The organism is Streptomyces cyaneofuscatus, from assembly GCF_033109485.1.
GTDB lineage: Bacteria > Actinomycetota > Actinomycetes > Streptomycetales > Streptomycetaceae > Streptomyces > Streptomyces cyaneofuscatus.
The window spans coordinates 2,754,892-2,869,493 of record NZ_CP137002.1; the positions used below are offsets into that span (position 1 = coordinate 2,754,892).

Annotated in this window: 101 protein-coding genes and 2 pseudogenes (2 of these 103 only partly in view); 60 read left to right on the forward strand and 43 right to left on the reverse strand. The window is 70.5% G+C overall.

The features are described 5' to 3' along the window. On the reverse strand, nt 1-294 hold the 5' portion of the coding sequence (locus tag R2B67_RS11575) for a DUF4245 domain-containing protein (protein WP_043184210.1). The gene continues 276 nt to the left of window position 1, outside the view; only the first 294 of its 570 coding nucleotides appear in the window; the start codon lies at nt 292-294; its stop codon lies off the left edge, out of view. Between the two features lie 184 nt (nt 295-478). Here R2B67_RS11575 and glpX point away from each other — a divergent pair, with 184 nt between their 5' ends. Then, nucleotides 479-1,510 carry a class II fructose-bisphosphatase gene (gene glpX, locus R2B67_RS11580; RefSeq protein ID WP_018510264.1) on the forward strand — a complete coding sequence of 344 codons (1,032 nt, stop codon included), beginning with the start codon at nt 479-481 and terminating at the stop codon, nt 1,508-1,510. Nucleotides 1,511-1,583: 73 nt separating this feature from the next. Here the strand turns inward: glpX and R2B67_RS11585 are convergent, their stop codons facing one another. After that, nucleotides 1,584-1,955 (reverse strand): WhiB family transcriptional regulator, encoded by a 372-nt coding sequence (locus tag R2B67_RS11585; protein WP_317817680.1) that lies wholly within the window; start codon nt 1,953-1,955, stop codon nt 1,584-1,586. Nucleotides 1,956-2,130: 175 nt separating this feature from the next. Further along, nucleotides 2,131-2,838, reverse strand: coding sequence for a DUF1707 SHOCT-like domain-containing protein (locus R2B67_RS11590; protein ID WP_317817684.1), 708 nt, complete (start codon nt 2,836-2,838; stop codon nt 2,131-2,133). Nucleotides 2,839-3,021: 183 nt separating this feature from the next. Here R2B67_RS11590 and R2B67_RS11595 point away from each other — a divergent pair, with 183 nt between their 5' ends. Next, the gene (locus tag R2B67_RS11595; RefSeq protein ID WP_237327705.1) at nt 3,022-4,689 is read left to right on the forward strand and encodes a fumarate hydratase; all 1,668 of its coding nucleotides are present in this window, start codon (nt 3,022-3,024) and stop codon (nt 4,687-4,689) included. A gap of 519 nt (nt 4,690-5,208) precedes the next feature. Next, nucleotides 5,209-6,513, forward strand: coding sequence for a M18 family aminopeptidase (locus R2B67_RS11600; RefSeq protein WP_317817687.1), 1,305 nt, complete (start codon nt 5,209-5,211; stop codon nt 6,511-6,513). 53 nt (nt 6,514-6,566) lie between these two features. Here the strand turns inward: R2B67_RS11600 and R2B67_RS11605 are convergent, their stop codons facing one another. Next, nucleotides 6,567-8,126: a ricin-type beta-trefoil lectin domain protein gene (locus R2B67_RS11605; protein WP_317817689.1), complete on the reverse strand. Its 1,560-nt coding sequence runs from the start codon at nt 8,124-8,126 to the stop codon at nt 6,567-6,569. Nucleotides 8,127-8,233: 107 nt separating this feature from the next. Between R2B67_RS11605 and R2B67_RS11610 the strand changes: the two genes are divergently transcribed. From R2B67_RS11610 to R2B67_RS11620, 3 genes are all read left to right on the forward strand, one after another. Then, nucleotides 8,234-9,649 (forward strand): class II fumarate hydratase, encoded by a 1,416-nt coding sequence (locus R2B67_RS11610; protein WP_317817691.1) that lies wholly within the window; start codon nt 8,234-8,236, stop codon nt 9,647-9,649. 128 nt (nt 9,650-9,777) lie between these two features. Continuing rightward, on the forward strand, nt 9,778-10,464 hold the full coding sequence (gene fomD, locus R2B67_RS11615) for a cytidylyl-2-hydroxypropylphosphonate hydrolase (RefSeq protein WP_317817693.1): 687 nt from the start codon (nt 9,778-9,780) through the stop codon (nt 10,462-10,464). A 367-nt stretch (nt 10,465-10,831) separates the two neighbouring features. Then, nucleotides 10,832-12,733: a SpoIIE family protein phosphatase gene (locus tag R2B67_RS11620; RefSeq protein ID WP_317817695.1), complete on the forward strand. Its 1,902-nt coding sequence runs from the start codon at nt 10,832-10,834 to the stop codon at nt 12,731-12,733. 82 nt (nt 12,734-12,815) lie between these two features. On the opposite strand, the gene R2B67_RS11625 is transcribed toward R2B67_RS11620, so the two are convergent. Then, nucleotides 12,816-15,059 (reverse strand): transglycosylase domain-containing protein, encoded by a 2,244-nt coding sequence (locus R2B67_RS11625; RefSeq protein ID WP_317817697.1) that lies wholly within the window; start codon nt 15,057-15,059, stop codon nt 12,816-12,818. A gap of 240 nt (nt 15,060-15,299) precedes the next feature. On the opposite strand from R2B67_RS11625, the gene R2B67_RS11630 reads away from it, so the two are divergent. From R2B67_RS11630 to R2B67_RS11650, 5 genes are all read left to right on the forward strand, one after another. After that, nucleotides 15,300-16,271, forward strand: coding sequence for an SPFH domain-containing protein (locus tag R2B67_RS11630; RefSeq protein WP_317817698.1), 972 nt, complete (start codon nt 15,300-15,302; stop codon nt 16,269-16,271). Continuing rightward, a complete protein-coding gene (locus R2B67_RS11635) occupies nt 16,268-16,531 on the forward strand; it encodes a type II toxin-antitoxin system antitoxin (RefSeq protein WP_317817699.1) in 264 nt (87 codons plus the stop codon). Before R2B67_RS11630 ends, R2B67_RS11635 begins: the two co-directional genes overlap by 4 nt. 107 nt (nt 16,532-16,638) lie before the next feature. Next, nucleotides 16,639-17,163, forward strand: a complete 525-nt coding sequence (locus R2B67_RS11640) for a PadR family transcriptional regulator (protein ID WP_018510276.1) — start codon at nt 16,639-16,641, stop codon at nt 17,161-17,163. Next, complete coding sequence (locus R2B67_RS11645) at nt 17,160-17,846, forward strand: ABC transporter ATP-binding protein (RefSeq protein WP_018510277.1); 687 nt, start codon at nt 17,160-17,162, stop codon at nt 17,844-17,846. Before R2B67_RS11640 ends, R2B67_RS11645 begins: the two co-directional genes overlap by 4 nt. Continuing rightward, nucleotides 17,843-20,245 carry an ABC transporter permease gene (locus R2B67_RS11650; RefSeq protein WP_317817702.1) on the forward strand — a complete coding sequence of 801 codons (2,403 nt, stop codon included), beginning with the start codon at nt 17,843-17,845 and terminating at the stop codon, nt 20,243-20,245. Before R2B67_RS11645 ends, R2B67_RS11650 begins: the two co-directional genes overlap by 4 nt. Nucleotides 20,246-20,309: 64 nt before the next feature. On the opposite strand, the gene R2B67_RS11655 is transcribed toward R2B67_RS11650, so the two are convergent. Then, nucleotides 20,310-21,284, reverse strand: coding sequence for a hydrogen peroxide-inducible genes activator (locus R2B67_RS11655; protein ID WP_018510279.1), 975 nt, complete (start codon nt 21,282-21,284; stop codon nt 20,310-20,312). Nucleotides 21,285-21,418: 134 nt separating this feature from the next. Here R2B67_RS11655 and R2B67_RS11660 point away from each other — a divergent pair, with 134 nt between their 5' ends. Together R2B67_RS11660 and R2B67_RS11665 are read left to right on the forward strand one after the other, a co-directional pair. Beyond that, entirely contained in the window at nt 21,419-21,973 is a 555-nt protein-coding gene (locus R2B67_RS11660; protein WP_007452441.1) for a peroxiredoxin, read from the forward strand. Between the two features lie 12 nt (nt 21,974-21,985). After that, nucleotides 21,986-22,519 carry an alkyl hydroperoxide reductase gene (locus R2B67_RS11665; RefSeq protein WP_018510280.1) on the forward strand — a complete coding sequence of 178 codons (534 nt, stop codon included), beginning with the start codon at nt 21,986-21,988 and terminating at the stop codon, nt 22,517-22,519. Between the two features lie 79 nt (nt 22,520-22,598). Here the strand turns inward: R2B67_RS11665 and R2B67_RS11670 are convergent, their stop codons facing one another. The 4 genes from R2B67_RS11670 to R2B67_RS11685 form a co-directional block, all read right to left on the reverse strand. Next, nucleotides 22,599-24,008, reverse strand: a complete 1,410-nt coding sequence (locus R2B67_RS11670; protein WP_317817709.1) for an AI-2E family transporter — start codon at nt 24,006-24,008, stop codon at nt 22,599-22,601. A 120-nt stretch (nt 24,009-24,128) separates the two neighbouring features. Continuing rightward, nucleotides 24,129-24,854, reverse strand: a complete 726-nt coding sequence (locus tag R2B67_RS11675) for an aggregation-promoting factor C-terminal-like domain-containing protein (RefSeq protein ID WP_018510282.1) — start codon at nt 24,852-24,854, stop codon at nt 24,129-24,131. 390 nt (nt 24,855-25,244) lie between these two features. Continuing rightward, complete coding sequence (locus tag R2B67_RS11680; protein ID WP_272899579.1) at nt 25,245-26,567, reverse strand: RNA 5'-3' helicase PhoH2; 1,323 nt, start codon at nt 26,565-26,567, stop codon at nt 25,245-25,247. Between the two features lie 395 nt (nt 26,568-26,962). Next, on the reverse strand, nt 26,963-27,724 hold the full coding sequence (locus tag R2B67_RS11685; protein WP_030561350.1) for an isoprenyl transferase: 762 nt from the start codon (nt 27,722-27,724) through the stop codon (nt 26,963-26,965). A 221-nt stretch (nt 27,725-27,945) separates the two neighbouring features. On the opposite strand from R2B67_RS11685, the gene mgrA reads away from it, so the two are divergent. After that, entirely contained in the window at nt 27,946-28,995 is a 1,050-nt protein-coding gene (gene mgrA / locus R2B67_RS11690; protein ID WP_317817710.1) for an L-glyceraldehyde 3-phosphate reductase, read from the forward strand. Nucleotides 28,996-29,350: 355 nt separating this feature from the next. Then, nucleotides 29,351-30,556 carry a winged helix DNA-binding domain-containing protein gene (locus R2B67_RS11695; protein WP_317817711.1) on the forward strand — a complete coding sequence of 402 codons (1,206 nt, stop codon included), beginning with the start codon at nt 29,351-29,353 and terminating at the stop codon, nt 30,554-30,556. A gap of 55 nt (nt 30,557-30,611) precedes the next feature. Here R2B67_RS11695 and R2B67_RS11700 read toward each other — a convergent pair whose 3' ends face one another. From R2B67_RS11700 to R2B67_RS11710, 3 genes are all read right to left on the reverse strand, one after another. Beyond that, nucleotides 30,612-31,064: a hypothetical protein gene (locus R2B67_RS11700; RefSeq protein ID WP_317817712.1), complete on the reverse strand. Its 453-nt coding sequence runs from the start codon at nt 31,062-31,064 to the stop codon at nt 30,612-30,614. A 127-nt stretch (nt 31,065-31,191) separates the two neighbouring features. Next, nucleotides 31,192-32,019 carry a class I SAM-dependent methyltransferase gene (locus tag R2B67_RS11705; RefSeq protein WP_317817713.1) on the reverse strand — a complete coding sequence of 276 codons (828 nt, stop codon included), beginning with the start codon at nt 32,017-32,019 and terminating at the stop codon, nt 31,192-31,194. A gap of 88 nt (nt 32,020-32,107) precedes the next feature. After that, a complete protein-coding gene (locus tag R2B67_RS11710; protein WP_317817714.1) occupies nt 32,108-32,932 on the reverse strand; it encodes a prepilin peptidase in 825 nt (274 codons plus the stop codon). Between the two features lie 104 nt (nt 32,933-33,036). Between R2B67_RS11710 and R2B67_RS11715 the strand changes: the two genes are divergently transcribed. Beyond that, the gene (locus R2B67_RS11715; protein ID WP_237327688.1) at nt 33,037-33,441 is read left to right on the forward strand and encodes a DUF192 domain-containing protein; all 405 of its coding nucleotides are present in this window, start codon (nt 33,037-33,039) and stop codon (nt 33,439-33,441) included. Nucleotides 33,442-33,506: 65 nt separating this feature from the next. On the opposite strand, the gene R2B67_RS11720 is transcribed toward R2B67_RS11715, so the two are convergent. From R2B67_RS11720 to R2B67_RS11730, 3 genes are all read right to left on the reverse strand, one after another. Then, a complete protein-coding gene (locus R2B67_RS11720; protein ID WP_317817715.1) occupies nt 33,507-34,718 on the reverse strand; it encodes a putative hexosyltransferase in 1,212 nt (403 codons plus the stop codon). Between the two features lie 76 nt (nt 34,719-34,794). Further along, nucleotides 34,795-35,214: a hypothetical protein gene (locus R2B67_RS11725; protein WP_109979353.1), complete on the reverse strand. Its 420-nt coding sequence runs from the start codon at nt 35,212-35,214 to the stop codon at nt 34,795-34,797. Between the two features lie 149 nt (nt 35,215-35,363). Beyond that, a complete protein-coding gene (locus tag R2B67_RS11730; protein ID WP_317817716.1) occupies nt 35,364-35,957 on the reverse strand; it encodes a hypothetical protein in 594 nt (197 codons plus the stop codon). Between the two features lie 382 nt (nt 35,958-36,339). On the opposite strand from R2B67_RS11730, the gene R2B67_RS11735 reads away from it, so the two are divergent. The 6 genes from R2B67_RS11735 (at nt 36,340) to R2B67_RS11760 (ending at nt 46,304) form a co-directional block, all read left to right on the forward strand. After that, nucleotides 36,340-38,346 carry a hypothetical protein gene (locus R2B67_RS11735; RefSeq protein WP_317817717.1) on the forward strand — a complete coding sequence of 669 codons (2,007 nt, stop codon included), beginning with the start codon at nt 36,340-36,342 and terminating at the stop codon, nt 38,344-38,346. A gap of 49 nt (nt 38,347-38,395) precedes the next feature. Next, nucleotides 38,396-38,998, forward strand: coding sequence for a hypothetical protein (locus R2B67_RS11740; RefSeq protein WP_317817719.1), 603 nt, complete (start codon nt 38,396-38,398; stop codon nt 38,996-38,998). A 915-nt stretch (nt 38,999-39,913) separates the two neighbouring features. Next, a complete protein-coding gene (locus tag R2B67_RS11745) occupies nt 39,914-40,135 on the forward strand; it encodes a hypothetical protein (RefSeq protein WP_018510296.1) in 222 nt (73 codons plus the stop codon). 180 nt (nt 40,136-40,315) lie between these two features. After that, nucleotides 40,316-41,125 carry an HlyD family efflux transporter periplasmic adaptor subunit gene (locus tag R2B67_RS11750; protein ID WP_317817721.1) on the forward strand — a complete coding sequence of 270 codons (810 nt, stop codon included), beginning with the start codon at nt 40,316-40,318 and terminating at the stop codon, nt 41,123-41,125. Further along, complete coding sequence (locus R2B67_RS11755) at nt 41,122-43,395, forward strand: NHLP family bacteriocin export ABC transporter peptidase/permease/ATPase subunit (RefSeq protein ID WP_317817722.1); 2,274 nt, start codon at nt 41,122-41,124, stop codon at nt 43,393-43,395. The genes R2B67_RS11750 and R2B67_RS11755 overlap by 4 nt, the downstream gene beginning before the upstream one ends. A gap of 8 nt (nt 43,396-43,403) precedes the next feature. After that, nucleotides 43,404-46,304 (forward strand): NHLP bacteriocin export ABC transporter permease/ATPase subunit, encoded by a 2,901-nt coding sequence (locus R2B67_RS11760; protein WP_317817723.1) that lies wholly within the window; start codon nt 43,404-43,406, stop codon nt 46,302-46,304. 73 nt (nt 46,305-46,377) lie between these two features. Here the strand turns inward: R2B67_RS11760 and R2B67_RS11765 are convergent, their stop codons facing one another. The 14 genes from R2B67_RS11765 to R2B67_RS11830 all read right to left on the reverse strand — a co-directional run bounded on the left by R2B67_RS11765 (nt 46,378) and on the right by R2B67_RS11830 (nt 58,298). Continuing rightward, entirely contained in the window at nt 46,378-47,019 is a 642-nt protein-coding gene (locus R2B67_RS11765) for an OmpA family protein (RefSeq protein ID WP_317817725.1), read from the reverse strand. Between the two features lie 8 nt (nt 47,020-47,027). Further along, on the reverse strand, nt 47,028-47,642 hold the full coding sequence (locus R2B67_RS11770) for a hypothetical protein (RefSeq protein WP_317817727.1): 615 nt from the start codon (nt 47,640-47,642) through the stop codon (nt 47,028-47,030). Between the two features lie 29 nt (nt 47,643-47,671). Beyond that, entirely contained in the window at nt 47,672-48,280 is a 609-nt protein-coding gene (locus R2B67_RS11775; RefSeq protein WP_317817728.1) for a pilus assembly protein TadG-related protein, read from the reverse strand. Further along, the gene (locus R2B67_RS11780; RefSeq protein ID WP_317817729.1) at nt 48,280-48,510 is read right to left on the reverse strand and encodes a hypothetical protein; all 231 of its coding nucleotides are present in this window, start codon (nt 48,508-48,510) and stop codon (nt 48,280-48,282) included. The genes R2B67_RS11775 and R2B67_RS11780 overlap by 1 nt, the downstream gene beginning before the upstream one ends. A 204-nt stretch (nt 48,511-48,714) precedes the next feature. After that, entirely contained in the window at nt 48,715-49,617 is a 903-nt protein-coding gene (locus R2B67_RS11785; protein WP_317817730.1) for a response regulator, read from the reverse strand. A gap of 43 nt (nt 49,618-49,660) precedes the next feature. Next, nucleotides 49,661-51,034, reverse strand: coding sequence for a sensor histidine kinase (locus R2B67_RS11790; RefSeq protein ID WP_317817731.1), 1,374 nt, complete (start codon nt 51,032-51,034; stop codon nt 49,661-49,663). A 120-nt stretch (nt 51,035-51,154) separates the two neighbouring features. Further along, a complete protein-coding gene (locus tag R2B67_RS11795) occupies nt 51,155-52,042 on the reverse strand; it encodes a DUF5936 domain-containing protein (RefSeq protein ID WP_317817732.1) in 888 nt (295 codons plus the stop codon). Nucleotides 52,043-52,062: 20 nt separating this feature from the next. Next, nucleotides 52,063-53,007 (reverse strand): type II secretion system F family protein, encoded by a 945-nt coding sequence (locus R2B67_RS11800; protein ID WP_317817733.1) that lies wholly within the window; start codon nt 53,005-53,007, stop codon nt 52,063-52,065. 10 nt (nt 53,008-53,017) lie between these two features. Next, a complete protein-coding gene (locus R2B67_RS11805) occupies nt 53,018-54,355 on the reverse strand; it encodes a TadA family conjugal transfer-associated ATPase (protein WP_109979344.1) in 1,338 nt (445 codons plus the stop codon). A gap of 70 nt (nt 54,356-54,425) precedes the next feature. Next, nucleotides 54,426-54,866: a TadE/TadG family type IV pilus assembly protein gene (locus R2B67_RS11810; protein ID WP_317817734.1), complete on the reverse strand. Its 441-nt coding sequence runs from the start codon at nt 54,864-54,866 to the stop codon at nt 54,426-54,428. 3 nt (nt 54,867-54,869) lie between these two features. Beyond that, a complete protein-coding gene (locus tag R2B67_RS11815) occupies nt 54,870-55,298 on the reverse strand; it encodes a TadE/TadG family type IV pilus assembly protein (RefSeq protein ID WP_317817735.1) in 429 nt (142 codons plus the stop codon). 3 nt (nt 55,299-55,301) lie between these two features. Then, nucleotides 55,302-56,603, reverse strand: a complete 1,302-nt coding sequence (locus tag R2B67_RS11820) for a CpaE/TadZ family protein (protein ID WP_317817736.1) — start codon at nt 56,601-56,603, stop codon at nt 55,302-55,304. A gap of 8 nt (nt 56,604-56,611) precedes the next feature. After that, a complete protein-coding gene (gene cpaB / locus R2B67_RS11825) occupies nt 56,612-57,328 on the reverse strand; it encodes a Flp pilus assembly protein CpaB (protein WP_018510312.1) in 717 nt (238 codons plus the stop codon). 103 nt (nt 57,329-57,431) lie between these two features. Beyond that, complete coding sequence (locus R2B67_RS11830; RefSeq protein ID WP_026241159.1) at nt 57,432-58,298, reverse strand: hypothetical protein; 867 nt, start codon at nt 58,296-58,298, stop codon at nt 57,432-57,434. Between the two features lie 687 nt (nt 58,299-58,985). On the opposite strand from R2B67_RS11830, the gene R2B67_RS11835 reads away from it, so the two are divergent. Further along, nucleotides 58,986-60,716: a chitinase gene (locus R2B67_RS11835; protein ID WP_317817738.1), complete on the forward strand. Its 1,731-nt coding sequence runs from the start codon at nt 58,986-58,988 to the stop codon at nt 60,714-60,716. An 86-nt stretch (nt 60,717-60,802) separates the two neighbouring features. Here the strand turns inward: R2B67_RS11835 and R2B67_RS11840 are convergent, their stop codons facing one another. Next, nucleotides 60,803-62,113: an Nramp family divalent metal transporter gene (locus tag R2B67_RS11840; protein ID WP_237327667.1), complete on the reverse strand. Its 1,311-nt coding sequence runs from the start codon at nt 62,111-62,113 to the stop codon at nt 60,803-60,805. A gap of 173 nt (nt 62,114-62,286) precedes the next feature. Here R2B67_RS11840 and R2B67_RS11845 point away from each other — a divergent pair, with 173 nt between their 5' ends. Further along, a complete protein-coding gene (locus R2B67_RS11845) occupies nt 62,287-62,529 on the forward strand; it encodes a type II toxin-antitoxin system Phd/YefM family antitoxin (protein ID WP_109979339.1) in 243 nt (80 codons plus the stop codon). Next, complete coding sequence (locus R2B67_RS11850) at nt 62,529-62,903, forward strand: type II toxin-antitoxin system VapC family toxin (protein WP_317817740.1); 375 nt, start codon at nt 62,529-62,531, stop codon at nt 62,901-62,903. Before R2B67_RS11845 ends, R2B67_RS11850 begins: the two co-directional genes overlap by 1 nt. A 46-nt stretch (nt 62,904-62,949) precedes the next feature. Here the strand turns inward: R2B67_RS11850 and R2B67_RS11855 are convergent, their stop codons facing one another. From R2B67_RS11855 to R2B67_RS11870, 4 genes are all read right to left on the reverse strand, one after another. Continuing rightward, nucleotides 62,950-64,425, reverse strand: a complete 1,476-nt coding sequence (locus R2B67_RS11855) for a GntP family permease (RefSeq protein ID WP_018510318.1) — start codon at nt 64,423-64,425, stop codon at nt 62,950-62,952. A 150-nt stretch (nt 64,426-64,575) separates the two neighbouring features. Beyond that, nucleotides 64,576-64,986: a RidA family protein gene (locus R2B67_RS11860; RefSeq protein WP_018510319.1), complete on the reverse strand. Its 411-nt coding sequence runs from the start codon at nt 64,984-64,986 to the stop codon at nt 64,576-64,578. 6 nt (nt 64,987-64,992) lie between these two features. Next, complete coding sequence (locus tag R2B67_RS11865) at nt 64,993-65,751, reverse strand: IclR family transcriptional regulator (protein ID WP_018510320.1); 759 nt, start codon at nt 65,749-65,751, stop codon at nt 64,993-64,995. Beyond that, on the reverse strand, nt 65,748-66,866 hold the full coding sequence (locus R2B67_RS11870) for a sugar kinase (RefSeq protein ID WP_317817746.1): 1,119 nt from the start codon (nt 66,864-66,866) through the stop codon (nt 65,748-65,750). Before R2B67_RS11870 ends, R2B67_RS11865 begins: the two co-directional genes overlap by 4 nt. A gap of 133 nt (nt 66,867-66,999) precedes the next feature. On the opposite strand from R2B67_RS11870, the gene R2B67_RS11875 reads away from it, so the two are divergent. Further along, nucleotides 67,000-68,319, forward strand: coding sequence for an alanine racemase (locus tag R2B67_RS11875; RefSeq protein ID WP_317817748.1), 1,320 nt, complete (start codon nt 67,000-67,002; stop codon nt 68,317-68,319). A gap of 44 nt (nt 68,320-68,363) precedes the next feature. Next, nucleotides 68,364-69,983 (forward strand): N-acyl-D-amino-acid deacylase family protein, encoded by a 1,620-nt coding sequence (locus tag R2B67_RS11880; protein WP_317817750.1) that lies wholly within the window; start codon nt 68,364-68,366, stop codon nt 69,981-69,983. 59 nt (nt 69,984-70,042) lie between these two features. On the opposite strand, the gene R2B67_RS11885 is transcribed toward R2B67_RS11880, so the two are convergent. Further along, the gene (locus R2B67_RS11885) at nt 70,043-70,897 is read right to left on the reverse strand and encodes a siderophore-interacting protein (protein ID WP_317817752.1); all 855 of its coding nucleotides are present in this window, start codon (nt 70,895-70,897) and stop codon (nt 70,043-70,045) included. 90 nt (nt 70,898-70,987) lie between these two features. Here R2B67_RS11885 and R2B67_RS11890 point away from each other — a divergent pair, with 90 nt between their 5' ends. Further along, nucleotides 70,988-71,800 (forward strand): TetR/AcrR family transcriptional regulator C-terminal domain-containing protein, encoded by an 813-nt coding sequence (locus R2B67_RS11890; RefSeq protein ID WP_317817754.1) that lies wholly within the window; start codon nt 70,988-70,990, stop codon nt 71,798-71,800. Nucleotides 71,801-71,853: 53 nt separating this feature from the next. Here R2B67_RS11890 and R2B67_RS11895 read toward each other — a convergent pair whose 3' ends face one another. Further along, nucleotides 71,854-72,711, reverse strand: coding sequence for a S1 family peptidase (locus R2B67_RS11895; protein WP_317817756.1), 858 nt, complete (start codon nt 72,709-72,711; stop codon nt 71,854-71,856). Between the two features lie 135 nt (nt 72,712-72,846). Here R2B67_RS11895 and R2B67_RS11900 point away from each other — a divergent pair, with 135 nt between their 5' ends. The 3 genes from R2B67_RS11900 (at nt 72,847) to R2B67_RS11910 (ending at nt 75,690) form a co-directional block, all read left to right on the forward strand. After that, nucleotides 72,847-73,662: an arylamine N-acetyltransferase family protein gene (locus R2B67_RS11900; RefSeq protein ID WP_317817761.1), complete on the forward strand. Its 816-nt coding sequence runs from the start codon at nt 72,847-72,849 to the stop codon at nt 73,660-73,662. Between the two features lie 310 nt (nt 73,663-73,972). After that, nucleotides 73,973-75,187, forward strand: coding sequence for a pyridoxal phosphate-dependent aminotransferase (locus R2B67_RS11905; protein WP_317817763.1), 1,215 nt, complete (start codon nt 73,973-73,975; stop codon nt 75,185-75,187). A 104-nt stretch (nt 75,188-75,291) separates the two neighbouring features. Next, the gene (locus R2B67_RS11910) at nt 75,292-75,690 is read left to right on the forward strand and encodes an SCO4983 family protein (protein ID WP_018510331.1); all 399 of its coding nucleotides are present in this window, start codon (nt 75,292-75,294) and stop codon (nt 75,688-75,690) included. Between the two features lie 288 nt (nt 75,691-75,978). On the opposite strand, the gene R2B67_RS11915 is transcribed toward R2B67_RS11910, so the two are convergent. Next, nucleotides 75,979-77,805 (reverse strand): phosphoenolpyruvate carboxykinase (GTP), encoded by a 1,827-nt coding sequence (locus R2B67_RS11915; protein WP_317817766.1) that lies wholly within the window; start codon nt 77,803-77,805, stop codon nt 75,979-75,981. Between the two features lie 209 nt (nt 77,806-78,014). On the opposite strand from R2B67_RS11915, the gene trhA reads away from it, so the two are divergent. Next, nucleotides 78,015-78,728 carry a PAQR family membrane homeostasis protein TrhA gene (gene trhA, locus R2B67_RS11920; RefSeq protein ID WP_026241162.1) on the forward strand — a complete coding sequence of 238 codons (714 nt, stop codon included), beginning with the start codon at nt 78,015-78,017 and terminating at the stop codon, nt 78,726-78,728. A gap of 73 nt (nt 78,729-78,801) precedes the next feature. Here trhA and R2B67_RS11925 read toward each other — a convergent pair whose 3' ends face one another. Continuing rightward, on the reverse strand, nt 78,802-80,820 hold the full coding sequence (locus R2B67_RS11925; RefSeq protein ID WP_317817769.1) for a thioredoxin domain-containing protein: 2,019 nt from the start codon (nt 80,818-80,820) through the stop codon (nt 78,802-78,804). Nucleotides 80,821-81,016: 196 nt separating this feature from the next. Here R2B67_RS11925 and R2B67_RS11930 point away from each other — a divergent pair, with 196 nt between their 5' ends. From R2B67_RS11930 to R2B67_RS11945, 4 genes are all read left to right on the forward strand, one after another. Then, nucleotides 81,017-81,583, forward strand: coding sequence for a Uma2 family endonuclease (locus R2B67_RS11930; protein WP_086779401.1), 567 nt, complete (start codon nt 81,017-81,019; stop codon nt 81,581-81,583). A 307-nt stretch (nt 81,584-81,890) separates the two neighbouring features. Then, complete coding sequence (locus tag R2B67_RS11935) at nt 81,891-83,264, forward strand: hypothetical protein (protein ID WP_317817771.1); 1,374 nt, start codon at nt 81,891-81,893, stop codon at nt 83,262-83,264. Next, nucleotides 83,261-83,824, forward strand: coding sequence for a hypothetical protein (locus R2B67_RS11940; RefSeq protein ID WP_164199085.1), 564 nt, complete (start codon nt 83,261-83,263; stop codon nt 83,822-83,824). Before R2B67_RS11935 ends, R2B67_RS11940 begins: the two co-directional genes overlap by 4 nt. Next, nucleotides 83,821-85,746 carry an AAA family ATPase gene (locus tag R2B67_RS11945; protein WP_317817776.1) on the forward strand — a complete coding sequence of 642 codons (1,926 nt, stop codon included), beginning with the start codon at nt 83,821-83,823 and terminating at the stop codon, nt 85,744-85,746. Before R2B67_RS11940 ends, R2B67_RS11945 begins: the two co-directional genes overlap by 4 nt. Before the next feature lie 55 nt (nt 85,747-85,801). Here the strand turns inward: R2B67_RS11945 and R2B67_RS35990 are convergent, their stop codons facing one another. The 4 genes and pseudogenes from R2B67_RS35990 to R2B67_RS11960 all read right to left on the reverse strand — a co-directional run. Further along, nucleotides 85,802-85,984 carry an RNA polymerase sigma factor gene (locus R2B67_RS35990; protein ID WP_381074658.1) on the reverse strand — a complete coding sequence of 61 codons (183 nt, stop codon included), beginning with the start codon at nt 85,982-85,984 and terminating at the stop codon, nt 85,802-85,804. A gap of 234 nt (nt 85,985-86,218) precedes the next feature. Further along, the gene (locus R2B67_RS11950; protein ID WP_317817778.1) at nt 86,219-87,022 is read right to left on the reverse strand and encodes a restriction endonuclease; all 804 of its coding nucleotides are present in this window, start codon (nt 87,020-87,022) and stop codon (nt 86,219-86,221) included. Between the two features lie 312 nt (nt 87,023-87,334). Then, nucleotides 87,335-87,484, reverse strand: coding sequence for a hypothetical protein (locus R2B67_RS11955; RefSeq protein ID WP_317817780.1), 150 nt, complete (start codon nt 87,482-87,484; stop codon nt 87,335-87,337). Nucleotides 87,485-87,541: 57 nt separating this feature from the next. Beyond that, a pseudogene (locus tag R2B67_RS11960) lies at nt 87,542-87,700 on the reverse strand (DUF255 domain-containing protein); the annotation flags it as partial. A 167-nt stretch (nt 87,701-87,867) separates the two neighbouring features. Here R2B67_RS11960 and R2B67_RS11965 point away from each other — a divergent pair. From R2B67_RS11965 to R2B67_RS12080, 24 genes and pseudogenes are all read left to right on the forward strand, one after another. Then, nucleotides 87,868-87,987: pseudogene (locus R2B67_RS11965) on the forward strand (Uma2 family endonuclease); the annotation flags it as partial. Nucleotides 87,988-88,568: 581 nt separating this feature from the next. Continuing rightward, entirely contained in the window at nt 88,569-89,894 is a 1,326-nt protein-coding gene (locus R2B67_RS11970) for a TrpB-like pyridoxal phosphate-dependent enzyme (protein WP_317817784.1), read from the forward strand. Next, nucleotides 89,891-90,949, forward strand: a complete 1,059-nt coding sequence (locus R2B67_RS11975) for a BtrH N-terminal domain-containing protein (RefSeq protein ID WP_317817786.1) — start codon at nt 89,891-89,893, stop codon at nt 90,947-90,949. The genes R2B67_RS11970 and R2B67_RS11975 overlap by 4 nt, the downstream gene beginning before the upstream one ends. 5 nt (nt 90,950-90,954) lie before the next feature. Next, entirely contained in the window at nt 90,955-93,111 is a 2,157-nt protein-coding gene (locus tag R2B67_RS11980; RefSeq protein ID WP_317817788.1) for a molybdopterin-containing oxidoreductase family protein, read from the forward strand. Next, the gene (locus R2B67_RS11985; RefSeq protein WP_317817790.1) at nt 93,089-93,775 is read left to right on the forward strand and encodes a class I SAM-dependent methyltransferase; all 687 of its coding nucleotides are present in this window, start codon (nt 93,089-93,091) and stop codon (nt 93,773-93,775) included. Before R2B67_RS11980 ends, R2B67_RS11985 begins: the two co-directional genes overlap by 23 nt. Further along, nucleotides 93,772-94,491, forward strand: a complete 720-nt coding sequence (locus tag R2B67_RS11990) for a hypothetical protein (RefSeq protein WP_317817792.1) — start codon at nt 93,772-93,774, stop codon at nt 94,489-94,491. The genes R2B67_RS11985 and R2B67_RS11990 overlap by 4 nt, the downstream gene beginning before the upstream one ends. Further along, entirely contained in the window at nt 94,491-95,465 is a 975-nt protein-coding gene (locus tag R2B67_RS11995; protein WP_317817794.1) for a BtrH N-terminal domain-containing protein, read from the forward strand. Before R2B67_RS11990 ends, R2B67_RS11995 begins: the two co-directional genes overlap by 1 nt. Further along, nucleotides 95,462-96,832: a phenylacetate--CoA ligase family protein gene (locus tag R2B67_RS12000; RefSeq protein ID WP_317817796.1), complete on the forward strand. Its 1,371-nt coding sequence runs from the start codon at nt 95,462-95,464 to the stop codon at nt 96,830-96,832. The genes R2B67_RS11995 and R2B67_RS12000 overlap by 4 nt, the downstream gene beginning before the upstream one ends. Then, the gene (locus R2B67_RS12005) at nt 96,829-97,074 is read left to right on the forward strand and encodes a ferredoxin (RefSeq protein WP_317817798.1); all 246 of its coding nucleotides are present in this window, start codon (nt 96,829-96,831) and stop codon (nt 97,072-97,074) included. The genes R2B67_RS12000 and R2B67_RS12005 overlap by 4 nt, the downstream gene beginning before the upstream one ends. A gap of 5 nt (nt 97,075-97,079) precedes the next feature. After that, a complete protein-coding gene (locus R2B67_RS12010; RefSeq protein ID WP_317817799.1) occupies nt 97,080-98,585 on the forward strand; it encodes a hypothetical protein in 1,506 nt (501 codons plus the stop codon). Between the two features lie 11 nt (nt 98,586-98,596). Beyond that, entirely contained in the window at nt 98,597-100,162 is a 1,566-nt protein-coding gene (locus tag R2B67_RS12015) for a 4-hydroxyphenylacetate 3-hydroxylase N-terminal domain-containing protein (RefSeq protein WP_317817801.1), read from the forward strand. Beyond that, nucleotides 100,159-103,224, forward strand: coding sequence for a flavin reductase (locus R2B67_RS12020; RefSeq protein ID WP_317817803.1), 3,066 nt, complete (start codon nt 100,159-100,161; stop codon nt 103,222-103,224). Before R2B67_RS12015 ends, R2B67_RS12020 begins: the two co-directional genes overlap by 4 nt. Next, nucleotides 103,221-104,405, forward strand: a complete 1,185-nt coding sequence (locus R2B67_RS12025) for a phenylacetate--CoA ligase family protein (protein ID WP_317817804.1) — start codon at nt 103,221-103,223, stop codon at nt 104,403-104,405. Before R2B67_RS12020 ends, R2B67_RS12025 begins: the two co-directional genes overlap by 4 nt. After that, the gene (locus R2B67_RS12030) at nt 104,405-105,340 is read left to right on the forward strand and encodes a carbon-nitrogen hydrolase family protein (protein WP_317817806.1); all 936 of its coding nucleotides are present in this window, start codon (nt 104,405-104,407) and stop codon (nt 105,338-105,340) included. Before R2B67_RS12025 ends, R2B67_RS12030 begins: the two co-directional genes overlap by 1 nt. A 5-nt stretch (nt 105,341-105,345) precedes the next feature. Then, on the forward strand, nt 105,346-106,167 hold the full coding sequence (locus R2B67_RS12035; protein ID WP_317817808.1) for a carbon-nitrogen hydrolase family protein: 822 nt from the start codon (nt 105,346-105,348) through the stop codon (nt 106,165-106,167). A gap of 1 nt (nt 106,168) precedes the next feature. Next, complete coding sequence (gene mfnA, locus R2B67_RS12040) at nt 106,169-107,341, forward strand: tyrosine decarboxylase MfnA (protein WP_317817810.1); 1,173 nt, start codon at nt 106,169-106,171, stop codon at nt 107,339-107,341. Continuing rightward, nucleotides 107,338-108,189 carry a carbon-nitrogen hydrolase family protein gene (locus R2B67_RS12045; RefSeq protein ID WP_317817812.1) on the forward strand — a complete coding sequence of 284 codons (852 nt, stop codon included), beginning with the start codon at nt 107,338-107,340 and terminating at the stop codon, nt 108,187-108,189. The genes mfnA and R2B67_RS12045 overlap by 4 nt, the downstream gene beginning before the upstream one ends. After that, the gene (locus R2B67_RS12050; protein ID WP_317817814.1) at nt 108,186-109,004 is read left to right on the forward strand and encodes an ABC transporter permease; all 819 of its coding nucleotides are present in this window, start codon (nt 108,186-108,188) and stop codon (nt 109,002-109,004) included. The genes R2B67_RS12045 and R2B67_RS12050 overlap by 4 nt, the downstream gene beginning before the upstream one ends. A gap of 52 nt (nt 109,005-109,056) precedes the next feature. Next, a complete protein-coding gene (locus tag R2B67_RS12055; RefSeq protein WP_317817816.1) occupies nt 109,057-109,971 on the forward strand; it encodes an ABC transporter ATP-binding protein in 915 nt (304 codons plus the stop codon). Continuing rightward, nucleotides 109,968-111,341 (forward strand): coproporphyrinogen-III oxidase family protein, encoded by a 1,374-nt coding sequence (locus tag R2B67_RS12060; RefSeq protein ID WP_317817818.1) that lies wholly within the window; start codon nt 109,968-109,970, stop codon nt 111,339-111,341. Before R2B67_RS12055 ends, R2B67_RS12060 begins: the two co-directional genes overlap by 4 nt. Then, on the forward strand, nt 111,331-112,035 hold the full coding sequence (locus tag R2B67_RS12065) for a class I SAM-dependent methyltransferase (protein WP_109979307.1): 705 nt from the start codon (nt 111,331-111,333) through the stop codon (nt 112,033-112,035). The genes R2B67_RS12060 and R2B67_RS12065 overlap by 11 nt, the downstream gene beginning before the upstream one ends. After that, nucleotides 112,035-112,925 carry a carbon-nitrogen hydrolase family protein gene (locus tag R2B67_RS12070; protein ID WP_109979306.1) on the forward strand — a complete coding sequence of 297 codons (891 nt, stop codon included), beginning with the start codon at nt 112,035-112,037 and terminating at the stop codon, nt 112,923-112,925. Before R2B67_RS12065 ends, R2B67_RS12070 begins: the two co-directional genes overlap by 1 nt. Before the next feature lie 9 nt (nt 112,926-112,934). Continuing rightward, complete coding sequence (locus R2B67_RS12075; protein ID WP_317817827.1) at nt 112,935-114,431, forward strand: B12-binding domain-containing radical SAM protein; 1,497 nt, start codon at nt 112,935-112,937, stop codon at nt 114,429-114,431. Further along, nucleotides 114,428-114,602 carry the start of a DNA alkylation repair protein gene (locus R2B67_RS12080; RefSeq protein ID WP_317817829.1) on the forward strand. Its footprint extends 581 nt past the window's final position, so 175 of the gene's 756 nt are visible here — the first part of the coding sequence; its start codon is at nt 114,428-114,430; the stop codon falls past the right edge of the window. Before R2B67_RS12075 ends, R2B67_RS12080 begins: the two co-directional genes overlap by 4 nt.

Consider the following 114,602-nt stretch of genomic DNA (forward strand, 5'->3'; position numbering starts at 1 on the left):
GCCGTCCGGGTCGAGGAAGCCGATGTGCCAGGCCTTGCCGGCGGTGGCGTCGTACGAGACGGAGGTCGGCTTCCACTTCTCCGGCAGCCCCTCCGGCGCGGCGACCGGGTAGGGCGCGGTGGTCCGCACCGTCGCCAGTTCCACGGTGAAGTCGACGGCCTTGACGGGGTCGAGGTTCTCGTCGTGCGGAACGAAGATGTAGATGACGCCCGCACAGGCGGCGGTCACCATGGTCGACAGGAACATGTTCCTGGCGGTCTGCTTGCCTCGCTTGCTCTCTGCCACGGCATCCATGGTGGCACGCGGCCCGGCACGCCCGGCCGCAGGGTGGGGCCCGGCGTGGGCGCTGACCGTGGGTGGCGGCGGGGACACGGACCGGGGTGCTCATGCGTGACCCGCACTGCTCATTTTATCGACCTACCGATAGAGTCACAGCACCCTCATATCCGGTCGTCGCCGTACAGAAAGGTGCGCTCCGATGTCCGAGCATCATCTGCCGTCCCAATTGGAGGTCTCCCCGGAGGCCCCCGACCGCAACCTGGCCCTGGAGTTGGTCCGGGTCACCGAGGCCGCCGCGATGGCCGCCGGGCGCTGGGTGGGCCGCGGCGACAAGATCGGCGCCGACGGCGCCGCCGTGAAGGCCATGCGCACCCTCGTCTCGACCGTCTCGATGAACGGCGTCGTCGTCATCGGGGAGGGCGAGAAGGACGAAGCCCCCATGCTGTTCAACGGCGAGCGGGTCGGCGACGGCACCGGCGCCGAGGTCGACATCGCGGTCGACCCGATCGACGGCACCACGCTCAACGCCAAGGGCATGCCGAACGCGATCGCCGTGCTGGCGGCCGCCGACCGCGGGGCGATGTTCGACCCGTCCGCGGTCTTCTACATGGACAAGCTGGTCACGGGTCCCGAGGCCGCCGACTTCGTCGACATCAACGCGCCCGTGGCGGTGAACATCCGGCGCGTCGCGCGGGCGAAGAACTCCACGCCCGAGGACGTCACCGTCGTCATCCTGGACCGCCCCCGCCACGAGTCCATCGTCAAGGAGATCCGGGAGACCGGGGCCCGCATCAAGTTCATCTCCGACGGCGACGTGGCGGGCTCCATCATGGCCGCCCGCGAGGGCACCGGCGTCGACCTGCTGATGGGCATCGGCGGCACCCCCGAGGGCATCATCTCGGCGTGCGCCATAAAGTGCCTCGGCGGTGTCATCCAGGGCAAGCTCTGGCCGAAGGACGAGGCGGAGCGGCAGAAGGCGCTGGACGCGGGCCACGATCTGGACCGGGTGCTGTCCACCGACGACCTGGTCAGCGGCGACAACGTGTTCTTCGTGGCGACGGGGATCACCGACGGTGAGCTGATGCGCGGTGTGCGGTACCGCGCGGAGACGGCCACCACCGAGTCGATCGTGATGCGCTCCAAGTCCGGCACGATCCGGACGATCTCCTCCACCCACCGGCTGTCGAAGCTGCGCGCCTACAGCGCCATCGACTTCGACCGCGCGAAGTAGCGCACGGAGATACAGAGAGGGGGCGCGGGGGCCACGGTCCCCGCGCCCCCTCTCCCGTCTCCCCGTAGAGGTCTCAGCCCGCCGCGGCTATGCGCTCCGCCGGCGCGGCGGCGGTCAGCTCGGCGGCCCGCCGGCGCCGACGGGCCAGCGCAACCCGTCGCTCGGCGGCGGTGAGCCCGCCCCACACCCCGTACGGCTCGGGCTGCATCAGCGCGTGCTCCTGGCACGCCACCATCACCGGGCAGCGGGCGCAGACACGCTTGGCGGCCTCCTCACGAGCCAGTCGGGCGGCGGTCGGCTCCTTCGACGGGGCGAAGAACAGCCCGGCTTCGTCCCGGCGGCACACCGCCTCCGAATGCCAGGGGCCCGCCTCGTCCTCCCGGGCGGGGGTCCGCTGGGCAGGAACGGCGGCGACCTGCAGAGGCTGATGCGGCGGTTGCAGCACGGTCTACTCCTGACGACGGCTACGGCTTCGCGAGCGAGAGACGATGCAGCAGTCCATACCCGTTGCGTGTACGCCTATGCACGCAGCGGCACCGGCGCACGGCGCGCGACAAGGGCTCCGGGAGGCGTTCTGGCTGAATCCCGAACGTGCGTCCGCCGAGCCGTTCGAGCCGTTCTCAGTGCCCGAGGTGCTTGCGGAGCCGCCGCTGGAGGTCCGCGACGAACTTGCCCCGCTTGGGCTTCGCCTCCACGCTGCCGAGCACCGCATAGCCGTTCACGACCACGACCGGGGCCTCCGGGTCCATCGACTCCAGGGTGCGGACGTCGAAGTCGCCGAGGACGCCCGTTCCGCTGCCGCGCAGGGTGACGTTCTCCGGCACCCTGATCTCGACACTGCCGAAGATGGCCGTGGCGTTGATGACGGTGAGTCGTTGGCTGAAAAGCGCCTCGGTCAGATCGATCTCCACGCCGCCGAAGAGCGCGAAGGCGTTCGTCCGGGGCCCGACGCGCCAACGGCCCTTGCGGGTGGCGCCGCTGAAGATCGCGACGAGGTTGTCCGTCGGGCCGTCCTGGGGCTCGGGACCGTAGGCGTACGGCTGCGACGCCGGGCCAGGGGCGGCTCCGGCGGAGGCGGCGGGCAGATCACGGACCAGCGGCTGGAGTTCACCGACGGTCTTGGCCCGGTAGACGAGGTCGACCCGCTCCGCGTGCTCGTCCGCCGTCAGGCGCCCCTCGGCCATCGCCTCGCGCAGGATGTCCGCGATCCGGTCGCGGTCGGCGTCGGAGGCGCGGATCGAGTCGCCGGGCACGGGCTCGGCGGGCGAGACCTGGGCGGGCGGGGCGGACGGCCGGGCGGGCTGCTGGGGCTGCTTCTCTAGGTCCACCGGCCCAGCGTACCCAAACGCGATAGATCGCGACTACCCCTCCGGGCGGCGCGCCCCGGGGCGGAACGGCCGGTCTCCAGGTGAGCCTTACCTCACAGGATCGACCCAGGAGGCGCGTTCTACCCTGGTTGATGCGCTGCCCAAGGGAGGTCAGCCGCTGTCGCCGAGTGAGGAATGGCCGTAATGCCAGAGTTTGCGTACTCCGATCTGCTCCCCCTGGGAGAGGACACCACGCCGTACCGTCTGGTGACCGCCGAGGGTGTCTCCACCTTCGAGGCCGACGGCCGTACGTTCCTCAAGGTCGAGCCGGAGGCGCTGCGCACGCTGGCCGCCGAGGCGATGCACGACATCTCGCACTACCTGCGCCCGGCCCACCTGGCGCAGCTGCGCCGGATCGTGGACGACCCGGAGGCCTCCTCCAACGACAAGTTCGTGGCGCTGGACCTCCTGAAGAACGCCAACATCGCCGCCGCGGGCGTCCTGCCGATGTGCCAGGACACCGGTACGGCGATCGTCATGGGCAAGCGCGGGCAGAACGTGCTGACCGAGGGCGGTGACGAGGAGGCCCTGTCGCACGGGATCTTCGACGCGTACACCAAGCTCAACCTGCGCTACTCGCAGATGGCCCCGCTGACCATGTGGGACGAGAAGAACACCGGCTCCAACCTCCCGGCCCAGATCGAGCTGTACGCCACCGACGGCGGCGCGTACAAGTTCCTGTTCATGGCGAAGGGCGGCGGCTCGGCCAACAAGTCGTTCCTCTACCAGGAGACGAAGGCCGTCCTCAACGAGGCCTCCATGATGAAGTTCCTGGAGGAGAAGATCCGTTCGCTCGGGACCGCGGCCTGCCCGCCGTACCACCTGGCGATCGTGGTCGGCGGCACGTCGGCGGAGTTCGCGCTGAAGACCGCCAAGTACGCCTCCGCGCACTACCTGGACGAGCTGCCCGCCGAGGGCTCCCCCACGGGGCACGGCTTCCGGGACAAGGAGCTGGAGGAGAAGGTCTTCGAGCTGACGCAGAAGATCGGGATCGGCGCGCAGTTCGGCGGCAAGTACTTCTGCCACGACGTCCGCGTGGTGCGCCTCCCCCGGCACGGCGCCTCGCTCCCCGTCGCCATCGCCGTCTCCTGCTCGGCCGACCGCCAGGCCACCGCGAAGATCACCGCCGAGGGCGTCTTCCTGGAGCAGCTGGAGAAGGACCCGGCCCGCTTCCTCCCGGACACCACCGACGAGCACCTCGACGAGGCCGGTGACGTGGTGAAGATCGACCTCAACCGGCCGATGGACGACGTGCTGGCCGAGCTGACCAAGTACCCGGTCAAGACCCGGCTCTCGCTGACCGGCCCGCTGGTCGTGGCGCGCGACATCGCGCACGCCAAGATCAAGGAGCGGCTCGACGCGGGCGAGGAGATGCCGCAGTACCTCAAGGACCACCCGGTGTACTACGCGGGCCCGGCGAAGACGCCCGAGGGGTACGCCTCCGGCTCCTTCGGCCCCACGACGGCCGGCCGTATGGACTCCTACGTCGAGCAGTTCCAGGCGGCGGGCGGCTCCAAGGTGATGCTCGCCAAGGGCAACCGCAGCAAACAGGTCACCGACGCCTGCGGCTCGCACGGCGGCTTCTACCTCGGCTCGATCGGCGGCCCGGCGGCCCGTCTCGCGCAGGACTGCATCAAGAAGGTCGAGGTCGTCGAGTACGAGGAGCTCGGCATGGAGGCGGTCTGGCGGATCGAGGTCGAGGACTTCCCCGCGTTCATCGTGGTCGACGACAAGGGCAACGACTTCTTCACCGAGCCCGCCCCGGCGCCGACGTTCACCAGCATTCCGGTCCGGGGCCCCGGCCTGGGCTGACCGGCGGCAGCCGGAGACGGTGCGGAGGGGGGCGTCCGAACGGGCGCCCCCCTCTTCCGTACAACGGGCACCCCCGTAACAACGGGCACCCCCGTACGTCGATATCAAGCCAATCTCGCGACAGCGGACGCCCCCTGCCCGACCGGGCCCGGAGCAGGCGCGACGGTCTCCATCGCGCGCCCGCCGCCCGTCGCGAAGGTCATGCGGGCGCCACGGGCCGGGCGCTGTCAGCTCGCCCGAACGGACACCGTACGAAAAGGCGTTAGGGAACATCCCGCGCCAAAGGCGCCGCGCGCCCCCGCTCCCGCGCCCGGCGGATGGCCGGTCCCGCACCGCCGCTTTCCCGCAGCCCACCGCCTTCCGGGCTTGCGCCGCGCGAGGGTGCGGCGAAGGGTTATCGAACGTTCCTGACAATCTCCATCGGCCCGATTGCACCGGCCTGATCCGCAGGGCGCCCCACAGCGCCCTGCGGCCCTTCGCCGCGCAGCCACTGCCGAACTCCGGAAAGGCGGACGCCGAATGACTCCGGCCCCCCACCGCAGCCACACCGACGACCTGCTCGCCTTCATCGCCGCAAGCCCTTCGCCGTACCACGTGGTCGCGAGCGCCGCCCAGCGGCTGGAGAAGGCCGGATTCCGCGAGCTGCTCGGCACGGACGACTGGACCGGGGCGACCGGCGGCTGCTTCGTCAGCCGGGCCGGTGCGCTGATCGCCTGGTACGTCCCCGAGGGCGCGCCCGCGCACACCCCGTTCCGGATCGTCGGCACCCACAGCGACTCGCCGAACCTGCGGATCAAACCCGCGCCCGACACCGGCTCCTCCGGCTGGCGGCAGATCGGGGTGGAGATCTACGGCGGGGTCCCGCTGAACACCTGGCTCGACCGGGACCTCGGCATCTCCGGCCGGCTCGCGCTGCGCGGCGGCCCGGACGGCGCCCCGCGCAGCCGCCTCGTACAGATCGACGAACCGCTGCTGCGTGTCCCGCAGTTGGCCATCCACCTGGACCGCACGGTCAACGACGGGGTGGCGCTCGACCGGCAGCGCCACATCGCCCCGATCTGGGCGCTCGGCGACCCGCGCGAGGGCGAACTGCTGCGGCTGGTCGCGGCGGCGGCCGGGGAGGATCCGGCGGACGTGCTGGGCTGGGACCTGATGCTGCACGACATCCAGCCGCCCGGATACCTGGGCGCCGAGCGGGAGTTCGTCGTCGCGTCCCGGCTTGACAACCAGGTCTCCGTGCACGCCGGGGTGACCGCCCTGGTGGACGCCGCGACCGGGGTCACCGAGCCGTCCTTCGTCCCGGTGCTGGCCGCCTTCGACCACGAGGAGGTCGGCAGCGGTTCCGAGACGGGGGCCCAGAGCCCGCTGCTGGAGCGGGTGCTCTCGCGCTCGGTCGCGGCCCGGGGCGGCAGCGACGAGGACTGGTCGCGGGCCCTGTCGGGGGCGTTCTGCGTCTCCGCCGACATGGCGCACGCGGTGCACCCCAACTACGCGGAGCGCCACGACCCCGACCACCGCCCGCTGCCCAACTGCGGCCCGACGGTCAAGGTGAACGTCAACCAGCGGTACGCCACCGACTCCACCGGCATCGCCATGTTCACGGCCGCCTGCGAGCGGGCGGGCGCCCCCTGGCAGCCGTTCGTCTCCAACAACGCGATGCCCTGCGGCACGTCGATCGGCCCGCTCACCGCCGCCCGCCTCGGCGTCACCACGGTGGACGTGGGGGTGCCGGGCCTCTCGATGCACTCGGCGCGCGAGCTGTGCGGGGTGAAGGACCCGGCGTATCTGGCGGCGATCCTGGGCGCGGTGATGACGGGGAACTGACGGTGGACGGTGGGTGGCGGACGCGCACAGCGCCCGCCACCCACCGCACGGAGCTACACGAAGCGCTGCTTCGCGCTGCCGTCGCACGTCTGGAGCTTCAGCGGGTCCTTGGCCCCCGCCAGCGTCAGACAGAGCCCGGTCGCGGCCGCCGGGCGGATGGTGCCCGCCTGGCGGACGAACTTCTGGTTGGCCGCGCCCGCACAGTCCCACACGATGAGGGTGGCGCCCGGGTTGTACTTGGCGCCCGACACGTCCAGGCACCGGTCGTGGCTGAGCGCGGTGCGCAGGGTCTGCGTACCGCCGTCGTACCACCAGTTCTGGTTGCGGCCGCCGTGGCAGTCCCAGCCGCCGATCTTGGTGCCGTTACGGGTCACCGAGGCGGGGACGTCCACGCAGGTGCCGGTGGCCTCGTTCTTCACCGGGGTGAACACGTCGTCCCAGGCGGCCCGTTGGAGGACCGGGTTGCCCGTGCTCGCCGGGTCGGCGCAGCTCGCCTCGCGGAGCCCGGAGTCGTAGATCTGGGTGAGGCAGGAGGCGAAGGCCCGGTGGCCGGCCGCGTTGGGGTGGAAGGACTGGCGTACGGAGTTCTCGTCCGGCAGTCCCGGCTTGCTCAGGTCGATGTAGAGCCCGCGCGCCCAGGGGGCCTCGCTGCACACCTCATGGCCGTGGAAGAGGCGGGAGTTGTCGAGGTAGGTGGCCCCGGTGGAGGCGGCCGCCTTGCGCATGCCCACCTGGAAGGCGGGCACGGCGGTGTTGCGGCCCCAGACGGTGTCGGAGTCGTAACCGAGGCCGCCGCAGATCAGCTTGCCGGGGAACTTCGGGTTGTCGTAGAAGTCCGGGCCGATCGGGCTCGGGTAGCCCATCAGGACGAGCTTGTAGTCGGTGTCCGCGTACCCGGCGTCGGTCATCACCGTACGCAGGTCGCGGACGGTCGCCTCGACCTTGGGGACCAGGGCGTCCACGCGGGCCTGCCAGCCGCCCGCGTACTTGGGCTCGCACGGGCCCTGGAGGGTGATGTAGCGGACCACGCAGTCCGTCATGACCGGGCCGAACTGGAGGTCGTCGTTGGCGCCCGCGACCAGGACGACCATCTTGATCCGGGTGTTGCGGGCCTTGATGGCGAGGCTGTCGCTCTGGACCAGCTCGTCGGCGTACTGCTTGTTTCCGCCGATTTTGATGTTCCCGGAGTAGGCGCCGGAGCACGAGACGTTGTACGTGACGTCCGCCGCGATGCCCGTGCGGTGGATGGCGGCCTCCGGCGAGCGGTGGCACCAGTTGTCCGGTCCGTTGGTGCCGGGGTCGTAGGTGCCGACGCCCTCACCGGAGATCTCGCTGTCGCCCAGCGAGATCAGCCCGGTCTTGCGTTCGGCGAGCGGCCGTTCGGCGGGGCTGCCGTACAGCCGGGTGGCTTCGGCCGCGCGGATCGTTTCCAGCGCGGGCGGGAGAGGAGTGGATGCGATAGTGCTGGAGCCGGTACCCGACTCGGCCGCGCCGGCCGGTCCGGCGACCGCCATCGTGGTGGCGGCCACCGCGAGCGCGGCGGTGACAGCGGCCGTACAGCGGAGCCGGCGAAGGCTGCGGAGCCCTCGAAGTCTGAGCCTGGTGCGCCTCATTGCGCCTCCCGGGTGAGTGGTTACCCCGGGTATTTACTGGCCGGTAGGCGACTTGGGAATACATAGAACAAGACACGTGCTCATCTTTTGCAGGAGGTTTAAACACGATGACCGACACGTCGGCAGATACGTCCGGCTCTGACCGGTTCCGGATCGAACACGACTCGATGGGTGAGGTGAAGGTCCCCGCCCACGCCAAGTGGCGGGCGCAGACCCAGCGGGCCCTGGAGAACTTCCCCATCTCCGGGCAGCGGCTGGAGCGGGCGCACATCGAGGCGCTGGCCCGGATCAAGGGCGCGGCCGCCAAGGTCAACGCCGAGCTGAAGGTGCTGGATCCGGACATCGCGGGCGCCATCCAGGAGGCCGCCGCCGAGGTCGCATCGGGCCGCTGGGACGAGCACTTCCCGGTCGACGTCTTCCAGACGGGGTCCGGCACCTCCTCGAACATGAACACCAACGAGGTCATCGCCACCCTCGCCTCCGAGCGCCTCGGCTGCGAGGTCCACCCCAACGACCATGTCAACGCCTCCCAGTCGTCCAACGACGTCTTCCCCTCCTCCATCCACATCGCGGCCACCGCGGCCGTCACCGCCGACCTGGTCCCCGCCCTCGAACACCTGGCGGAGTCCCTGGGACGGAAATCGGCCGAGTTCGCGGAGGTCGTGAAGTCCGGCCGTACGCATCTGATGGACGCCACCCCGGTCACCCTCGGCCAGGAGTTCGGCGGCTACGCGGCGCAGATCCGGTACGGCGTGGAGCGGCTGCGTGCCTCCCTGCCCCGCCTCGCCGAACTCCCCCTGGGCGGTACGGCGGTGGGCACCGGCATCAACACCCCGCCCGGCTTCTCCGCCGCCGTGATCGCCGAGGTCGCGGACGCCACCGGGCTGCCGCTGACCGAGGCCCGCGACCACTTCGAGGCGCAGGGGGCCCGGGACGGCCTGGTGGAGACCTCGGGCCAGCTCCGGACGATCGCGGTCTCGCTCACCAAGATCTCCAACGACCTGCGCTGGATGGCCTCGGGCCCGCGCACCGGCCTCGCCGAGATCAACCTCCCCGACCTCCAGCCCGGCTCGTCGATCATGCCCGGCAAGGTCAACCCGGTCATCCCGGAGGCCGTCCTGATGGTCGCCGCCCAGGTCACCGGGAACGACGCCACGGTCGCCACGGCGGGCGCGGCGGGCAACTTCGAGCTGAACGTGATGCTCCCGGTCATCGCGAAGAACCTGCTGGAGTCCGTACGGCTGCTGGCCAACGCCTCCCGGCTGCTGGCCGACCGCACGGTGGACGGCATCACCGCCAACGTGGAGCGGGCCCGCGCCTACGCGGAGTCCTCCCCCTCGGTGGTCACCCCGCTCAACAAGTACATCGGGTACGAGGAGGCGGCGAAGGTCGCCAAGCAGTCCCTCAAGGACGGCACCACGATCCGCGAGACCGTCCTGGCCTCGGGCTATGTCGAGCGCGGTGACCTCACCGTGGAGCAACTGGACGCGGCGCTCGACGTGTTGCGGATGACACGGCCGTGACGGACCGGCCCTGACGCGGGTCGCCCGGGGCCCCTGGGGGCGCCCGGGTGACCGGCGTGGGCCCGCCCGGGCACACCGGGTGACCTGAGTCGCAGCGGGCGGGCGCGGACGCTCCGTAAGATCCATCCATGACAGGTACGGGAGAGTGCGCACGCTGGGCGCCGGGGGACCAGATCCTCTGGCGCTACCGCGACAACGGCCGGGCCCACCGGGCGCCCGGGGCCCCGCCCGTGCACATCTGCCGCCCGGTGACCGTCGTCCAGGACACCGCCGAGCTGCTCGCCGTCTGGATGGCACCCGGCACCGAATGCGTACGGCCCGTGCTGGCCGACGGCACGCAGGTGCACGCCGAGCCGCTCGCCACCCGGTACACCGCGCCGCGCACCACCGCGCGCTCCACCTGGTTCGGCACCGGGGTGCTGAAGCTGGCCCGGCCCGGGGACCCGTGGTCGGTCTGGCTGTTCTGGGACCGGGGCTGGCTCTTCCGGAACTGGTACGTGAACCTGGAGGAGCCGCGGCTGCGGTGGTCCGGAGGAGTGGATTCCGAGGATCACTTTCTCGACATCTCCGTGAACCCGGACCGGAGCTGGAAGTGGCTCGACGAGGACGAGTTCGCCCAGGCGCAGCGCGTCGGTCTGATGGACCGGGAGACCGCGGCGGGGGTCCGGGAGGCGGGCCGGGCCGCGGTCGAGGTGATCACCGGCTGGGGCTCGCCGTTCCGGGACGGCTGGGAGCACTGGCGGCCCGATCCGGGGTGGCAGGTTCCGCCACTGCCGGATGACTGGGACCGCACCCCTGCCCATATGCCGTCGTGAGACCCTGGACGCACCCCCCGGGGGCCCGGTCGGCAGGCCCGGCTCCCTGAGGGACACACCGGATCTGACCACAAGTCATCGCACCGGTCGTGCGGCACGACGGGCCACGGACCCGGACGGGCCGCCCGGTCGCAGGACCACCACGAGGGGGTGGAGACGTGTTCGCTGCCCGCTGCCGCCTCGCCGGAAGCAGACCGGCGCCCGCGCGGAACGTCGTCCTCCGGCCATCTCGCGGGCGCACGGTTTCGGCCCCGCGTGCGGGGGCATCCGCAGACAGCCGTTGTCCTCATCGCGGTCGCCGGGGCACAGTGGCGCCCCACGAGGCGACTGCCTCATACAACCGGCCCGGACGGACGGAATCCCACGCGTGACGGAGCACCCCACCTCCCACGAAGGCCGGCAGCCTCTCGCGGCACGGCAGCAGGAGCGCACCCGGCCCCGGCAGCAGGACGCGGCGGCCGCGGCCGCCGCTGCCGCGATCCCGTCGCCGGCCGCCGCGCCGAACCCCGGGCCCGGACCGGCCGCCGTCGCCGAGGCGCAGGCGGCCACCCGCCGCGAGGGCGACCGGCTGCGCTTCGTCGGGGCCGCGACCCGGCGGATCGCGCGCGGCATAGACCTGGACGAGATCGTGCTGGGCCTGTGCCGGGCGAGCGTGCCGACCTTCTCCGACGCGATCCTGGTCTACCTCCGCGACCCGCTGCCGGTCGGCGACGAGCGGCCGGTGAGCCCGTTCGTGCTGCGGCTGCGCCGCTCCGACCGGCTGCGGCACACCGACGAGGAGGGCGGCGAGGCGGGCCCGGAGAGCGAGCGGCTGCGGCCGCTGCTCAGCGACCCGACGGCCGACCTGATGCCCGCCGCCGAGCTGTGCGAGGTGCGGGCGGGCGGTGCGCTGGCCGAGGTGCTGCGCGGGGTGCGGCCGGTCTTCGGCGACTCGGCCGCCGCCCGGGCGGCGCTGCCCGAGCTGCTGGGACCCGGTCGTCCGGTCCCCACCGGCCACCGGGCGATCCTCGCCCCGCTGCGCGGCCGCCGCCGGGTGATCGGCGCGGCGGTCTTCGTACGGTCCACCGAGCGGCCCCCGTTCGAGGCCAGCGATCTGCTGGTGGCCGCGCAGTTGGCGACGCACACCGCGCTCGGCATCGACAAGGCCGTGCTGTACGGGCGCGAGGCCTACATCGCGGACGAGCTCCAGCGCACGATGCTCCCCGACTCGCTCCCCCAGCCCACCGGCGTACGCCTCGCCTCGCGCTACCTCCCGGCGGCCGAGACGGCCCGGGTCGGCGGCGACTGGTACGACGCGATCCCGCTGCCGGGCAGCCGGGTCGCTCTGGTCGTCGGGGACGTCATGGGCCACTCCATGACCTCCGCCGCGATCATGGGCCAGCTGCGGACGACGGCCCAGCCCCTCGCCCAGCTCGACCTGCCGCCGCAGGAGGTGCTCCACCACCTGGACGAGCAGGCGCAGCGGCTCGGCAGCGACCGCATGGCGACCTGCCTGTACGCGGTGTACGACCCGGTCGCGCACCGGATCACCATCGCCAACGCCGGCCACCCGCCGCCCGTCCTGCTGCACCTGGGCGGCCGGGCCGAGGTGCTGCGGGTGCCGCCGGGCGCCCCGATCGGGGTGGGCGGGGTCGACTTCGAGGCCGTCGAGCTGGACGCCCCGGCCGGTGCCACACTGCTGCTGTACACCGACGGGCTGGTCGAGTCGCGGCTGCGGGACGTGTGGACGGGGATCGAGCAGCTACGGGAGCGCCTCGCGGCGACCGCGCAGCTCACCGGGGACGACCACTCCCCGCCGCTGGAGGCCCTCTGCGACGACGTGCTCGACATGCTGGGCCCGGGCGACCGGGACGACGACATCGCGCTGCTCGCCGCCCGCTTCGACGGGATCGCGCCGAGCGATGTGGCGTACTGGTACCTGGAACCGGAGGACGCGGCTCCGGGCCGGGCCCGCAGGCTGGCCCGGCGGGCGCTCGCCCGGTGGGACCTGGAGGAGATGTCCGACGAGGTGGAGCTGCTGGTCAGCGAGGTCGTCACCAACGCGGTGCGCTATGCGGAGCGGCCGGTGACGCTGCGGCTGCTGCGGACGGACATCCTGCGCTGCGAGGTCGGCGACGACTCCCCGCAGCTGCCCCGGCAGCGCCGGGCGCGGGAGACCGACGAGGGCGGGCGCGGGCTGTTCCTGGTGAACCGGCTGGCCCGGCGGTGGGGCGCGACGCGGCTGTCGACGGGCAAGGTCGTCTGGTTCGAGATGGCGACGCGCGGCTGACGGGACGTACGAACACAGGGAGAGGGGCGGTGCCGATGTCGGCACCGCCCCTCTCCGTCATACGCGGGTCATGCGCGCGGGGTCACTCCCCCAGCAGTCCGCCGCCGCCGGGCCGCTCGCCCGGCTGCCCGTCGCTCTCCCCGGGCTGCGGCGGCAGCTCGGGGCTCTTGGTGGGCGGGACGGTGGGCGGTGTGATGGTCGGCGGGGTCGAAGGGGTCGGCGGCGACGACGGAGGAGTCTCGCTGGGCGTCTCGCTCGGGGTCTCCGACGGCGTCTTCGACGGGGTGGGCTCCTCGGACGGGGTGGGCTCCTCCGACGGCGTCTTCGAGGGGGTGGGCGGCGGCGGGACCTCGCCGCGCTCCACGTCCTGGAGGTCGAACTTCGCGTCCGAGCCGCCGCCGAGGGCGCCGAGGGTGTAGTCCGCCCAGATCCGGGCCGGGAAGCCACCGCCGTTGGCCCGGCCGGAGTTGGCCGTACCGGTGAGGGAGACCTGCTTGCGACCGCCGTCGCCCTCGCCGAACAGGGCGACGACCGTGGTCAGTTCGGGGGTGTACCCGGCGAACCAGGCCGACTTGTTCTCCTCCGACGTGCCCGTCTTGCCGGCCGCCTGGTAGGCGGAGGTGTTGGCCGCGCTGCCGGAGCCGTTCTTCACGACGCCGGTGAGCGCGGAGGTCACGGTGTCGGCCGACGCGCGGCTGATCACCTGCTCCTTCTTGGGCGCCTGTGGCTTCACCGTACGGTCGCGGTGCTCGGCGGACTGGAGGATGTGCGGGGTGACCTTGCGGCCGTGGTTGTCGAGGGTCGCGTAGACCCCGGCCATGTCCCAGGTGGAGGCGTTCATGGTGCCGAGGGTGACGGCGGGGCGCTCGGGGAAGTTCTTGTCCGGTACGCCGAGGCCGAGCGCGGTCCGCTTGGTGGCGGCGGGCGTCACGTCCACGATCATCTGCGCGAAGACGGAGTTGACCGAGCTGTTCATCGCCTTCTGCACGGAGATCGGACCGTAGCTCCGGTCGTCCTCGTTCTGCGGCGCGAAGGCGGTGTCGCTGCCGACGACGGGCCGCTTGCTGGTGCCGTCGTAGATGGTGTTGAGCCCGATCAGGTTGCCGTTCTGGGTCTTCGACTCGTTCTCCAGAGCGGCTGCGAGCACCAGCGGCTTGAAGGTGGAGGCCGGCTGGTAGTCCTGGCGGGTGGCGTTGCTGATGTAGTGCTTGACGTAGTCCTCGCCGCCGTACAGCGCGACGACCTTGCCGGTCCTCGGGTCGACGGAGGTCGCACCGGCCTGGACGGTGGCGTCGATCTTGCTGCCCTTGCGGTCCAGCTTGGACTCCAGCTCCTTTTCCACCGACTTCTCCAGCTGCTGCTGGCGCTTCTTGTCGACGGTGAGGGTGAACGTCCAGCCGCCGGCCTCGCGGTCCTCGGCGGAGATGCCCTGCTTGTCGAGCTCCTTGTTGACCGCCTCGACGAGATAGCCGGTCTGGCCCTCCATGCCCTGGGCGGGCTTGGGCTTGTCCGGGACGGGGAACTCCTGCTTGGCCCGCTCGGCCTCGCTGAGCCAGCCCATCTCGACCATGTTCTTCAGGGTGTAGGCCCAGCGGTCCTTGACCAGGCGCTTGCCGGTGTCGGTGGCGGTGGCCCAGTCGTACTGGCTGGGGGCCTGGAGGAGCGAGGCGAGATAGGCGCCCTGGGAGACGTTCAGGTCCTTGGCGTCGATGCCGTAGTACGCCTGGGCGGCCGCCTGGATGCCGCTGGCGCCGCGTCCGTAGTAGGCGGTGTTGATGTACCCGGCGAGGATCTGGCCCTTGGACTGGTCCTGGTCGACCTTGAGCGAGATCACCAGCTCCTGGAGCTTGCGGCTGATCGTCGGGTCCTGCGTCAGGTAGTAGTTCTTCACGTACTGCTGGGTGATGGTCGAGCCACCCTGCTTGCCCTTGCCGCTGAGCGTGTTCAGCAGGGCGCGGGTCGTGCCCTTGAGGTCGATCCCGTCGTCCTCGTAGAAGGTCTTGTTCTCCGCGGCGACGAAGGTGTGCTGCACCTCCTTGGGCACCTGCGCCAGGTCGACGATCTGCCGGTTGACATCGCCGTTGGACCGGGCGAGGAGCGTGCCGTCGCTGTACTGGTAGACGTTGCTCTGCCGTTCGGCCAGCTCGTTGGGGGCGGGCACGTCGACGTACAGGTAGAGCGCGCCGAAGGCGCCCATGCCCAGCAGGACGATCCCGAAGAACGTCCCCAGCAGCTTCTTCCACGTGAAGAGTCTGCGTATGCCGCCGCTCTTCGCAGCCCGGCGCGACTCCTGCGCCCGGGCTCGTCGCGCATCCGCTCGACCCATCGCTGTGTTGCTCCCGCTTCTCTGCTCGACCGGCTCGCTCGGTTCACCCGATTCCGTTCAGACCTGCCAGCTAACACCGTCGGCAGAGACGAAAGGCAAGCGATCCGGTCTTTTCCGGACGTGACAATCAGCACCCGTTCCCTAGGGAACCGACTCCCCAGGGGTGCGCAAGGTTGCGAGAACCGTTAATGTGACATCACTTTGATAGCGCGGCACGAGCCGCACGGAACGGGGGATCCCATGACCGCACAGCACGACGGCCACCACCCGGACGCTTCGGCTGCCGCACTCGACATCGACGCCCCCGACATGCCCGAGCCGCAGGTCAGGGAGGTCACCGCGCACTCGATCCCGGGAGGCCTGGGGCTGCTGCTGACGGTGCTCGGGGTGTTCGCCGGGGTCGGTCTCGCCATCGTCGGCGGGGTGGTCGGGGCGGGCGGCAACAACGCCGTCGGCATCCCGCTCTTCATCTTCGGGGTGCTCCTGGTGATCACCTCGTTCTTCTGCATGAGCGGTGTGAAGATGGTCGCTCCGGGCGAGGCCCGGGTGATCCAGCTCTTCGGCCGGTACGTCGGCACCATCCGCGCCGACGGACTGCGCTGGATCAACCCGCTGACCTCCAGCCGGAAGATCTCCACCCGGGTCCGCAACCACGAGACCGCCGTCCTCAAGGTCAACGACGCCTACGGCAACCCGATCGAACTGGCCGCGATCGTCGTCTGGAAGGTGGAGGACACCGCCCAGGCCCTCTTCGAGGTCGACGACTTCCTGGAGTTCGTCGCCACCCAGACCGAGGCGGCCGTCCGGCACATCGCGATCGAGTACCCGTACGACGCCCACGACGAGGACGGCCTCTCGCTGCGCGGCAACGCGGAGGAGATCACCGAGAAGCTGGCGGTCGAGCTGACCGCCCGGGTGAAGGCGGCGGGCGTCCTGATCATCGAGTCCCGCTTCAGCCACCTCGCGTACGCCCCCGAGATCGCCTCCGCCATGCTCCAGCGCCAGCAGGCCGGTGCGGTCGTCGCCGCCCGCCAGCAGATCGTCGAGGGCGCGGTGGGCATGGTCGAGATGGCCCTGGACCGGATCGCCGAGCAGGGCATCGTGGAGCTGGACTCCGAGCGGAAGGCGGCCATGGTCAGCAATCTGATGGTGGTGCTGTGCGGTGACCGCGCGGCCCAGCCGGTCCTCAACACGGGCAGCCTCTACCAGTGACGGACCCCCAGACGCCGCCCCGGCGGACGCCGGCCTCCCGGCCGCAGCAGCGCAAGCAGATGGTGCTGCGGCTGGACCCCGCGGTGCACGACGCGCTGGCCCGCTGGGCCTCCGACGAGCTGCGCAGCGCCAACGCGCAGATCGAGTTCCTGCTGCGCCGGGCACTGAAGGAGGCCGGGCGGCTGCCGGGGTCGGCGGCGCCGATCGCCCGCCGGGGCCGGCCACCGAAACGGCCGCCGGAGGAGCCGGAGGCACCCTAGAGGCCCGTGCCGCAGGCCAGGGGCACCTGGAGACCGGCACCGCAGGCCAGGGGCACCTTTCGGACGCGTATACATGCCGGGTATACACCCCGTGTACAGTGCTCCCCATGTCTATCGGTCACACCCTCCTCGGGCTCCTGGAGTCCGGCCCCCGCCACGGCTACGACCTGAAGCGGACCTTCGACGAGAAGTTCGGCCAGGACCGCCCGCTCCACTACGGCCAGGTCTACTCGACGATGTCCCGCCTCCTGAAGAACGGACTCGTCGAGGTCGACGGCGTGGAGAGCGAAGGGGGGCCCGAGCGCAAGCGGTACGCCATCACGGACGCCGGGATCACCGATGTCTCGCGCTGGCTCATGCAGCCCGAGAAGCCGGAGCCGTACCTCCAGTCGACGCTCTACACCAAGGTCGTCCTGGCGCTCCTCACCGACCGCAGCGCCTCCGACCTGCTGGACTCCCAGCGTTCGGAACACCTGCGGATGATGCGCATCCTCACCGACCGCAAGCGCAAGGGCGACCTCGCCGACCAGCTGATCTGCGACCACGCCCTGTTCCACCTGGAAGCCGATCTGCGGTGGCTGGAACTGACCGCCGCCCGCCTCGGCCAGCTCGCCAAGGTGGTGGCCCCGTGATCCCCGAAGGCTCCCTGCTCGCCGCGCACGACCTGCGCAAGACCTACGGCGCGACGCCCGCCCTGGACGGCGCCTCGTTCTCCGTGCACCCCGGCGAGGTCGTCGCCGTGATGGGCCCCTCCGGCTCCGGCAAGTCGACCCTGCTGCACTGTCTGGCCGGGATCATCACCCCGGACTCCGGCACCATCACCTACGCCGGCCGCGAGCTCTCCGCGATGTCCGACGCCGAACGCAGCGCCCTGCGCCGCAGCGACTTCGGCTTCGTCTTCCAGTTCGGCCAGCTCGTGCCGGAGCTGACCTGTGTGGAGAACGTCGCGCTGCCGCTGCGGCTCAACGGGGTGAAGCGCAAGGCCGCCGAGCGCACCGCCCGGGAGTGGATGGAGCGCCTGGAGGTCGAGGACACCGCCGCCAAGCGCCCCGGCGAGGTCTCCGGCGGGCAGGGCCAGCGCGTCGCCGTGGCCCGTGCCCTGGCGGCCTCCCCGAAGGTGATCTTCGCGGACGAGCCGACCGGCGCCCTGGACTCCCTGAACGGCGAGCGGGTGATGGAGCTGCTCACCGAGGCCGCCCGCTCCTCCAACGTCGCGGTCGTCCTCGTCACCCACGAGGCCCGGGTCGCCGCCTACTCCGACCGTGACGTCACCGTGCGCGACGGCCGGGCCCGCGACCTGGAGCACGCCGTATGACGCTGCTCGACTCCCGTACCGCCCCGGCCGCCGGACAGGACCGCCCGCAGCCGCCCTCGCGCGGCGCGGCCACCCTCCGGGACCTCGGCCTCGGCATCCGGTTCGCCGCCGCCGGGGGCCGCGAGGGCTGGATCCGTACGCTGCTGACGGCGGTCGGCGTCGGCCTCGGGGTCGCGCTGCTGCTGCTCGCCTCCTCCGTACCGCACATGCTCGACGAACGCTCCGCGCGGGACCAGGCGCGCAGCGAGACGCGGATCTCCGACTCACCGGACACGAACGCGCCGAAGTCCGACACCTCGGTGGTCCGGATCAACACGACCACCGAGTACCACGACCGCACCATCGAGGGCTATCTCATGCGCGCCGACGGCCCGGCGCCCGTCCGCCCGCCGGGCCTCGACCGCTTCCCCGCGGCTGACGAGATGGCGGTCTCCCCCGCGCTGAAGGAGCTGCTCGCCGCCCCCGGGAACGAGCTGCTGCGCGAGCGGCTGCCGTACGAGATCACCGGTGTGATCGGCGACGCCGGGCTGCGCTCGCCCGGTGAACTCCTCTACTACGCGGGCAGCAACACCCTCACGCCCGCATCCGGCGGCCACCGGATCGGCGGGTACGGAGACCCCCGCGAGGGCGATCCGCTGCCGCCGCTGCTGATCGTGCTGACCGTCATGGTCTGTGTCGTGCTGCTGGTGCCGGTCGCGATATTCATCGCCACCGCCGTACGGTTCGGCGGCGACCGGCGCGACCGCAGGCTCGCCGCGCTGCGCCTGGTCGGCGCCGACATCCGCTCGACCCGGCGCATCGCCGCCGGGGAGGCCCTGTTCGGCGCGGTCCTCGGGCTGCTGATCGGGCTGGTCTTCTTCCTGGCGGGGCGGCAGTTCGTCGGCGCGGTGGAGATCTGGGACGTCAGCGCGTTCCCGGCGGACCTGGTGCCCGACCCTCTGCTCGGCGTGCTGATCACCGTCGCCGTGCCGCTCACCGCCGTGCTCGTCACCCTGGTCGCGATGCGCTCGGTGGTGATCGAACCGCTCGGCGTCGTACGGCGTGGGCGTGACCGGGGCCGCCGGCTCTGGTGGCGCCTGCTGATGCCGGCCGCGGGTCTGGCGGTGCTCGGCTTCACGGGCCGGGTCGACGAGTACACGTACGAGCCCGTCAATCCGTACCTGATCGCGACGGGTGCCGTGCTGGTGCTGGTCGGGCTCGCCCTGTTGCTGCCGTGGCTGGTCGAGGCGTGCGTGAACCGGCTGCGCGGCGGTCCGGTGCCCTGGCAGCTCGCCACCCGCAGGCTCCAGTTGAGCAGCGGGGCCGCGTCCCGCGCGGTCAGCGGGGTCACGGTGGCGGTGGCGGGCGCGATCGCCCTGCAGATGATGTTCGCCGCGATGAACGCCGACTTCAACCGGATGACCGGCCAGGACCCCACTCGGGCCCAGTTCGCCGGGTACTCCGAGGACGTCACGGGCGAGGCGGCCACCGCGGCCATCGAACAGTTCCGCGCCACCAAGGGGGTGGAGGTGGTGATCGGTTCCGTGCAGGCGTACGCGTCCAAGCCGGGCGTCTACGCCGAGGACGACGTCCCGCCCACCACCTCCGTCACCGTCGGCACCTGCGCAACCCTGCGCGAGCTGGCCCGGATCACCGACTGCGAGGACGGGGACACCTTCGTCGTCCACCCGCCGGGCGACAAGGACATGTCCCACTGGATCGACCAGGCCGCCCGCAAGGGCAAGGTGGTCGAGATCGGCTCCGGGTACGGCAAGCCGCTGCGGTGGACGCTGCCCGCCGACTCCCCGACCGTGCTGGGCCGCGAGGACCCGATGGGCGAGACGCACCACGGGATCATGGCCACCACCGGGGCGATCGACGCGAGCACGCTGCCCGGCGCGCAGATCACCGCCCAGATCCGGGTCGACAAGAGCGTGCCGGACGTCGCCGAGCACGTACGCAACACGGCGGCCCGGATCGATCCCGGCATGCGCTTCGTCACCCTCGACTCGGTGGAGCGCGACCGGCAGTACGCCAGCATCCAGACCGGCCTCCAGGTCGGCGCGAGTGTGGTGCTGCTGCTGATCGCCGCCTCGATGCTGGTCTCCCAGCTGGAGCAGTTGCGCGAGCGGAAGCGGCTGCTGTCGGTGCTGGTCGCCTTCGGCACCCGGCGTACGACGCTGAGCTGGTCGGTCCTGTGGCAGACCGCCGTCCCCGTGGTCCTCGGCCTCGCGGTGGCGGTCGCGGGCGGGCTCGGACTCGGCGCGACGATGGCCTGGATGATCGGCAAGAGCGTCTCCGACTGGTGGCTCTTCCTGCCGCTGACGGGGGCCGGTGCGGGACTGATCCTGCTGGTGACGGCGTTGTCGCTGCCCTCGCTGTGGCGGCTGATGCGGCCGGACGGGCTGCGGACGGAGTAGCGGGAGCAGCGGAAGCGGGCCGGTGCGGCCAGGGGCAACCTCCTGGCCGCACCGGCCTTTCCGCTCAGACGAGACGTACCGGCAGCGGCTCCATCGCCCCGCGCAGCGCCGCGGCGAACTCCTCGAACTCGCCGCCCCGTGCCGACCCGGTCCGCATCGCCAGCGCCACCCGCCGGGTGGGGGCCGGGTGGGCGAAGTACCCGGTGGCCAGGGCGTCGTTGCGCGCGGTCTCGACCGTGACGGCGGTGCGCGGCAGCAGCGTCACCCCGAGCCCGCCCGCGACCAGTTGCACCAGCGTGGAGAGCCCGGCGGCGGTCGTGGTGACCGGCGCCCCCTCCGTACGCCCGGCCTCCCGGCAGATGTCGAGGGCCTGGTCGCGCAGGCAGTGGCCCTCGTCCAGGAGGAGCAGCGGCAGCTCCCGCAACGCGTCGCGCGGGATGTCGGCGCGGCCGCCGAGCCAGTGGTCCTGCTCCATGACCAGCACGAAGTCCTCGTCGAAGAGCGGGATCTCGCTCACTCCGGGGACCCCGAGCGGCACGGCGAGGAGCAGCAGGTCCAGGCGTCCGGCGGCGAGCCCCTCCAGCAGCGAGGAGGTCTGCTCCTCATGGACCTGGAGGTCGAGGTCCGGGTAGCGGTCGTGGACGAGCCGGAGCACGGTGGGCAGCAGATACGGGGCTACGGTCGGGATCACGCCGAGCCGGAGCACCCCGGTGAACGGCGCCCGGGCGGCCTCCGCCTCCTCCATCAGCGCGGCGACGGCCTCCAGCACGACACCGGTCCGCGCCGCGAGCCGCTCGCCGGCGGGCGAGAGCAGCACCTTGCGCGTCGTACGCTCGATGAGCTGGACACCCAGTGCCTCCTCCAGGGTGGAGACGGCTCCGGAGAGTGCCGGCTGACTCATCCCGATTGCTGCCGCCGCGTCCCGGAAGTGCAGATGTTCCGCCACCGCCGCGAAGGCGCGGAGCTGCGACAGGCTGGGCTGCTTGGCGGACTGCCTGGCCGGCTTCTGAGGGCGTATGCCCGGTTTTCCCTGGCCCACTGATAGGCACCTCCGATCATCACGACCGAGTGTAGCTATTTCCCTGATCAATGCACTCTGTGCCAAGGTGGATCTCGTCCAACCCTCAGGAAATCTCCCCAAAGGGGAGTTTCCGAACGCTGCAAGGAGAGCGCGTGCTCACTGTCGGTGACAAGTTCCCCGAGTTCGACCTGACTGCTTGTGTTTCGCTGGAGAGCGGCAAGGAGTTCGAGCAGATCAACCACAAGACCTACGAGGGCAAGTGGAAGATCGTCTTCGCGTGGCCGAAGGACTTCACCTTCGTGTGCCCCACCGAGATCGCCGCCTTCGGCAAGCTGAACGAGGAGTTCGCCGACCGGGACGCCCAGGTCCTCGGCTTCTCCGGTGACTCCGAGTTCGTGCACCACGCCTGGCGCAAGGACCACCCGGACCTGACCGACCTGCCCTTCCCGATGCTGGCCGACTCGAAGCACGAGCTCATGCGTGACCTCGGCATCGAGGGCGAGGACGGCTTCGCGCAGCGCGCCGTCTTCATCGTCGACCAGAACAACGAGATCCAGTTCACGATGGTGACCGCCGGTTCCGTGGGCCGTAACCCCAAGGAGGTCCTGCGGGTCCTCGACGCGCTCCAGACCGACGAGCTGTGCCCGTGCAACTGGACCAAGGGCGAGAACACCCTCGACCCGGTCGCGCTCCTCTCGGGCGAGTGAGCTGATACGGACATGGCACTCGACGAACTGAAGTCCGCCATACCGGACTTCGCCAAGGACCTGAAGCTGAACCTCGGTTCGGTCATCGGCAACAGCGACCTCCCGAAGCAGCAGCTCTGGGGCACCGTGCTGGCCTGCGCGATCGCCTCGCGCTCGCCGAAGGTGCTGCGTGAGCTGGAGCCCGAGGCGAAGGCCAACCTCTCGCCGGAGGCGTACACCGCGGCGAAGTCGGCGGCCGCCATCATGGCGATGAACAACGTCTTCTACCGGACCCGGCACCTGCTGTCGGACCCGGAGTACGGCACGCTCCGCGCGGGCCTGCGGATGAACGTCATCGGCAACCCGGGCGTGGAGAAGGTCGACTTCGAGCTGTGGTCGCTCGCCGTCTCCGCGATCAACGGCTGCGGCCAGTGCCTGGACTCCCACGAGCAGGTGCTCCGCAAGGCCGGCGTGGACCGCGAGACCATCCAGGAGGCCGTCAAGGTCGCCTCGGTGATCCAGGCGGTCGGTGTGACCCTCGACGCCGAGGCCGTACTCGCCGAGTAGTCACCCGCACCACCCCTGCTTACGGGAAGAGCCCCGAGGACGACCGACCGTCCTCGGGGCTCTTCTTCTGCTGTTCCGCCTACGGCTGCTTGTCCGGCGGCTCACCCTGCGACGGGTCCCGGTCCTCCGGCGGATCGGGGAACACCACCGGGGTGGCCTGCTCGGGTGGCGGCCCTTCCAGCACCGCGTCCGGGGCGGCCGGCGGCCCGGTCGGCGCGACCCCCAGCGCTGTCGCCCCGTGCTGGCCGCCGACCGTGCGCGGGGCACCGTACGACCGTAGGTAGCCGACCACCGTATTGGTGACCGCGACCAGCGGTACGGCGACGACCGCACCGCCGATGCCCGCGACCAGGCCGCCGGTCGCCACCGCGAGGACCACGGCCAGCGGGTGGACCCGGACCGCCCGGCCGAGGATGAACGGCTGGAGGATGTGGCCCTCGATCTGCTGCACCGCCAGCACCACGACCAGCGCCCAGAGCGCGGTCCACACGCCTTCGGTGACCAGCGCGACGACCACCGCCAGCGCTCCGGAGACGACGGCACCGACGAGCGGGATGAAGGCGAACAGGAAGATGAAGACGGCCAGCGGCACCGCGAGCGGCACGTTGAGGACGTACAGCCCGAGGCCGATGAAGATGGCGTCGATCAGGGCGACGAGCACCGTGCCGCGCACGTAGGCGGTCAGCGTCCGCCAGGCGCGCGGCCCGGCGCCGGCGACGCCGGGCCGGGCGGCGGCGGGCACCAGCTTCAGCGTCCACTCCCAGATGCGCCGGCCGTCGTAGAGCAGGAAGAGCGTGGAGAACATCGCCAGCAGCAGGCCGGTGAGGAACTCCACCATGAAGGTGACGCCCTGGAGACCGGCGGAGGTGATCTCCTCCGTGTTGGTGCCGATGGTGTCGTTGAGGTTCTTGGCGATGTCGTTGATCTGCGACTCGGTGACGTGGAAGGGGCTGTCCAGCAGCCAGCGCTTCAACTCGTCGATGCCGTCGCGGACCCGGTCGGAGAGCGTGTCGAGGTTCTCCATCACCTGCCACACCACGAACCAGCCGACCAGACCGATGATGACGAACCCGAGCACGGCCGTCACGGCGGTGGCGAGCCCGTGCGGCAGCCCGTACCGCTTGAGCCGGACCACGGTCGGCTGGAGCATCGCGGTGATGAGCAGCGCGGCGGAGAAGGCGAGCACCACCAGCTCCACGGCGGTGATCACCTGCATCAGCACCCAGAGCGTCCCGGCGAGGACGAGCAGCCGCCACCCCGCCTCGGCCGCGACCCGCATCCCCCACGGGATCGCGGCGACCGGATCGGGCTTGGCGGCGACGGTAGGGGCGTACGTGGGCGGCGCGGGCACCTGACCGAGGTCCGCGGTGTCCGAAGACCCGTGGGGGTCGTCGTCGCCGTGGGCGCGCGCCCGGCGCTCTTCCAGGCGTGAGCCCAGTTCCGTCAGTTCGGACCCGAAGCGGCCCAGCCAGCCTGGCAGTTTTGACATGTCTCTTTCCCTTCCCCCAACTTCGCTCCCCAGCGCTGCCAGGTTCGCCGGATGCGACCGTACACGCGCGGAGCCCCCCACCGCGTTCGCGGTGGGGGGCTCCGGGAGGGCTGTTCGCCCCTAGTACCAGTTGTTGGCCTGCCAGAAGGACCAGGCGCCGCACGGGGAGCCGTAGCGGCTGTCCATGTAGCTGAGGCCCCACTTGATCTGGGTGGCCGGGTTGGTCTGCCAGTCGGCGCCGGCGGAGGACATCTTGTGGCCCGGGAGGGCCTGCATGAGTCCGTACGCGCCGGAGGACGGGTTGGTCGCGCGGTAGTTCCAGGTCGACTCGTGGTTCACGATGTTGCTGAAGCACTGGAACTGGTCCGCGGGGACCATCTGACGGGCCATCGCCTGCACCTGGGCCACGGTGTACGAGCCCTGCGCGGCGAACGAGGAGGCGTCGCGGACGGAGGACCGGCTGGCACGCTCGGCCGCTTCCTTCTTCTCCTTCTCCGCCTTCTCCTCGGCCAGCCGCTCGGCCTCGGCCTTCGCCTCGGCCGCGGCCTTCTTGGACTTGGCGTCCTTGGCGGCCTGCAGGCGGGCGGACTCCTCGGCCGACTTCTTCGCGGCGGAGTCGGCAGCGGATGCCTGGGCATCGGCCTGCTGCGTCAGCGAAGCGGTCTGGACCTGGGCCTGCTGGCCCGCGGGGATGTCTGCGAGCAGCGTGGTGTCGGCTGCGGCAGCCTCGAAGTTGTTGTCGTCGGCGGCCGGTGCGCCGCCCGCAGCAACGCCTACGACGGCGCCAACGGTGGTGACCGCAGTGGCAGATGCCACGGCGAACCCCCGGACCGAGATCCGGCTCACATGGTGTCCTTCCAGCATCGTCCGCTTAGGTGACCTCGCGGGCGCGTTCGTGCCCCTGGCGCTGGCCTCCCTACTGCGTGGGTCACGGGAGGCACGGGCCCGTTGGACGATCCCGGTGGAGGGGTCGCCGCGTGGTGCTCGCGGGCGGCATACGGCGGTCGCGTGTGGAGTTGTGTGGTGCGTGGCGCCTCTGGAGGTGCCCAAGTGCCGTATGCGGGGCCTGACGGAAGCAAGACTCTGCCGGACGGGGACGCCAGGGGGCAATTCTGTGTTGCGTGGGAAAGGTCACACCCCGTTTGGGTCATCGGTTTCGCGGAAATGACGGCGCAACACGATGCCGCCCGGCTAAGATCTTTGGCTCGCCGGGCGGCACGAACAAGGACATGCAGGTCAGATGTGGCCTTCCTCCAGCATTTCGGTCACCAGTGCGGCGATCTGGGAACGCTCCGAACGCGTGAGCGTCACATGGGCGAAGAGCGGATGACCCTTCAGCTTCTCGACCACGGCGACGACTCCGTCGTACCGGCCGACCCGGAGGTTGTCCCGCTGGGCCACGTCATGGGTGAGCACCACCCGCGAATTCGCCCCGATCCGGGACAACACGGTCAGCAGGACGTTCCGTTCGAGGGACTGCGCCTCGTCCACGATCACGAACGCGTCGTGGAGCGAGCGGCCGCGGATGTGGGTGAGCGGCAGGACCTCCAGCATCCCGCGCCCCAGCACCTCCTCGATGACCTCGCGCCCGGCGACCGCCGAGAGCGTGTCGAAGACCGCCTGCGCCCAGGGGCTCATCTTCTCGGCCTCGCTGCCGGGGAGATAGCCGAGCTCCTGGCCGCCCACCGCGTACAGCGGGCGGAAGACCATCACCTTCTTGTGCTGCTGGCGCTCCAGCACCGCCTCAAGACCGGCGCAGAGGGCGAGGGCCGACTTGCCGGTGCCGGCCCGGCCGCCCAGCGAGACGATGCCGACGTCCTGGTCGAGCAGCAGGTCCAGGGCGATCCGCTGCTCGGCGCTGCGGCCGTGGATGCCGAAGGCCTCCCGGTCGCCCCGCACGAGCCGCACATTGCCCTCGGCCGTCACCCGGCCGAGCGCCTTGCCGCGCTCGGACTGGAGGACCAGCCCGGTGTGGACGGGCAGCTCGGCGGCCTCGGGGACGTAGAGCCTCTCCTCGGTGAAGAGCAGGTCGACCTGCTCCCCCGAGAGGGACAGCTCGGTCATCCCGGTCCAGCCGGAGTCGGTGATGGCGAGCTCGGCGCGGTACTCCTCGGCGAGGAGGCCGACCGAGGAGGCCTTGATCCGCAGGGGCAGGTCCTTGGAGACGACCGTGACGTCGTACCCCTCCGCCTGGAGGTTGCGCGCGACCGCGAGAATCCGTGAGTCGTTGTCCCCCAGCCGGTATCCGGCGGGCAGGACGCCGGGGTCGGAGTGGTTGAGCTCGACGCGGAGCGTCCCGCCCAGATCCCCGAGCGGAATCGGGGCGTCCAGCCGGCCGTACCGGATCCGGAAGTCGTCCAGCAGGCGCAGGGCCTGCCGGGCGAAGTATCCGAGCTCCGGATGGTGCCGTTTGGCCTCCAGCTCCGTGACCACCACGATCGGCAGCACGACTTCGTGCTCGTCGAAGCGGGCCATGGCTCCGGGATCGGCCAGCAGGACGCTGGTGTCGAGAACGTATGTGCGCCTGTCGGGCATGCGGCGCTTGCTACTGGTCACCACGGAAGGACGTACCCCCTCGGACGAGGTCGGGGAGTGCGACGAACGGTCGCGGAGCTTCCCGATAGGAGAGGACGGACCGGGATCGGGCCCCTGTGCGCGGGCCGGACCACGGCCACCACGTCGGCCGCAGGCTGACTGCGTCCACGGCTACGGGCCTTCGTGTGCAAAGGGCCTCCCGGGCGAGCGGACTGGGTGCCGCTCACTTGGATGCGACATCCGCCTGGTTGGTGACCGGATGTCGACCTGTCAGGGGTATTCCCTGTTCGGCCCGAAGCCATGCCGCTGCATATGACACGGTGTGGAGAAGTCCCGGTGGACGCGCGATGACGCCGTATATACGCGATGACTCCCCTATATAGAGGAGTCATCGGGCCGTACGGGTGAAGGGGGGCCTTTCAGGCCCCGTAGCGCCGGTGGCGGGCGGCGTAGTCGCGCAGCGCCCGCAGGAAGTCGACCTTCCGGAAGGCCGGCCAGAAGACCTCGCAGAAGTAGTACTCCGAATGGGCGCTCTGCCAGAGCATGAAGCCCGACAGGCGCTGCTCGCCGCTCGTCCGGATCACCAGGTCGGGGTCGGGCTGGCCGCGGGTGTAGAGGTGCTCGGAGATCAGGTCGGTGGAGACGATCTCGGCCAGCTCCTCGAAGGTCGTGCCCCGCTCCGAGTGCTCCAGGAGCAGCGAGCGCACGGCGTCCGCGATCTCCTGGCGGCCGCCGTAACCGACGGCGACGTTGACGATTATCCCGTCGACATGGGACGTCGACTGCTCGGCCTCCTTGAGCACCGTTTGAGTCTCGGCGGGCAGCAGGTCGAGGGTGCCGACGTGGTGGACGCGCCACCGGCCGTCGGCGGCGAGGTTGCGCACGGTGTTCTCGATGATGCCCAGGAGCGGCTTGAGCTCGTGCTCGGGCCGGTCGAAGTTGTCCGTGGAGAGCATCCAGAGGGTGACGACCTCGACATCGGTCTCGCTGCACCAGCCGAGCAGCTCGGAGATCTTGTCCGCGCCCGCCTGGTGACCCTGCACGGCCGAGCCGCCGGACGCCTTCGCCCAGCGGCGGTTGCCGTCGAGGATGACCCCGATGTGCTTCGGCACCTGATCGTGGTCCAGGCGGCCTTCCACCCGGCGCGCGTAGAGCCTGTACACCAGGTCGCGGAAGTTCACTGAGTTCACCCTCTCGGTTCCGTACGGGCCCGGGGCCCGCCCTCCCCGTCGCCGGGGGTCGTCCGGGGTCAGCCCCCGCAGGGGAGCGCCGCGCGGTCCGCACGGACCCGCGCGGGTATGAGCCGCGCCGCACGTCGGCTTTCCCCGAAGCCGCCACATTACTGCGATCGGGTCACGGGGGCCCAACCCGGTCTGTCACAACTCCGTGATAAGGAGGGAAAGTGACTGATTACCTCTCCCCCGACCTCCTCTACCGCGCTGCCGACACGCGCTACGACACGATGGAATACCGCCGCACCGGCCGCAGCGGGCTCAAGCTGCCCGCCCTCTCGCTGGGCCTGTGGCACAACTTCGGCGACGACCGTTCGCTGGACTCCCAGCGGGCGATCCTGCGCCGCGCCTTCGATCTCGGGGTCACCCACTTCGACCTGGCCAACAACTACGGGCCGCCGCCCGGCTCGGCCGAGCTGAACTTCGGCAAGCTGTTCGCGCAGGATTTCTCCCCGTACCGGGACGAGCTGGTCATCTCCACCAAGGCCGGCTATCTGATGCGCCCCGGCCCGTACGGCGAGTGGGGCTCGCGGAAGTATCTGCTGTCCTCGCTCGACGCCTCGCTGAAGCGGATGGGCCTGGAGTACGTCGACATCTTCTACTCGCACCGCTTCGACCCGCACACCCCGCTGGAGGAGACGATGGGCGCGCTGGCGTCCGCCGTCCAGCAGGGCAAGGCACTGTACGTCGGTGTCTCCTCGTACAACGCGGAGCAGACGGCTCAGGCGGCCCGGCTGCTGAAGGAGATGGGCGTCCCGGCCCTCATCCACCAGCCGTCCTACTCCATGATCAACCGCTGGATCGAGGACGACGGCCTGCTCGACACCCTGGAGGCGGCCGGAATGGGCTGCATCTCCTTCGTGCCGCTCGCCCAGGGCCTGCTCACGAACAAGTACCTGAAGGGCATCCCGGAGGGCTCGCGCGCCACCCAGGGCAAGTCGCTGGACCCGGGCCTGCTCTCGGACGAGGTCCTGCGCCGGCTGCGCGGCCTGAACGACATCGCGCAGGGCCGCGGCCAGTCGCTCGCCCAGCTGGCCATCGCGTGGGTGCTCAGAGACAGCCGTATGACGTCGGCGCTGATCGGCGCGTCGAGCGTGAAGCAGCTGGAGGAGAACGTGGCGGCGCTGGCCGGACCGGCGCTGACGGCCGCGGAGCTGAAGGAGATCGACGCCTTCGCCGTGGACACCGAGGGCACCAACATCTGGGCCGGACGCGGCTGACGGCCGGACGCGGCTCACGGCTGGTCGCGCGGGGTTTGCGGGGTTTGTAGCAGCCCGGGCAGAAAAAACGGGCCGGTCCGTGGGGGGATACGGACCGGCCCGAGGGGGGGTTTCCACCATAACCCTTCGTAAGTCCTGCCGCGTGCCGCGCCACTCCACAACTACGCTCCGGATACGCCGGACTCCGTAACGAGCCAGGAGGAGGCCCGTCGGACAGGGCTTCGACGGGGCTTCCGGGCCGGGATTCGTCCCCGGTATCGAGGGGGTGCGGAACGGCGCGGGCTTGACGCCGAGTGGAGCGGGGCGGCGGCGCTTGAGGACAGGAGTTGGCCTGAAGGGGTTCTAGGTTCGTGGCATGACGACCCGAGCCCGTGGATACGTGACCGTGACCTGGCCCGAGGCGAACGCCCGGAGGCTGGCCCGCCAGCACCTGTCGGGCCCGGTGCCCGGCCTCTCCCCCGCCGAGGCGGTCGGCGCGATGCTCGGTACGCACGCCCAGGTGCTGTCGGCGGCCGAACTCTCGGTGGGGCTGCGCGGCGCGGGCCTGACGCGGACGGATGTGCGTACCGCCCTGTGGACCGAGGACGCGGACCGGCGGACCCTGGTCAAGACGTTCGGGCCGCGCGGCACGGTCCACCTCCTGCCGGCGGCGGACCTGCCGCTGTGGACCGGCGCGCTCTCCGCCGTACCGACGGGCCCGAATCCGTTCCCCAAGGACGCCCGGATGACCCCCGACCAGGTGGAGGAGGTCGTGGCGGCGATCGGGGCGGCGCTGACCGGGGCGGAGCTCACCGTCGACGAGCTCTCCGAGGAGGTCGTCGCCCGGACCGGGCCGTGGGCCGGGGACCGGGTGATGCCCGGCTTCCAGGAGATGTGGCCGCGCTGGCGGCAGGTCCTGCACCTGGCGGGACACCGGGGCGTGCTGGCCTACGCCCCGAACCGGGGCCGCCGGGCGACCTACACGAACCCCGGGTACACCCCGCTGCCGGGGCCGGATGCGCAGGCGGAGCTGGTGAAGCGGTACCTGTACGCGTACGGTCCGGCCACCCCGGCCCACTTCGCCCGCTGGCTCGCCGCGCCGAAGCGGTGGGCGGAGGGGCTGTTCGCCTCGCTGGCCGGTGCGGGTGCCGGTTCCGGTTCCGGGGCTATCGAGGAGGTGGTGTTCGAGGACGCCGGGCCCGCCTGGGTGGTGGCGGGCGACACGGACTTCCCGGCCGGTCCGGTACGAGGTGTGCGCCTGCTCCCCTACTTCGACGCGTTCGCCATCGCCTCGCAGCCCCGCGAGCGGCTCTTCCCCGGCCGGGCCTTCGAGCGGGCGCTCGGGGGCGGGCAGGCGGGGAACTACCCGGTGCTGCTGGTGGACGGCACGGTCGCGGGCGTCTGGCACCAGCGCCGTTCGGGGAAGCGGATCACGGTCACGGTGGAGCCGCTGGAGCCGTCGGAGCCGTTGCCGGCGGAACGGCTGCGGGAGTTGGAGGACGAGGTGGAGCGGGTGGGCGCGATCATGGAGGGGCGGGCGGAGCTGACGGTGGGGGCGGTGTCGGTGGGGCCGCACGCGTAGGGACGTGGGGGCGGGGGCGTACGCGTCGGGGGCCGGGGCTGTCGGCGGGGCGCCCTCAGTGCGGGTGGAAGCGGACCGCCAGGGTGTCCCCCGCCGCGACCACGAAGTCGCCTTCCCGGCAGCGGATCACCGCCTCGTGGACCTCGCCGCACCCGTCCGTACGCTCCAGCGTGCCGACGACCGTCCAGCCACCCTCGTACGGGACCGGCGGCAGCTGCGTCAGCGGGGCGTGCTGCCACTGGTTCGCCGGTACGCACCAGTCGGGCAGCAGCGGCCAGGCGCCCGGGGTGACGCATAACGTCCAGTCGGAGGTGCAGGTCAGCAGGACGGACTCGCCCCGGTCGAACACGAACTCCACGGCCTCCGGCTCGCCCGCGCGCCCCTCGGGCCGGTAGAAGACCCCCTGCACAGCGGTGATCCGGGAACCGGTGAGCCAGTCGGAGTTGCCGCTCCGGGGGCTTCGAGGGCGCCCGACCGCGCTGCCGTACTCTTCCCTCTCCACCGTCATGGCCGCTCCCCGTCTCCCTCGCTGGGCCTGCTCCCACCGTGTAGGACGGCGGCTCGCACGATCGCGTTGCCTGGCGGGCAAGGCTGAACTGGCGTCCGGAGTAAGCAGGTTGACACTCGTTGATACGTCACAGGGGCTTACGGGCCTCAATCAGGAAGCGGGTGGTGTGGGCGAGGAACGGCCCTTCCTCCTCGATCTTCCGGTGGAGCGCGGCCAGTTGGGGCCGGTACTGCTCGACGGTGAATCCCGGCACCATCCAGATCACCTTGCGGAGGAAGTAGACCACCGCGCCGATGTCGAAGAACTCGGTGCGCAGCCGCTCCGGACGCAGATCGACGACCTCAAGACCGGCCGCCTTTGCGGCGGCGCGCGCGTCCTCGGGGTCGCGGGCGCGGCGCACCTCGGGCGGCTGCGGGCCGAGGAAGAACTCGACGAGCTCGAAGACGCTCGCCGGGCCGACCTGCTGCGAGAAGTACGTACCGCCGGGGGCGAGCACCCGGGCGATCTCCTCCCACCAGGTGGTCACCGGATGCCGGCTGACCACCAGGTCGAAGGCGCCGTCCCCGAAGGGCAGCGGCGGCTCGTCCGCGTCCGCGACGACGACGGCGCCGAGGGGGTGCAGGAGGGCGGTGGCGCGGGCGATGTTCGGCGGCCAGGACTCGGTGGCCACGGTGACCGGCGGGAGCTTCGGCGCGGCGGCGAGCACCTCGCCGCCACCGGTCTGGATGTCGAGCGCGGCACGGGCCTCACCGAGCCGGCCGGCCATGGCGCGGGCGTACCCCCAGGAGGGGCGCTGCTCGGTGGCCCGGCCCTCAAGCCAGGAGAAGTCCCACCCGTCCACGGAGACGGAGTCGGCCTCGGCGACGAGGGCCTCGAACCGGTCGCGGGAGGCGGCGGAGGAGAAGGCCGATTCGGAGCGCGGGGGCGGAGGGGGAGGAGGGGACTGTTCGGACATACGGGGATCGTGTCAGGCCGGGGGCGGGTGGCGCGAATGGATTCCGGCGCGTACGGGTTGTTCACCTGCCGGGCCCGGGCCCGGGGGCTCAAGCCGCCAGGGCCCCCAGCAGCACCCCGGTCAGCGCCCCCGCGATCATGAACGGGCCGAAGGGGATGCCGGTCCTCCGCCCCGCCCGGCGCAGGAGGACGAGCCCGAGTCCGTACGCCGCGCCGAACAGGAACCCGGCGAACCCGCCCAGGAACAGCACCTCCCAGCCGTACCAGCCGAGGGCGACGCCCAGGGCGAGGGCCAGCTTCACGTCGCCGAAGCCCATGCCGTTCGGGTTGATGAGGAAGAGCAGGAGGTAGAAACCGCCGAGCACCAGCCCGCCGAGGAGCCCGGAGGTCCAGGATCCGGCGTGTTTGGGGAGCAGGGCGGCCCCGCCGAGGAGCAGGACGGCCGCGGCTGCCAGGGGGAGGGTGAGCGGGTCGGGCAGCCGGTGGACGCGGCGGTCGACGGTGGCGAGGAGGACGGCGGGCGGGGCGAGGAGCAGCCACGCGGCCAGCTCGGGCCGGGCCCCGGTGGCGGCGGCGAGCGCGAGGCAGGCGAGGACGGTGATGAGGGGGGCGAGGGCGCCGGGGGCGTACGGGAGGGGGGCGGGGGGCTTGTCTCCGTGGGCCCCCTCCCCGTACGGAACGGGGTCCTCGGCCTCGTCTCCGTACCGTACGGAGGTCTGTACGCGGGATGCGCACGGCGTGCAGCGGGCCGGGCCCCACCAGCCGCCGAGCGGGCCCGGGAACGCGTGCCCGGCGGGGCAGGCGGTGCGCCAGGGCTCCTCGGGTTCGACGGCGAACCGGTACGCGGCGCGCGGGATCAGCAGTCCGGTGGCACCACCCCAGACAGCGGCGACGGCGAGCAGCACGAGGTCCACGCCACGACCCTAATCGGCCGCGCGGACAGGGGGCTTGGGTCCTGGGGCCCACTCCTCACCGTTCGGGACCCAGGGGTGGGCTCGGGGAGTTACGGTCGGTGCCCATGAGGACGAGGACTTGGCGTGATGGCGACGGGACGCTGACGGTCGGCGGGGACGCGGGGGCCCGGGAGGTGCCGCTGCGGATAGCGGCCTCGTACCGGTCCCGTACGCGCGGGCTGCTGGGGCGGGACGGGATCGACGGGGCGTTGCTGCTCACGCCGGCCGGGAGCGTGCACACCTTCCGGATGCGGTTCGCCATCGATGTGGCGTACCTGGACCGGAAGTTCACCGTGCTGGCGGTCCGCACGATGGAGCCGGGCCGCCTCGGTCTGCCCCGGCTGCGGTCCCGCCATGTGGTGGAGGCGGAGGCGGGGGCGATGGAGCGGTGGGGGGTGCGGCCGGGCGTCCGCTTGGAGCTGCGGGCGCTGGGTACGTCCTGGGGGAAGCCCGCGCCCGGCACCCCGTAGGGCTGCGGAGCGACTGCGGAGCGGCTACGGAGGTCTGCTGAGGCTTACGGAGGTCTGCTGAGAGCTTATGGAGGGCCCGCGCCGAGCAGGGTCCAGGCTCCGTAGGCCGCTGACGCGCAGGCCAGTGCGGCGATGACGGCGGCCGCGCGTCCCGTGCCCCGCAGCCGTACCAGCGCGGCGGCGGGCGGGAGGAGCAGCGGGAACGCGGGCATCATCAGGCGGGGCCGGGAGCCGAAGTACCCGGCGCCGATCAGCGAGATGACGACGATCGCGATGCCGTAGACGAGGAGGGGCAACGGCTGCCGCTGCCGTACGCAGAGCACCACCAGCCAGCCGAGCAGCCCGAGCGCCGCGCAGAGCCCGAGGGCGGCGGGCAGCGGCAGCCCGGCGATGAAGGCGGCGAGCGCGCGGCCGCCGTCGATGCTGTTGCCCCACTGCGCCTGGACGTCGAAGTACGCGAACGGGCTGCCCTCGCGAACGGCGACGAACACCACATACGCCAGCCAGCCCAGCGGGGCGAGCGCCACCCCGGCGATCATGCGGGCGTTGGGGCGGAGCACCGGCCCGAGGCCGTTCCCCGCCCGGATCTCGCGTACGAGGGTGACCGCGGCCGTGATGGCCAGGGCCGCGATGAGGGCAGCGGCGGAGGGCCGGGTGAGCCCCGCGAGGACGCAGAGGGCACCCGCCACCAGCCAGCGGGCCTTGAGGACGGCGTACAGCGCCCAGGCGGCCAGGGCGGTGAAGAGCGTCTCCGTGTACGCCATCGACTGGACGAACGCCGTCGGGTACACGCCCCACAGTGCGGCCAGCACCACCCCCGTACGCCGCCCGTACAGCTCCGCCCCGACGGCGAAGATGCCCCACGCGGCGAGCAGCCCGGCCGTCCAGGCGACCAGGAGGCCGGCGCCGCCGAGGGTGAGCGGGGTCACCTCGGAGATCCCGCGCTCCAGGGCCGGGAGGAGGGGGAAGAAGGCCAGGTCGGGGTGGAGGGTGCCGTCGGGGAGGGTGGCGGTGTAGCCGTAGCCGTTCTCGGCGATGCGCTGGTACCAGACGGAGTCCCAGCGCCCGGTGAGCCGCGCGAGGGGGTCCTTGCCGGAGGCCTGGGCGGCTGCCCAGAGAGCCAGGAGCCCCAGGGCCCGGACGGCGGCGTAGACCGCGAGCGCGGGAGCGGCGGCCCGGAGTGCGGCGGCCGTGCGGGGGCCGGGGCCGCGGGGGGCCGGGGCCGCAGCCGGGGCGGGGGCGCCGGGCATCCGGGTACGGAGCTGGTGATCGGACATATTGCCGATTATCTCCTCCGGGCCGGGCGGTCCCGACCTCAGCACCAGGGCGGTCCCGTGCCGGGTCGTGGGCCCGTCAGCCGATCGCCGGGCGGAGGGCCGGGCGGGTGCCGAGGCCGTGGCCGACGAGCGGGGCGACCGTGCGGATCAGCTTCAGCTGGGTGGACCGTAAGACACGGACGGTCGTCTCGTCGGACCAGCCGGTCGTGGTGGACCACTCGTAGCCCGAGCCGACCACATCGCTCGCGAAGGCCAGCTCGGTGGCGAGGAGCGCCCGCGCCCAGTCCATCGGCTCCAGCGCCTCCCGGGCGATCAGGGCGGCCCGGATCCGCAGCGAGCGGTGGTGGAGATCCTCCGTACCGTCGAAGCCCATGGCCACGGCGAACTCCTCCGTGGAGCGCGCCGGGCCGCACCACTCGATCAGGCCCAGTTGCAGGAGCCGGGACTCCTCGTCGGTCAGGGTCAGTTGCTCCGCCGTCTGCACGTCTGCCGTCACCTTCCTCGATCGGTTTCCTTGACCGGTTCCCTTGACCGGTTCCCTTGACCGGTTTCCTTGATCGGTTACGACGGCAGACGCTAACTCCTGCCACCGGTAGGCGTCTTGGGTCCGAGGACCCATGCCCGGGGCACATGCGGCCGCCGCTCTCACAGGCTGGGGACCGCGCTCCCGAACACCTTCCAGGGCGAGATCGCGACGGAGTCCATGACGGTCAACTGCGGGTGCTTGTGGGCGATTTCCTCCCGTACGGCGACGGCATCCGGCCAGGACTCGAGGGGCGCCGATCCCTCGATGACGACCCCGTCCCAGTCGGTGCCGGCCGTCGCGCCGCTCCGGTCGACGACGAAGCCGATGCAGAGGACAGAGGCCCGGCCGACGGTCCGCCGGATGGCGCTCACCGCCCGCTCGCGCTCCAGCGGCGGCAGCTCCCCCACGGAGAACTCGACGGCGACGACACCGCCGCGCGCACGCCGTATGCGTACGAGGAGGTCGGGCCCCTCGTCCACCCACAGCCGGAATCCGACCTCCTGGAGCCTTTGCAGACCGGAAAGAGAGAGAAGCTGCTCGCGCGTCACCGGCGAACGGGCGCCGGACGAGGGGTGGTCCAGGCTGACGAGCACGGTCCGCCCGGTCACCGGATGCCCTGAGCGAAGCCCTTCCGCCTCCAAGTCACCCAGGAGCGTTGCGGCGTCCAGCCGGGTCCAGCCCAGGTGGTACGAGTGGAAGAACCCGGCACTCATCGACACCCCCGCCCCCCTCCGGCCTCGTCAGCCCTCGCCAGCTGTCATCCGCCTTCATCACGACATGAATCTAGTAATTCGCGTGCGCAAATACAAGAGGAGGGCGTCACCGGCATCCCCGAGCGTACCGAGCGGCCGGCGGGTGCGGCGTGGGCCCACGGACCCACGGGCGGCCCAAAGAGCGAGGCGGGAGGCGGCACCCGGCCGGCTTGGGCCCGACTTTGGGGCCGGGGACCCGCGCCCGGGGCGATTCCCAGACGTACGCTCACGGCCGACAGGCAGCCCACGCGGTCTTCCAGGCCGCCGAGTTGCGGGTTCGGAGAGAGGGTGCACCGTGAACGGTGGCGGTGGCGGTGACGGGGGCGGGGGCAGGGGCGGGGGCATGGGAGACAGGGGCGCGGGCCACATACCGCCAGGACGCCGGGGTGCAGGGGGCTCCGGCGCCCTGGCAGGCACCGAACCGGGCGGCCTTTTCTTCGCGTTGACCCGCAGCTGGGCGACGGGCGCGCTGGTGTATCTCGGCGCCGGATTCCTGACGAGCCGGGTGCTACTCGAACTGCTGGGCAGTCAGGCGCGGTTGGAGTCGTTCGGCTGGCGGCTGTCCCTGCTGCACATCCCCGCGCTCACCGTCACCCTGCTCACCGTCCTGGCCGCCGCCCGCATGCTCCCCGACGAGCACCGCGACTCCCGCGCCCTCTACCTGCTCGCCGCGCTGGCCGTACCCCTGGCCGGTCTGGCGTACGGCTTCGCTGTCTCGTGGGAGGCGGTGGGGATCGAGGGCGTCCTGATGCCCGTGGTGGCGCTGGCCACGGGTGCGGCGTCGGGCCTGGCCGTCGACCGGCTCCTGGAGGAGCGCGCCACCCGGCCCGCTCCCCCGCCGACGTACTCGTACAACTGGCGTGACAGCGGCGCCACGGCGACGGAGTACCTGGGGGTCGTGGTCCTCGTCGTGACGCTGATCGGCGCGATGGCGATGGCGGGTGTCGGCGGGCAGATCGGGGAACGTATCCGCTGTGCGATCAGCGCGCTGGCTGCGGGCGGGGGCGGCGGGTCGTGCGCGACGGGCGGCGGGGACCCGGAGGCGCGGCCGAAGACGGACGCCGACTACGAGCCGAAGATGTGCCAGATCTCGTCCGTCTCGGACAAGGCGGGCGGCAAGGTGAAGATCGGCTGGTTCGAGTGGGGCGAGGAGTACGGGTTCCAGCAGAAGGTCTCCCAGGCCAACACCGACGTCAACGGGGACGGCAAGGTCGACGGGAACGACAAGGTCGTCTCCATGACGTTCACCGACGCGGCCTCCGCCGGGGTGACGGCCAGCACGCCGGGCGCGAAGCTCGGGAAGCTCGGCAAGGCGGACATCGACATCGGCGGCGGCATCAAGATCACCAACGGTGACACCTGGATCTTCGCGAGCGAGGAAGAGGCGCAGAAGATGCGGGACGACATCGAGGAGATGAAGATGTGGGAGACCGCCACCAAGCACGGCGGCGGGTACGGGGGCAACTGGTACTCCGGCATGAAGTGGGCGGAGAAGAAGGAAGACATCGAGCGGAAGATCGGCGACAAGAAGATTTCGTACTCGACGGTCGCCCTCAACGCCTATGCGGACGGCGGACTTTCGGTGAAGGGCGGCGACGAGGACGAACTCGGCGCCAAGCTCGGCGGCAAGGCCACGTTCTCGCCCGAGGTGACGATCACCAAGGACGACGTGAGCGGCAACGAGTCGTACACGTACACCGCCAAGCTCGAACTGGAAGGCAAGCTCAGCGGAAACACGGGCCCGGTCAAGGGCACGCTGAGCGGCAAGCAGAACCGCACCGGCGCCATCACCGTCACCCGCGACCAGAAGACCGGGAAGATCGTCCGCATCGACATGACGCAGACGGTGGAGACCGGCTCGCCCTCGGGCAAGGTCGAAGTGGGCGGCGACAACGGCGAGACGGGGGCCGACAAGCGCGGGGGCAAGGGCAGCGTGTCGGACCCCTCGGGCGAGAGCGGCATCGACGTGGTGACGAACTCGATCGTGTTCGGCAAGGAGACCGACGCGGCCACGGAGGCGAAGCGGGCGGTGGCCGAGCAGTGGCTGGACGGCTCCGGCGACAACACCGCCCCGTTCGCGTACCTCTTCGGCGACCACGGCATGGAGACGCGCCCGGCGGGCAACGACCCTTTCGCACAGCTCATGTTCGAGGACGGCCTGTCCAGCACGATGCGTTACCTCGGGGAGACGGACGCGCAGGAGTTCGGCTTCGAGATCTCGCTCGGGATGAGCCTCGGGTTCTCGCTCTCCGACGAGCAGAAGAAGGAGACGCTGACGGACGCGCGGTTCCTGGGGGCGCCGCGGGGTGACGGCCGCACGTATCTTCCGTACAGCTACTGCGCGAACTGATGCTGAAATTACCGCCATTCGCACGGTGGACCTGAGAGGCGATGACGAGATGACGAGAAGGCTCCACGCGGGCAGGCAGGCCGCGACGGCCGCCCTGGGCCTGTCCCTCCTCCTGGCACTGGCCGGCTGCGGCGACGATGCCGCCGACGCCGACGGCAAGGCCTCGGTCCCGGAGGGCTGGTCCACGCTGGACACGGACAGCCTGAGCGTCGGCTACCCGAAGGACCAGGGATACGCGGAGCAGCCGGCGGCCGAGCGGAGCAGGAGCAACGCGGCGGTGGCGCTGAAGGTGGAGAACGGCATCCGCACGGGCATGGTCTCCGTCCAGCTGAACTTCGCCACAGGCGTGAGCGACGCGGCCGAGGCGGCAGCGGCCGCAGGCGCCGGAATCGGCCTGGGCGCCACCCGCAAGGCAACGGAGGACGTCCGCCTGGCCGGCCCTTCGCCCGCCCGGGACGCCCGCCGCATCGACTACGACTTCACGGCCGACGGCAAGGAGGACACCCCGACCAGGGGCACCCCGATGACGGGGGTCCTGGTGGCGGGGGTGGACTCGGGGGGCGTGCCGTTCGTGGTGCGGCTGAACGCGGTGAGGGAGGCGCTGGACGGGGAGGACCTGGACGCGTTCGTGGGGTCTATCACGGTGAAGTAGGGGGTGGTTGGGGGGACGTTCAGACTGTGGGGGACTGGGCCGAGGGCGGCGAAGGTCGAGAACTGGCAAAGCCCTTCTAGCCTCGCAGGTCAGGGGTAGTGGTCCCCGCGTAGGCGGGGGTGTTCCGATGTCCGCCATGTTCTCGGCGACCTCGACATAGTGGTCCCCGCGTAGGCGGGGGTGCGCCGGAGCAGGTCTCAGGCATCCGAGCGGCGGAGGAGTGCAGCTGGCGGGCGAGCGGGGCGGGGCGGGCCAGGAGCCGTGGGCTCGGGCAGCTTCGTGCCTCGGTGGGGCGATCGTCGGCGCGTAGCGGGCGGGCCAGGAGCCGTGGGCCCGGCAGCCAGCAGTCGGTGCGCGGAACGGCCGTACCGGATAAAGCCGCATCAGTCCGGCCTGTAGCGCACCGAATGCAGCACGGACCGGCCCAGGATCGGCCATTACCCACAGAATGCAACAGGGTGCACACTCAGGGGATACACCCGTCAGTAAACTTATGGCTCTGCCACAGATCTCCACCGCGGGCGCGCAGCGTTCACATTCCGTCCCGCTTTTCGCTTCCGTTCCGGTTGAAGTCCGAGCGTGGCGGAGGAGGCGTCGGCGCCAACGGTGCCGGTCATCGCGCGGATTGGTCTCTCACCTGGTAGATCGTGTGAAGAGACGCCACCTTCCCTATGACTGCCTCTTCACCTCAGGCCAATTCGCTATCGCCGTAAGCCCTCTTCCGCTTCGGCGCAATTGGCCGCATGGGCGAAGGGCGTGCTTTGATCCATCGCACTGCGGCAGTCGGCCCGGCTATTTCGCTTCAGGGAGCCGCGCAAGGGATTTCATGAATCCTGCTCAGCTTTCCGTTGAATGCTCCGAGCCGACCACCGCATCCCCCGAACCCCGATATATCCATGTGAAGGGAAGCTCCTCATGAACTCCACCCCCCAGGTCCCGACCCAGGTCATCTCCGACGCCGACCTGGACAACGTGTCCGGTGGCATCCTCAACGGTTCCCTGAACAACAACGCCCTCGGCCTCGCCGCCGACGCCCCGGTCTCGCTGTCCGGTGCGCTCCAGGCCGCCACCGGCACCGTTGACGCCGCCACCGGCCTCAACCTGCAGGGCGTCTCGGGTCTCGTCTCGGGTCTCTGATCCGGCCGTGTGCCGGTGAACGGCACACTTCACGGCAGTGATGCCGGGCCGCCGGTTCTCCCCATACCGGTGCGCCGCCCCGTGTGCCCCGGATCCCACCGGATCCGGGGCACACGGGGTACTCCGTTCTCCCGTACGCAGGTGAACGACGGCAAACGATGGCAGTCGAGGAAGAGTGTCGTGCGCTTTCGTCAACAGGCCCTTTCCAAACTGCAGTCCCCGGAAGACATCGATCTGCCCGTGCGGTACGCCCGCCCGCGCGGCGGGCTCGTCCTCGTCGTCACGCTCGCGGTCATGGCCGGCGCGGCCTTCTGGGCGGTGACCGGCACCGTGTCCTCCACGCTCAGCGCGTCGGGCGTCCTCACCCACGCGCAGGGCAGTTACGTCCTCCAGAGCCCCGTTGCCGGGCAGGTCACCGACGTCCTCGCCGAGGAGGGCGAGCGGGTGGCCGCCGACACCCCCCTGGTGAAGGTCCGTACGTCGCAGGGCAGCACGGTCGTCCGCACCCTGGCCGCCGGCCGGCTCACCACGCTCGCCGCCACCATCGGCTCCGTCATCACCCCCGGCGCCGATGTGGCGGCCGTGGAACGCGTCGCCAAGGCCGACGACCCACTCATGGCCATGCTGTACGTCCCCGCCGGGAGCGGCGCGACCGTACCCGTCGGCGCCTCCGTCGACCTCACCGTGCAGTCCGTTCCCACCCAGCAGTACGGCGTGCTCCGCGGCAAGGTCGAGTCCGTCACCCGGACCGCCCAGACGCGCCAACGGATCTCCGGCTTCCTGGGCAGCAGCCAACTGGGCGAGCAGTTCTCCCGGCAGGGGCCACCGGTCGCCGTGCTCGTGCGGCTCGCCACCGATCCGGACGGCGGCGAGTCCGGCTTCGCGTGGTCGTCCTCGCAGGGCCCGCCTTTCCGGCTGGACTCCATGACGCTGGCCGGCGGCTCCATCGAACTCGCCGAGCAGCATCCGATCGAATGGCTGCTTCCATGACCGCTCCCAGCCCCTCCACCCACAAGCCCCACAGGGCCCGGGCGGCCCGCAAAGCCCGTAATCCCCGCAACCTCCGCAACCCCCGCAACCCCCGAAAAGCCGCACCTGCCAAGCGGCCCAGGAGCGTCCGTACCCCGACCGTCCTCCAGATGGAGGCCGTCGAGTGCGGTGCCGCCGCCCTCGCGATGGTGCTCGCGCACCACGGGCGGCACGTGCCGCTGGAGGAGCTGCGGATCGCCTGCGGGGTGTCGCGCGACGGCTCGCGCGCCAGCAACGTACTGAAGGCGGCGCGCGGTTACGGTCTCCAAGCCACCGGCATGCAGATGGAGTCCGCCGCCCTCGCCGGGGTGCGGGCGCCCGCCATCCTGTTCTGGGAGTTCAACCACTACGTCGTGTACGACGGCCCCGGCCGTCGCCTCGGCCGGCGCGGCGTGTACGTCAACGACCCCGACAAGGGCCGCCGCTTCGTGCCCGACGAGGACTTCGACACCAGCTTCACCGGCGTCGTCCTCGTCCTGGAGCCGACCGGCGACTTCCGCCGGGGCGGCCGGAAACCCGGGATCCTGCGGGCCATACCCGACCGGCTGCGCTCCACCCGGCCCACCCTGCTCGCCGCGCTGCTCGCCAGCCTGCTGCTGGTGGCCGTCGGCGCGGCGGTGCCCGCGCTGAGCCGTACGTACATCGATATGTTTCTCATTGGGGGTCAGACCTCGCTGCTGGGGCCACTGTTCGCCTCGATGGCGGCCATGGTCGCCCTGACCGCCGTCCTCACCGGTCTGCAACAGGCCAATCTGCTGCGCGGCCGGATCATCTCCTCCACCCTCGGCAGCGCCCGCTTCCTGCGCCATCTGCTGCGGCTGCCGGTCACCTTCTTCGCCCAGCGCAGCCCCGCCGACCTCGTGCAGCGGCTCCAGTCCAACGACACGGTCGCCGAGACACTGGCCCGGGACCTCGCGGCGGCCGGCGTGGACGGCGTCGTCGTGATCCTGTACGCGCTGCTGATGTGGACGTACGACCCCCAACTCACCGTCGTCGGCGTGCTCATCGCCCTCCTCAACATCGTCGCCATGCGCGTCGTGATCCGGCTCCGCGCCGCGCACACCCAGAAGCTGCGCGCCGACACCGCCCGGCTGACCAACACCTCGTACACCGGGCTCCAGCTCATCGAGACGATGAAGGCCACCGGCGGCGAGGACGGCTACTTCCGGCGCTGGGCGGGACAGCACGCCACCACCCTGGAGGAGCAGCAGCGGCTCGGCGTGCCCACCGCGGTGCTGTCCGTCGTCGCGCCGACGCTCGCCACGCTCAACAGCGCGCTGATCCTCTGGATCGGAGGCCTGCGCGCGGTGGAGGGGTACATCTCGATCGGGCTGCTGGTCGCCTTCCAAGCCCTGGTGGCGCGGTTCAGCGCGCCGATCACCCGGCTGAACGGGGTGGCGGGCCGCATCCAGGACTTCGCGGCGGACGTGGCGCGCCTGCGGGACGTCGAGAGCTTTCCCGTCGACCCGCTGTACTCGCGTGACGAGCCGGAGCCCGGCACCCGCCGGCTGACCGGGCACGTCACCCTGGAGGACATCACCTTCGGCTACAGCCCGCTCGACAAACCGCTGCTCACCGGCTTCTCGCTGACCGTCGGGCCGGGCCGGCAGATCGCCCTCGTCGGCGGGTCCGGCAGCGGCAAGTCGACCGTCTCCCGGCTGATCTCGGGCCTCTACACCCCGTGGGAGGGGACCATCCGCATCGACGGGCAACGGCTGGAGGACATCCCCCGGGGTGCGCTGGCGGCCTCGGTCTCCTTCGTCGACCAGGACATCTTCCTCTTCGAGGGCACGGTCCGGGACAACGTGGCGCTGTGGGACCCCTCGATCACCGACGAGGCCGTGATCACGGCGCTGCGGGACGCGGAACTGTACGAGGACGTGATCGCCCGGCGCCCGGAGGGCATCCACGGGCGGGTCGAGCAGGACGGCCGCAACTTCTCCGGCGGCCAGCGCCAGCGGCTGGAGATCGCCCGCGCGCTGGTGCGGCGGCCGAGTGTCCTCGTACTCGACGAGGTGACCAGCGCCCTGGACGCCCGGACCGAGCAGGCCGTCATCGCCAATCTGCGGCGCCGCGGGTGCGCGTGTGTGGTGATCGCGCACCGGCTGAGCACGGTGCGGGACAGCGACGAGATCGTGGTCCTCGACCACGGGACGGTCGTGGAGCGGGGCCGGCACGAGGCGCTGGTCGCGGCCGGCGGACCGTACGCCGAACTGGTCAGGGAGCACTGAGCGCCGCCATGACGTACGTTCCGCCTCCGAGCGCCTCCCTAGCGCCTGCCGCCGCTGACCCTGTCGTCCATGCCCTCGGCGGTCTCGGCTCGCCGGTCGAGGGCGCGCGGCTGGGGAGCGTACCGCTGGAGGGGCCGCAGGTGTTGTGGCTGGTGGTGGAGGGGGCACTCGACCTGTTCGCGGTCGACGCGCACCAGCAGGGGCACTGGCACTTTCTGGGGCGCCTCGACCCGGGCGGGCTGCTGCTCGGGCCGGTGGAGGGGCCGCAGCACACGCTGCTCGGCCGGCCCTCCCAGGACTGCCGGCTGCGGCGGATCGCGTTGCGGGAGCTGTGGCGGCCGGAGCCGTACGGGGATGGGTACGGTGATCAGACGTACGGTGTGCGATACGGACCCTCGCAGGGTGACCCGTACGCCCCCGCCGGGCCGACGCCGCTGGAGCACGCGGTCTCCCTCGGCGCCGGGCGCGGCACCGGTGTCCTCTCCGCGGCGCCCCTGGACGGCCGCCCCGCCGCCGCCTCCGGCGCGGCCGTGTCCGACGACGATGTGCTGTGGCTGCCGGTCCCGTCGGGGAGCGTGCAGTACGGCGCGTCCTACAGCGCGGAGGCCGCCGCGGACCTGCTGATGGACGCGGAGCTGTGGCAGCGGATGGTGGACCAGCAGTACCGGCTGCTCACCGCCGTCGACCGCTGGATCGAGCAGGTGGAGCGCGCCCACGAGGACCGTACGGCTGCCGGACTGCGCGCGGGCGAGGCGGTCCGGGCCAGCGCCGACCAGGCGTTGCTGGCCTCGATCGGGCGGCCGGGCGGCGGCGGTGCGGCGGCGGCCGGTGGCGGGCCGGGGGCTGGGGACGATGCCACGTACGCCGTGTGCCGACGGGTCGCGGAGGCGGCCGGGATCACCCTGACCGAGCCGCCGAAGGGGGCTGCCGGGGAGAGCGACCGTATCGGTGCGGCGGAGCGCATCGCGCTCGGCTCCCGGGTCCGCACCCGTGCCGTACGGCTCGACGGGGCCTGGTGGCGCAACGACGCCGGGCCGCTGGTCGGGCAGCGCGCCAAGTCCGGGGCGCCGGTGGCGCTGCTGTGGCAGCGGGGCCGGTACGAGGCGGTCAACCCGGCCACCGGCAGCCGGATCCGGGTCGACGAGGACAACGCGGAGGACTTCGCGGAGCGGGCGGTGATGTTCTACCGGCCGCTGCCCGAGAAGCCGATGCGCACGGCCCGGCTGCTGCTGTTCAGCCTCCGGGGCACCCGGACCGACCTGCGCAACCTCCTCATCAGCGGACTGGTGACGGTCGGGCTCGGCGCTCTGGTGCCGATCGCGACGGGTCAGGTTCTCGGTACGTTCGTGCCCCGGGCGCAGACGGATCTGATCGCGCAGGTGTGCCTGGTCCTGATGATCACGAGCGTCGTCGGCGCCACGTTCATGCTGCTGCAGAGCCTGACGCTGCTGCGGATGGAGGGCCGGATCGAGAGCACACTGCAACCGGCCGTCTGGGACCGGCTGCTGAGACTGCCGACGAGGTTCTTCACCGAGCGTTCGACGGGTGAACTGGCGAGTGCCGCGATGGGGATCAGCGCGATCCGGCGGGTGCTGGCGGGAGTTGGGCCAGTCGCCGTGCAGGCGGGGACGATCGGGGCGGTCAACCTCGGGCTGCTGCTCTTCCACAGCGTGCCGCTGGCACTGGCGGCGATCGGCATGCTCTTCGTCATCGCGGCAGTGTTCCTGGCGCTGGGCCTGTGGCAACTGCGGTGGCAGCGGCGGCTGGTGAAGCTGAACAACCGCCTCAACAACCAGGCGTTCCAGACCTTGCGGGGGCTGCCGAAGCTGCGGGTCGCCGCCGCCGAGAGCTTCGCGTACGCCGCGTGGGCACGGGAGTTCGCGCGCTCGCGGGAGATGCACCAGCGGGCCGGGCGGATCAGGAACATCACCACGGTGCTCGACTCGGTCTATCTGCCGCTCTGTTCGCTCATCATGTTCATGCTGCTGGCCGGTCCGGCGCGCGGGACGATGTCGGCGGGGGCGTTCCTGACCTTCAGCACGTCGGTGACGATGCTGCTGACGTCGGTGACCCAGCTGACCGGCGCCCTGGTGTCGGCGGCCGCCGCGCTGCCGATGTTCGAGCAGGTGAGGCCGGTGCTGGAGGAGGTCCCCGAGGTGCGGAGCGCGAGCGCCCGGCCCGGGGTGCTGTCGGGTGGGATCGAGGCGCGGAAGCTCTCCTTCCGGTACGCCGAGGACGCGCCGTTGGTCCTCGACGATGTCTCGCTGGAGATCCGGCCGGGCGAGTTCGTGGCCGTGGTGGGACCGAGCGGCTGCGGGAAGTCGACGCTGCTGCGCCTGCTGATCGGCTTCGACCGGCCGGAGTCCGGCAGTGTGCTGTACGACGGCCAGGACCTGGCCGCCCTCGACCAGTCGGCGGTGCGGCGGCAGTGCGGGGTGGTGCTGCAGAACGCGCAGCCGCTGACCGGGTCGATCCTGGACTGCATCTGCGGTACGGAGTCCTTCACGCAGGAGGAGGCGTGGGAGGCGGCCGAGATGGCGGGGCTGGCCGAGGACATCCGGCGGATGCCGATGGGGCTGCACACGATGATCGCCGGGGGCGGGGCGATCTCGGGTGGCCAGCGGCAGCGGCTGATGATCGCGGCGGCGCTGATCCGGCGGCCGCGGATCCTCTTCTTCGACGAGGCGACGAGCGCGCTGGACAACGAGACGCAGCGCACGGTGATCGAGAGCACCCAGCGCCTGGACGCCACCCGCCTGGTGATCGCGCACCGGCTGTCCACGGTGATGGACGCGGACCGGGTGGTGGTGATGTCGGAGGGGCGGATCGTGGAGCAGGGGCCGCCTGGTGAGTTGCTGGCGCGGGCGGGGGGCCGGCTGCGTGAGCTGGTGCGGCGGCAGTTGGCGTGATGGACGGCCGAGGGGCCGGCACCGCGACGTGTTCGCGGTGCCGGCCCCTTGCCGTGCGCGTTTCCGGCCGGGGTCAGGAACCCTCGCCGCGCGGGAAGGAGACCTCCACGCGGCGGTTCTTCTTCCGGCCTTCCTCGTTGCTGTTGCTGGCGATCGGGTACTGCTCGCCGTAGCCCCGGATCTCGTACGTGATGGTGGGGCCGAGCGCCTTGGAGAGCACCCCGTGCACGGCGTCGGCGCGCTTCTTGGAGAGCACGTCGCCGTGGGCGGAGGAGCCGAGGTTGTCGGTGAAGCCGAAGACGCGGACCTTGGTGGCGTTCTGCTTCTTGATCTCGTCGGCGATGGCGGCGATACGGGCGTTGGCGGCGGAGCTCAGTTTCGCGCTGTCCTTGCCGAAGAGGACTTCGGCCTGGAGCGCGAACTTGATGTCGGCGTTGCTGTCCTCGCGGCGCTCCTCGCCGCCCAGATCTTCGACCACCTGGACGATGTCGAGGACCTTGGCGGGCCCCAGCGTGCCACCGTCGGGCATCTTGAGGTCCGGGTCGTTGCCGTCGACCTCGACCGGAGGGACCGACTGGGCCTCCGTGCCCGGCGGGACGCTGGGATCGTCGTCGGCCAGGGCGGGCGTCGCCCCGAAAAGCGTGAGACTCGCGACGACCAGGAACGAGGCGGCTGTCAGGCCCGCGTGCCCGGTGCGGGCGCGTGTGTGCGTCATGGCGGGCGTCACCCGGAGATCTTGAGGGACGTGGTGCCGAAGGTCGGGAGGGTGAAGTCGACCTCGGTCGTCGTGCTGGGCGGCGACGGGAACTGCATGAAGATCGGCGTGGACCTGCCTGCGACGAGAGGAGGAATGCCTGTGGTGCACAAGCAGCGGCTCTCGGTGTCCCGCAGGACGTAGTAGCGCTTCTTCCCCTCCTTGTCGACCAGCGTGGCACCCGCGACCGAGTTGGGGTTCTTTGCGGCCAGCAAACTCTCAGAACCCGCCCAGTTGATGGAGTTGCGCGGCTGATCGCTGTCGTTGGTGATGGTGCCCTGGACGGTGACGAAGCCTCCGGAATCACGCTTGGCCTGATGGATGACGAGCGTGAGACCTTCGCCCCGGGCCTCGGCCAGCTTCACGTCCGGATCCACTTCTTCCCCGGCGGCGGTTCCCGGCTCCGGCTCCCCCTTGTCCTCCGGGGTAGGACTTACCGCCGGGGCGGACGGCTTCGCAGAACCTGCGCTCGGCGCGTCACCGCCGTCCTCACCACCGCAGCCGGCAAGGGCAAGGGCGAAGGCAGCCGTCATCGCCACTGCCACCGTCGTCCTTCTGGTTGTTGTGGTGTACCGCATGGTCATGGTCCGATTCCTTTACTCGTCGTTCGCTGTCACTGGTCGACCAACCGCACATCGAAGAGAATCTTGCTCACCGTGGACCATGGCGGAGGACTTGCCGGCACGATCTCCACCACTCGCCCGTTCGAGCACGTGAAGATGAACAGCTCCTGGACACCGTCACTATTGGCATCCACGGCCTTCCAGTTGGGGCAGCGGAACTCGATGAGCGCGGTGGCCTTGGCCTTGGCGAACGTGTTCTGCGTACCAGGGATGACCGACGAGTCCACCGGCTTGCGCCCCTCGACCTCGACCGTGATCCGGTCGCGCAGGTAGCCGAGCTCGGGGTAGCAGGCACGCGTGTCGGCACCGTTGGCGGAAGCAAGTCTCTCCGCGTCGGCACAGGGCGGAGCGAACGTAGAGCCCAGGAACAGCTCCAAGGTGTTGCCCCGCAGCGAGGCGATGAATCCCGCGCCCATCTCGGTACGGGCACGTTGCGCGGCGGCCAGAGCGGCTGCATCTGCGGCTCCCTGGGAACCGTTGCGCAAAGCGGAAGCCTTACCGACGGCGAAGAAGGCGAACGCAAGGAAGAGCAGGCCCGCCACCATCACTACGTAGATGGGGAAGGCCTGCCCTGCGTCGCCGCGGAAGCGACGGCTCATCACTGCGTCGTGATGGACGTCACCAAGCTGTTGATGCGCGTGGAGATCGCGGAACCGATCCCCGTCGCCATGATCGCCCCGATGATCGCCACGACCACCAGAATGATGCCCAGGTACTCGAACGCCGTCTGCCCCCGGTCCTTGCCCGCGTAACGCTTCTGGATGGCGCTGACGGCCGTGTTGGCCCAGCCGTTGACGCGGACGGCGGTCTTCAGGGTGATGTCCGACATGGTGTTCCCCTCCTGGTTCGGCCGGCCGTCTGCCGGTCGGCTCGGGCGTTTCTGCGGTGGCGTCTCCGGTTCCGGCTTCCTCCTGGCCGGTGCCGGGGGCGACGGGAGAAACATAGGGGGGAACCACCGCGCGCTCAGAGGGTCCGTGGGCCCATTCCCGGGCCCAAAAGGTGTTCTGGGCCCTCTCGTCGGGCATCCCGCCGGTCATGGATGCCGTCCCGGGTCCCGGGGGGCCGTGCCGAGCCAGCGGGCGATCGCCTCGCTGCGGCTGGTGCTGTGGAGCTTGGTGAAGATGCGGTTGATGTGGTTCTTGACGGTCTTCTCGCTGATGAAGCAGGTGGCGGCGATCTGCTGATTACTCATTCCGGACGCAATCAGCTCCATGACCTCCACCTCCCTCGAACTCAGCCCGTACTGCTGCCTGTTGGGGGGAGAGACCGACCCCCCGGGTACAGAAGACTGTCCCACAGGAGGTTGCAGTTGCGAAAGGCTTTCGGAATGTTCGCGCTGCCGGGAGGGCTCGTGGACGGGCGTCCGGGCGGACGTCCGCGCATGCGTCGTCGTGAGGGCCGCGCCCAGGCCGTCGGGCAGGGCCGCGCGGTTCGGGGCCGTGCCGTGGCGCATGTGGGCCAGCAGGGCGTCGGCGGCCGTGGCGGTGAAGTGGGCGCGGCCGTTCCTCGTGTCCCGTACCGCCTGCACCAGCTGGTCCGACGTGAACTCGCCGTGCACCAGGTAGCCGCCCGCGCCCAGGCGCAGGGCCTCGTGGACGATCTCGCTCTCGCGGCTGTACGTCAGCATGAGTACGGGGGCGATGCCCACCAGGTGCGGCAGCGCCGAGATGCCGTCCACGCCGGGCATGCGGACGTCCAGCAGGACCACGTCCGGGCGGTGGTGCAGCGTCTTCTCGTACGCCTCCCGGCCGTCCGCCGCCTCCGCGACGACCTGGATGTCGGCCCGGCCCGAGAGCAGGACGCCCAGGCCGGCCCGGACCACGGGGTTGTCGTCGGCCACCACCACCCGGAGCCGGGCCGTGGCGGGCGCGGGGGGCAGGGCGGGGGGAACGGTCGCGGGGTGCGGGGGGCCTGGTTCGAAGGCGTCGTCCGGCATGCTGCGACCTCCTCTCTGGGGCGGGTTCACCCGAAGTTGCGGGTCATAGGGATGGCAAGGGGGCGGTGGCCGGGGCGCCCGCCCCGTCCGGCGCGGGCGCGAACGGCGGTGGCGGTGTCGGTGGTGGTGCCAGCGCCGCCAATGGGAGTTCCACCCGTACCTCCGTCCCCCGCTCCGCCCTCCCCCGGCCGATCCGGATACGGGCCCCGATCGACGCCGCCCGCTCCACCATGCCGACCAGGCCGAAGTGGCCCGCCCGGCGCAGGCTCTCCAGGGTGGTTCCGGCGGGGAGGCCGCGGCCGTCGTCGTACACGCTCACCCTCAGCACGTCGCCCTTCACCCCGGCCAGGACGACCAGGTACGTGGGGCCCGCGTGGCGGTGCGCGTTCTCCAGGGCCTCCGAGGCGACCGTGAGGAGCTGGCGGGCCACCGCCTGGGGGACGGGCGGGACCGGGGTGTCCTCGGCGAGGCGGCGGAACGTGGCCGTCACCGGGTGGCGGGCGGTGAAGTCCGCCGCCTGGGCGGCTAGTTCGGCGACCAAGTCCACGCCGCCCTCCAGGCCCTGTTCGCGGCGCAGGTCCGTCAGCAGCTCCCGCGATTCGGCGGCGGCCCGGCGCGCCGCCCTCGCGACCAGCTCCGCCTGGTGGCGTACGGTCGGCGGGTCCATCCGGTCGGCCGAGCAGGCCAGGCCGTCGGCGGCCAGGGCCAGGCCGTGCAGGGTCTTGGCGACCGAGTCGTGCATCTCCCGGGCCAGGCGGGTGCGCTCGCCCTCCACCGCCTCGTTCACCGCCAGCCGCGCCCGGGTCTCGGTGAGCGCCTGGGTGGCCGTCCCGAAACGGAGGAGCAGGTTGCGCAGGGTGACCCCGACCGCTCCGGCGATCACGCAGAAGCCGGGGAGGAGGAGACCCGTGGCGCCGCCCGCCTCCAGCTTCGGGACGCTCGCGTACACCCCGAAGACGATCACCACCTGGAGCGCCGCGAACACCGCCGCCCCGCGCCAGCCCTGGACCAGGCCGGCCAGCAGCGGGGTGCAGACGGTGACGTACGCGAGGGTCGACTCGGGGGTCGCCGTGATCAGCAGGAGCGAGCCGAAGGCCACGTCGACGGCGAGGAGCCAGGGGTGGCGCAGGAGGACAGGGCCGAAGCGTTCCCAGTCGCGGAACAGGACGTACGAGCCCATGAAGGTGACCAGGACCGCCGAGCCGATGAACCAGGTGGGCAGGCCGGGGGCGGTGTGGCCGATGGCGTACGGGGTGGCGATCGCGATCATCGCCAGGCGGAAGCCGAACACCTGACGGCACATGGCCTGGAGGGCGTTGACCTGGATGGCGAAGGCGGGGGCGGCCGGGGTGCCGGCGTGGGCCCGGGTCAGGTCGGCGGAGAGGCCCGGCTGGGTACCGCTCAGTTGGTATGCCATGTTCCTGTCACCTCCGTCTCGTGCTCCGCGGGACTCCGTAAGGGCCCGTACGCGTACGAGTCCGTACGAGCCTGTAAGAGTCCGCTGCCCCCGTCGTCCCCATCCCTCCCGCCGTTCATGTCAGCCGCCCGTGAGAAACGAGAAGTCGACGTCGGCCCCGTACACGAACCCGACCGTAAGGAGAACGAGCGTGCCGGGCAGCAGGAACGACGTCACCGCGAACGTCGCCTTCGGGACCGCCTTGGCCGCCTTGCGGCGGGCGTTCTGGGCGTCGGTGCGGCGCATGTCGTTGGCGATCTGGATGAGCGTCTCGACGATGGGCGCACCCAGCTCCTCGCCCTGCTGGAGCGTGGTGACGAACATCGCGACCTGCTCCGAGTCGTTGCGGCGGCGCAGCTCCTCGAAGGCCTGGCGGCGGCTGACGCCCATGTCCATCTGGCGCAGGGTGATGCGGAGTTCGTCGGACCAGGGACCCTCGTACTTCTCCGCCACCCGGTCCAGCGCCTGCCGGAAGCCGAGTCCGGCGGAGACGACGACGGCGAGGACGTCGAGGAAGTCCGGCAGGGTGCGCTCGATGTGCTCGCGGCGGACCCGGATCGCCGACCAGATCCCCGCCTCCACCCAGAACAGGCCGAACGCGATCATGAGGAGGGCCAGGAAGAGCTGGCCCTGGAGGAGCATCGAGAAGGCGCCCAGCAGGCCCAGCGCTCCGTAGACCGCACGGCGGGCCGCGTAACGGTCGATGGTGAGGCCGCCCGGGTTTCCGGCCAGGTCGATCTGGCGGCGCTTCTTGTTCACCGCCTTGGGGCCCATCATCCGCAGCACCATCGGGGCCCAGCGGATGCCGAGCCGGTCGATGCCGGAGCCCACCGCACTGGTGCGCGAGGAGCCGGATTCGAGGGCGACCGCGAGGTCGCCGGGGAGCTTGGCGTCGGCCCGGTACATCCGGATGCCGTGGATGGCCCCGTAGACGGCGAGGCCGACGACCAGGGCGAGCAGCAGGTCCATGGCGTTCTTCTCCCAGCCGGTCAGACGTCGATACGGGACAGGCGGCGGATGACCACGAACCCGATCGCGTACAGGGCAATGGCCACGACCACCGCGACCTGGCCGATGAAGGCGCCGGTCATACGGTCCAGGGCGCCGGGCATGACCGCGTTCATCAGGAGCATCGCGCCGATACCGAAGGCCGGTACGGCGTAGGCGGTGACGGTGACCTGGGAGAGCTGGGTCTTGACCTCGCGGCGGGTCTCCTTGCGCTCCTCCAGCGTCTCGGTGAGGTTGCGCAGCGAGCTGACGACCGTACCGCCCGCCCGGTTGGAGAGGACCAATGTGGTGACGAGAACCACCAGTTCGCGGGAGGGCAGCCGGTCCGTCAGCTCGCTCAGCGCTTCGTCCAGGGATTCACCGACCGCCAACCGCCGCGCCACGCGTGCCAGTTCCTCGCCCGCCGGGTCCTCCAGCTCCTCCGCCGCCATGGAGAGCGCGGTGCGCAGGGCCAGGCCCGCCTGGGTGGCGTTGGCCAGGATGCGGGAGAGCTCGGGCAGTTGGTTGATGAAGCGCTCGGTGCGCTTCGTACGCTGCCAGTTGAGGAAGGCGTTGGTGCCCCAGAGGCCGATCAGCGCGGCGACCGGGCCGAAGAAGGCCGCGAGCATGGAGGAGGCGATCATCCACAGCCCGGCCATCGCGAGGAGCGCGTAGACGAAGAACTCGCCGGGGGTGAGCTCCATGCCGGTCGCCGCGAGCTTCAGCTCCAGCTTCCGGCCGAGCGCGGTGGCCCGCAGCCGCCGGTCCAGGCCCTTGAACCGGCGGTGCCGGCCCGTCTCGGGGATCTGGCCGACGTGGGAGAGCCGCTCCACGAGCGCGTCGCGGTCGGCCTTGCCGCCGGAGTAGGCGTACAGGCCCATCACGCCGAGCACACAGGCGAGCAGGGTGACGCCGACGGTGACCAGGGGGAGGTTGACGTTGTCCATGGCGCGGTACCTAGTTGGCCTCTCGGGTGGCGAGCTGTTCGGCGCTCTCCGCGATGCCGAACGCCTGCGGGATGGGCTGGCTCGCCATGTAGAGCCGGTCGGCGACCCTGCGGGGCAGCGGCAGGTACTGGAAGCGGCCGTAGATGCGGCCGTCCGCCGCCATCGGCTGGCCGTTGAACCGGGCCACCGTGACGATCCGGTACGGGTCGCGGCCGTGCGAGTCGAGCACCGCGATCTCGGTGATCTTCCTGGTGCCGTCGGCGTGCCGGGTGAGCTGGACGATCACGTCGACGGCGCTGTTGATCTGGTCGTGCAGCGCCTCGAAGGGGATCTCCACCTCGGACATCGAGGCGAGGGTCTGGAGCCTCATCAGCGCGTCCTCGGCGCTGTTGGCGTGGACGGTGGCGAGCGAGCCGTCGTGGCCGGTGGACATCGCCTGGAGCATGTCGAGGGACTCGCCGCCGCGGACCTCACCGACGACGATGCGGTCGGGGCGCATACGCAGGGAGTTGCGGACCAGGTCGCGGATGGTGATCTGGCCCTTGCCCTCGACGTTGGCCGGGCGGGACTCCAGCCGGATCACATGGTTCTGCTGGAGCTGGAGTTCGGCGGAGTCCTCGATGGTGACGATGCGCTCGGTGTTCGGGATCAGCCCGGAGAGCGCGTTGAGGAGCGTCGTCTTCCCGGTGCCGGTGGCGCCGGAGACGATGATGTTGAACTTGGCCTGGACGAGCCCGGCGAGCAGGATCAGCATCTGCTCGTCCAGCGAGCCGAAGCCGATCATCTCCTGGAGGGTGAAGGAGCGCGGGAAGCGGCGGATGGTGAGCGTGGCGCCGGTCAGCGAGAGCGGCGGGATGATCACGTTGACACGTTCGCCGCTGGGGAGGCGGGCGTCGACCATCGGATTCGACTCGTCCACCCGGCGGTTGACGGTCGACACGATGCGTTCGATGGTCTGCATCAGCTGCTCGTGCGAGCCGAAGCGCATCGGGAGCTGCTCGACCTTGCCGCTGCGCTCGACGAAGATCTGGTCCGGGCCGTTCACCATGATCTCGGTGATCGACGCGTCCTCCAGGAGCGGTTCCAGGATGCCGAGGCCCAGCGCCTCGTCCACGACGCGCCGGATGAGCTGCGAGCGCTCGACGGTGGAGAGGACGGGGCCCTCGCGGCTGATGATGTGGCCGAGTACGCGCTCCAGACGGGCCCGCCGGTCGGCGGCGGCCAGCGAGGACATCTCCGCGAGGTCGATCTCCTCCAGCAGCTTGGCCCGGTAGGTGGCCACCATGTGGCCGTCCTCCCGTGCGCCGCCGTGCTCGTCCGGGGCGGTCATGCGTGCCCGCAGGCTCATCTGCCCAACTCTCCTCGGTGTCGCGGGTGTTACGGGTGTTGCGGGATCCATCCAGCCTGTTGAGGGGCGGCTACTCGCGCGGCATCGTGGCGCTCCGCTTCGCCCACCAGCCGTCCAGGCCGGGGACGACGGAGGGGACCTTGACCTGGACCGTCGCGGTGATGTCCCGGCCGCCGCGCTGGCTGTACCGGAACCCGCCGTCGCCCAGCCAGCCGCTCACCGCGCTGCGGGCCGTCGACTGCGGGTCGCCGTGGGCGTCGTAGCTGGCCGCCGTACGGGCTCCGGCGCGTGCGGCCGTGCCCGCCTGGTTGGCGGCGTACGCGGCGAGGCCGAGCTGGAGGGCCCCCATGGCGACGAGGAGCAGGAGGGGGAGGAAGCCGAGATACTCCAGGGCGACCTGGCCCCGGTCCCGGCCCTGGCCTCGGTCCCGCTCCCGGTCCGTCGCGGCCCGCCCGGGCCCGCCGGGCCGTCCCGCCCTGATGTGTCCGCTGTACGGCATGGTCGTCGTCATCGCTCAGTCCTCCAGCGCCGATCCGGCTTCGCCGTCGATGTCGATGTCCAGGTCGAAGAGGCCGGGCACCAGCACCGGCACCTTGAGCGTCACCCTCGCCTCGTAGAGGCCCGAGCCCCGCCCGCACTCCACCCGTGCCGCCCCCGACCAGGCGTCGGGCAGGTCCTTCATCGCGCCCGCCCGGCACGCCGCGTCCGCCCCGTACTCCGCGCCGCTCCCCTTGCGCGCGCCCACGTCCGCCGCGTTGCCCGCGAGGCTGAAGGTGTAGCCGATCAGGGCGCACTCCCAGAGCACGAGCATGATCAGGATGATGAAGGGGGTCATCCCCAGGAACTCGACCGAGGTCTGCCCCCGGTCACCCCCTCGGGGGCGCTCCCGGAGGCCCCTGAGCCCCCGTATGCCGGTGCGGGCCGTCCTTGTGGTGGTCGTCATTGCTCAACGTGTCCCCTCAGCGTCGGCGGGCCCGCCGCGCCGGCGGCGCGTGCTTCCGGTCGAGCCCCGGTCGTTCTTGAAGGTGCCGCTGTTCCTCTTGGCCAGAACGCCGCCGGACTTCTTGGCGGTCACGCTCGGCTTGACGATGCCCAGCTCTCCGGCCAGCCCCCACAGGGCCTGCTTGACCGTGCTCTTGGCGTCCAGTTCGTGCAGGCGGCCGGAGTCGACGGCGGCCTGGAGCTCCTTGAAGTTGGCGGGGACCGCCGCGGCGGCGACCCGGGTGCCGGTGATCTTCTGGATCAGGGGCGGCTGGATCTCGGTGTTGCGGGTGAAGCGGTTGACCAGGGTGACGGTCTCCTCGGCCTTGCGGATCTGGAGCCGTTCCCACATCCGTACGACACGTTTCGCGCCGCGCACCGCGACCACGTCCGGGGTCGTCACCAGCAGGGCCGTGTCCGCCATCTCGATGGCGGCCGCGTTGGCCCCGTTCATCTGGCCGCCGCAGTCGATGACGACGATCTCGTACCGGGAGCGCAGGGCGCTGACGATCTGCCGGGCCGAGCGGTCGCTGACCTCCTCGCCGCGTTCGCCCTCGCCGGGGGCGAGCAGCAGGGCGAGGCCGGTGGAGTGGGAGAAGACGGCGTCGGCGAGGACCCGGGGCGAGATGTCGGTGATCAGGGCGAGGTCGACGAGTGAGCGCCGGAACTGTACGTCGAGGAAGGAGGCGATGTCGCCGGTCTGGAGGTCCATGTCGACCAGGGCGACGGTGTGGCCGGACGCCTGGGCGGCCAGGGCGAGCTGGATGGCGGTGACGGTGGCGCCGACGCCGCCCTTGGCGCCGGTGACCGTGACGACCGTGCCCCCGGGGCCGGTGAAGACGTCGTTGGCGGAGGAGAGGTGGCGGCGTACGCCGGTGGACCACTGGGCGGCGGCCTGGACCCGGTTGGCGAGCTCCTCGTACCCCACCGGCAGGGTGACCAGGCCGCGCGCCCCGGAGTCCATCGCGTCGGCGAAGAGGTGGGGACTGGCATCCGTGGTGATCATGACGACCCCGACGGAGGGGAACCGCAGGGACACCTCCCGGATCAGCTCCAGGGCCGGGACCGGGCCGATCCGCTCGTGCACCAGCACCACTTCGGGCAGCTCGTCCAGGGCCTCGCCAGCGAGGCGGGCCAGGGTGTCGATCAGCTGGGTCGAGTCGGTGACCGGGGCCGCCGGTTCGGCGTCGGGGAGCTGGCTGAGCAGGGTGGTGAGGGCGCGGGCCGCGTCGGGGTCGGCCACGGCCGGGAGGATTCTGGTGGTCATCCGGTCCCTCACTTGTCCTTGTCGAGGGTGTAGGTGCGGTCGCCCGGGCGGATGGTGCCGTCGCTGCCGGGGGCGACGAGTGCGAGACGTACGTGCTCCGCGAAGGACTCGGCGTAGGCGATGCGCTGGGTGTCCAGCGTGTTCAGGGCGAAGGTGATCGGCACGGCCTCGGTCATCTGGGTGCGCCGGTCGTCGCCGCTCGGGTTCAGTGCGGTGAGCTTGCCGACCTCCAGCACCTTGGCGTTGGAGACGATGACCTTGGACTGGGCGGGTTCGGCGTTCTCCTGCTGCTGCTCGCCCGCGAAGGTGGCGTAGATGTTGACCGTGGCGCCCGGTGTGATCTTGCCCGCCACGCCGGTGGCGGCGTCGATCATGATGGCGATCTCCTGCTCACCGGCGCGGAGTTCGGGTTTGCGCACCATCATGTCCGACTGGAGGAGCGAGCCGCCGCGGAGCTGCGTGACGGCGATCTTCCCCTCGACCTCCCGCAGGTCGGTCACGGCGTTCTCCGACAGCCAGCGCTTGGGCATCGCGATCTTCTCGAACTGGCCGCTGTTCAGCGCCGTGTAGGGGGCCACGTCGGATTTCAGCTGGTAGGCGGTCACCTCGGGGCCGACCTTGGAGTTCACATCGCTGATCACCGAGAGCACGCCGGCGAAGGCACCGAAGGCACACAGGACCGACAGGAGCAGGAGTATCACGCCGCGGCGCTGGCGGGAGTTCATGGCCGGACAACCTCGTTCGAATCGGATGCGTGGGGCAGCGGACAGAGAGGGAGGCGGGGTGAGGCGGTACGGGCCGGGGACCGGGCGCCTGGGCCGGGCGGGCCTAGGGTCCGGAACGCTCTCCGGCTTCCAGCTGAAGGACACCGCCGGCCGGCCTGCGGTTCTCGGGGGCGGCGAGCGGTGCGGAACAGAAGGCGCAGCGGTCGCCGATGAGTTCCATCTCGCACCAGTGGCACCGCTCCCGGCGGACCGAGGAGACCAGCTGGTACAGCACGGAGAGGTCCGGGAGATGGGCGGCGAACTCCACCAGCCGCCCTGTGCCCCACCAGCGCGCGGAGTCGGCGGGCAGGCGCGTGTCGTGTACGGCCTGGACCTTCCAGGCGGGCGCGAGGGTCTCCTGTACCCAGTCCGACTGCAACTGCCCCTGGGCGACGAGAAGATGCGTACGGAATTCCGGTCCGGCCAGGGGTTCGGCGGCCGGGCCCACCTTGATGAGCTGCGGTTCGGGGCCGGCGAGTACGGCGAACTGGGAGCCGGGGACCCAGGACCTGGCATGGCTCTTGAGGCTGACCGGGACCCGGTCGAGCTTGGCGACCGAGTTGAGCAGGGCGCCCGCGTAGATGTAGTGCGACAGCAGCCGGGCGGCGGAGGCGACGACCCCGGGGCTGAAGTCGCAGATGGACAACTGCCGCAGCTGGCGGACGAGTACGGCCACGCCGAGGGGCGGCAGGTCGACCTTGACCAGGGCGATCCGGTCGCTCTCCAGGACCGAGCGGATGGAGTGGAGCCGGCGTTCGTGCTCGGGCCGGATGCCGGAGGGGTAGAGGGCGATCACATATCCGTGCTGTTCGAGCAGCAGATGCATGTCGCCGATCGCCAGCTCCAGGACCTGGGCTTCGGGGGCCTGGAGCAGGGCCGCGGTCGGTGTCTGCTGATCGGTGGGCGGCAGCACCAGATCTGCACTCGTCACTGCTATTGCGGTCGGCACGCTCTTCCCCGTTCGGCTCCGGCCGCCGTCGAGACGTCGGCCGCAATCGCTCCTGCTCCGTGCTCCTGCCTCAGCACTTTAGCCACGTCTCACCAGGCAGAGAACAGTTATCGGAGACCAGTGCGTCATCATGCGAACACCGTTCGTACGGGGGTCGGGTGCTAAACAGGATGAAATCGATTCCGGTCAACTTCTCCACCACTGCGGAGCGTTACCGAACCCGTCATCCGGAATCCGGGCGCACTTTCATTCCCGCACGTCAGGGCGGATAGGGGCGCGTTCCGGATCATTTCGGCGGGCGGTTTCGTCACGGTACGAAGACCTTCGGCAAGATCACCCGTGGGGGTAACGCGGTACGGGCGCGGGGGTGCCGTCCGGCAAAGAAATTCCGGCCCGGGACGCTTCACCGAGCGCCTCGCGGGCGCCCCTCCGGCCTCCCGCGCGAGCGGCCGCCACCCCCTCCGGAAGCCCCGATCACTGCCAGAGGTCTTGACAACTTGATTGGTCTGGACCAGTTTATCCGCCAGCGGTGACGACCGCTTCCGTTCCACCCGCACGTCCACCCGCACGGCCTTCCCCATCCCCGGCGCCGTGCACCCGTCCGTCCGGCACGCCCGCACCGCCGCACCACCCCCGCCACGCACCACCAACTCCCCACCGGAGGCCCACGTGCAACGCTCCGCAGGCAGCAGAAGACGCAGAAGGAACACCTCCCGTCCGTTCCTCGGCGGCGCCATGGCCGTCATCGCGGCGGGCGCCCTGACCGTCACCGGCCTCGTCTCCACCGCTCAGGCCGCCGACGTCAACAACGCCAAGAACGCGGGCTTCGAGTCCGGGCTCGCCAACTGGTCCTGTTCCGCCGGGAGCGGCACCACCGTCTCCACCCCCGTGCGCAGCGGCACCTCCGCGCTGAAGGCCGCCCCGGCCGGCCAGGACCACGCCAAGTGCACGCAGACCGTGGCCGTGAAGCCCAACTCGACGTACGCGCTGAGCTCCTGGGTGCAGGGCGGTTACGCCTACCTCGGGGTGACCGGCAGCGGAACGACCGACGTCTCCACCTGGACGCCGGGCTCCACCACCTGGACCAAGCTGTCCACGAGCTTCAAGACCGGCGCCAACACCACGTCGGTGACCATCTACACCCACGGCTGGTACGGGCAGTCCGCCTACTTCGCCGACGACGTCGAGGTCACCGGACCCGACGGCGGTGGCGGCGGTGACGGTCCAGGACCGGTCATCCCGGCGGCCCCCGCCGGTCTCACCGCGGGTGCCACGACGACCTCCTCCGTCGCCCTGTCCTGGAACGCGGTCTCCGGCGCCACGGGCTACAAGGTCTACCGGGACGGTGTGCAGGCCACCACCTCCACCGGGACCTCGGCGACCGTCACGGGGCTCGCCGCCGACACGGCGTACCAGTTCACCGTGAGCGCCACCAACGCGGCCGGTGAGTCGGTCAAGTCCGCCGCCGTGAGCGCCCGTACGGCCAAGCCCGGTACGGGCGGCCCCGGCCCCGCCGTGCCCAAGCACGCGGTGACCGGCTACTGGCAGAACTTCAACAACGGCGCGGCCGTCCAGAAGCTCACCGACGTCCCGGCCGACTACGACATCATCGCGGTCTCCTTCGCGGACGCCACGCCGACGCCGGGCGCGGTCACCTTCAAGCTGGACAGCGCCGGCCTCGGCGGCTACACCGACGCCCAGTTCCGCGCGGACATCAAGACCAAGCAGGCGCAGGGCAAGAACGTCATCATCTCGATCGGCGGCGAGCTGGGCACGGTCCGGGTCGACAACGACGCCTCCGCCACCGCGTTCGCCAACTCGGTGTACGCGCTGATGCAGGACTACGGCTTCAACGGGGTCGACATCGACCTGGAGAACGGCCTCAACGCGACGTACATGACGAAGGCGCTGCGCCAGCTGTCGGCGAAGGCGGGCAGCGGGCTCGTCATCACGATGGCGCCGCAGACCATCGACATGCAGTCGACGTCCGGTGAGTACTTCAAGACGGCGCTCAACATCAAGGACATCCTGACCGTCGTCAACATGCAGTACTACAACAGCGGTTCGATGCTGGGCTGCGACGGCAAGGTGTACTCGCAGGGCTCGGTGGACTTCCTCACCGCGCTCGCCTGCATCCAGCTGGAGGGCGGCCTCGACCCGAGCCAGGTCGGCATCGGTGTCCCGGCCTCCACCCGCGGCGCGGGCAGCGGCTATGTCGCCCCGTCGATCGTGAACGCCGCCCTGGACTGCCTGACCAAGGGCACCAACTGCGGTTCGTTCAAGCCCTCGAAGACCTACCCGTCGCTCCGTGGCGCGATGACCTGGTCGACCAACTGGGACGCGACGGCCGGGTTCGCCTGGTCGAAGGCGGTCGGCCCGCACGTCCGCAGCCTGCCGTAACCGCAACCGCACCCGGTATCACCACCCCGAAACCTGCAGCGCCGCCGCTCCCCCGGCGGCGCTGCGGCGTTCCGTAAGTCCGCCCCTCACCAGGGCAGTTCACGCACCTGCTGCACACACAGCACGATGAACAGCAGCCCGGCCAGGGCCAGCATCCCGTTGCTGACCCAGCCGTTGCGCCATTCCCTGGGCGTACGGGAGGAGTTGAGCAGCCAGAGCAGGGTCAGGGCAAGGAAGGGCATGAAGAACGCGCCGAGCACCCCGTACGCGATGACCAGGCCGAACGGCTCGTCCAGCCAGAGCAGGGTCATCGGCGGGAAGGTCAGCCAGAGCAGGTAGGCGCGGAAGGGCAGCGACCGCTGCTGCCGGGCGACGACGGCGGGCCCGGCGTGCTCCTTCTCCGGAGCGTCCTCGGCGGCCGGGGCCCGGAACCGCTCCACGAAGTCGGCGAACATCAGGCTCACCCCGTGCCAGACCCCGATCAGCGACGAGAACGACGTGGCGAAGAAACCGACGAGGAAGAGCTTCGCGGTCCCCGCCCCGAACCGGTCCTCCAGCACCTTGCCCAGGTCGATCAGCCCGCGGTCACCGGAGGTGAGGGCGATCTGCGAGGCGTGCAGCAGCTCGGCACCGACGATGAGCATCGCCACGACGAAGATCCCGGTGGTGATGTAGGCGACCCGGTTGTCGAGCCGCATCACCTTCATCCAGGAGGAGTTGCTCCACCCCTTGGCGTTGACCCAGTACCCGTACGCGGCCATCGTGATCGTGCCGCCGACGCCGCCGATCAGCCCGAGCGTGTAGAGCAGCGAACCATCCGGCAGTACGGGGACGAGCCCGGCCAACGAGGCCCCCACATCCGGCACGACCCGGGCGGCCACGTACACGACCACCACGAACATGATGCCGATCAGGACCGTCATGACCTTCTCGAAGACGGCGTACCGGTTGAACCAGACGAAGGCCAGCCCGATCAGCCCGGTCACGATCGCCCAGAACTTCAGCCCCGGCCCGTCCGGGAACAGCGCCACGATGGGCAGGGCGCTGGAGGACATGGCCGTGGCCCCGTAGATGAAGCCCCAGACGACGACGTAGATCGCGAAGTAGACGGTCGTCCACGCCCCGATGCTGCGCCACCCGTCGAAGAGCGTGCGCCCGGTCGCCAGATGCCAGCGGCCGGCCGCCTCGGCGAGCGAGATCTTGACGACGCAGCCGATCACCGCCGCCCACATCAGGGTGTACCCGAACTTGCTGCCCGCGATCAGCGTCGCGACCAGATCCCCGGCCCCGACCCCGGTCGCCGCGACGACGATGCCGGGGCCGATGTACTTCCAGCTGGATTTACGTGGTCGGGAGGCCGGCTCCCCTGTCTCTGTGGTTGCGCTTGTCTCGGACATGCCGATCAAGGAAGCGCAATCGGCGGGGCGGCACAAGGGGGCGTGCGGGGATTGTGCGGTGAGGCCGGCGCCATGGGCAGCCGCAGGTAGCCCTAGGTAGCTTCAGTCAGCCTGAGGTAGCCTTAGTTAGTCCATCCCTTAGTCCACCCCCCTTCTCCTCTGGTGAGGCAGCCGTGGAAGCAGCCCGGCAGTACAACGTGCACGAGGCCAAGACGCACCTCTCCCGGATTCTGGAGCAGGTCGCCACCGGCGAGGAAGTCGTGATCAGCAAGGCGGGCGAGCCGGTCGCCAAGGTGGTACCTCTGCGTCCGAAGGTCAGGAGGACCGGACGCGGGTCGCTGGCGGGCCGTATCCACATCGCGGACGACTTCGACGAGCTGCCGGACGACATCGCCGACGCCTTCGGGATGCGCTGATGCGTCTCCTGCTCGACACCCATGTGATCCTCTGGTGGCTCGAGGACTCCGACGAGCTCTCCGACCAGGTGAAGGATCTCCTCGACACGGAACCTTCCGTCCACCTCAGCGCGGTCTCCGCGTGGGAGATCGCCATCAAGCAGTCCCTGGGGAAGCTGGATGGCCCCGACGACCTGGCGGAGCGCGTACGTGACAGCCAGTTCACCGCGCTGCCGATCACCGCGGGGCACGGGGTGCGGGCGGGCCGGCTGCCTGCAATGCACCGCGATCCCTTCGATCGGATACTGATCGCCCAGGCGCAGATCGAGGGGATGACCATCGTGACCCGCGACCAGCGGATCCCGCAGTACGACGTCCCGGTCATGGCCGTCTGAAAAGGAAGCCCCTGGGGACCCGCCGCTCCCCAGGGGCTGACGGCTCCTAGATCACCAGGCTGAGCAGCGCCGCGACCACGAAGCCCGCCACCGACAGCACCGTCTCCAGCACCGTCCAGGACTTCAGCGTGTCGCGTTCCGAGATGCCGAAGTACTTCGACACCATCCAGAAGCCGCCGTCGTTCACGTGCGAGGCGAAGATCGAGCCCGCCGAGATCGCCATGATGATCAGTGCGAGGTGGGCCTGGGACAGGTCCTGGCCCTCGACCAGCGGGACCACGATCCCGGCCGTGGTGACGATCGCGACGGTCGCCGAGCCCTGGGCGACGCGCAGGACGACCGAGATCAGCCAGGCGAGCAGGATGACCGGCAGGCCCACGTCGTTGAACGTGTCGGCCAGCGCGTCCGCGATCCCGCTGCCCTTGAGTACGGCACCGAAGATGCCGCCCGCGCCGACCACCAGCAGGATGTTGCCGACGGGCTTGAGCGACGACGTGGAGACGGACTCCAGCGACTTGCGGGACCACCCGCGGCGGATGCCCAGCAGGTAGTACGCGAGGAAGAGGGCGATCGTCAGGGCGACGAACGGGTTGCCGAAGAACTCGATCACCGAGCGGAGGGTGGACGGGTCCAGCGCGATGGAGGAGAACGTCGCCGCGAGGATCAGGATCAGCGGGGTCCCGATGATCGCGAGGACCGTGGCGAGCGGGACCGGCTTCTCGTGCGGGGTGACCCCGGCGGCGCGCTGTTCGGCGGCTACGGCGGCCTTGGCCTCCTCGGCGGCCTCCACCATGTCCTGCGGTACGTCGACGAAGATCCGCTTGCCGATCCAGGCGGCGTACGCCCAGGCGGCGATGACGGACGGGACGCCGACCACGACGCCCATCAGGATGACCCAGCCCAGCGACACGTTGAAGAGTCCGGCGGCGGCCACCGGCCCCGGGTGCGGGGGCAGGAACGCATGGGTCATCGACAGCCCCGCCAGCAGCGGCATGGCATAGAGCAGAATCGATTTTCCGGAGCGCTTGGCGGCCGCGTACACGATCGGCGCGAGGACGAAGATGCCGACGTCGAAGAAGACCGGGATACCGAAGACGAGGCCCGTCATCCCCATGGCGAGCGGGGCGCGCTTCTCGCCGAAGGCGTTCAGCAGGCGGGCGCTCAACACCTCGGCGCCGCCAGACACTTCGAGGATCGCGCCGAGCATCGTACCGAGCCCGATGATGATCGCGACATGGCCGAGGATGCCGCCCATGCCGGACTCGATGACCGAGACGGCGGCGGATTTCTGCACGGTGCCGAAGAGTTCGGTGACCGAGAGCCCGGCGCCGAGGCCGACGGCTATGGAGACCGCGAGCAGGGCGACGAACGGCTGGAGCCTGACCTTGATGATCAGGAAGAGGAGGAGCGCGATACCGAGGGCGGCGACGGTCAGCAGACCGGCGGTGCCGTCGATCAGGAGGAGCAGGCCACCGGTGTGCGGTGGCGTCTCGACCGGCGGTGGGGTGGCGGCGAGAAACAAGGGGACTCCGGTGGTGCTGGAGGAGGGCAGGGGGGAGCGCGGCACGGCGCCCCCGGGGGACGGGGCGCCGCGCCGTACGGCGAGGTGGAGAGTTGCTGCGGGTGGGGCACGGAGATCAGTGCGACCGGACCTTCGGTGAAGCAGGAACCGTCAGCTGAGCACCGCGAGCGCGTCGATCTCGATCAGCAGCCCCTTGGGCAGGCCGACGTAGACCGTCGTACGGGCCGAGGGGGCCTCCTTGAGGTTCTGCTCGGCGAAGTACGCGTTGTAGATCTCGTTCATCTCCGCGAAGTGGTCGACGTCCGTGAGGTAGACGCGCATCATCATCACGTCGTCCCAGCTCGCGCCGCCCTCCTCCAGGATCGCCTTGACGTTGGCGAAGGTCTGGAGGGTCTGCTCGCGCAGGGTGGGGCCGGCGGGGGTGGGGGCCTGGCCCTCGACGGCGGGGAGGAAGCCGACCTGGCCGGCGACCTGGAGGATGTTCCCCTTCCGCACGCCGTGCGAGAACTTCGCCGGCGGCGCGGTGTGGGTGGAGGGGGTGAGGGCGGTCTTCTCGGTCATGGCTGATCAGACTTTCTTGGGTCGGTTGGTGCCGGAGTACTCCCGGCTGATGGTCTCGGCGGTGCGCCGGACCAGCGGGAGCAGGGTGAGGAGTTCCTCGGCCGTGACGACCACGTTCGGTGCGGACACCGACATGGCCGCGACGACCCGCCCGTCCGCGCCGCGGATGGGGGCGCCGATGCAGTTGATGGACTCCTCGTGGCCACCGAGGTCGGTGGCCCAGCCCTGTTCGCGCACGACGGCCAGCTCCTTGAGGAAGGCGGCCGCGTTGGGCGTCGAACGGGACGTGTACATGGGGTAGTCGAGCTTCTCGGCGATCGCGCGCCGCTCGGGCTCGGTGAGGTCGGCGAGCAGCAGCTTGGCCACGGCCGCGACGGTGATCGCGACGGGCTTGCCGATCCGCGAGTACATCCGGACCGGGTAGCGGCTCTCGACCTTGTCGATGTAGAGGACTTCCTGCTCCTCGTAGACGGCGAGGTGCACGGTGTGCCCGCACCGGTCGTTCAGCTCGACCAGATGCGGATGGGCGATCTCGCGTACGTCGAGGTTCTCGACGGCCTCCTGCGCGAGCGCGAAGAGGCGGGCGCCGAGGCGGTAGCGCTGGTCCTGCTGGCGGTAGACGAGCCCGTGCTCGTGGAGCGTACGCAGCAGGCGCAGCGCCGTGGACTTGTGGACGCCGAGCCGCTCGGCGACCTGGCCGAGGTCGGCGGGTCCCTGGGCGAGCAGCGGCAGGATGCTGAGTGCCCGGTCGACGGTCTGGCTCATGGCGTACGTACCTCCTCGGGGGCCCGGTCGGCTGCGGTCCAGCCGGGGCCGAGACGAAGTCTCCCCCAGGCCTCGTCGTCGAGGGCGACGAGGCGGTCGGCGTGGTCGCGGGCGGGCGGCTCGGTGAGGTCACCGGGGACGGTGAGGACGGCGGCGGCCATGAGGTGCCCGTGCCGGACCCGGTCCCGTACGGGGAGGTCGCGCAGGGTGGCGGAGAGGAACCCGGCGGCGAAGGCATCCCCGGCCCCGACTGCGGCGACGACGTCGACATGGAGGGCGGGGACGGGGGTGACGGCGTCGGGCGCGAACTCAGCCCCGTCGTTTTCAGCCCCTCCGGCGTTTGAGGAGCGGGGTCCGGGGCGGAGCCCCGAGGCGAACACCGTCGCGCCCGCGCTCCCCCGCTTCACGACCACCACCGCCGGCTCCGGCAGCGCCGCCCGGATCGCCTCCGCGCCCACGATCCCCCACGCCTCTTCCGCCTCGTCCTCCCCCACGAACACCAGGTCACAGCGACGAGCCAACTCCAGCAGCACGGAGGCATCGGCCGGACCGCCCCGCCACAGATGCGGCCGGTGGTTCACATCGAACGACACCAGCGGACGCCCCGGCCGCGGAGCCGTCAGCTCCCGCACCAGCTCCAGGCAGTCGGCGGACAGCGCAGCCGTGATCCCGGACAGGTGCAGCACACGGCCCGCGAAGACCTCCTCGTACGGCACATTCGCCGGCGACATCGCAGAAGCCGCCGACCCGGCCCGGTAGTAGGCCACCTCGTGCGCCCCCGCCCCGCGATCCGTCGCCGTACGGAAGTAGATCCCCGTCGGACGCTCCGGATCCCGCCGCACGGCCGACGTGTCGACCCCGTACCCCCCGATCGTCTCGACCAGGTGGTCGCCGAAGCCGTCCGCGCCGACCCGCCCGACCCAGGCCGCCCGGTGCCCGGCGGCGGCGAGCGCGCAGGCCACGTTGGACTCGGCGCCCCCGATCCCCCGCCCGAAGGACGGTACGTCGGCGAGGCGGCCGGGCTGCGAGGGCAGGAACGTCACCATGGACTCACCGAGACAGACGACATCGGTGGTCGTGGCGGCGCGGGCCGTCCCTCCTGCGGGTCCGGACACTGAAGGCTCCTCGCTGATCGGCGTGCGGGCCGGTGGTCACCATTGACCGGGCATCGGCTCGGATGTTAGACAGCGTTGAGCGATATACGCAATGGGTGTTGCATATGTTGCAACAGACTTCGAGGAGCTCCCCTTGGCAGCCGAACGCCCCACCGCCCCCACCACCTCACCCGCCTCACCCGTCTCCCTCGCGGCCGGCCTCGCCGAAGAACGCGTCGACCACCGCTTCAAGGCGCTCCCGCCCGACGCCGAGGGCCTGACCGTCGCCACCCTCGCCGCCGAGCGCCGCAACCTCTTCACCGGCGGGTTCACCACCCCGGTCCTCGCGCTCTCCGCCGAGTCGGTCGAGCACAACCTCGCCCTGCTGGAGACGTACGCGGAGCGCCACGGTCTCGCCTTCGCCCCGCACGGCAAGACCTCCATGGCCCCGCAGCTCTTCGCGGACCAGCTGAAGCGCGGCGCCTGGGGCATCACGGCCGCCGTGCCGCACCAGGCCCGGGTCTACCGCGCGTACGGGATCGGGCGGATCTTCCTCGCCAACGAGCTGGTCGACCCGGTCGCGCTGCGCTGGCTGGCCGGCGAGATGAGCGCCGACCCGGAGTTCCGCTTCATCTGTTACGTCGACTCCGTGCGCGGGGTCGAGCTGATGGAGGAGGCCCTGAGCGCGGCGGGCGCCACCCGCCCCGTCGACGTGGTCGTGGAGCTCGGCGCGGGCGAGGGCGCGCGCACCGGGGCCCGGACCGAGGCCGACTGCGCGGCGGTGGCCGACGCGGTGGCGGCGGCCGGGTCGCTGCGGCTGGTGGGGGTCGCCGGGTACGAGGGCGAGGTGCCGGACGCCGACCCCGAGCGCGTACGGGCGTGGCTGCGGCGCCTCGTAGCGCTCGCGGCCACCTTCGACGCCGAGAAGCGGTTCACCGGCGCCGAGGAGATCGTCATCAGCGCGGGCGGCAGCGCCTGGTTCGACGCGGTGGCGGACGTCTTCGCGGAGATCCCCGAACTCACCCTCCCCGTCCTCAAGTTGCTCCGCTCCGGCGCGTACGTCTCCCACGACGACGGCCACTACAAGCACCTCACCCCCTTCAACCGGGTCCCCGAGGAGGGCGCCCTGGAGCCCGCCTTCCGCCTCTGGGCCCAGGTCGTCTCCCGCCCGACCGCCGAGCAGGCGTTCCTGAACGCGGGCAAGCGGGACGCGGCGTACGACCTCGACCTCCCCGAGGCACAGGTGGTCCGCTCCGCCCGGGACGGCTCGGTGCGCCCCGCCACCGGGATCACGGTCACCGGCCTCTCCGACCAGCACACCTGGGTGCGTACGGACGAAGGAGCCGAGCTGGAGGTCGGCGACTGGGTCGGCATGGGCCTCTCGCACCCGTGCACCAGCTTCGACAAGTGGCAGCTCATCCCGCTGGTGGAGGCGGACGGCACGGTCAGCGACTACATCCGCACGTTCTTCTGAGCCGCCCACCCCCCTGCTCCGACCCCTGCTCCGAAAGGCCACCCATGGACCTGGTCCTGCGCGACGCGCTCGTCGTCGACGGCACCGGCGAGCCGTCCTACCGCGCCGATGTGGCGGTCGACGGCGGCCGGATCGCCGAGATCCACCGCGAGGGCTCCCCCGGCCCCCGCCCCACCGCCACCCGCACGGTCGACGCCGAAGGCCTCGCGCTGGCCCCCGGCTTCATCGACATGCACGCCCACAGCGATCTGGCGCTGCTGCGCGACCCGGACCACAGCGCAAAGGCGGCGCAGGGCGTCACCCTCGAAGTCCTCGGCCAGGACGGCCTGTCGTACGCCCCGGTCGACGACCGTACGCTCGCCGAGGTCCGCCGCTCCATCACCGGCTGGAACGGCGACGGCTCCGACATCGACTTCGACTGGCGCACGGTCGGCGGCTATCTGGACCGGCTGGACCGCAACTTCGGCGGCGAGGGCATCGCCGTCAACGCGGCCTACCTGATCCCGCAGGGCACGGTACGGATGTACGCCGTCGGCTGGGACGACCGCCCCGCCACCGACGCCGAACTGGCCCGGATGAAGGAGCTGGTGGACCAGGGCATGCGCGAGGGCGCGGTCGGCATGTCGTCCGGCCTGACCTACACCCCCGGCATGTACGCGGGCGACGCCGAACTCACCGAACTCTGCCGGGTGGTGGCCCGCCACGGCGGCTACTACTGCCCGCACCACCGTAGTTACGGGGCCGGAGCTCTCGAAGCCTACGAGGAGATGGTGCGGCTGACCCAACACGCCGGCTGCGCCCTCCATCTCGCCCACGCCACCATGAACTTCGGCGTGAACAAGGGCAAGGCGCCCGATCTCCTCGCCCTGCTGGACGGCGCACTGGCCGCCGGGGCCGACATCTCCCTCGACACCTACCCGTACACCCCGGGCTGCACAACGCTCGTGGCCATGCTGCCCAGTTGGGCGGGCGAGGGCGGCCCGGAGTCGGTCCTCACCCGGCTCGCGGACCCGGCGAGCGCGGAGAAGATACGGCACCACCTGGAGGTGCTCGGCTCGGACGGCTGCCACGGGGTGCCGATCGAGTGGGACACCATCGAGATCTCCGGCGTCAGCGCCCCGCACCTGGCCGTGTACGTGGGCCGTACGGTGGCGGAGTCGGCGGCACTGCGGGGCGAGGAGCCGTGGGTGACGGCGCGGCGGCTGCTCACCGAGGACCGGCTCGGGACGACGATCCTCCAGCACGTGGGCCACGAGGAGAACGTCCAGCAGATCATGCGCCACCCGGTGCACACCGGCGGCAGCGACGGCATCCTCCAGGGCGACAAGCCGCACCCGAGGGCGTACGGGACCTTCCCCCAGTATCTGGGGCGGTACGCAAGGGAGTTGGGCATCCTCTCGCTGGAGGAGTGCGTGGCCCATCTGACCTCGCGCCCGGCGGCCCGGCTGCGGCTGGCGGACCGGGGCCTGGTGCGCGAGGGCTACCGCGCGGACCTGGTGCTCTTCGACCCGGAGACGGTGGCGGCGGGCTCCACGTTCGAGGAGCCGCGCACGCTGCCGGTGGGCATCCCGCACGTCCTGATCGACGGCCGGTTCGTCATCAAGGACGGCCGGCGCACGTCGGTACTGGCGGGCCGGGCGGTGCGGGGCGCGGGAGCCGCCTGAGCACCTCTAGGCGCCCTGAGCACCGTCACGAGGCGGCGGCGCTCACGAGGCATCGCCCTTCACGAGGCGTCGGCGGCGCGCTCCGCCGCCCAGGCGATGTCCTCCTCGGTCGGGGCGTCGTCCTGGGTGAGCGCGCGCCGCCAGTAGCCGCTGAACTCGACGGCCCCCTTGGGCAGCCCCCGCTCCCCCACCAGATGGCGGCGGAGCGCCCGGACCGCCGACGCCTCGCCCGCCACCCAGGCCCCGTCCACCCCGTCGAGGCCCGCCCCGGCACCCCGTACCGCCGCCACGAGCGAGCCGCCCCGGTCCCGGTGCACCCAGCGCACCTCCGCCCCTCCGGCGGCGGCCGGCAGCTCCAGCTCCTCCCCCGCGTCCGCGATCTCGGCGTACACGAGGGCCCTGGTCGTGCCCGGCAGCGCCTCCAGCACCGTGGCGATGGCCGGGAGCGCCGTCTCGTCCCCGGCCAGCAGCATCCGCTCCGCCTCCGGCAGCGGACGGGCGTAGAGGGAGGACGGGCCGACCATGCCGAGGACGTCACCGGGGCGGGCGGCGGCGCCCCAGCGCGAGGCGGGCCCGCCGTCGCCGTGGAGCACGAAGTCCACGGCCATCGCGTTGCGTTCGCGGTCGTAGGCGCGGACGGTGAAGCCGCGCATCCAGGGCCGTCGCGCCTCCGGGATCGCGAGGAACGCCTCGTACCAGCGCATGCCGTACGTGTCCTCGGCGTCCTGCTCCGGCAGCGCCCCCTCCGCCACGCTCCGCCTCTCGCGCGGCAGGCACAGCTTCATCTGCTGGTCGGGACGGTCCTCCATGAGGCGGGGCAGCGCGTCCCCGGTGAAGGTGATCCGCGCGGTGCGCGGGGTGATCCGCTCGACCCCGGTGACCCGTACATAGCTGACCGGCATGGCCTGACCCATGATTCGGCACCCCTCTCCCTGATACCTTTACGACGTAAAGAATCCCCGGATTGCCCGGCCGAAGTTACTTTATGGCGTAAGGAGTCGCAAGTGGTGGTCTTTGCCGGGCAGGGTGACGCCCGCCGCTCCCTCTCCCTGCTCTGGCGCGCGGAGGTCGCCGCCCCGCCGCGCACCGGCCCCGGGCCCAAGCCCCGGCTCAGCGTGGACGCCATCGTGGCGGCGGCGGTCGCGGTCGCGGACGGGGAGGGCATGGCGGCCCTGTCGATGCGGGCGGTCGGGGACCGGCTCGGGCGGACCGCGATGGCGCTCTACACCCACGTACCCGGCAAGAGCGAGCTGCTGGACCTGATGTACGACGCGGTCCACGCCGAACTCCCCACTTCCTACCCGGAGTCGGACGACTGGCGGGCACCGCTCACCGCCTGGTCCTGCGAGGTCCTGGAGCTCTACGTCCGCCACCCCTGGGTGCTCCAGGTGTCCCAGGCCCGGCCGGTGCTGGGGCCGCACGAGTACGCGAACCTGGACACGCTCGTCCGGCTGCTCGGGGCGACGGGGCTGGAGGCGGGGACGGTGCGGCGGCTGGTGGGGACGCTGTTCCCGCTGGTGCAGGGCTCGGCGCGGACGGTGGCGGACGCGCGCAGGGCCGCGACGGCGACCGGGAGCTCCGACGAGGAGTGGTGGGCGGCCCGCTCGGCGGCCCTGACCGAGCTGGTCCCGGACTTCGCGGAGCGCTTCCCGGCGGTGATCCGGCTGGAGCGGGAGGCGGCGCCGGAGTCGTATCGCACACATGACGACCAGGAGGATGCGATGCCGTATCCGGAGCGGGAGGCCCGGGAGACGTTCCGGGTGGGGCTCGAGGTGCTGCTGGACGGGATCGAGGCGGCACGCGCCGGGCGATCCTGACCTTCAAGGCCTGGAGGCCAGGACCACCCGGCGCGCCTACACAGCAGCGACGACTACGGCTTGGGCAGCCCGCAGCCCTCCCGGTCCAGGTCGATCTTGTTGCCGATGCCGATGCACGGGACCATGTTGTACGTCTGCTGGGCGTAGTTGATGCCCTCGCGGACGGTCACCTCGCCGTTCTCGTCGACCTCGCACGGGTTGTTGTCCGTGCACTCCTGGCCACTCTCGTTACCGGTGTTGTTGACGGCGACCACCTTGCCGGTGGCGTCGTCGATCACCGGCGAACCCGACGTACCGCCGATGGTCTGGCACTCCGGGGTGTAGCGAACGGAGTCCTTCCAGGTCCACCGGCCCTCCTTGAGCTGGTGGACGAAGCCGTCGATGTCGCAGCTGTAGGTGCGCTTCCAGTAGCCGGAGGCCACGGTGATGGCGGTGCCCGCCACCGGGTGCGCGGTCTCCAGCTCCAGCGCCTTGATGCCGTAGCCGGTCTCGATCTGCTCGTAGGTGGAGGTGAGTTCGTAGAGCGAGAGGTCGGTGTCGGTCATGGTGCCGTACGCGATCTTGCTCGCCTTCAGCGTGCCGACGCCGGCACCCGAGGCGTTGAGCAGGGTGAACGTCCGCGTGGACGGCCGGTCGACGAGCACCTCGCCCGGGCCCGGGAAGCCGGTCTCCAGACAGTGCCCGTTGGAGAGCACGAGGGCGGGGTCGGTGGGCTGGGAGTCGGGCGAACGGACCACGGAGCCCGAACAGTTGCTGAGTGCGACGGTCCCGGCGAAGGTCACGGCCTTCGCTGCGGGAGCGGTCTCGGTGGCGGATTCCCGCGCCTGTGCGGACTCGGCCGCGACGGCGGGCGTGATGCCCGCCCCCAGGAGCAGGGCAGCAAAAAACGCACCGATGAGAGGCTTGTTCATGTGGGGGGTCCCCTCCAGTGATGCCAAGGACCGGAGATCTTCCGGCTTTTGACATGCGCATGGTGGCGCAGATGTCAGGCCATCACAAGGGGTCACTTCCGGCCACGGCTGCCTCGGCTGCGTACGGTCGGGGGCATGAAACTCGACCTCGACGCCTATTTCGCCAGGATCGGCTGGACCGGGGAGCCCCGCCCGACGGTGGAGGTGCTGCGGTCCCTGCACCGCGCGCACGCCCTGGGGATCCCGTTCGAGAACCTGGACCCGGTGCTCGGCTCGGTGCCCTCCCTGGACCCGGCCGATCTGGAGGCCAAGCTCGTCCACGGCGGGCGCGGCGGCTACTGCTACGAGCACAACGCCCTCCTCGCCGCCGTCCTGCGGCAGCTGGGCTTCACCGTGACCCTGCTGACCGCCCGGGTGACGCTGGGGGCCGCGCCGGGCGACATCCGGCCGCGCAGCCACATACTGCTGCGGGTGGACGTGCCGGACGTGGCGACCCCGTACCTCGCCGATGTCGGGTTCGGGAGCATCGGCGCGCTGCTGGAACCCATCGAGCTCGTGACGGGGGCGGAGCTGTACGACGCTCCGCGCCATCACCGGCTCGTCACGGTGGCGCACGACGGGCCGCTGGAGATGTGGGAGGTGCAGGCGGAGAAGGGCGGGAGCTGGGAGGCGCAGTACGCCTTCACGGCGGAGCCGTTCGAGGGCGTGGACGTCGAGATGATCAACTGGTACATCGCGACCAGCCCCCACTCACCGTTCCGGCAGGCGGTGTACGCGCAGCGCGCCCTGCCCGACTCCTCCCACCGGTCGCTCGCCGGGCTGGACCTCGTCGAGACGGCCGGGGACGGCACGATCAAGGAGCGGCTGCTGTCCGGCCCCGACGAGCTCCGCGAGGTGCTGAAGGACAGCTTCGGCATCCACGTCCCCGAGGGCGCCGAGCTGCCCGCCTGAACCCGCCGGGTGACAGACCCGTGAACCCGCCGGGTGACAGACCCGTGAACCCGCCGGGTGACAGACCCGTGAGCCCGCCGCGTGGCGGACCCGTGAGCCCGCCGCGTGGCGCATCTCACCCGGCCGGGCGGCTCACGCCCCATTTCCAAGCCTTCCAAGCCGCGACGCCGCCCGGACCGGCCGATCCCACGGTCCGGGGCCGGGGCGGCCTTGCCGATGGAAGCCGGGGCGCGGCGGCGGGCGGGACCGGGATCGCGAGGACGGCGCAATCTCCGCGCACCGCGCGAAACGCCGCCGTAAGCTCGCGGACATGCAGGTCATCCAGTCCACCAAGCTCGCCAATGTCTGTTACGAGATCCGGGGCCCCGTGCTGGAGGAGGCGATGCGGCTCGAAGCGGCCGGTCAGCGCATCCTCAAGCTCAACACGGGCAACCCGGCCGCGTTCGGGTTCGAGTGCCCGCCGGAGATCCTTGAGGACATCCTGCGCAACCTCGCCGGGGCGCACGGCTACGGGGACGCGAAGGGCCTGCTCTCGGCGCGGCGAGCGGTGGTGCAGCACTACCAGACCAAGGGGATCCCCGACCTCGACGTCGAGGACATCTACCTGGGCAACGGGGTCTCCGAGCTGATCCAGATGTCGATGCAGGCGCTGCTCGACGACGGCGACGAGGTGCTCGTACCGGCCCCGGACTACCCCCTGTGGACGGCGTCGGTCTCGCTGGCCGGCGGGACGGCCGTGCACTACCGGTGCGACGAGCAGGCCGACTGGATGCCGGACCTGGCGGACATCGAGCGGAAGATCACCGACCGCACCAAAGCCCTGGTGATCATCAACCCGAACAACCCGACCGGCGCGGTGTACGACGACGAGATGCTGCGCGGTCTCACCGAGATCGCCCGGCGCCACAACCTGATCGTCTGCTCCGACGAGATCTACGACCGGATCCTGTACGACGGCGCCACCCACACCCCCACGGCCGTACTGGCGCCCGATCTGATGGTGCTGACCTTCAACGGCCTCTCGAAGAACTACCGGGTGGCCGGCTTCCGCTCCGGCTGGCTGGCGGTCTGCGGCCCGAAGGCGCACGCCACCTCGTACATCGAGGGGCTCACGATCCTGGCCAACATGCGGCTCTGCGCCAACATGCCCTCCCAGCACGCGGTGGCCACCGCGCTCGGCGGGCGGCAGTCGATCGAGGACCTGGTGCTGCCGGGCGGCCGGATCCTGGAGCAGCGGGACACGGCGTACGACCTGCTGACCTCGATCCCCGGCGTGACCTGCGTGAAGCCGAAGGGGGCGCTGTACCTCTTCCCCCGGCTCGACCCCAAGGTCTACAAGATCAAGGACGACCGGCAGATGGTCCTCGACCTGCTGCGGGCCGAGAAGATCATGGTCGTACAGGGGACGGGGTTCAACTGGCCCGAGCCCGACCACTTCCGCATCGTGACGCTGCCGGCGACGGAGGAGCTGCGGGACGCGGTGACCCGGATCGGCTCGTTCCTGGACGGCTACGGACAGCCGTAGGCCACCGCACCACGCACCGGGTCCCGATCCGGGCCCCGGATCGGGCACAAACTTAGACTCGATCCAATGTAGGATGGATACCCAGCATCACCGGGAGGCCATCCATGTACGAGCCGATCCGCACCCCATCGGTCCACAGCCCGGCCGACGACGCGGACTTTCCGCACCGCAGCCGCGAGGAGGAGCTGGACATCCAGCTGGCGGGGCACCTCGCCGCCCTTCTCGCGGTCACCGACGAGCTCGGCCTCGGCCCGGCGGGCGACCGCATCGCCGAACAGGTGGCACGGCTGCGCGGCGCCCCGCCCGCCCGGCACGCCGCCCTGACCGACGCCGCCCCGGCGTCCCTGCACCGCCGCGCCCACGCTCTCGCGGGCCGCGCGCTCGTGGTGGCCGCGTCCCGCGCCGACACCACCGCCGCCATCCTCTCCGCGCAGCGGATGGACGCCCACACGGAGGCCCTCGCCGCCGCCGCGCCTTCCGGACATCTGGTCGGCGCCCACTGACGGCCCCGGTCCGCGTGCCGCCTCGGCGCGCGGACCGGGTGCCACGACGTCCTCCCCCGGGAACGAGGGCGGCCCCCGGAACCGTGAGGGGTTCCGGGGGCCGGAGGGGCTGTCCTTGGTCGGGGACGGCCCCGGGGCTGTCGGCGACGACAGGCCCCGTACCGCGGCGGATCGTCGATTCCACAGGTCAGGGCGGATCTTCGATGGACCCGGCCGCGGAGTTCAGCAGGCGGAGTTCAGCAGATCGAGCGGGCGATTGAGCGGGCGTACGGCGTACGGCGTACGGGCTCAGCCCAGCCGCTCCACCAGCGCGCGGTACTCGTCCCACAGCTCCTTGGGCGTGTGGTCGCCGAAGGTGTTGAGGTGCTCGGGGACCAGGGCGGCCTCCTCGCGCCAGACCTCCTTGTCGACCGTGAGCAGGAAGTCGAGGTCGGCCTCGGACAGGTCCAGGCCCTCGGTGTCGAGCGCGCCCTTGGCCGGCAGGATGCCGATCGGGGTCTCGACGCCCTCGCCCTTGCCCTCCAGGCGCTCCACGATCCACTTGAGCACGCGGCTGTTCTCGCCGAAGCCGGGCCACACGAACTTGCCCGCGTCGTTCTTGCGGAACCAGTTCACGTAGTAGATCTTCGGGAGCTTGGACTGGTCGGCCTTGTCCGCACCCACCTTGACCCAGTGGTTCATGTAGTCGCCCATGTTGTAGCCGCAGAACGGCAGCATGGCGAACGGGTCGCGGCGCAGCTCGCCGACCTTGCCCTCGGCGGCGGCGGTCTTCTCGGAGGCGACGTTGGCTCCGAGGAAGACACCGTGCTGCCAGTCGAAGGACTCGGTGACCAGCGGTACGGCGGAGGCGCGGCGACCGCCGAAGAGGATCGCCGAGATCGGCACGCCCTTGGGGTCCTCCCACTCGGGCGCGATGATCGGGCACTGCCCGGCCGGGACGGTGAAGCGGGCGTTGGGGTGGGCGGCGGGCGTCTCGGACGCGGGCGTCCAGTCGTTGCCCTTCCAGTCCGTGAGGTGCGCGGGCGCCTCCTCGGTCATGCCCTCCCACCACACATCGCCGTCGTCCGTCAGCGCCACGTTGGTGAAGACGGAGTTGCCCCACATGGTCTTCATGGCGTTGGCGTTGGTGTGCTCGCCGGTGCCGGGCGCGACGCCGAAGAACCCGGCCTCCGGGTTGATGGCGTACAGCCGCCCGTCCTCGCCGAACCGCATCCAGGCGATGTCGTCGCCGATGGTCTCCACGGTCCAGCCGGGGATGGTGGGCTCCAGCATGGCGAGGTTGGTCTTGCCGCAGGCGGACGGGAAGGCGGCGGCCACGTACTTCGACTCACCGCGCGGCGGCGTGAGCTTGAGGATGAGCATGTGCTCGGCGAGCCAGCCCTCGTCGCGGGCCATGACGGAGGCGATGCGGAGCGCGTAACACTTCTTGCCGAGCAGGGCGTTGCCGCCGTAGCCGGAGCCGTACGACCAGATCTCGCGGTCCTCGGGGAAGTGCGAGATGTACTTGGTGGTGTTGCAGGGCCACGGGACGTCTTCCTGTCCTTCGGCCAGCGGGGCGCCCAGGGTGTGGACGGCCTTCACGAAGAAGCCGTCGGTGCTCAGCTCGTCCAGGACCGCCTGGCCCATGCGGGTCATGGTGCGCATGGAGACGGCGACGTACGCCGAGTCGGTGATCTCGACGCCGATGGCGGAGAGGGGCGAGCCGACGGGCCCCATGCAGAAGGGGACGACGTACATGGTGCGCCCGCGCATGGACCCACGGAACACACCATCGGCACCCGTGAAGATCTCCCGCATCTCGGCGGGGTCCTTCCAGTGGTTGGTCGGCCCCGCGTCCTTCTCCTCCTTGGAGCAGATGAACGTACGGTCCTCGACGCGGGCGACATCGCTCGGGTCGGACGCGGCGTAGTACGAGTTCGGCCGCTTGATCTCGTCCAGCTTGGTGAACGTGCCCTTGGCGACGAGCTCCCCGCACAGGCGCTCGTACTCGGCCTCGGAGCCGTCGCACCAGACCACCTGGTCCGGCTGGGTGATGGCTGCGATCTCGTCGACCCAGGAGATCAGCTCCTGGTGGTGGGTGGGGACAGTGAGGGGAGCCGCGATGTCGCGCGCCACGATCGCTCCTTGTTGAGGGTGTGTGTTGTCAGGTGCCCCGTGGGGGCTGCGACCCGGATGCTTCGTACCCTTCGATCCCCTGGCGCTCATCCGGTGCCGACCGCACTCATTTGATCATCCGACCGTTTCGCCCATCTGTCCAGGGGGCCTCACACGTGAGCATTGCCACTCATATTCGTTACCTACGGTTGCGTAGGTAACATGCGGATATGACTGACGCCGCTGCTGCCGCCGCGACCACCAGCCCAAGTGGGGTGACCACAGGCCCTGTCGAACTCGACCCCGTCCCCGTCAAGCCCCGGATGCGCGGCTGGCTGCACGCCGGCATGTTCCCCGCGGTGCTGATCGCCGGGATCACCCTGATCGCGCTGACCGACAGCGTCGAGGGACGGATCGCCTGCGCGATCTATGTGGCGACCGCGTGTCTGCTCTTCGGCGTGAGCGCGGTCTACCACCGCGGCACCTGGGGCCCGCGCGGGGAGGCGGTGCTGCGCCGCCTGGACCACGCCAACATCTTCCTGATCATCGCGGGGACCTATACCCCGCTGACCCTGCTGCTCCTGCCCGAATCCACCGGACGGCCCCTGCTCTGGGCGGTCTGGGCGGCCGCCGCCGCGGGCATCGCGTTCCGGGTCTTCTGGGTCGGCGCCCCGCGCTGGCTCTACACGCCGTGCTACATCGCGATGGGCTGGGCGGCGGTCTTCTTCCTGCCCGACTTCATGCGGACGGGCGGCATCGCGGTCCTGGTGCTGGTCATCGTGGGCGGGCTGCTCTACAGCGCGGGCGGCGTGATCTACGGCATCAAGCGGCCGAACCCGTCGCCGCGCTGGTTCGGCTTCCACGAGGTCTTCCACTCGCTGACGCTGGCGGCGTTCGTCGCGCACTACGTGGGCATCTCGCTGGTGGCGTACCAGCACGGATAAGCCCGTACGGGTTTGGGAAAGGGGGCCGGTCACTTCACGTGACCGGCCCCCTTCTCATCGCCCTCGGGGGTGCTCAGCCGCCCAGCTTCCCCGCCAACTCGCCCGCATCGGTGGTCGGCGCGTCACAGACGAAATGCCGGCAGACGTACGCGGTCGGCTCCCCGCCCACCAGCGGCCGGTCCACCAGCAACGGGAACTCAGCCCCCGCGCCCGGCCCTTCGCCCGCCGCGACGACCGCACCCGGGGCCCGGCCCAGCAACGCCGTACGGTGCAGCTCACCGCCGACCGGCCCGGCGACGGCCACCTCACGCGGCCCGTCCAGCAGCGCCTCGGCGACGGCGAGCCCCCAGCCGATGAACCGGGGCGCACGCGGCGCGAGCGCCTTCACCACACCGAGCGCCCCTTCGGCGGCGGTGCGATGGGCCTCGGACCCGGTATAGGCGGCGTACGAGAGCAGGGCCCCCGCCGCCGCCGTCCACCCGGCCGGAGTGGCACTGTCGGTCGGATCCTGCGGCCGCCGGATCAGCTTCTCCGCCTCATGCGCGGTGTCGTAGAGCTGCCCGCCTTCGCCGGTGAACTGCTCCAGCACGACATCGAGCAGGAACCCGGCGAATTCCAGCCAGGCCCCTTCCCCCGTCACGGCGGCCAGCGCGAGAAACCCTTCGGCGACATCGCCGTAGTCCTCCAGCACGCCCGCGTTGCCCCCCGCGCGCCCGTCTTTGGAGGTCCGGGTCAGCCGGGCGACTTCACCGAGATGCACCCGGACCAGCAGATCGGCAGCCTCGGTGGCCCGCTCGACGAGGTCGGGCCGGTCGAAATAGGCCCCGGTCTCGGCGAGGGCGGCGATGGCGAGCCCGTTCCAGGCGGCGACCACCTTGTCGTCCCGCCCCGGACGCGGCCGCTCCTCACGTGCCGCCAGCAGCCGCGCCCGTACGTCGGCGACGCGCCCGGCGTCCACGGGCCGCGCCTCACCGGAGAGCTGGAGAACGGAGGCACCCTCCTCGAAGGTCCCCTCCTCCGTCACACCGAAGTACGCGGCGGCGAAGGCGCCGTCCTCCTCACCGAGCACCTCACGCAGCTGCGCAGGAGTCCACACGTAGAAAGCACCCTCGAGATGCCTCCCTCGCTGGTCCTCACTGTCGGCGTCGAGCGCGGAGGCGAAGCCGCCCTCGGCGGTCCGGAGCTCCCGCACCATGAAGTCGGCGGTCTCCAGGGCGATGCGGCGGGCCTCGGCGGACCCGGTGGTGCGCCAGAGATGGGCATAGACCCGGCACAACAGCGCGTTGTCGTACAGCATCTTCTCGAAGTGCGGGACGACCCACTCCCGGTCCACGGAGTAGCGGGCGAACCCGCCGCCGAGCTGGTCGTAGATCCCGCCGCGGGCCATGGCCGAGCAGGTGTCGGCGGCCATCTGCAGGGCCCCCTCGGACCCCGTACGGGCGTAATGCCGCAACAGGAACTCCACCACCATGGCCGGCGGGAACTTGGGCGCACCCCCGAACCCGCCGTGCTGCTCGTCGTACTCCCGGGTCAGCCCGAGCAGCGCCTGCGCGACCTCCGCCTCCCCCGGCACCCCGTCGCCCCCGTGGGCCAGCGACCGCCCGGCCAGATCGGCGACGATCCGCCCGGCCACCTCGGCGACCTCCTCACGCCGGTCGGTCCACGCGGCACTCACCCCTTCGAGCACCTGCTGGAAGGAGGGAGACCCGTGCCGGGGCTCGGGCGGGAAGTAGGTCCCGAAGTAGAAGGGTTCGGCGTCCGGCGTGAGAAACACGGTCATCGGCCACCCCCCGTGCCCGGTGGCCGCCTGAACGGCCTCCATGTACACGGCGTCGACATCGGGCCGCTCCTCCCGGTCGACCTTCACGGCGACGAAGCGCTCGTTGAGGTAGGCCGCGACGCTCTCGTCCTCGAACGACTCGTGGGCCATGACGTGGCACCAGTGGCACGCGGAGTAGCCGACCGACAGCAGAACGGGCACATCGCGCCGTTTCGCTTCCTCGAACGCCTCAGGTCCCCACGGCCACCAGTCGACCGGATTGTCAGCGTGCTGAAGCAGATAAGGCGAGGTCACACCAGCTAGCCGGTTCATACGGCCCAGCCTCTCACAGCGTCTGCCGCGACCGATGAAACACTGACGCGCCCGCCTCACTTGGCCGAATTGCACATATGCGCCATGCCGTGGAGGGCGACTCCTTCCCTTCCGAGTCGGGCAGCCCGCCATCCCGGAACAGTAGGCTTGGCGCAGCAGCGCCGGACCTGCCGAGGCCTCTCGAAGGAGGTACGCCATGACCGCCGAGATGGTGGCGCCCGCGTGGATGCACACGCAGATCAGCGCGGAGCAGTACGACTCCTGGTCCGAGGAGCAGTGCGCCGGCATCGAGATCGTGGACGGGATGGTCGTCGTGAGCCCGAGCGCCTCCAAGCGCCACAACCGGCTGGCCCGCATCCTGGCCAACGCCCTGGACGCCGCCGCGGGCCCGGACTGGAACGCGGACACGGACTTCGACGTCCGCCTGCAGGACGTTCCCCTCACCAACCGCCGACCTGACGTGATCGTCTACCGAGCGGAGACCATCGACCTCACGCCGACCCGCCCGGAGCACGTGCTCCTGGTCGTCGAGGTGGTGTCGCCCGGCTCCGAGACCACGGACCGGATCGTTAAGGTGGACCAGTACGCCAAGGCGGGCATCCCCTTCTACTGGCGCATTGAACAGGCCGCCACCGGTGTCCCAATCGTGTACACCTACGTCCTCGACCCCGCCACCAAGGCTTACAGGGACGGCGAGATGTTCACCGGCACCGTGAAGGCCACCGCGCCATTCCCTGTCACGGTCGACCTTGCGGCCCTGTGAGCAACTAGGAATCGCCCGCACCCTCGACGCCTCCGACGCCCCGTGGGTTGAGACATGTCCGCAACCGGGGACCTCTGGGCATCGGCCCCCAGCTCGGCCTGGACCGGTGTTGCTTCGGCATTCCGCGTGTCCCGCACAGGCCATGTCGCTTTGGTGGCATCTCTCTTCAGTTGGCTGAACTCGTTTTCTAAGTCGGTTTGCTGCCTGACCAGCAGCGTCGCCGCATGGGTACATCTGTGCACATTCAGCGGTCTTGACTGATCCGACACGAGTACGCAGAGTTAGCGCACGCATGGGGGGGGTGACAGTGGAGTCGCTGGTGGGGGTGCCGAGTGCGCGGCAGCGCTTGTTCTCCGAGCCTCAGCTCGATGACTCGGGTGCAGACACCCTCGACCGGTACAACTGGCAGGCATCGATGGCAGCAGCCGACGGCCTTCGTCTGTACTTGGACTCGCTCGACGGCGATGGACGCCCGTCCAAGGACATCGACAGTCGCATCGTCTGCGAGTTGCAGGAAGACTGGGCAGCGGTCGACGGTGACGCAGTTGAACTGGTCTCGGCCAAGCACCGAGACGTAACCACGGGTCCTTTCACGACGGTCAACGCCCTTGCCGACGCCGGCGGCGTGGCTCACCTCTTCGGCCGTTGGAATGCACTGCACGAGACCGTCACTTGTCGACTCGTGACGACGTTTGGCTTGTCGTCCGACGCGCAGAAGCTCGAAAAGGCCTGGGTGAAGCTGAGAGAGCTTCGCATGGCACGTCAGCCCTTGGACGTGCCCGATGATCACCGCACATGCGTTGCGGACCTCTGCCAGGCCCTGCGGTCGTACTGCAAGGAACTGCCTTCAAGTTGGGCACCAGCCGCAAAACCTATGCCATCTCCTACCGATGCGGAGATCGCGCAGGTTGTCCGATTTATGACTGTGCTTGATGTCGAGGCCGAGAAGCCTCTCCGCAGCCAGCTCGAGTTCGCCGCCGCAAACATGTACGCACGCCCGATATGTAACCGCTTGGGACTGCCGATCGATCCTGAGTCGATTTGGGCAGCTGTGCATGACATCTTCTACGCACGCATGCGCAAGGCAGGACCCATCCCGACAGGCAAGCTGCCCGCCGTACTCGCCTACCGGGTTGGCGCCACATCACCGAACACGGCCCAGTTGGAGCGCTCCCTCCTAAACCGAATCGTCACACTTGACGACATCGACCTGGCGGTCAGGACTGCCATCTCCCAGCCTCACGGCTATCGGCCACTTCCCCGTCTTCAGCGAACCACCAAGCTCGCTGTGAAGATGCAGGCAGGCCAGTGTCCGGACAACAGCATCGAACGAGCTGAGCACCTAGCTCAGGAGTACAGGGACTTCTGGCGTGATGAGCGCAGCGGCAACCCCACCGCCCGAGTGGCTCAAGCACGCCTCGATCGCTACCTCTTGCGCATCAGCGACGAAGCAACCCAAACCACACTCTCAGAAGTACCTCGAGGGCCAGCGTTCTGGAAGGCCGTACAACACCTTCTCGCGGCCTCACCGCCAGCCGAGCTGCCAAACGAGATAGACAGCGAGCTGCTGCTCGGGGGAATCTGCGATCTGAGCAGCCAGTGCAAGGTGTGGTTCAGTGACCGTTTCGACGTAGACCAAGCCATCGAGGCCATCCAGCGAGGACAGGGGCAGATCTCATGAACGACGCCCTGGACCGCGCCCTGCTGCGCGAGGACCTCGCCTATCACCAAACACGGGTCCTTATCCTCGTGACCTCCGTGGCCGGCACCACTGGCCACAGCGGCAAGCTCGATGGCCTAACAAAACTGGCGAAGCTGGACTTCTTGTTGCGCTACCCCGCCTTGGCCTCCACAGTGCTCGACCTGCTTGATCCGCGAGATCGACGTCTGGCTCTGGCCCCTGAGGAACTAGCGGCACCAACCGAGGTTGAGGCACCGATGACTCGATACAAGTACGGCCCTTGGGATGACCGCTACTACGCAGTCATTGGCGCACTGGTAGGACGCGGCCTTCTTCGCTACGCAAAGGGCCGCAGAGGGAGCGTGGCGTTGGTTCCGACGCCGTCGGGTAAGCGACTTGTGGCAGATTTGGCTGCCACAGAAGCATGGGCGGTTATTAAGGAACGCAGCGACGCCGTCGCGGAAGCCTCTGCGGACATGACCGGAAACACCTTGAAGGACCTCATCTATGAGCGGCTGGCCGATCTAATGAACCGCCCACACAGGGAGGTCATTCAGTGACTACTAAGTTTCGCCTCGAGAAGGTAGAGATCCATTCTACTGAGGGGCCTGTGCAGTATCAGTTCCCGTCAGATCTGACAGTCCTGGCCGGTCCCACGGGTGTTGGCAAGACCACGCTTCTCGAACTGATCAAGTGGGGTCTTGGAGGCGACGGCCAGCTAGCCCCCGTCGTAACGGAAAACGTTCTAGACCTCTCGCTTCAAGTCTCGGTCGGTGAAAACAGGTTCCGCCTCTCTCGAAGTCTTGACCCGCAAAAAAGGACAAACGTTCGCGTCACAGATCTCGTGACCGGCGAGCGACTTCGAGATCATCAGGTTAAGTCGGGCGAGGATGGCAGCCTTAACGCTCTTCTCATGACGAGCCTAGGGCTTCCGACTGACATGCGTGCCGCTGCACAGACTGGCCGCAGCACGAAGGCTGGGTCGCGGATTACATTCGCAGACATCTTCACGTACATGTACGTCCCCCAATCAGAAATAAACCGAGACATCGCGAGAAGCCAAGACTCGTATCTCGAGCCGAAACGCAAGGCAGTATTTGAGATCATTTTTGCGCTCGCCGATCCGGAGCTCTTCGACAAGCGTTCGGAGGCGAACACCCTCAAGGGGATGGTCGAAGAAGCCTCAGATCACCACAAGAAGATTCTCCAATTCTTGCGGGACAGCAACACGCAAAGCAAGGAAGAGGCGGAACAGGAACGCGAGAAAGCCCTCGATTCTCAGCGAGAGGCAGAGGAGCAGAGGACACAGCTCAGGGACGATATCGATCCCGTCACCGATCGCGAAACGCAGGCGCTCCGAGACCTGCTCAGCGAGGCCGAGCGAAGTCTCGCTGATGCACGTAGCACGGCGGTTTTTTTCGGCCGGCAAGCAGAGGAGCTCTCCGGCGAACGCCGTCGGGTAAATGCTGACCTGGCTCGCCTGAACCGAATGCGCGACGCGGGCGAGAGGTTGGCACAGATCGAGTTCACCACCTGTCCCCGCTGTATGCAGGCACTGAAAAGCCGCGAGGTGCCCCATGGGCACTGTCGACTGTGCTTGCTTCCGGATGAAGCAGCATCGACGGATGAGCTCGATCAGTACGAAACCGTGCAACTCATGGATCAGATGGAAGAAATGGAAAAGCAGCTGGCCTTCGTTGACCAGCAGACACAGAATGCGCGGCAGTTGATCCTGGATCGCCAAAAGCTTGTTCGACACCTTGAGGCCGCGATCGACACACGAACAGCCAACCGCGTAAGCCCGCGGCTTCAAGCGTACAGCGACATCTCCGAGAAAATCGCAGCCTCGCGGGTCGCGCAGAAGCACTTTGAGAATGTCCTACAGCAATGGGACCGGGTTGCAGATCTGGCAAACGTGCAAGACGTACTCCGGAAAAAGTACGAGCGAACCGTCCGGGAAATCGAGCAGAAAGATTCGCAACTCCAGGAGCGGCGAAGGTACATCGTTGGCGAGATCTCCAAGGAGTTCAATCGCGTTGTATCAGACCTGCAAATTCCTGGAGTTAAGGAAGCCAGCATTCACGAAACCAACTACCTGCCACTGCTTAACGGGAAACCCTTTAAGCAGTTCTCCCGGGGTGGCGGCATCGTAACTGCCACACAGGTTGCCTATTGGACTGCTCTGCTCGCGGTCGCTCTTCGGGAGAGGGACGTCCCCTACCCGACTTTCCTGCTTCTCGACAGCCCTCGCCTTGCCCTGAACGAGGAACAGGATCTCACTTCCGGTCTCTATCGGAGGTTGGTGACCCTGGCCGAGGCAAACTCCGGACGAGTTCAGATAATCGTTGCCGACCACGCTCTGCCAACGGCATACCGAAAGGAGTATGCCGAGATCGCCTTCAGCTACGCGAAGCCAACAATTAGTTCAGTAAAGCACCCTGGAAAGGGAGGCGTTAAGCCGTTGGGCGCTACGACTGATTAAGGGAATCCCCACCGTCTCCGACAGGCAAGTTCATTTCGGGTGAACGAAAATCAAGTCACCCGCCCTCAGCATCAAGCGCCTTCTGCAGGCGGGTGCGGTGGAGATGGACGTGGACGGTGTTCACTGCAACACCGAGGTGATCGCCAATCTCAGTTGCATGAAGGCCAGTTGCCGTAAGCAGCAGAAATGATCTCTGTCTAGCTGGCAGTGCGGCGATGGCCGACTCGATCAAGTGCATCAGGTTGCTGCCACAGGTAGCAGCATGCTGAGGACCAATACGCGCACGACCGCCTTGACCACTGCGGGGCTGCGGACCTTAGTCGATGCCCTTCCGCACATGGTGGTCGCCCGCCCTTGCACAGAACGGCGGGGCGCATCATTGGGTTCGACCTAGCGGGCCAAGGCGGCGAAGTGGTTGGGTCTTACGTTCGTAGCGGTGGAGCCGTCGGACGCCACGAGCCAGGCGGCTCCTTTACCGACTGCGGATGCTGCTGAGCAAGCTGATCAGCTCTGGCGGTTGCAGGGTCTTCCAATCGACTGGACTTGCCTCCGGAGTCACCATGTGATCATAAATTCGCTCACAGGTAACTACGGACTTTTCAACGATGAACAGCAGACCTTCCCAGTCCCTGACGCCAAAAATCTCACCATCAACGAGATCCAGCGGGAAATAAGCGACTGGCCAGCGGCCGAACCGTGCATCTTCCAGCGACCGTCTCATTTGACTGAGGCAGGATGTCACTCCCACCACGGCATGAGGGCCACCTTTGAGTACATCAAAACCAGAAGGCCCGGAATATCGAGCAAATGCCGCCTGCCGCTCAGATCCCTCTATATCCCAAACGGCCGTAAACGCCTGCAAGAGGCGAGAAATTCGCTCATCGAGAATCCTTGCCTTCGTCGATGAGATCTCATCTTGAAAGTTCAGCCTGAAGTCTTCCAGGCCAGTCAAAGTGATATTTTTGTTCTGAGTTACACGAATTGCGCCAGCCTGAAATCCACTCTCGGAAAAAACAAGTCCGCGATCGGCCCCGATGTCATCAACTATCCCCTGGAGGGTGAGAATCCTCTCCTTCGGAACCCTCCGTCCCCAGGCCTTACACTCGACTACCCAAAGGATATCTACCCCAGCAATTCTCATGCGGGCCGCTACGTCGACGTCATGCTGTGCGCGCGCACCTTCGATGGTTTCGTCCACGCGCGTATCAAATCCGAGCTCAGACAAGAACGAGGAAACTTCTTGTTGATATTTCTGCCATTCCGGCGTCCGTGGCAATTGGATACTCCAGTGGGTGCGAGTGACGGGATCGGCGGGCGGGGCAGTCAGCGTTCGGATGTGGTGGTTCAGAAGTTGGCGGTACCTGCCATGGGATGAATTGCGTCCGCGCGCCAGTAAGCCCAGGGCACCTCCACGCTATGGGCGGCCGCGTCACCCCACTTCTTGCTCTTGGCAGCGGACGCCCTACGGGCCGGCTGAGCCAAGGCTGGCCGACCACCGTCGCCGTTGCGGACAGTGCTGTGGGCAAGGGCCTATCGCCCCTCATCCACAGCACTGTCGCGTGAGCCGCAAAATTGCGGCTCCGTGCCCCTACTCCTCAGCTGTGACAGCGGGTCGGCTGCCCTCCAGGCACTGGCGGATGGCGGCGTACCTCTCGGGCCCCCACTCTGGTGAGGCGGCCAGCTCGGCCTCCACCCAAGCGTCGATGCTTGCGACCAGCTGCTCATCGTAAGTGTCCATGTGACTACCTTCTGGCAACACCCCAGGGCAGGACTACCTGGTTGTGTAAGTTCACTGGCACCAGTGACAGCTGGCATACCCGACGCTGAGCAGCACGGGAACATCCCACTTCCTGGCCTCCTCGAACGCCTCGGGCGACCAGGGCCACCAGTCGACGGGGTTGTCGGCGTGCTGGAGCAGGTACGGGGAGGTGGTCTGCGTAAGTCGGTTGGCCATACACCCCATCCTCGCGCACCCTCCCCCACGACACCCGTGCGCCACGGGACGGAGGGCGAACGGGCAGGCGGGGCTGCGCTGCCGAAGCCGGACGGACCGGCAACGGCGGACCATAGGCTGGCTTCAGCAGCACCGGGACTGCTGAGGCTCCTCGAAGGAGGTACACCATGACCACCGAGATGGTGGTGTCCGCGTGGATGCATACGCAGATCAGCGCGGAGCAGTACGGCTCCCGGTCCGAGGAGCAGTGCGCCGGCGTCGAGGTCGTGGACGGAATGGTCGTCGTGGGCTGAACCCCTCCACCCGCCGAGGCGGAGGGAATCCTTCCGTCGTGGGGAATGCGGCGATCGCGCCGTCGCCGCGGAAATCCATTTCTGGTCCGGCAGAGATCGACCGGCGGTCGCACGGAGATCGACAACAGGTCCGGCAGAAATTTCTCATGCCACCTCCGCAGCTTGTGAAAGATCTCCCTTTCTTGAAATGAGAGCGGAATTCATCGTTCCGGCGCCATAATTGATTCATCAACCAGAAGCGCCTTCCTTTGCCCTGTCGCTGTCGGACCCCACCGAGGCGGCGGCAGCGGCGCCCGGGGACCGCTCGACCAGCGCGTACGCGGCTTCGCCCGCAATCCATGACAGGGATTCACATCCACCACAAGCAGCCGAACAATCACACCAGTCACAGCCGACCAGGAGTGTTCAACAAGATCGCATAATGAATTCCTCTGGATCATCCACCGGCGGAGGGGGGCGCACGAAGGAAATTTCCCGCACCCCCCTTGACGGTGGTTCCGGCGCTCTGTAATCGTGCTCGGAATTCGAGTGACGCGGATCACGGGGGGAAAATGTCGAGCAACACACATGCGCGTTTGGCTGCCGAATCCGCCGTGCGGTCCGGGCCCGTCCCCGTCGAACTTCCCACACACTGGTACCACTTTCTGCCCGACCTGCCGGCCCCGCTGCCGCCCGTCCGGGACGAGGGAACTCCGTCGGCCGCCGACATCGCCCGGCAGGTGCGTCCGAGGGCCCTGCTCGACCAGGACCGGCCGGCGGAGCGCTGGGTGCCGATCCCCGAGCCGGTCGCCGACCTGCTGCGCCGGATCGGCCGCCCCACCCCACTGCACCGGGCGCGGGCGCTGGAGGCCGAACTCGGTACGCGGGCCCGCATCTACCTCAAGCGCGAGGACGTCCTGCCGACCGGCAGCTTCAAGCTGAACTCGGCCATCGCCCAGGCCTACTACGCGGCGCAGGAGGGCCGGACGACGCTGGTCACCGAGACCGGCGCGGGGCAGTGGGGGATGAGCGTGGCGCTGGCCGCCTCGCTGGCCGGTCTCGACAGCGAGATCTTCATGGTCCGCTGTTCGCTGGACCAGAAGCCCTACCGCCGCCACTACATGGAGCTGCTGGGCGCCACCGTCCGCGCCTCGCCCTCGCCGGACACCCCCTTCGGCCAAGAACTCCTCGCGCGGACCCCCGACCACCCCGGGAGCCTGGGGACGGCCATCAGCGACGCCATCGGGCACGCGCTCGAACTCGGGCCCAAGGCCGCCTATCTGTCCGGCAGCGGCGTGCCCCATGTGTACCTGCACCAGACCGTGCTCGGCCTGGAGGTCCAGGCGCAGCTCGCGGCGCTCGACGAGCCGGTCGGCGTGCCCGGCCGGGGTGACCACCTCATCGCGTGCTCGGGCGGCGGCAGCAATCTGTGCGGGCTCGTCGGCCCCTTCCTCGGCTCGCTCGGCGACGGGAGCCGCGACCTGCGGCTTCTGGCCGCGGAGTCCTCGGCCGCCCCGCGGCTGACGGCCGGAAGCTACCGGTACGGCCGCTCCGACCTCGCGGGGCTCACCCCCGAGGTCCTCGGGTACTCCCTGGGGCCCGACTTCGTCCCGCCGCCCGTGCACACCGCAGGGCTGCGCAACCACCACAGTTCCGCCGCGGTCAGCCTGCTGCGGCACGAGGGCCTGCTGGACGCGGTGGCCGTCGAGGAGAAGCGCGCCCTGGAGGCGGGACGGCTGGTCCTGCGGACCGAGGGGCTTCTCTTCGCACCCGAGACCACCCACGCGCTCGCCGCGGCCATCGACGTGGCGGCCCGGGCCGACGAGGCGGCGACGGACCCGGTGATCGTGGTGCTCGCCAGCGGTTCGGGCCTGCTCGACCTGCAGAGTTACGACAAGGTCCTGTCAGGGGGCGTCCGGTGAGCGCGCGGCGGCCGGCCGGCCGCTCCGGGGGCGCGGTGCTCGACGGCTTCCGCGCGGCTCCGGGCGTGCACTGCGAGACGACGATGCTCGGCAACATGCTGCGGCACGCGGGCGTCGACGTCCCGGAGGCCCTGGTGTTCGGTCTGGGGCAGGGCATCGACGCCCAGTTCTTCCCGCCCCCGCCGCACGCTCCGGTCCCCCCGATGCTGACCGGGCGCGTCGGCCCCGGCCTCATCGCGGAGCACGCCTGCGCCGCCCTGGGCATCGGCCTGGTCACCCTGCGGGAGGCCGACGACGCCGGCGCCCACGCCCAGGCGGTCGCCGCGTTGTCGGCGGGCCGGGTCGTGGGGGTGACGGTCGACATCTTCCACCTGGACTACTTCGCCTCCCGCACCCACTTCTCGGCGCACTGCCTCGCCCTCCACGGGCTCGACGACTCGACGGCGTACGTGGTCGACACCACACAGCAGGGCGGTGCCCAGCAGCTGCCGCTGGCCTCCTTCGTCCGCGCTCGCGCCTCCGACGAGGGGTTCATGCCGTCGCCGCGGCTGCACTGGCACCTCGACGACGGACCCGCCGGCTCAACGGTGGACCTCGCCCCCCGGATCTGGCCGGCCGTCCAGGGCGCGGCGGCCCGCTTCCTGGACCGCGGGCGGGGCGCCGACCGGGGGATCGCCGCGCTGCGCCGGGCGGCCGAGGAGTTACCGGGCTGGCGGCAGCTGCCCCGCGGCGAGGCCGTGATACCCGAGATCGCGCGGTTCTGGCGGTTCGCGGGGACCGGCGGCACCAACTTCCGCGGTCTGTACGCGGAGTTCCTCGCCGAGGCCCACGCGCTGACCGGCGACGCGGAGCTGCTGCCGTCCCTGACCGCGTTCGCGGAGATCGTCGCGGCCTGGACGGACCTCATCGACCATCTGGGCGGCTACGCCGGCGCACCGGACCGTTCCGCGCACCTCAAGGAGGCCGCCGCCCGGCTCCACGCCGTGGCGGACGCCGAGGAGGCCGCGTTCACGCGGCTCCTGGACCTGTCCCGCGACCGGACAGGGACGGTGTGAGGGCGATGGGCGAAGGGCGTACCACCACGGTGCGGACGGTGTGCCGCATGTGTCACGGGGGCTGCGGCGCGCTCGTGGAGCTGACCGACGGGGTGCCCACCGGGATCACCGGTGACCCGGACAATCCGACGAGCGAGGGCTACTTCTGCATCAAGGGCAAGGCGTCCCTGGACCTGGTCAGAAGTCCGGAGCGGCTCCGGACCCCCCTGATCAGGACCGGCCCGCGCGGCAGCGGGGCGTTCCGCCCGGCCGGCTGGGACGAGGCGCTGGACCGGGTGGCGGACGAACTGCGGCGGAGCGCGGAGCGTCACGGTCCCGAGTCGGTGGTCCTCGGCCAGGGCACCGACCGGAACTACCAGGAGTGGGTCTTCCGGCTCGCGAACGCCCTGGGCACGCCCAACGTGGTGGGACCGGCCCATGTGTGCTTCTACCCGCGTGTCATGGCGTCGATCCTCACGTACGGCGGCTTCACATTCTGCGACTACGCCGGGGACCCAAAGGTGGCCCTGCTCTGGGGCAGCAACAAGCTCAACACGCACTCCGACGGTGTCATCGGCGTCGGCCTCCTGCGCGCTCTGGAACGCGGCACCCGTCTCGTCGTCGTCGACCCCCGGCGCACCCGTACCGCCCAGCGCGCCGACCTCCACCTGCAGTTGCGGCCGGGCACCGACGCCGCGCTCGCGCTGGGCCTCGTCCATCTGGTGATCGCCAACAAGTGGTACGACGCGGAGTTCGTCGACCGGCACACCTCCGGCTTCGACGCGCTGGAGCGGCACGTCCGCCCGTACGGCCCCGGGGCGGTGGCCGCGATCACCGGACTCGCACCGGAGGACATCGAGACCGCGGCCCGGATGTACGCGCAGGCTTCCCGTGCCTGCGTCGAAGCCGGTACGGGCCTCTCGCAGTCCGACAACGCCTTCGACACCCACCGGACGATCGCCGTGCTGACCGCCCTGACCGGGAACCTCGACGCCCCCGGCGGGGACGTCATCTGGGACCCCATGCCGATCGAGGGCCGACGGGGCTTCCCCCGGTCCGATCTGCTCTCGGAGGAGCAGGCGGCCAAACGCATCGGCGGCGCCGTGCACAAGGTGCTCTCCATGACCGGCTGGGTGGCGCCGACGGATCTCCAGGAGGCGATCCTGCACGAACGCCCCTACCGTGTCAGCTCGTTGCTGGTCTTCGGCTCCAACCCGCTGGTATCGCACGAGAACGCGACGGCGACCAGGGCGGCACTCGGCAAGCTCGACTTCCTCGGCGTCGCCGACATGTTCATGACCCCCTCGGCGCGGCTGGCCGACGTCGTGCTCCCGGCCTCCTCCTGGCTGGAGCGCGACCAGATCGTGGAGTTCAACTCCTACCTCGCGGCCCGGCGGCGGGTGACGACCGTGGAGGGCGCCAGACCGGACGAGGAGATGATCATCGAGCTGGCGCAGCGCCTCGGTGTCGGGCAGCACTTCGCTCCGAGCGTCGAGGCCGCGCTGGACGCGAAGCTGAGCGGCATCGGCCTGACCTGGAAGCAGTTCCAGGAGATCGGCCACCTCCCCAACACCAGGCGGTACCGCAAGTACGAGCAGGGCGGTTTCCGTACCCGCTCCGGCCGGGTGGAACTTGCCCACCGGGGCCTGGAGGCGATGGGGTACGACGCGCTCCCGGGCTTCCGTCCGCCGCCCGCCACCACGGACGAGCTGCCGTACGTCATGACCAGCGCGCACAACATCCAGTTCTTCAACACCGAGTTCCGGCAGCTCCCCACCACCTCCCACCGCTACCGCGAACCGCGCGTGACACTCCACCCGCGCACCGCCGAACGTCTGGCGGTCGCAGACGGGGACCCGGTGGAGATCTACCGGGACCCCGGCCGCCCCGGCGTGGTGATGCGGGCCCGGGTGTCCGACGCGGTGGCCCCGGATGTCGTCGTCGCGGACGCGGGCTGGTGGTACCCGGACGAGGACGACGTCGACGCGGCCACCAGATCGTCGGTCAACCGGATCACGGACGGCGACCGCCGTGACCCGTACATGGGCAGCACGATGCTGCGCGGGGTGCCCGTCGGTATGCGCCGGGTCGCGGGAACCGCCGGAGCCGCCGGACTCGCGCATCCACAGCCGTCGCATCCAGAGCCGGAAGGAGGGTCCCATGGCGCGCATCCGGGGCACTGAACGGATCCACGAGACCGAGGTCGGGTTGCAAGGGCCCGAACTCGCTCTCAAATACGACGAGATGCAGCGTCATATCCGCGACCGCGGCTGGCTGCAGGAGAAGGTCGACAGCGTCCGGGACGCGGGCATCGGCTCCGGGCGGGCCCTGGAGGCCGGTTGCGGGCCCGGCTATCTCGGCCTGGAATGGCTGGTCGGGACGACCGGTGACTCCACCCTGACCGGCGTCGACATCTCCCCGGCGATGCTCGACCGGGCGCGGACCAACGCCCGAGCCTACGGGGTGTCGTCCCGTACCGACTACACCGTCGGGAACATCCTCGAACTGCCCTTTCCGGACGGGGCGTTCGACCACGCCTTCAGCTCGGCATCCCTGCACGAGTGGGCGGACCCGGTCCGGGCGCTGCGCGAGATCCACCGCGTGGTGCGCCCCGGCGGCGTGTTCTGCGTCTCCGATCTGCGGCGGGACATCGACCGGACCACCCTCCAGTTCATGAAGGCCAACATCGCCGTCGACATGCGACCGGGGTTCCTCACCTCGGTCCGGTCCGCCTACACGGTCCCCGAGGCCGCCGATCTGCTCCGGCAAGCCGGAATCCGAGCCGACGAGGTGACGGCCGTGCAGATGGGACTGGTGATCGCGGGACGGAAGGAGAAGGAGTCATGACCACCGCCACCCACAGCCACCCCTGCGCCCACAGCACCGAGGCGGGCACGTTCCCGACCGGTCCCGAGTTTCCCGCCGTCTGGCGTGAACTGCTCGCCGAGTCCGCCGCGTGGACCGAGGTCGACATCGCCACGTACCTGCGCACCTGGTGCGGCCGGTCGCCCGCGGAGGTCGCCGCGCGGTTCGCGGGCGTCAACCACATCGGCGTCTACCTCGGCGACTACGCCTCCGACGAGGAGGTGTTCCGCTGGCACTCCTACCTGGAGGGCCTCCAACGCGACGGGGAGCTGACCGGGGTCGAGATGGGCCCGTCGTACATCTCCCCAAGGCAGTACGGCACCCCGGGCTGGTGGCTGTCGGTGTCCCTGCCCGACGGCAGGGTGATCGAGACCTTCACCTGCCGGCACTTCGGCGCCTGGACCGGCAGGCCCGTCACCGAACGCCGGCGGCTGATGTCGCACGTCGCCCTGGAGGTGTCCACGGCCGACGACGTCCGGGAGGTCCTCGCCGGGCTGGAAGGCGGCATCGCGCACGTCGAGGCGATCGCCTACACCGAGGCCGACGAAGTGGGCCACACCTACGGGCACCTGCGCAACAACGTCACGCGGTCGGTGCTGGAGATCGTCCACGACGCCGGTACGAAGGACGGCCCGGCGGACAACGGGAGCGCGGCGGGCGCGGACGGCGAAGGCGTCACGCCCCGGGGGGAGGTCTGATGGCGAACTGGCTGTCCGGCGAGCACTGCGAATCGAGCGCCCTGGTCAACATGTTGCGGTCCCGCGACATCGACGTCAGCGAACCGCTGGTCTTCGGTCTGGGACGCGGCCTGTCGTTCCTCTACTGGCACTCCAAGCAGATGCCGGCCCCGTTCCTCGGCGGCCGCGTCAAGCCCGACCACCTGATCCGCAACGCCACCCGCGCCCTCGGTGTCGAACTGCGCGAGAGCCAGACCACCTCCCCGGCCAAGGCCGAACGGGAACTCGTCGCCGCCCTGGAGGAAGGCGAGGTGGTCGGCCTCAAGCTCGACCGCTACCACCTCGACTACGCCGAGGACAGCTACCACTTCGCGGCGCACTACGTGCCGTGCGTCGGGTACGCCTCCGGGACCTACACCGTCGTCGAGACCCAGGGCCTGGGGGTCCGTACGACCGGCCGGGAGAGCCTCGCCCGCGCCCGGGCGGCGAAGGGGCCGATGAGCTCCCGCAGCCTGGCGTTCCGCCTCGGCGACAGCGCCTACGACCCGGCGGGGCTGCCCGCCGGGTGCCGGGAGGCGGTCGCCGAGACCGCGCACGCCTTCCTGAACCCGCCGATCACCAACATGGGGCACAAGGGCTTCGGGAAGGCGGCCGCCGCCGTACGCGGCTGGTGCGACACCCTCGACGACCCGGCTGCCGCGTTCAGCTTCCTCTCCCACAGCATCGAGGACGGCGGCACCGGCGGCGGCTTCTTCCGCAGCCTGTGGGCCGGCTTCCTCGACGAGGCCGCCGAGCTGACCGGCGAAACCTCCTACGCGGCCGCCGCCGACACCTACCGGGGCCTGGCCGCCGACTGGACCCGCATCGCCCGGCTGGTGGCCGGCGAGTCCGACCCGACGGTGCTCCGGAAGGCCGGCGAGGAGATCTCGGCCATCCTGACGGAGCTCGGGCAGGCCGAACGCGACGCCATGGCGAAGCTGGCGGGCACCCCATGACGACGACACCGACGGACCGCCGGGCGACCCGGACGGAGCGGCTGCACGACGTGCTGGCGGCCCGTCGCCGGGTGGCCCGCCGGGTGGCGGAGGTGGCGTCCCTGGACCGCGAGGGGCTCGGCCGGTGGGCGGAGTCGGCCCTGGCGCGCACCGTGGCCCACGCCCAGCGCAACTCGCCCTTCTACTCCGCCCGGCTCCCCGAGTCCCTGGTCGAGGCCGTGGCCACGGACCCCGAGGCCTTCCGGTCGGTGCCCTTCACCACCCGGCAGGACCTCGCCGCGGCCTACCCGCTCGGGCTGCTCGCGGTGCCGCTGCGTGAGGTGACCCGGTTCGACGAAAGCTCCGGGACGGGTGACGGCAGCTCGATAGCCGCCTTCTTCTCCGCCGACGACTGGGTCGAGAACAACCTCACCGTGGCCCGGCTGCTCTCCGCGGTGCTCGACGGCGGTGATGTAGTCGCCGTCGCCGTCCCGTACGAGCTCGCCGGGGTCGGCCAGGACCTGGACCGCGCCCTGGAGCTGCTCGGCTGCACGATCGTGCCACTCGGCGCGGCGTCCCCCGACTGCCCTCCGGAACGTATGGTGCGGGCACTGCGGCGCTCCGGGGCCACCACCCTGATCTGTTCCGGCACCCGGGCCCTGCTGCTCGGCGAGGTGGCCCGGCGCAGTGGCCTCGACCCGGCCCGGGACCTCGCCGTCGACAAGATCCTCACCGCCGGCGAAGGGGCCTCGCCCGCCAAGAAGGCACTGCTGGCCCGGGAATGGGGCGCCTCGGTCTACTCGATGTTCGGTATGACCGAGACCAACACGCTCGCCATGTTCTGCCCCCGACAGGACCTCCATCTCGTCGAGACGCGGACCTACTTCGAGATCGTCGACCCCGCCACCGGCGAACGGCTGCCCGACGGGGAGACCGGTGAGCTCGCCGTCACCACGCTCGCCGGCCGGGCCATGCCGCTGCTGCGCTACCGCACCGGCGACACCTGCCGCATCGAGGCCGAGCCCTGCTCCTGCGGCTCCCCGCTGCGCCGGCTGCGCCACCGGGGGCGGCTCGGGGACCGTATCGCCGTCGGGCGCGGCTGGGCCTCCCAGCTGGAGATCGAGGACGTCGTCCTCGGCGCGCTGACCCGGCCGCCGTACTTCTTCGCCTTCGATGTCGACGGCCCCGACCTCGACATCGCGCTGCCGCCCGGGAGCGCGGCCGACGGGCTGATCCGCGACGCGATCACCGCGGAGGTGAAGCGGCGGTTCGGCGCCGGTACCCGGTTCGGGGTGCTCGATGTCCCGGCCTTCGAGCACGCGCTGCGCACCTCGGCCAAGCCGACGATGCGGAACTTCCTGCGCACTCCGGGGAGGCGGGCACCGTGACCGAGGCCCCGCTCCCCAGCCGGCTGCCGCTGACCGGCCGCTTCCACATCGACGACACCTGCATCGACTGCCAGCTCTGCCGTGACCTGGCCCCCGACAACTTCGAGAGCGACCCCGACACCGAGACCCACTACGTCCACAAACAGCCCGAGGACGACGACGAGCTCGACCAGGTCCTCGACGCCTACGAGTCGTGCCCCAGCAACTCCATCCGTTACCTGCGCATCTCCACCGAGGAGTGACCGCGATGCCCGCGCAAGAGACCCACGCGTGCCCGGTACCCGCCCTCGGGGCGGGCGCCGGAGCACCGGCCGGCTGCCCCGAGGCCGGACCGCCCCGCAACGAGCTGGGGGCCATCGCGCCCAGCTACGACCACCTCCACCGGATCGACCTGATCGCGGCGGCGAAGGAGAAGTTCCCCACCGAACCCGGCTCGTACGCCTCCACCGTCCGCGCGGTGCTCCAGGCGTCCGAGGTCAGCCTGCTCAACCTGGCCCGGCTCACCGGACGGGCCAGGGAGGCCGTCGGGAGAGGCGACCTCGCCACCGCAGCCCGCTTCCTCCACTGGAGCATGGGCTTCCACCGGCTGCTGCGGGGCCTCGGCTCGGTGTGCCAGGAGGCACAGAGCCTCTACGGCAGCACCGCCCGCCCCGGCACGCGTCTGGCGGACCTGGCCGAGACGGCCGGCTGCGAGAGCTACGTCGACGAGCTGCGCGCCTTCGACGACGAGGTCCGCTGCTCGCTCCTGGTCAGCGACCCGCTCACCGTCCGGGCCACCATCGCGACGGCCGGCACCGACGACGCGCTGTACCGGCTGCTGCACTCCATCCGGATCTGCAGCCACGACGCCACCAAGTGGGAGAGCGACCTCTCCGGAGTGCCGCTGCCGCTCGAAGGGGACCTGAACGAGATCCTCTGCACGGAACTGCTCGCCGACGCGGTCACCGCCACCGAGCTCGCCCCGACGACCCTGCACGGCGAGTTCGTGGCCCTGCACCAGATCCCGGAGATCCTGACCGCGGAGTCCAACGACCACCTGGAACAGGCCGTACGCGACCTGCGCTCGGGCGCGTTCAGCCGGGCCGCGGCGCACCTGGCGGTCTGCAACGCCGTCCTCGGCCCGATGGTCGAGGCGCAGCGCGTCATGGCCGAGCTGCTCTCCACGGGCGACTACCACGGCTTCCGGGAGAACCTGGGCCCGGCCAGCGGCACCCACTCGCTGGCCATCAAGCAGCACATGTTCAAGGACCTCTTCAAGCACTTCTGGAACGACATCGCGAAGTGGCTGACCGAGGACGGCGAGGGCTCCCTGGAGGGCGCCACGCTGGCGCTCGACACCGACCGGCACGCGGACCCGGAATCCTGGCTGCGCCATCAGGTGCTGCACCAGGCGTTCCGGCTCCACCACACGTACCAGGAGTGGCGGCACGAGCATCTGCACATGCCGCGCAACTGCCTGGGCAGCGGCGGCACCAAGTCGATGATCGGCGTCTCCGACGGGCCGGCGGCGGTCTACAAGATGCGGGACGCCGCCAACGCCCAGCACGCGCTCAGCGCGGTGCACCGGGCGCGGGGAACCAAGCTGACCAGCCGCGTCGACGGCTCCCCTCTCGCCACCCTGCTCACCGATCCCGCGTCCGTGGACGCGGAGCTGATGCGCATCGTCGGTGAGGCGACCCGTGAGTACTTCCCCGAGGTCCAGGAGCAGGGATACCAGCAGTTCACGACGGGCGCACCCGAACGGACGCCGTAGGAAGGCCGGGAATGCCGACATCAGATTTCGAGACCGCCGCGCCGACCGCCGCGCCGACCGCCACCCCGGCGGGTGACACCCCGGCGGGTGACACCAGCCCCGGTGACACCCGCCCCCCGCCGGAGCCGGGGGCGCACGACGGCAGGCCGGGCCTGGGGGCCCACGACGGCGCCTCCTTCGTGGCCAGCCTGGCCGACGACCGGGAGGTGTGGGTGGAGGGCGAGCGGGTCGACGTGACCACGCACCCCGACTTCCGGCCGATGCTGCGCACGCTGGCGGGCCTGTACGACCGTCAGCGCTCACCCGAGCTGGGGCGGGAGATGACGTTCCGGTCCGAGGTCAGCGGGCATCCGGTCAGTCTCTCGTACCTGACGCCCAGGACGCCCGAGGACCTGGACCGCAAGTGGATCAACTCACGGCACTGGGTGGAGGGTTCGCACGGCCAGATCTCACGGATACCGGACTTCATGGCCAATGTGGCGGTCGGGCTCCACGACTTCCGGCACGCTCTCGGCGAGGTCGACCCGGTGTTCGCGGAGAACGCCGAGCGGTACTACCTGCACTGCCGCGAGAACGACCTCGTGCTGACCCACGGCCTCGGCGATCCCCAGGTCGACCGCTCGGTCACGCCCGTCCAGCGGCCCGAACTCGGCCTGCGGGTCGTGCACCGGGACGACAGCGGCATCGTCGTCCGCGGGGCCAAGCAGATCGCCACCCTCGCGCCGTACGCCCACGACGTCCTCATCTACCTCTCACCCGCCAACTACCTGCGCGAGGACCCGGCGTACGTGTGCTGGTTCGGCGCCCGGCTCGACACCCCCGGGCTGCGGATCCTCTGCCGCCGCTCGTACCACGGGCAGCCGCACACGCTCGGGTCACGGTTCGACGAGCAGGACGCCATGCTGGTCTTCGACGACGCCTTCATCCCCCGCGACCGCGTCTTCCTGCTCGACGACGCCGGTACCGCGGTCAAGGGGTTCCACGCGCTGAACCGCTGGTCCCTGTACACCGGGCAGATCCGGCTCCACCACCGGCTGCGGGTGATGCTCGGAGTCGCGTCCCTGCTCGCCAAGTCCATCGGGGTCGACCGGTTCCGCGAGGTCGGCGCCCTGCTCGGCGAGCTGGCCTCCTACGTGTCGGTGGTCGATCTCGCACTGAAGTCGATCACCCGGGACGCGACCCGGACCAAGAGCGGCCTGCTCGCTCCGGGGACGACCGCGGCCCTGGACTCCATCGCCGGCCACTTCTCGCAACGGGCGTCGGCGATCGTCCGGCAGATCGGCGCCTCCGGGCTGATCATGCAGCCCGCCGAGGGCGATCTGCACGCACCGGACCTGCGTACTGCGCTCGATCTGTACATGGGCGGACGCGACACCCCGGTCGAGGACAAGTCGCGGATGTTCCGGCTCGCCGGGGACCTGGTCATCGACCGGTTCGGCATGCGGCAGGAACTGTACGAGGCGTGGAACCGCGGTGATCCCGCCCGGGTCCGCTCCGCGCTCTACACCACGTTCACCGATCTTCCGGGATGCGAAGCCGCGGCACGCGTCCTGGCCGACCTGCTGGAGCAGCCATGAACGACGACAGCTCCGTCGAGGGCCACGGCTCCATCGTCCTGGAGGGCGTGACGACCCACAACCTCAGGTCGGTCGATGTGACGCTGCCCAAGGGGAAGTTCATCGTCGCGGCCGGGGTCTCCGGGTCGGGAAAGTCCTCGCTGATCATCGACACGCTGTTCGAGCACTCCAAGTCCATCTATCTCGGCGCGCTCTCCAGCAAGTCCCTCGATCTGGGCGACGGTGACTACCAGTTCGACCGGATCGCCGGGATCCAGCCGCCCGTGGCTCTGCGCCAGCGCGACGGCGGATACAGCAACCCGCGCTCGACGGTGGGCACGCTCACCGGGATCGACGGGCTCTACCGGATGCTGTTCGGCGCCGCGTCCCATCCGGTGTGCCCGGTCTGCTTCGGCCCGACCGGAAGCGACCTGCTCTGTTCCGACTGCGGCGTCTACACCGAGCCGCACTCCGCCCAGCACTTCAGTCCGAACCGGCGCGAGGGCAAGTGCCTGCACTGCGACGGGGTCGGCGAGCTGGTCGGCTTCTCACTCGACCGGATCGTCCCCGACCCGTCGCGGACCCTGAAGGAGATCTGGGACGGGGCCGACTCCGGCACCTTCGCCGTGCCCAACTGCCGCAAGGTGTTCGAGGCCATGGCGCAGGACACCGGCATCCCGCTCGACCGCCCCTTCGCCCGCCTCACCGAGGAGCAGCGCGAGCGGGTCCTGCACGGCAGCGACACCGTCTACTCGATCAAGCTCAGCAAGGTCACCAACGACTTCCGGTTCGAAGGCATCCTCGGCTTCCTCGAACGGGCCTACCGCAACGCCAGCAGCCCCGCACGGCGCAACGCGTTCGCCAACTACCTGGCCAGGGAAGCCTGTCCGGCCTGCGAAGGCGGCCGGTTGCGCACCGAGTCGCTGATGGCCACCGTCGACGGCCGCACCTTCCCGCAGTTCCAGCGGGACGAGCTCACCGACTCGACCGCGCGGCTGCGGGACGCCCTGGCGAAGGGGCGGCTGCCCGGCCAGGTCCGCGAGCTGGCCAAGGAGATCGTCAAACAGTGCGCCAACATCGCGCAGGTCGGTCTCGGCCACCTCCAGCTGCGGCGCCCGGTCGTCACCCTCTCGGGCGGCGAGCTGCAACGACTGCTGCTGGCCCAGCATCTGGCGAGCGACCTCACCGGTGTCATGTACGTCCTGGACGAACCCACCGCCGGACTGCACGACGCGGAGACGGACGACATCATCGCCTCGCTGCGGCGGCTGCGGGACCTGGGCAACACCGTCATCGCCATCGAGCACGACGAGGCCGTGATCTCCGCCGCCGACTGGGTGGTCGAGCTCGGCCCCGGCGCCGGCTCCCGCGGCGGGGAGGTCGTCTTCGAGGGCCCCGTCGCGGAGCTGCTCGACCACCCCGGCTCCCCCACCGCGAAGGCCCTGCACTCCCCGCCCGCCGTGCGGAGGACGGCCGGACCGGACGGGGCCGAGTGGCTCGACGTCCGGTCCCTCACCCGCAACAACGTCGAGGACCAGTCCGTACGGCTGCCGCTGCGCGCCCTGACCTGCGTCACCGGAGTCTCCGGAGCCGGCAAGAGCTCCCTCGTCGCGAGCCTCCACGAGAAGCTCACGGACGCCCTCAAAGGCGCGTCCGGCGATGTCGAGGGGATCAAGCACCTCGACCATGTGACGTACGTCGAGAAGCGCCCCATCGGTCGCTCCAGCCGCTCCACGCTCGCCACCTACATCGGGATCGGCGACCACATCCGGGACGCCTTCGCGGGCAGCGAGGAGGCCGTCGAACAGAACCTGGGCCGCTCCGAGTTCAGCACCAATGTGGTCGGGGGGCGCTGCGAGGCGTGCAAGGGGCTCGGCCTCGCCGAGGTCGACATGACGCTCTTCCGCAGCGAGCACGTGGTCTGCCCGGAGTGCGACGGACGGCGTTTCCAGGCCCATGTCCTTCAGGTGCGGCTCGACGGCAGCAGCATCCACGACGTGCTGTCGATGACGGTCGAGGACGCCCTCGCCTGGTTCGGCCGGCTCGGCCACACCAAGATCGTCAAGGCGCTGCGGGTCCTCGACGAGTTCGGCCTGGGCTACCTGCCGCTCGGCTCCTCCACCGCCACCCTCTCCGGCGGGGAGGCACAACGCCTCAACCTGGCCGGCGAACTGAACAAGCAGCACCGCGGCGGCACCCTGTTCATCTTCGACGAGCCCACGCGGGGCCTGCACCCGGCGGACACCCGCCATCTCCTGGCCCTCTTCGAACGCCTCATCGCCTCCGGCAACACCATCGTCGCCATCGAGCACAACCTGCGGGTCGTCGCCGTGGCCGACTGGGTGGTCGACGTCGGACCGGGGGCGGGCCGCGCCGGGGGAAAGGTCGTCCACTGCGGGACCCCGGAGGAACTGCGCGCGTCCGGGACGTCGGCCAGCGCGCTGCACCTGCGCCGGGCCCTGGAGGGGTCCGCCGCGGCCCCCGCCCGGCCCGCGGCACCGCTCGCGTCCGCCCCCGCGTCCACGGCCGGGCGCCCGGTCCGCCCGGAGCCGGCGGCGCTCCTGCGGGCGGGGGCGGACGATCCGCTGCCGAGCGCGGTCGCCGTCGTGACCGGCTGTGGCGGCGACGCGGCGGACGGCGGGGTGACGCCACGCGGCCTCACCGTCGCCTCATTGACGACGGTCTCCGAGGAGCCCGCCCTCATCGGATTCCTGGTGAAGGCGGCGAGTTCCAGCTGGGCGAGCATCGCCCCCCGCCCGCACTTCTGCGTCAACATCCTCAGCGATGAACAGGCGGACCTCGCACGGGCCTTCGCCCGGACCCGGCCGGACCAGCGCTTCGACGACGTCGCCTGGGCCGCGACCGCCGACGGCTGCCCCCGCATCGAGGGCGCCTTCGGATTCATCGAGTGCCGGGCGGCGGGCGGCTACCGGCTGGGCGACCACATCCTCGTCCTGGGCAGGGTCCTGCGGACCGGGACCGACGGCGACCGCAGGCCGCTGGACCGCGGAGAACTCGGCAACGCCTCCGTGTACGGATGGATGGCGGCCGAGGAACCGGCCGAGACGGGAGCCACCACATGACCTCGTCCGTGACCGCCCGGTTCGAGGCGTACTTCGACCAGTGGCTGGACACTCTGGAGGCCGGCGCACACCGCGGCGCCCCCGGTGGCGCCGACGCGCCCGCGCACCCCTCGGCGCCGGTGCGGTACGGGGAGTGGGAGGGGCCCGACGGCACCACCCACCCGGTTCGGACCAGCCGGCCGGAGTGGATGCTGAACCAGATCGACATCGCCCTCGCCCTGGGCGACCTCGTCACCCCCGACGACGTCGTGATCGTCGCCGCCCCCTACGAGCTGTCCCTGGAGGGCGCGTCCGTCGAGCGGGCCATCGAGTGGCTCGGCGCCTCACTCATCAGCGTCGGTACCAGCAACACGATCTGCCCGCTCCCCCGGCTGCTCGGTCTGGTCCACCGCTACCGGGTGACGACGCTGGTGTGCTCGCCCCGCTTGGCCGCCGACCTCGCCGCGCTCGACGAGGCGGGCGGCGGGCACCCCGCCGCGTCGAGCCTCACCACGCTCGTCACGACCCGCCCGGCCGCGCCCGAGCGGCTGCGTCGGATCGCGGACGCCTGGGGCGCGTCGGCGACCGAGCTGTTCGGCACGCCCGTCCGGCCCGCCACCGCCACCGCCTGCCGGGCCGGACGGCTCCACCTGGTGGCGGACCGCTTCACGGCGCGCCTGCGCTCGACGGCCCCCGGCCTGCTCGCCCCCGGCTCCACCCGGGGAGAACTCGTGCTCGACATCCATCGGCCGGGAGAACCCGCCCCGGTGGCGCAGCCCACCGGGGAGCTCGTGGAACTGCCCCCACCGGGCACGTCCTGCCCGTGCGGCTCGGGCCGGCAGCTCGTCGTCCCGCTCGGACGGGTCGCCGACGCCGTCCTCACCGAGCGGGGACCGATCACCCAGGCGGACGTCGAGCACTGCCTGTTCACGTCTCCGCACCCCCGCGGGCAGGTCACGAGCCGCCCCTCGGGCGGCCGGCTCACGGTCACCTGCGCCCTGTCAGGCGCCGACGGCCGCCATCTGCCCCCGCTCCGCGAGCTGGTACGCGGCCGGTTCGGCACCGCGGTCGAACTCCTGCCCTTCGAGAACGACCCGGCGTCCGCGAACGACCCGCCGTCCGAGCAGGACCCGGCGTCCGTGGGCCACCCGGTGCCCGAGCAAGACCTGTCCGAAGGCGACACCCGTACGAGGAGCAGCTGATGAAGGTAGCGGTCGTACAGACACGCTGGGCCGACGACCCGGCCGACGGGCTGAAGAACGCCCACCGCGCCATCGAGGAGGCCACCGCGTCCGGGGATCCCGACGTGATCTGCTTCCCGGAGTTCTTCCTCGGCCCGCCCTGGTACATGCCGGGCCAGACCCACCTGCGGGGTCTCACCGACACCCGCATACCCGGACCCGCCGTCGACACCTTCCGGGAGCTGGCACGGGGCACGCGGACCAACATCGTGCTCGGCTCGATCGTCGAGGAGCTCGACGACGGCAAGTACAGCAACACCTCGCTCTTTCTCGACCGGGACGGTGAGATCACCGGCCGGGCCGCCAAAGCGCATGTGTTCGGCAACGAGATGGTGGTCTGCCGCCCGGCCGACTCGCTGGGCATCGTCGAGACGGACTTCGGCCGGGTCGGACTCGCCGTCTGCTCCGACTTCTGGGTGCCGGAGTCGATCCGCGTCATGGCGCTGGCCGGGGTCCACACCGTCTTCGTACCGGGTGGGACCCTGCGCCAGAACCAGGCGCTCATGGTCAACGCCCTGCGCACCACCGCGTATCTCAACGGCGTCAACGTCGTGTACGCCAGCTCCGTCGGGCTGGTCGAGGGGCACCGGGAGGGCCGGGTGGTCCAGATCCACTTCGCGGGCACCAGCCTGGTCGTCTCGCCCGAGGGGGTGACCGCACAGGCCGGCAGCGCCCGGCCGCAGATCCTCCACGCCGACCTCGACCCGCCCGAGCCGCGGGGCGACGGCGAACGCTGGATCGCGACGCGCCGCCCCGACGCGTACGCGCCGCTGCTCGGCCCGTACGTGGGCATCCACCGCGACCTCGCGGCCGAGCTGCGCACCAGCCTCGCCTCGAACGAGGCCGACGGGCGGCCCACGGGCGCTCCCACGACGACGGCACAGGCGGGGGCGTGAGGATGATGAGCCAGATATTCGTGGCCCAGTACCGCCGCCGCGCCGACGCCCGGAGCACCCTGGACGCGGTCGTCGGGCTGCTCGGCGAGCGGGTCGGGCGGCACGCCGGGTTCGTGGTGCTCCCCGAGAACGCGTTCGCCGCGCCCGACGCCGGTCCGCTGCCGCCCGCGCTGCGGGACGAGGCGCTGACCCGGCTGGCCGAGCTGGCCCGGCGGCGCGGTGCGTACGTCCTCACCGGCTCCTGGGCCCAGGAGAGCGCGTCCGGGGCGGGGCTCGACCAGGTGGCCCACCTGCTGGACCCGGCGGGCGAGGTCCGGGCCGTCGTCCGGCGGTCCGTCGACGACCGGTCCACCACGGCCACCGGCGACGACTTCCCCGTGGTGGACACCGAGCACGGGCGGGTCGGTGTGCTGCTCGGCCCGGACTTCTGGCTGGTCGAGCCGCCCCGTATCCAGTGCCTCGCGGGGGCCGAACTGCTGCTCGTGGCCGGCTCCACCAGCGGGGTGACCACCGACAGCCAGCACGCGGCCGTCTGGGGCATCGCCACGCTCAACACCGTGGGCGTGGCGCTGGCCGCCGGGCTCGACGCGCCCTCGGCGGGCGGCTCGGGCATCGCGGTCCCCGACGGGTTCCTCGCCTGGGCCGGCACCCGGGAGTCGGTGCCCGGCGCGGCCTGGGACCCGGACCACATCCGCCATCTGCGCCAGCCGGACCTGCGCTTCCAGGAGACCCTCTGGTTCGGGCTGTGGGCCCGGCGGCCGGAGCTGTACGGAAGTCTCACCGGCGGGCAGCGGCCCACCGGCGCCACCACCGGAACGGGAGGCTGACATGCGCCTCACCGGGCTCCCCGAGACCGCGGTGCGTGAGGAGATCGCCGCGGCCCTGGCCGAGGACGTCCCCTGGCCCCGGGTACTCAACTCCATCTGCACCGAGCCGCATCCGGTGGCCGTCGAGGCCGCCCGTGCCGCCGCGCACACGAACCTCGGCGATGTACGGATCTTCCGCGGCACCAAGCGGATCGAGCGCAAGGTGGTGAGCCTGCTCCTGGAGCTGCTCGGCCGCCCGCAGGGGGCGGGCAGCCTGGTCTCCGGCGGCACGGAGGCCAATCTGCTCGCCGTGCTCGCCGCCCGCAGGGAGGCGCTGAGGACGGGCCGGCTGAGCGACCGGCCGGAGGTCGTCGTGGGGAGCACCGTCCACTTCTCCTTCGACAAGATCTTCGCCGCCCTGGGCGTCACCTCCGTCCGGGTTCCCGTGGACGACGGCCTGCGCCTGGCGCCCGAGTCCGTCGAGAAGGCACTGACCGAGCACACCCTTGCGGTCGTCGCCACCGCCGGGAGCAGCGAACTGGGTGTGGTGGACCGGGTCGACGACATCGCCGCCGTCCTGGAACCGCACGGGGTGTGGCTGCACGTGGACGCGGCCACCGGCGGATTCGTCATCCCGTTCGCCCGTGAACTGGGCCTGCCACTGCCGCAGTTCGACTTCAGCCTGGACGGCGTCCGGTCGATCACCATCGATCCGCACAAGTACGGCCTGGCGAACGTGCCCGCCGGGGCGGTCCTGTTCCGCGACGAAGAGGCCCATCAGGCCGACTCGTTCTTCCACGGCACCCCCGCGCACACCACCTTCCTCGGGACCCGGCCCGGCAGCGCGGCGGTGGCGGTCTACGCCGTCCTGGAGCACCTGGGCCGGGAGGGGTTCGTCGGCATCACCCGTACCAACTACGAGAACACCCGCCACCTCACCGACCGGCTCGCCGACGCCGGGTACGGCCTGATCGTCCGGCCCGAGCTGAACATCGTGGTCGTCCGGGTGCCGAACGCCGTGGAGGTGTCGGACCTCCTCGACACCAGGGGCTGGATCGTGTCCACCTCGAAGCGCTTCGAGGACGCCGTCCGCATCGTCGTGACCCGGCACGTCACCCGGGACGTGATCGACGAGTTCGTCCCCGCCCTGATCCGGGCCGACCACGACATCCGGGCGGGGGTGACCGTGCGTTGAGCCTGTTCAAGGGAGAAGGACTCACCCTCGCCGCGGTCCAGCTGCGGACCGACCCGGGGCGGCGCGAGGAGAACCAGGCCCGCGCGGCGGAGCTGCTGGCCGACGCGGCGCGTCAGGGGGCCGGTCTCGCCTGCCTGCCGGCGGCGTTCGCCACCGGGCTGAACTTCCCGTCGATCCGCAAGGACGCCACCCCCCTCGACGGCCCCGTCATGACCTTCCTCGCCGAGCAGGCGCGCACCCACGGGCTGCACATCGCGGCCGGCGTGCTGCTGGCGGAAGGCCGGGACATCTACGACGCCGCCGTCCTCGTCGGCCCGTCGGGGGATCTGCTCGGCGTCTACCGCAGGGCCTCCCTGTGGGAGGGGGAACGGGACTACCTGGCGGCGGGCGAGCCGCTCGACGCCCTGGACACCCCGCTCGGCCGGATCGGCCTGCAGGTCAGCTACGACCTGCGCTTCCCCGAGGCGAGCAGACGCTTCCTCGGCCAGGGCGTCGATGTGATCGTGTGCGTGGCGAGCCTCTTCACCGACTTCTCCCACCACGTCAGGTCGCTGGCGCGGGCGCGCGCCGTCGACAACCAGACCGCCCTGGTCCTGAGCAGCTGCTCCGGGGAGAACCGGTTCGTCGGGATGTCGTACGTGGGCCGCAGCTGCGTCGTCGACGGGCTGGTCCAGGGGGACGAGGCGGATGACGCCGACGTGCTCGCGGAGATCCCGGCGCGCGTCCGGGAGGGCGTCGCGACCGCCACCGTGTACCCGCGCAAGCGGCGCAAGGCCGCCGACCGGCTGCCGTTCCGCGCGGACGCCGAGGCCACCTGGCGCACCTCCTACATCTGGGAGGGACGATGACGGCGCCGGTCTCCCGACGTGACCACGCGGCCGCGCCCCCGCGGGGGCGGCGGTTCGCGCTCTCGGAGTGGCTGGTCGATGTGTTCCGGCTGGTGGCCCTGGACCTCCGGCAGTTCTTCGACAACAAGCTGTACTCCGTCTCCACCTTCCTCACCTCGGTCTCGATGGTGCTGGCGTTCGGCGCGGCCACGGACGAGATGGCGAGCCCCACCCGGGAGGCGGCCACCTTCTTCGACTTCGTCTTCCCCGGCATCCTCGCCTCGGGCGTCATGTTCAGCTGCGCCTACACCGTCGGTTACACGATCATCGTGGACCGCAACCGGCGCACGATCGAGGACCTGATCCTCTCTCCGCTGTCGTACTCGGGATTCCTGGTGGCACGGTTCGCCGGGGTGGTGTGCAAGTGCCTGTTCCAGTTCGCCGCGGTCCTGGTGCTCGGCATCGCCGTCTTCGACGCCACCGTGGAGTCGGTGCCGCTCGCGGCGCTCGCCTTCGTCACCGGGTGCCTGGTGTTCGCCGGGCTCGGGGTCGTCATCGCCACCTTCTCGACGGAGATCTCGTTCCCGGCGGTGGTCAACATCATCGTCATCCCGCTGATGTACTTCGCCGGCGTCTTCTTCCCGCTCGGGAACCTGGGGTGGGTGGGCGAGGTCATGGAGCGCCTCCCGCTCTCGGTCAACGTGGAGCTGTTCCGGGCCGCCACCGGGCAGGGTCCGTCCGCGTCGGGTGAGGCCCTGGTCCTGGCCGTCGGCTACGCGGTGGTGGCCGTCGCCGTGGCGGCGTACGCCTTCAGACGGAGGATCGGCCGTGGCTGACAGAACCGGGAACAGACCCCCCGTACTCCAGGTCTCCGGTCTGGAGTACCGCGTGAGTCCGGAATTCTCCCTGCGGGGCATCTCCTTCGAGGTCGCGGCCGGCGAGGGCGTCGCGGTGATCGGCTCGAACGGCGCGGGGAAGACCACCGTCATCCGGCTCGTCGCCGGGCTGCTCAAACCCCGCTCCGGAACCGTGGCGGTGTGCGGCACCGACGCCCGCCGCTGGGGCCGGGTCAGCCATCACATCGGCTACGTCCAGCAGGCGAAGGAGCTCCCCGACGGTGTGACGGTCCAGGCCTACGTCCGCTACCAGCTCCGGCTGCGCCGGGCCGACCCCGGCCGGGTGCCCGAGCTCCTGGCCCTGGCGGATCTGGAGAGCAGCGCGGACCAGTACGTACGGACCCTGTCGGGCGGCAGCCAGCGCAAGCTCCACATCATCACCGCGGTCGCGCACCGCCCCGACCTGCTGATCCTGGACGAACCCACCGCGGGCCTCGACCCCGGTGCGCAGCAGACGCTGCTGCGGCTGGTGGCGGACCTGAAGAAGGACGGCGTCGGTGTGCTCTTCGCCAGCCATCACCGCCACGAACTCGACGCCCTGGCCGACTCGGTGGTCGTCCTGCACGGCGGCCGCCAGGCCCCGGGCGCCTCCCTGGCCGACATAGCCCGGACCGCGGGCAACCCCCGGCTCGTCCTCGAAACCCACCCGGACGACGACCCCGGGCCGCTCCAGGAGTGGTCCCGCACCCTGGTCGCACGCCACGGCGCGGTCCGGGCCGTCCACCCCGCACGCTCGGGCGCGGACGTCGAACTGGACACGGGCGAGCACCCCCGGGCGCTCGGAGAGATCGTCACCCTCGCCCACGCCGACGGCATCGCACTCCGCGCCGCCTCCTACCACCAGGCGACGCTCGCGGACATCGTCCGCGCCATCGCCCGGCACACCGGATTGGAGAACAGCCCATGAGCATCACCACCACCAGCATGCCGTTCTGGAAGGAATACCCGGAACGGGACAGCGAGTGGGTACGGCAGTACCCGACCAAGCACGTGGCGGTCACCGAGGACGAGGTGTTCACCCCCCGGCAGATGGGGGTCTACATGCACATCCCGTTCTGCAACCGGCTCTGCTTCAGCTGCCCGTACATCAAGTTCCAGACCGAGCGCGACCTGACCCTGGCCTACCTCGACGCGCTGAAGGCGGAGATCACCAACTACGCGAGCCGGCCGTACATCCAGGACCACGTCATCACGCTCGGGTACATCGGCGGCGGCACCCCCACCTCGCTGACCGCGCAGCAGCTCGACGACCTGCTCGGGCACCTGCATTCCAGCTTCACCTTCGCCCCCGACGCGGACTTCTCCATTGAGACCACCCCGATCGACATCACCGAACGCAAGGCGAAGGTACTGCTCGACCGGGGGGTGCGCCGCATCAGCCTCGGTGTGCAGACGTTCGTCGAGGAGGAACTGAAGAACATCGGCCGGCCCAGCGACCCGGAGATGCTCAAGGCGAGCATCCGCCTGCTCCAGTCCGCCGGCTTCGAGAACATCAACATCGACCTCATGCACGGCATCAACGGGCAGACGATGGAGGGCTGGGAGCACAGCCTGGACGTGGCCATCGAACTCGGCGTCACCTGCGTGTCGTTCTACACGTACATGGAGTTCGCCCAGGTCTCCACCAAGCGCCGGAAGCTGCCGCCCGTACCGGACCGCGAGCTGGTCGACGAGATGTTCTTCTTCGCCGCCGAGAAGCTCACGCGGAACGGCTTCCTCGGCTACTACGGCGACTGCTTCGCGAAGCCCGGCTTCCAGCCCAAGTACGGCGAGACGTCCTGGAGCGACGACGTCCCGATCATCCCGCTCGGGCCCACCGCCACCGGTCACCTGCGCGACCACTGGTACTTCAACGAACCCGACCTCGGGAAGTACGTCCAGATCGTCCGCGAGGGGCGCCTGCCCATCTCGATGGGCCGGCACATCCCCAAGGACGAGGCCATCCGCAGGACGATGGTGCTCGGCATCAAGGCGGGCCGGCTCAACCGCGAACGCTTCATGCGGCTGCACGGCGTCAACTTCCTGGAGATGTTCGCCGACGAGATCGCCGACCTGGTCGAGAAGGGGCTCGTCACGGCGGACGCCGACGGCATCGAGGTGACCGGCCCCAAGGGCTGGTACTACCTGGACAACATCTCCAAGGCCTTCTACTCCCCCGAGTTCCGCCGCTATCCGCAGCACCTCGGGGCCGACATCACCGGGTTCATCTCCCCGCAGCGGTCACTGCCGCTCGAAATCGTCAACTCCGGATCCCAGGGAGGCTGCCATGACCACTGAGGCACCGCTGCTCGACCTCGCCGAACGGGTCCCGCTGGACCGGCCGCACGACGACATCGAAGCCGTACGGGCCTACGACCTCGGCATGCGCCGCTCCGCGCTGATGGCGTACAAGCGCCCCACCGAGCGCATCCTGGCCGCCTACCGGGAGGGCATGAGCGACTTCGTCGACATCGGGTTCAACACCGGGCTGCTCTCCCTGCACGTCGCCGGCCGGCTGCCCGACGTCGCCGTGTCGGGGGTCGAGGAGTTCGCCAACCTGGTGGACGTCGCCGAGGACAACCTGACCCTGGGCGTGTGGGCGAACATGGCCGGCGACGTCGAGTTCGAGCAGTCCAAGCTCAGCCGGCTGCCGTTCCCCGACGACTCCGCCGACATCGTCTACTCCTTCTCGTCACTGCACCGCTGGCGGCGGCCCGTGGAGACCCTCCGGGAGGCCGCGCGCATCTGCAAACCCGACGGCACGGTCCTCATCGAGGATGTGAACCGGCTGGCCGAGGAGGGCCACATCACGTTCATCCTCCAGTTCGTCAAGGAGGGCGGCGAGCAGTTCATGCGCTCGCTCAAGGCCGCCTACTCCCCCGGCCAGGCCCGCGACCTGCTGCGCGAGGCCGGACTCGACGACTGGCACGTGGCCGAGGAGGACCTGGGCCTGGTGATCTCCAACCGCCCCGTCACCCCGGTGAGCATGTGATGGGCCGCCCCACCAGGATCGCGGTGGTCCAGATGGAGTCCAAGCTCGGCCGGGAGCCGGCCAACCTGCGGCGTGCCGAACGCCTGGTCCGGCAGGCGGCGGCCGAGGGGGCGCACCTGGTGTGCCTGCCGGAGGCGTTCCTCACCTCGGGCAACATCCTGGAGGTGGCCGACGTCGCGGTGCCCATCCCGGGCGACGCCACCGACCGGCTGTGCGCCCTCGCCGCCGAGGAGGGGGTCCACATCGTCGCCGGCCTCCTGGAGCGCGGCGAGGACGGCGCGTACTACAGCACCTCGGTCCTCGTCGACCGCTCCGGCGTACTGCGCGGCACCTACCGCCGGGTCCACCGCCACGAGCTGGAGAGCCGCTACCTCGCCGGCGGCACCGTCTACCCGACGTTCGATCTCGACATCGGGCGGATAGGCCTCATGCAGGGCTACGACGTGAACTTCCCCGAGGTCACCCGGGAGTACCTGCGCCGCGGAGTGGACATCGTCGTCTGCTCCGCGCTGGTGCCGGACATGTTCACGTACGTCGCCGACATGCGGCTGCCGGTGCGGGCCGTCGACGGGGAGTGCGTGCTCGCGTTCGCCTCCGGCATCGGCAACAACCTCTACGCCGGCTTCGGCTACATGGGACGCAGCCAGATCCTGGCCGACCCGCTCTTCCTGGAGTCCGAGCGCTTCGACTTCGAGGACGGCGACGAGCGGATGCTGGTCCTCCCCGAGGGCGAGGGCGTGGGCGTCGTGGAGATCGACCTCGACCGGATGCGCCGCTACCGGGAGAAGGCCACGCTCCGCCACGACCTGGAGCCCGGCACGTACTGGCAGTCCGTTCCCGACGCCACCACCCCAGCACCTGGACCAGCCACGGCGTCCAGCCAGACGTAGGAGCATCCGATGCGTGTCCTGCTGATCTCCACGAACAAGATCCGGGTACCCCGGCCCGCCCTGCCCATCGGAATGGCCTACATCGGCGCCGCCGTCAAGAAGGCGGGGCACGAGGTCGACGTACTGGACCTGTTGTGGGAGTCACGCGAGCTCAAGGCCGTCCGCGAGAAACTCACCTCCACCACCTACGACGTGGTGGGCATCGCGGTCCGCAACCTCGACAACCTCACCTTCGTCGACCCGATCTTCTTCGGCCCCCTCACCGAGAAGATCGTGCAGTGCGTCCGCAAGTACACCAGCGCCACCGTCGTCCTCGGCGGCTCCGGCTTCTCCGTCGAGCCGATGGCGTTCTTCGAGTACGCCCAGCCCGACTACGGCATCGCCGGCGAGGGCGAGGTCGGCATGGCGCAGCTGCTGCAGTACCTGGAGATCGGCGGGGCGCGCGACGACATCTCCGGGCTCTGCTACGTCAACGAAGAGGGGGAGTTCGTCCACAACCCGCCCAACACCGGCTTCGATCTGGGCGCCCTGGAGCCCGACCGGTCGCTGTACGACCCCCGGTACTTCGAGGAGGGGGTGTCGGCCGCGTCCGACCTCACCCGGGACACCCAGCCCGCCATCGAGACGCTCCAGACCAAGCGGGGCTGCAAGCTCTACTGCTCGTACTGCATCATCCGTAAGACCGAGGGCAAGGGGAACCGCTTCAAGGACCCGGTGGCGGTGGTCGACGAGATCAAACGGGCGATGTTCGAGAACCCCGAGGTCAAGGAGTTCGAGATCGTCGACGCGACCTTCAACTTCCCGCTCGACTACGCGGCGGACGTGTGCAACGAGATGGTGAAGGCCAAGCTCGACGTCCCCTGGTACTGCCAGCTGACGCCCAACGCGGTGACCCCGGAGTTCGTCGAACTGCTCGCCGCGGCCGGCTGCATCCGCGTCGACCTCGGCACGGACGCGTTCACCGACGAGGCGCTCTCCGACCTGATGAAAGGCTTCGACCTCGCCCGGGTCGTCGAGGTCGACCGGCTGTTCACGCAGAGCAGCATCGAGCACACCCACTGCGTCTTCCTGGGCGGTCCGGGCGAGACCTCCGCGGCGCTGCGGGAGTCCATCACCTTCACCGAGCGGTACCTCAACCCCGCCCAGATCTACGCCAACCTAGGCATCCGCATCCTCAGCGGCACCAAGCTGCTCAAGCAGGCGGTCAAGGCCGGGATCATGGAGCAGGGCCAGGGCACCTTCGTCCCCGCCTACTACGTCGAACCGGAGATCCTGCGGGACGAGGACACCCTCGACTACGTCCGCAACTCCTACCTCAGCCACCGCAACTGGTACCTGTGGTGGGGGCTGCGCGGCCAGAACCTGCAGGGCCGCGCCCAGCATTCGGCCGACACCGTCGCCGAGATGAAGCGCGAGTACGCCTATGTGATGGCCGACAAGCCCCGGCTGCGGCCCGCGCGGCCGAAGGCGAAGCCGGTGGCCCTCACCCTGGGGACGTCCGTATGAACCCCGAGGCCGCCGCGGCCGAGTTGCGGCAACTGCTGGCCGACCGGGCGGACCCCGGGTTCGCCGTCTCGATGCAGCGCTACTTCCGCACCGCGGTCCCGGCGCTCGGGGTGAACAACGGCGCGGTCACCGGCCTGGCCCGGTCCTGGCTGGCCGAGCGGCCGGACCTGT

Bases quoted from the DNA above. Each gene is read 5' to 3' on its own strand.
- R2B67_RS11715 (WP_237327688.1), top strand. From the start codon at position 33,037: ATGAGGACGAGGACTTGGCGTGATGGCGACGGGACGCTGACGGTCGGC.
- R2B67_RS11810 (WP_317817734.1), bottom strand. From the start codon at position 54,866: ATGACGACGACCATGCCGTACAGCGGACACATCAGGGCGGGACGGCCC.
- R2B67_RS11665 (WP_018510280.1), top strand. From the start codon at position 21,986: ATGGCACTCGACGAACTGAAGTCCGCCATACCGGACTTCGCCAAGGAC.
- R2B67_RS12025 (WP_317817804.1), top strand. From the start codon at position 103,221: ATGACCTCGTCCGTGACCGCCCGGTTCGAGGCGTACTTCGACCAGTGG.
- R2B67_RS12020 (WP_317817803.1), top strand. From the start codon at position 100,159: ATGAACGACGACAGCTCCGTCGAGGGCCACGGCTCCATCGTCCTGGAG.
- R2B67_RS12030 (WP_317817806.1), top strand. From the start codon at position 104,405: ATGAAGGTAGCGGTCGTACAGACACGCTGGGCCGACGACCCGGCCGAC.
- R2B67_RS12000 (WP_317817796.1), top strand. From the start codon at position 95,462: ATGACGACGACACCGACGGACCGCCGGGCGACCCGGACGGAGCGGCTG.
- R2B67_RS12015 (WP_317817801.1), top strand. From the start codon at position 98,597: ATGCCGACATCAGATTTCGAGACCGCCGCGCCGACCGCCGCGCCGACC.
- glpX (WP_018510264.1), top strand. From the start codon at position 479: ATGTCCGAGCATCATCTGCCGTCCCAATTGGAGGTCTCCCCGGAGGCC.
- R2B67_RS11610 (WP_317817691.1), top strand. From the start codon at position 8,234: ATGACCGACACGTCGGCAGATACGTCCGGCTCTGACCGGTTCCGGATC.
- R2B67_RS11650 (WP_317817702.1), top strand. From the start codon at position 17,843: ATGACGCTGCTCGACTCCCGTACCGCCCCGGCCGCCGGACAGGACCGC.
- R2B67_RS12060 (WP_317817818.1), top strand. From the start codon at position 109,968: ATGAGCATCACCACCACCAGCATGCCGTTCTGGAAGGAATACCCGGAA.
- R2B67_RS11745 (WP_018510296.1), top strand. From the start codon at position 39,914: ATGAACTCCACCCCCCAGGTCCCGACCCAGGTCATCTCCGACGCCGAC.
- R2B67_RS11820 (WP_317817736.1), bottom strand. From the start codon at position 56,603: ATGACCACCAGAATCCTCCCGGCCGTGGCCGACCCCGACGCGGCCCGC.
- R2B67_RS11990 (WP_317817792.1), top strand. From the start codon at position 93,772: ATGACCACCGCCACCCACAGCCACCCCTGCGCCCACAGCACCGAGGCG.
- R2B67_RS11765 (WP_317817725.1), bottom strand. From the start codon at position 47,019: ATGACGCACACACGCGCCCGCACCGGGCACGCGGGCCTGACAGCCGCC.
- R2B67_RS11605 (WP_317817689.1), bottom strand. From the start codon at position 8,126: ATGAGGCGCACCAGGCTCAGACTTCGAGGGCTCCGCAGCCTTCGCCGG.
- R2B67_RS11815 (WP_317817735.1), bottom strand. From the start codon at position 55,298: ATGACGACCACCACAAGGACGGCCCGCACCGGCATACGGGGGCTCAGG.
- R2B67_RS12065 (WP_109979307.1), top strand. From the start codon at position 111,331: ATGACCACTGAGGCACCGCTGCTCGACCTCGCCGAACGGGTCCCGCTG.
- cpaB (WP_018510312.1), bottom strand. From the start codon at position 57,328: ATGAACTCCCGCCAGCGCCGCGGCGTGATACTCCTGCTCCTGTCGGTC.
- R2B67_RS11805 (WP_109979344.1), bottom strand. From the start codon at position 54,355: ATGAGCCTGCGGGCACGCATGACCGCCCCGGACGAGCACGGCGGCGCA.
- R2B67_RS11775 (WP_317817728.1), bottom strand. From the start codon at position 48,280: ATGAGCCGTCGCTTCCGCGGCGACGCAGGGCAGGCCTTCCCCATCTAC.
- R2B67_RS11985 (WP_317817790.1), top strand. From the start codon at position 93,089: ATGGCGCGCATCCGGGGCACTGAACGGATCCACGAGACCGAGGTCGGG.
- R2B67_RS12070 (WP_109979306.1), top strand. From the start codon at position 112,035: ATGGGCCGCCCCACCAGGATCGCGGTGGTCCAGATGGAGTCCAAGCTC.
- R2B67_RS11720 (WP_317817715.1), bottom strand. From the start codon at position 34,718: ATGTCCGATCACCAGCTCCGTACCCGGATGCCCGGCGCCCCCGCCCCG.
- R2B67_RS11640 (WP_018510276.1), top strand. From the start codon at position 16,639: ATGTCTATCGGTCACACCCTCCTCGGGCTCCTGGAGTCCGGCCCCCGC.
- trhA (WP_026241162.1), top strand. From the start codon at position 78,015: ATGACTGACGCCGCTGCTGCCGCCGCGACCACCAGCCCAAGTGGGGTG.
- R2B67_RS11625 (WP_317817697.1), bottom strand. From the start codon at position 15,059: ATGGGTCGAGCGGATGCGCGACGAGCCCGGGCGCAGGAGTCGCGCCGG.
- R2B67_RS11755 (WP_317817722.1), top strand. From the start codon at position 41,122: ATGACCGCTCCCAGCCCCTCCACCCACAAGCCCCACAGGGCCCGGGCG.
- R2B67_RS11800 (WP_317817733.1), bottom strand. From the start codon at position 53,007: ATGGACAACGTCAACCTCCCCCTGGTCACCGTCGGCGTCACCCTGCTC.
- R2B67_RS11885 (WP_317817752.1), bottom strand. From the start codon at position 70,897: ATGGGTCAGGCCATGCCGGTCAGCTATGTACGGGTCACCGGGGTCGAG.
- R2B67_RS11780 (WP_317817729.1), bottom strand. From the start codon at position 48,510: ATGTCGGACATCACCCTGAAGACCGCCGTCCGCGTCAACGGCTGGGCC.
- R2B67_RS11740 (WP_317817719.1), top strand. From the start codon at position 38,396: ATGACGAGAAGGCTCCACGCGGGCAGGCAGGCCGCGACGGCCGCCCTG.
- R2B67_RS11730 (WP_317817716.1), bottom strand. From the start codon at position 35,957: ATGAGTGCCGGGTTCTTCCACTCGTACCACCTGGGCTGGACCCGGCTG.
- R2B67_RS11790 (WP_317817731.1), bottom strand. From the start codon at position 51,034: ATGGCATACCAACTGAGCGGTACCCAGCCGGGCCTCTCCGCCGACCTG.
- R2B67_RS11895 (WP_317817756.1), bottom strand. From the start codon at position 72,711: ATGAACAAGCCTCTCATCGGTGCGTTTTTTGCTGCCCTGCTCCTGGGG.
- R2B67_RS11840 (WP_237327667.1), bottom strand. From the start codon at position 62,113: ATGTCCGAGACAAGCGCAACCACAGAGACAGGGGAGCCGGCCTCCCGA.
- R2B67_RS11940 (WP_164199085.1), top strand. From the start codon at position 83,261: ATGAACGACGCCCTGGACCGCGCCCTGCTGCGCGAGGACCTCGCCTAT.
- R2B67_RS11910 (WP_018510331.1), top strand. From the start codon at position 75,292: ATGTACGAGCCGATCCGCACCCCATCGGTCCACAGCCCGGCCGACGAC.
- R2B67_RS11955 (WP_317817780.1), bottom strand. From the start codon at position 87,484: ATGGACACTTACGATGAGCAGCTGGTCGCAAGCATCGACGCTTGGGTG.
- R2B67_RS12075 (WP_317817827.1), top strand. From the start codon at position 112,935: ATGCGTGTCCTGCTGATCTCCACGAACAAGATCCGGGTACCCCGGCCC.
- R2B67_RS11900 (WP_317817761.1), top strand. From the start codon at position 72,847: ATGAAACTCGACCTCGACGCCTATTTCGCCAGGATCGGCTGGACCGGG.
- R2B67_RS35990 (WP_381074658.1), bottom strand. From the start codon at position 85,984: ATGCACTTGATCGAGTCGGCCATCGCCGCACTGCCAGCTAGACAGAGA.
- fomD (WP_317817693.1), top strand. From the start codon at position 9,778: ATGACAGGTACGGGAGAGTGCGCACGCTGGGCGCCGGGGGACCAGATC.
- R2B67_RS11705 (WP_317817713.1), bottom strand. From the start codon at position 32,019: ATGTCCGAACAGTCCCCTCCTCCCCCTCCGCCCCCGCGCTCCGAATCG.
- R2B67_RS12050 (WP_317817814.1), top strand. From the start codon at position 108,186: ATGACGGCGCCGGTCTCCCGACGTGACCACGCGGCCGCGCCCCCGCGG.
- R2B67_RS11995 (WP_317817794.1), top strand. From the start codon at position 94,491: ATGGCGAACTGGCTGTCCGGCGAGCACTGCGAATCGAGCGCCCTGGTC.
- R2B67_RS11630 (WP_317817698.1), top strand. From the start codon at position 15,300: ATGACCGCACAGCACGACGGCCACCACCCGGACGCTTCGGCTGCCGCA.
- R2B67_RS11600 (WP_317817687.1), top strand. From the start codon at position 5,209: ATGACTCCGGCCCCCCACCGCAGCCACACCGACGACCTGCTCGCCTTC.
- R2B67_RS11785 (WP_317817730.1), bottom strand. From the start codon at position 49,617: ATGCCGGACGACGCCTTCGAACCAGGCCCCCCGCACCCCGCGACCGTT.
- R2B67_RS11795 (WP_317817732.1), bottom strand. From the start codon at position 52,042: ATGGACCTGCTGCTCGCCCTGGTCGTCGGCCTCGCCGTCTACGGGGCC.
- R2B67_RS11735 (WP_317817717.1), top strand. From the start codon at position 36,340: ATGGGAGACAGGGGCGCGGGCCACATACCGCCAGGACGCCGGGGTGCA.
- R2B67_RS11760 (WP_317817723.1), top strand. From the start codon at position 43,404: ATGACGTACGTTCCGCCTCCGAGCGCCTCCCTAGCGCCTGCCGCCGCT.
- R2B67_RS12010 (WP_317817799.1), top strand. From the start codon at position 97,080: ATGCCCGCGCAAGAGACCCACGCGTGCCCGGTACCCGCCCTCGGGGCG.
- R2B67_RS11905 (WP_317817763.1), top strand. From the start codon at position 73,973: ATGCAGGTCATCCAGTCCACCAAGCTCGCCAATGTCTGTTACGAGATC.
- R2B67_RS11595 (WP_237327705.1), top strand. From the start codon at position 3,022: ATGCCAGAGTTTGCGTACTCCGATCTGCTCCCCCTGGGAGAGGACACC.
- R2B67_RS11880 (WP_317817750.1), top strand. From the start codon at position 68,364: ATGGACCTGGTCCTGCGCGACGCGCTCGTCGTCGACGGCACCGGCGAG.
- R2B67_RS11930 (WP_086779401.1), top strand. From the start codon at position 81,017: ATGACCGCCGAGATGGTGGCGCCCGCGTGGATGCACACGCAGATCAGC.
- R2B67_RS11860 (WP_018510319.1), bottom strand. From the start codon at position 64,986: ATGACCGAGAAGACCGCCCTCACCCCCTCCACCCACACCGCGCCGCCG.
- mfnA (WP_317817810.1), top strand. From the start codon at position 106,169: ATGCGCCTCACCGGGCTCCCCGAGACCGCGGTGCGTGAGGAGATCGCC.
- R2B67_RS11865 (WP_018510320.1), bottom strand. From the start codon at position 65,751: ATGAGCCAGACCGTCGACCGGGCACTCAGCATCCTGCCGCTGCTCGCC.
- R2B67_RS12035 (WP_317817808.1), top strand. From the start codon at position 105,346: ATGAGCCAGATATTCGTGGCCCAGTACCGCCGCCGCGCCGACGCCCGG.
- R2B67_RS11980 (WP_317817788.1), top strand. From the start codon at position 90,955: ATGGGCGAAGGGCGTACCACCACGGTGCGGACGGTGTGCCGCATGTGT.
- R2B67_RS11700 (WP_317817712.1), bottom strand. From the start codon at position 31,064: ATGACGGTGGAGAGGGAAGAGTACGGCAGCGCGGTCGGGCGCCCTCGA.
- R2B67_RS11770 (WP_317817727.1), bottom strand. From the start codon at position 47,642: ATGACCATGCGGTACACCACAACAACCAGAAGGACGACGGTGGCAGTG.
- R2B67_RS11695 (WP_317817711.1), top strand. From the start codon at position 29,351: ATGACGACCCGAGCCCGTGGATACGTGACCGTGACCTGGCCCGAGGCG.
- R2B67_RS11850 (WP_317817740.1), top strand. From the start codon at position 62,529: ATGCGTCTCCTGCTCGACACCCATGTGATCCTCTGGTGGCTCGAGGAC.
- R2B67_RS11925 (WP_317817769.1), bottom strand. From the start codon at position 80,820: ATGAACCGGCTAGCTGGTGTGACCTCGCCTTATCTGCTTCAGCACGCT.
- R2B67_RS11670 (WP_317817709.1), bottom strand. From the start codon at position 24,008: ATGTCAAAACTGCCAGGCTGGCTGGGCCGCTTCGGGTCCGAACTGACG.